The sequence below is a fragment of the Polynucleobacter sp. MWH-Aus1W21 genome (assembly GCF_018687275.1).
GTDB lineage: Bacteria > Pseudomonadota > Gammaproteobacteria > Burkholderiales > Burkholderiaceae > Polynucleobacter.
Genome location: NZ_CP061287.1, coordinates 915,580 through 1,030,922, shown reverse-complemented (window position 1 = coordinate 1,030,922; position 115,343 = coordinate 915,580). Strand labels below are relative to the sequence as shown.

At 45.0% G+C, this 115,343-nt stretch carries 105 protein-coding genes, 7 tRNA genes, 1 pseudogene and 2 riboswitches (2 of these 115 only partly in view); of the genes and pseudogenes, 52 read left to right on the top strand and 61 right to left on the bottom strand.

The window, feature by feature from the left end:
• Positions 1-403: the 3' portion of an ion channel gene (locus tag ICW03_RS05340; protein WP_215349879.1), read on the top strand. 125 nt of this gene lie to the left of the window's left edge; the window shows 403 of its 528 coding nt (coding positions 126-528); the start codon falls outside the window, past its left edge; its stop codon occupies positions 401-403.
• A gap of 2 nt (positions 404-405) precedes the next feature.
• Here the strand turns inward: ICW03_RS05340 and ICW03_RS05335 are convergent, their stop codons facing one another.
• From ICW03_RS05335 to otnI, 4 genes are all read right to left on the bottom strand, one after another.
• Positions 406-1,308, bottom strand: a complete 903-nt coding sequence (locus tag ICW03_RS05335) for a DUF3108 domain-containing protein (RefSeq protein WP_251374476.1) — start codon at positions 1,306-1,308, stop codon at positions 406-408.
• A gap of 101 nt (positions 1,309-1,409) precedes the next feature.
• Complete coding sequence (locus ICW03_RS05330) at positions 1,410-1,979, bottom strand: HNH endonuclease (protein ID WP_371819914.1); 570 nt, start codon at positions 1,977-1,979, stop codon at positions 1,410-1,412.
• An 81-nt stretch (positions 1,980-2,060) separates the two neighbouring features.
• Positions 2,061-2,648, bottom strand: a complete 588-nt coding sequence (locus ICW03_RS05325; RefSeq protein WP_215349876.1) for a YqiA/YcfP family alpha/beta fold hydrolase — start codon at positions 2,646-2,648, stop codon at positions 2,061-2,063.
• Positions 2,649-2,673: 25 nt separating this feature from the next.
• On the bottom strand, positions 2,674-3,453 hold the full coding sequence (gene otnI / locus ICW03_RS05320; RefSeq protein WP_215349873.1) for a 2-oxo-tetronate isomerase: 780 nt from the start codon (positions 3,451-3,453) through the stop codon (positions 2,674-2,676).
• Between the two features lie 152 nt (positions 3,454-3,605).
• Here otnI and ICW03_RS05315 point away from each other — a divergent pair, with 152 nt between their 5' ends.
• Entirely contained in the window at positions 3,606-4,208 is a 603-nt protein-coding gene (locus ICW03_RS05315) for a hypothetical protein (protein ID WP_215349870.1), read from the top strand.
• An 81-nt stretch (positions 4,209-4,289) separates the two neighbouring features.
• Here ICW03_RS05315 and ICW03_RS05310 read toward each other — a convergent pair.
• From ICW03_RS05310 to gltX, 4 genes are all read right to left on the bottom strand, one after another.
• Positions 4,290-4,366, bottom strand: a tRNA-Asp gene (locus ICW03_RS05310).
• 53 nt (positions 4,367-4,419) lie between these two features.
• A tRNA-Glu gene (locus ICW03_RS05305) sits at positions 4,420-4,495 on the bottom strand.
• A 32-nt stretch (positions 4,496-4,527) separates the two neighbouring features.
• Positions 4,528-4,603: transfer RNA gene (locus ICW03_RS05300), tRNA-Ala, on the bottom strand.
• 78 nt (positions 4,604-4,681) lie between these two features.
• The gene (gltX, locus tag ICW03_RS05295) at positions 4,682-6,079 is read right to left on the bottom strand and encodes a glutamate--tRNA ligase (protein WP_215349867.1); all 1,398 of its coding nucleotides are present in this window, start codon (positions 6,077-6,079) and stop codon (positions 4,682-4,684) included.
• A 65-nt stretch (positions 6,080-6,144) separates the two neighbouring features.
• Here gltX and ICW03_RS05290 point away from each other — a divergent pair, with 65 nt between their 5' ends.
• Positions 6,145-7,110: an Hsp33 family molecular chaperone HslO gene (locus tag ICW03_RS05290; protein ID WP_215349865.1), complete on the top strand. Its 966-nt coding sequence runs from the start codon at positions 6,145-6,147 to the stop codon at positions 7,108-7,110.
• Between the two features lie 12 nt (positions 7,111-7,122).
• On the opposite strand, the gene ftsB is transcribed toward ICW03_RS05290, so the two are convergent.
• The 4 genes from ftsB to ICW03_RS05270 are packed head-to-tail and all read right to left on the bottom strand — an operon-like array spanning position 7,123 to position 11,319.
• Positions 7,123-7,428 carry a cell division protein FtsB gene (ftsB, locus tag ICW03_RS05285; RefSeq protein ID WP_215349862.1) on the bottom strand — a complete coding sequence of 102 codons (306 nt, stop codon included), beginning with the start codon at positions 7,426-7,428 and terminating at the stop codon, positions 7,123-7,125.
• 18 nt (positions 7,429-7,446) lie between these two features.
• A complete protein-coding gene (eno, locus tag ICW03_RS05280) occupies positions 7,447-8,733 on the bottom strand; it encodes a phosphopyruvate hydratase (RefSeq protein ID WP_068322856.1) in 1,287 nt (428 codons plus the stop codon).
• A gap of 50 nt (positions 8,734-8,783) precedes the next feature.
• Positions 8,784-9,647, bottom strand: a complete 864-nt coding sequence (kdsA, locus tag ICW03_RS05275) for a 3-deoxy-8-phosphooctulonate synthase (protein ID WP_215349859.1) — start codon at positions 9,645-9,647, stop codon at positions 8,784-8,786.
• Positions 9,648-9,657: 10 nt separating this feature from the next.
• Positions 9,658-11,319 (bottom strand): CTP synthase, encoded by a 1,662-nt coding sequence (locus ICW03_RS05270; RefSeq protein ID WP_215349856.1) that lies wholly within the window; start codon positions 11,317-11,319, stop codon positions 9,658-9,660.
• A 112-nt stretch (positions 11,320-11,431) separates the two neighbouring features.
• On the opposite strand from ICW03_RS05270, the gene ICW03_RS05265 reads away from it, so the two are divergent.
• Both ICW03_RS05265 and ICW03_RS05260 read left to right on the top strand, forming a co-directional pair.
• A complete protein-coding gene (locus ICW03_RS05265; protein ID WP_215349853.1) occupies positions 11,432-11,620 on the top strand; it encodes a superinfection immunity protein in 189 nt (62 codons plus the stop codon).
• A 208-nt stretch (positions 11,621-11,828) separates the two neighbouring features.
• Positions 11,829-14,414 (top strand): bifunctional aconitate hydratase 2/2-methylisocitrate dehydratase, encoded by a 2,586-nt coding sequence (locus tag ICW03_RS05260; RefSeq protein ID WP_215349851.1) that lies wholly within the window; start codon positions 11,829-11,831, stop codon positions 14,412-14,414.
• A gap of 100 nt (positions 14,415-14,514) precedes the next feature.
• On the opposite strand, the gene ICW03_RS05255 is transcribed toward ICW03_RS05260, so the two are convergent.
• From ICW03_RS05255 to ICW03_RS05245, 3 genes are read right to left on the bottom strand one after another with little or no spacing between them, the layout of a single operon-like run.
• Positions 14,515-15,270, bottom strand: a complete 756-nt coding sequence (locus ICW03_RS05255; RefSeq protein ID WP_215349848.1) for a spermidine synthase — start codon at positions 15,268-15,270, stop codon at positions 14,515-14,517.
• Positions 15,271-15,281: 11 nt separating this feature from the next.
• Positions 15,282-19,319: a phosphoribosylformylglycinamidine synthase gene (gene purL / locus ICW03_RS05250; RefSeq protein WP_215349846.1), complete on the bottom strand. Its 4,038-nt coding sequence runs from the start codon at positions 19,317-19,319 to the stop codon at positions 15,282-15,284.
• Positions 19,320-19,340: 21 nt separating this feature from the next.
• A complete protein-coding gene (locus ICW03_RS05245; RefSeq protein ID WP_215349843.1) occupies positions 19,341-20,015 on the bottom strand; it encodes an ABC transporter ATP-binding protein in 675 nt (224 codons plus the stop codon).
• A gap of 41 nt (positions 20,016-20,056) precedes the next feature.
• On the opposite strand from ICW03_RS05245, the gene ICW03_RS05240 reads away from it, so the two are divergent.
• Positions 20,057-20,689, top strand: a complete 633-nt coding sequence (locus ICW03_RS05240) for an arylesterase (RefSeq protein ID WP_215349841.1) — start codon at positions 20,057-20,059, stop codon at positions 20,687-20,689.
• Between the two features lies 1 nt (position 20,690).
• On the opposite strand, the gene ICW03_RS05235 is transcribed toward ICW03_RS05240, so the two are convergent.
• From ICW03_RS05235 to ispD, 9 genes are all read right to left on the bottom strand, one after another.
• Complete coding sequence (locus ICW03_RS05235) at positions 20,691-22,154, bottom strand: peptidylprolyl isomerase (protein ID WP_215349838.1); 1,464 nt, start codon at positions 22,152-22,154, stop codon at positions 20,691-20,693.
• 107 nt (positions 22,155-22,261) lie between these two features.
• Positions 22,262-22,337: transfer RNA gene (locus tag ICW03_RS05230), tRNA-Val, on the bottom strand.
• 106 nt (positions 22,338-22,443) lie between these two features.
• Complete coding sequence (gene lon / locus ICW03_RS05225) at positions 22,444-24,876, bottom strand: endopeptidase La (RefSeq protein ID WP_215349835.1); 2,433 nt, start codon at positions 24,874-24,876, stop codon at positions 22,444-22,446.
• Between the two features lie 188 nt (positions 24,877-25,064).
• Positions 25,065-26,426, bottom strand: a complete 1,362-nt coding sequence (gene clpX, locus ICW03_RS05220; RefSeq protein ID WP_215349832.1) for an ATP-dependent Clp protease ATP-binding subunit ClpX — start codon at positions 26,424-26,426, stop codon at positions 25,065-25,067.
• 30 nt (positions 26,427-26,456) lie between these two features.
• Positions 26,457-27,086 (bottom strand): ATP-dependent Clp endopeptidase proteolytic subunit ClpP, encoded by a 630-nt coding sequence (clpP, locus tag ICW03_RS05215; protein WP_215349829.1) that lies wholly within the window; start codon positions 27,084-27,086, stop codon positions 26,457-26,459.
• 30 nt (positions 27,087-27,116) lie between these two features.
• Positions 27,117-28,454, bottom strand: a complete 1,338-nt coding sequence (gene tig / locus ICW03_RS05210; protein ID WP_215349827.1) for a trigger factor — start codon at positions 28,452-28,454, stop codon at positions 27,117-27,119.
• Positions 28,455-28,511: 57 nt separating this feature from the next.
• A tRNA-Leu gene (locus tag ICW03_RS05205) sits at positions 28,512-28,598 on the bottom strand.
• Between the two features lie 78 nt (positions 28,599-28,676).
• The gene (ispF, locus tag ICW03_RS05200) at positions 28,677-29,180 is read right to left on the bottom strand and encodes a 2-C-methyl-D-erythritol 2,4-cyclodiphosphate synthase (protein ID WP_215349824.1); all 504 of its coding nucleotides are present in this window, start codon (positions 29,178-29,180) and stop codon (positions 28,677-28,679) included.
• Between the two features lie 8 nt (positions 29,181-29,188).
• Positions 29,189-29,938 (bottom strand): 2-C-methyl-D-erythritol 4-phosphate cytidylyltransferase, encoded by a 750-nt coding sequence (gene ispD / locus ICW03_RS05195; RefSeq protein ID WP_215349822.1) that lies wholly within the window; start codon positions 29,936-29,938, stop codon positions 29,189-29,191.
• A gap of 23 nt (positions 29,939-29,961) precedes the next feature.
• Here ispD and mfd point away from each other — a divergent pair, with 23 nt between their 5' ends.
• Together mfd and serB are read left to right on the top strand one after the other, a co-directional pair.
• On the top strand, positions 29,962-33,507 hold the full coding sequence (gene mfd / locus ICW03_RS05190; protein WP_215349819.1) for a transcription-repair coupling factor: 3,546 nt from the start codon (positions 29,962-29,964) through the stop codon (positions 33,505-33,507).
• An 18-nt stretch (positions 33,508-33,525) separates the two neighbouring features.
• Positions 33,526-34,413 (top strand): phosphoserine phosphatase SerB, encoded by an 888-nt coding sequence (gene serB / locus ICW03_RS05185; RefSeq protein ID WP_215349816.1) that lies wholly within the window; start codon positions 33,526-33,528, stop codon positions 34,411-34,413.
• Between the two features lie 29 nt (positions 34,414-34,442).
• Here serB and ICW03_RS05180 read toward each other — a convergent pair whose 3' ends face one another.
• From ICW03_RS05180 to ICW03_RS05150, 7 genes are all read right to left on the bottom strand, one after another.
• Entirely contained in the window at positions 34,443-35,627 is a 1,185-nt protein-coding gene (locus tag ICW03_RS05180) for an acetyl-CoA C-acyltransferase family protein (RefSeq protein ID WP_215349813.1), read from the bottom strand.
• A gap of 81 nt (positions 35,628-35,708) precedes the next feature.
• Positions 35,709-37,067, bottom strand: a complete 1,359-nt coding sequence (rimO, locus tag ICW03_RS05175; protein WP_215349810.1) for a 30S ribosomal protein S12 methylthiotransferase RimO — start codon at positions 37,065-37,067, stop codon at positions 35,709-35,711.
• A 2-nt stretch (positions 37,068-37,069) separates the two neighbouring features.
• Entirely contained in the window at positions 37,070-37,630 is a 561-nt protein-coding gene (gene phaR / locus ICW03_RS05170; RefSeq protein WP_215349807.1) for a polyhydroxyalkanoate synthesis repressor PhaR, read from the bottom strand.
• 118 nt (positions 37,631-37,748) lie between these two features.
• Positions 37,749-38,489 (bottom strand): 3-ketoacyl-ACP reductase, encoded by a 741-nt coding sequence (locus ICW03_RS05165; RefSeq protein WP_215349804.1) that lies wholly within the window; start codon positions 38,487-38,489, stop codon positions 37,749-37,751.
• 29 nt (positions 38,490-38,518) lie between these two features.
• Entirely contained in the window at positions 38,519-40,156 is a 1,638-nt protein-coding gene (gene phaC / locus ICW03_RS05160; RefSeq protein ID WP_215349801.1) for a class I poly(R)-hydroxyalkanoic acid synthase, read from the bottom strand.
• A 116-nt stretch (positions 40,157-40,272) separates the two neighbouring features.
• The gene (gene pgeF / locus ICW03_RS05155; RefSeq protein WP_215349798.1) at positions 40,273-41,034 is read right to left on the bottom strand and encodes a peptidoglycan editing factor PgeF; all 762 of its coding nucleotides are present in this window, start codon (positions 41,032-41,034) and stop codon (positions 40,273-40,275) included.
• Complete coding sequence (locus tag ICW03_RS05150; RefSeq protein ID WP_215349796.1) at positions 41,031-42,071, bottom strand: RluA family pseudouridine synthase; 1,041 nt, start codon at positions 42,069-42,071, stop codon at positions 41,031-41,033. Before ICW03_RS05150 ends, pgeF begins: the two co-directional genes overlap by 4 nt.
• 80 nt (positions 42,072-42,151) lie before the next feature.
• Between ICW03_RS05150 and ICW03_RS05145 the strand changes: the two genes are divergently transcribed.
• Positions 42,152-42,979, top strand: a complete 828-nt coding sequence (locus ICW03_RS05145; RefSeq protein WP_371819913.1) for an outer membrane protein assembly factor BamD — start codon at positions 42,152-42,154, stop codon at positions 42,977-42,979.
• A gap of 48 nt (positions 42,980-43,027) precedes the next feature.
• Here the strand turns inward: ICW03_RS05145 and alr are convergent, their stop codons facing one another.
• On the bottom strand, positions 43,028-44,119 hold the full coding sequence (gene alr, locus ICW03_RS05140) for an alanine racemase (protein ID WP_215350203.1): 1,092 nt from the start codon (positions 44,117-44,119) through the stop codon (positions 43,028-43,030).
• A gap of 74 nt (positions 44,120-44,193) precedes the next feature.
• On the opposite strand from alr, the gene lplT reads away from it, so the two are divergent.
• On the top strand, positions 44,194-45,513 hold the full coding sequence (lplT, locus tag ICW03_RS05135; RefSeq protein ID WP_215349793.1) for a lysophospholipid transporter LplT: 1,320 nt from the start codon (positions 44,194-44,196) through the stop codon (positions 45,511-45,513).
• Positions 45,514-45,529: 16 nt separating this feature from the next.
• On the opposite strand, the gene ICW03_RS05130 is transcribed toward lplT, so the two are convergent.
• The 8 genes from ICW03_RS05130 to scpA are packed head-to-tail and all read right to left on the bottom strand — an operon-like array spanning position 45,530 to position 54,607.
• Positions 45,530-46,051, bottom strand: coding sequence for a hypothetical protein (locus ICW03_RS05130; RefSeq protein WP_215349790.1), 522 nt, complete (start codon positions 46,049-46,051; stop codon positions 45,530-45,532).
• On the bottom strand, positions 46,048-46,578 hold the full coding sequence (rimI, locus tag ICW03_RS05125) for a ribosomal protein S18-alanine N-acetyltransferase (RefSeq protein WP_215349789.1): 531 nt from the start codon (positions 46,576-46,578) through the stop codon (positions 46,048-46,050). Before rimI ends, ICW03_RS05130 begins: the two co-directional genes overlap by 4 nt.
• Complete coding sequence (tsaB, locus tag ICW03_RS05120; RefSeq protein WP_251374475.1) at positions 46,578-47,282, bottom strand: tRNA (adenosine(37)-N6)-threonylcarbamoyltransferase complex dimerization subunit type 1 TsaB; 705 nt, start codon at positions 47,280-47,282, stop codon at positions 46,578-46,580. The genes rimI and tsaB overlap by 1 nt, the downstream gene beginning before the upstream one ends.
• A gap of 33 nt (positions 47,283-47,315) precedes the next feature.
• Positions 47,316-47,783, bottom strand: a complete 468-nt coding sequence (locus ICW03_RS05115; protein WP_215349786.1) for a VOC family protein — start codon at positions 47,781-47,783, stop codon at positions 47,316-47,318.
• A 14-nt stretch (positions 47,784-47,797) separates the two neighbouring features.
• Positions 47,798-49,834 (bottom strand): acetyl-CoA carboxylase biotin carboxylase subunit, encoded by a 2,037-nt coding sequence (gene accC / locus ICW03_RS05110; RefSeq protein ID WP_251374474.1) that lies wholly within the window; start codon positions 49,832-49,834, stop codon positions 47,798-47,800.
• 15 nt (positions 49,835-49,849) lie between these two features.
• Positions 49,850-51,382 (bottom strand): acyl-CoA carboxylase subunit beta, encoded by a 1,533-nt coding sequence (locus ICW03_RS05105; protein WP_215349783.1) that lies wholly within the window; start codon positions 51,380-51,382, stop codon positions 49,850-49,852.
• 10 nt (positions 51,383-51,392) lie between these two features.
• The gene (gene meaB, locus ICW03_RS05100) at positions 51,393-52,418 is read right to left on the bottom strand and encodes a methylmalonyl Co-A mutase-associated GTPase MeaB (protein ID WP_215349780.1); all 1,026 of its coding nucleotides are present in this window, start codon (positions 52,416-52,418) and stop codon (positions 51,393-51,395) included.
• Positions 52,419-52,432: 14 nt separating this feature from the next.
• The gene (scpA, locus tag ICW03_RS05095) at positions 52,433-54,607 is read right to left on the bottom strand and encodes a methylmalonyl-CoA mutase (protein WP_215349778.1); all 2,175 of its coding nucleotides are present in this window, start codon (positions 54,605-54,607) and stop codon (positions 52,433-52,435) included.
• 94 nt (positions 54,608-54,701) lie between these two features.
• Between scpA and ICW03_RS05090 the strand changes: the two genes are divergently transcribed.
• Positions 54,702-55,340, top strand: a complete 639-nt coding sequence (locus ICW03_RS05090; protein ID WP_068322762.1) for a GntR family transcriptional regulator — start codon at positions 54,702-54,704, stop codon at positions 55,338-55,340.
• Between the two features lie 79 nt (positions 55,341-55,419).
• Here the strand turns inward: ICW03_RS05090 and ICW03_RS05085 are convergent, their stop codons facing one another.
• Positions 55,420-55,773 carry a cytochrome c gene (locus tag ICW03_RS05085; protein ID WP_215349775.1) on the bottom strand — a complete coding sequence of 118 codons (354 nt, stop codon included), beginning with the start codon at positions 55,771-55,773 and terminating at the stop codon, positions 55,420-55,422.
• Between the two features lie 32 nt (positions 55,774-55,805).
• Positions 55,806-56,171, bottom strand: coding sequence for a cytochrome c (locus tag ICW03_RS05080; protein ID WP_251374473.1), 366 nt, complete (start codon positions 56,169-56,171; stop codon positions 55,806-55,808).
• 162 nt (positions 56,172-56,333) lie between these two features.
• Here ICW03_RS05080 and ICW03_RS05075 point away from each other — a divergent pair, with 162 nt between their 5' ends.
• Genes ICW03_RS05075 through ICW03_RS05065 form a run of 3 tightly spaced genes read left to right on the top strand, consistent with a single transcriptional unit; the run spans position 56,334 to position 58,919 of the window.
• Positions 56,334-57,203, top strand: a complete 870-nt coding sequence (locus tag ICW03_RS05075; protein WP_215349772.1) for a MoxR family ATPase — start codon at positions 56,334-56,336, stop codon at positions 57,201-57,203.
• Positions 57,204-57,230: 27 nt separating this feature from the next.
• Positions 57,231-58,406: a VWA domain-containing protein gene (locus tag ICW03_RS05070; RefSeq protein WP_215349769.1), complete on the top strand. Its 1,176-nt coding sequence runs from the start codon at positions 57,231-57,233 to the stop codon at positions 58,404-58,406.
• Between the two features lie 54 nt (positions 58,407-58,460).
• Entirely contained in the window at positions 58,461-58,919 is a 459-nt protein-coding gene (locus ICW03_RS05065) for a RidA family protein (RefSeq protein ID WP_215349766.1), read from the top strand.
• A gap of 15 nt (positions 58,920-58,934) precedes the next feature.
• Here the strand turns inward: ICW03_RS05065 and ICW03_RS05060 are convergent, their stop codons facing one another.
• Positions 58,935-59,585 (bottom strand): NTP transferase domain-containing protein, encoded by a 651-nt coding sequence (locus tag ICW03_RS05060; protein ID WP_215349764.1) that lies wholly within the window; start codon positions 59,583-59,585, stop codon positions 58,935-58,937.
• Between the two features lie 53 nt (positions 59,586-59,638).
• Between ICW03_RS05060 and ICW03_RS05055 the strand changes: the two genes are divergently transcribed.
• Positions 59,639-60,598, top strand: a complete 960-nt coding sequence (locus tag ICW03_RS05055; RefSeq protein ID WP_215349761.1) for an XdhC family protein — start codon at positions 59,639-59,641, stop codon at positions 60,596-60,598.
• Between the two features lie 9 nt (positions 60,599-60,607).
• Here ICW03_RS05055 and parC read toward each other — a convergent pair whose 3' ends face one another.
• On the bottom strand, positions 60,608-62,983 hold the full coding sequence (gene parC, locus ICW03_RS05050) for a DNA topoisomerase IV subunit A (protein WP_251374493.1): 2,376 nt from the start codon (positions 62,981-62,983) through the stop codon (positions 60,608-60,610).
• Positions 62,984-63,054: 71 nt separating this feature from the next.
• Positions 63,055-65,043, bottom strand: a complete 1,989-nt coding sequence (locus ICW03_RS05045) for a DNA topoisomerase IV subunit B (protein ID WP_215349758.1) — start codon at positions 65,041-65,043, stop codon at positions 63,055-63,057.
• 79 nt (positions 65,044-65,122) lie between these two features.
• Between ICW03_RS05045 and ICW03_RS05040 the strand changes: the two genes are divergently transcribed.
• The 9 genes from ICW03_RS05040 (at position 65,123) to thiE (ending at position 74,201) form a co-directional block, all read left to right on the top strand.
• The gene (locus ICW03_RS05040; protein ID WP_215349755.1) at positions 65,123-66,343 is read left to right on the top strand and encodes a CaiB/BaiF CoA-transferase family protein; all 1,221 of its coding nucleotides are present in this window, start codon (positions 65,123-65,125) and stop codon (positions 66,341-66,343) included.
• A 5-nt stretch (positions 66,344-66,348) separates the two neighbouring features.
• The gene (locus ICW03_RS05035; protein ID WP_215349753.1) at positions 66,349-67,581 is read left to right on the top strand and encodes an MFS transporter; all 1,233 of its coding nucleotides are present in this window, start codon (positions 66,349-66,351) and stop codon (positions 67,579-67,581) included.
• Between the two features lie 192 nt (positions 67,582-67,773).
• Positions 67,774-67,848 (top strand) — tRNA-Arg (locus tag ICW03_RS05030).
• Positions 67,849-68,050: 202 nt separating this feature from the next.
• A complete protein-coding gene (locus ICW03_RS05025) occupies positions 68,051-68,884 on the top strand; it encodes an NUDIX hydrolase family protein (RefSeq protein ID WP_215349750.1) in 834 nt (277 codons plus the stop codon).
• An 85-nt stretch (positions 68,885-68,969) separates the two neighbouring features.
• A riboswitch (TPP riboswitch) is annotated at positions 68,970-69,077 on the top strand.
• Positions 69,078-69,114: 37 nt separating this feature from the next.
• A complete protein-coding gene (thiC, locus tag ICW03_RS05020; RefSeq protein WP_251374472.1) occupies positions 69,115-71,055 on the top strand; it encodes a phosphomethylpyrimidine synthase ThiC in 1,941 nt (646 codons plus the stop codon).
• Positions 71,056-71,070: 15 nt separating this feature from the next.
• Complete coding sequence (locus tag ICW03_RS05015; protein ID WP_215349747.1) at positions 71,071-72,222, top strand: FAD-dependent oxidoreductase; 1,152 nt, start codon at positions 71,071-71,073, stop codon at positions 72,220-72,222.
• Positions 72,213-72,410 carry a sulfur carrier protein ThiS gene (gene thiS / locus ICW03_RS05010; protein WP_215349744.1) on the top strand — a complete coding sequence of 66 codons (198 nt, stop codon included), beginning with the start codon at positions 72,213-72,215 and terminating at the stop codon, positions 72,408-72,410. The genes ICW03_RS05015 and thiS overlap by 10 nt, the downstream gene beginning before the upstream one ends.
• Positions 72,411-72,433: 23 nt before the next feature.
• Entirely contained in the window at positions 72,434-73,252 is an 819-nt protein-coding gene (locus tag ICW03_RS05005; RefSeq protein WP_215349741.1) for a thiazole synthase, read from the top strand.
• A gap of 22 nt (positions 73,253-73,274) precedes the next feature.
• Positions 73,275-74,201 carry a thiamine phosphate synthase gene (gene thiE / locus ICW03_RS05000; protein WP_215349738.1) on the top strand — a complete coding sequence of 309 codons (927 nt, stop codon included), beginning with the start codon at positions 73,275-73,277 and terminating at the stop codon, positions 74,199-74,201.
• Positions 74,202-74,226: 25 nt separating this feature from the next.
• On the opposite strand, the gene thiD is transcribed toward thiE, so the two are convergent.
• Complete coding sequence (thiD, locus tag ICW03_RS04995; RefSeq protein ID WP_215349735.1) at positions 74,227-75,111, bottom strand: bifunctional hydroxymethylpyrimidine kinase/phosphomethylpyrimidine kinase; 885 nt, start codon at positions 75,109-75,111, stop codon at positions 74,227-74,229.
• 21 nt (positions 75,112-75,132) lie between these two features.
• Between thiD and ICW03_RS04990 the strand changes: the two genes are divergently transcribed.
• The 10 genes from ICW03_RS04990 (at position 75,133) to ICW03_RS04945 (ending at position 83,216) form a co-directional block, all read left to right on the top strand.
• A tRNA-Asn gene (locus ICW03_RS04990) sits at positions 75,133-75,208 on the top strand.
• 86 nt (positions 75,209-75,294) lie between these two features.
• Positions 75,295-76,197: a site-specific integrase gene (locus ICW03_RS04985; RefSeq protein ID WP_215349733.1), complete on the top strand. Its 903-nt coding sequence runs from the start codon at positions 75,295-75,297 to the stop codon at positions 76,195-76,197.
• Between the two features lie 2 nt (positions 76,198-76,199).
• Positions 76,200-76,724 (top strand): hypothetical protein, encoded by a 525-nt coding sequence (locus ICW03_RS04980; RefSeq protein WP_215349730.1) that lies wholly within the window; start codon positions 76,200-76,202, stop codon positions 76,722-76,724.
• Positions 76,725-76,843: 119 nt separating this feature from the next.
• Entirely contained in the window at positions 76,844-77,116 is a 273-nt protein-coding gene (locus tag ICW03_RS04975; protein WP_215349728.1) for a hypothetical protein, read from the top strand.
• Entirely contained in the window at positions 77,116-77,682 is a 567-nt protein-coding gene (locus ICW03_RS04970; protein ID WP_215349725.1) for a hypothetical protein, read from the top strand. The genes ICW03_RS04975 and ICW03_RS04970 overlap by 1 nt, the downstream gene beginning before the upstream one ends.
• The gene (locus tag ICW03_RS04965) at positions 77,682-79,430 is read left to right on the top strand and encodes a DNA polymerase (protein WP_215349723.1); all 1,749 of its coding nucleotides are present in this window, start codon (positions 77,682-77,684) and stop codon (positions 79,428-79,430) included. The genes ICW03_RS04970 and ICW03_RS04965 overlap by 1 nt, the downstream gene beginning before the upstream one ends.
• Positions 79,431-79,973: 543 nt before the next feature.
• Positions 79,974-80,384 (top strand): DUF5681 domain-containing protein, encoded by a 411-nt coding sequence (locus ICW03_RS04960; RefSeq protein ID WP_215349721.1) that lies wholly within the window; start codon positions 79,974-79,976, stop codon positions 80,382-80,384.
• Positions 80,381-80,572 carry a hypothetical protein gene (locus ICW03_RS04955; protein WP_215349718.1) on the top strand — a complete coding sequence of 64 codons (192 nt, stop codon included), beginning with the start codon at positions 80,381-80,383 and terminating at the stop codon, positions 80,570-80,572. The genes ICW03_RS04960 and ICW03_RS04955 overlap by 4 nt, the downstream gene beginning before the upstream one ends.
• A gap of 392 nt (positions 80,573-80,964) precedes the next feature.
• The gene (locus tag ICW03_RS04950) at positions 80,965-82,272 is read left to right on the top strand and encodes a glycosyltransferase family 2 protein (RefSeq protein ID WP_215349715.1); all 1,308 of its coding nucleotides are present in this window, start codon (positions 80,965-80,967) and stop codon (positions 82,270-82,272) included.
• On the top strand, positions 82,269-83,216 hold the full coding sequence (locus tag ICW03_RS04945; RefSeq protein WP_215349714.1) for a hypothetical protein: 948 nt from the start codon (positions 82,269-82,271) through the stop codon (positions 83,214-83,216). The genes ICW03_RS04950 and ICW03_RS04945 overlap by 4 nt, the downstream gene beginning before the upstream one ends.
• 47 nt (positions 83,217-83,263) lie before the next feature.
• Here ICW03_RS04945 and ICW03_RS04940 read toward each other — a convergent pair whose 3' ends face one another.
• Entirely contained in the window at positions 83,264-83,761 is a 498-nt protein-coding gene (locus ICW03_RS04940; RefSeq protein WP_215349711.1) for a hypothetical protein, read from the bottom strand.
• A 120-nt stretch (positions 83,762-83,881) separates the two neighbouring features.
• Here ICW03_RS04940 and ICW03_RS04935 point away from each other — a divergent pair, with 120 nt between their 5' ends.
• Both ICW03_RS04935 and ICW03_RS04930 read left to right on the top strand, forming a co-directional pair.
• On the top strand, positions 83,882-85,105 hold the full coding sequence (locus ICW03_RS04935; protein ID WP_251374471.1) for an HD domain-containing phosphohydrolase: 1,224 nt from the start codon (positions 83,882-83,884) through the stop codon (positions 85,103-85,105).
• Positions 85,106-85,107: 2 nt separating this feature from the next.
• Entirely contained in the window at positions 85,108-85,923 is an 816-nt protein-coding gene (locus ICW03_RS04930; RefSeq protein ID WP_215349709.1) for a GGDEF domain-containing protein, read from the top strand.
• A 169-nt stretch (positions 85,924-86,092) separates the two neighbouring features.
• On the opposite strand, the gene ICW03_RS04925 is transcribed toward ICW03_RS04930, so the two are convergent.
• Genes ICW03_RS04925 through ICW03_RS04910 form a run of 4 tightly spaced genes read right to left on the bottom strand, consistent with a single transcriptional unit; the run spans position 86,093 to position 88,005 of the window.
• On the bottom strand, positions 86,093-86,485 hold the full coding sequence (locus ICW03_RS04925; RefSeq protein WP_215349707.1) for a cytochrome c5 family protein: 393 nt from the start codon (positions 86,483-86,485) through the stop codon (positions 86,093-86,095).
• Positions 86,486-86,510: 25 nt separating this feature from the next.
• Positions 86,511-87,158 (bottom strand): cytochrome b/b6 domain-containing protein, encoded by a 648-nt coding sequence (locus ICW03_RS04920; protein ID WP_215349705.1) that lies wholly within the window; start codon positions 87,156-87,158, stop codon positions 86,511-86,513.
• Complete coding sequence (locus tag ICW03_RS04915) at positions 87,155-87,613, bottom strand: diheme cytochrome c (protein ID WP_251374470.1); 459 nt, start codon at positions 87,611-87,613, stop codon at positions 87,155-87,157. The genes ICW03_RS04920 and ICW03_RS04915 overlap by 4 nt, the downstream gene beginning before the upstream one ends.
• A gap of 8 nt (positions 87,614-87,621) precedes the next feature.
• Entirely contained in the window at positions 87,622-88,005 is a 384-nt protein-coding gene (locus ICW03_RS04910) for a DUF1924 domain-containing protein (RefSeq protein ID WP_215349703.1), read from the bottom strand.
• A 218-nt stretch (positions 88,006-88,223) separates the two neighbouring features.
• Here ICW03_RS04910 and ICW03_RS04905 point away from each other — a divergent pair, with 218 nt between their 5' ends.
• From ICW03_RS04905 to ICW03_RS04890, 4 genes are all read left to right on the top strand, one after another.
• Positions 88,224-88,649 (top strand): universal stress protein, encoded by a 426-nt coding sequence (locus ICW03_RS04905; RefSeq protein ID WP_215349702.1) that lies wholly within the window; start codon positions 88,224-88,226, stop codon positions 88,647-88,649.
• Between the two features lie 67 nt (positions 88,650-88,716).
• Complete coding sequence (locus ICW03_RS04900) at positions 88,717-91,209, top strand: cation-translocating P-type ATPase (protein WP_215349699.1); 2,493 nt, start codon at positions 88,717-88,719, stop codon at positions 91,207-91,209.
• Positions 91,210-91,415: 206 nt separating this feature from the next.
• A riboswitch (yybP-ykoY riboswitch) is annotated at positions 91,416-91,592 on the top strand.
• Between the two features lie 5 nt (positions 91,593-91,597).
• Positions 91,598-92,170, top strand: coding sequence for a TMEM165/GDT1 family protein (locus tag ICW03_RS04895; protein WP_215349696.1), 573 nt, complete (start codon positions 91,598-91,600; stop codon positions 92,168-92,170).
• A gap of 9 nt (positions 92,171-92,179) precedes the next feature.
• Positions 92,180-92,530, top strand: coding sequence for a DUF3147 family protein (locus ICW03_RS04890; RefSeq protein ID WP_215349693.1), 351 nt, complete (start codon positions 92,180-92,182; stop codon positions 92,528-92,530).
• A gap of 459 nt (positions 92,531-92,989) precedes the next feature.
• Here ICW03_RS04890 and ICW03_RS04885 read toward each other — a convergent pair whose 3' ends face one another.
• Positions 92,990-93,424 (bottom strand): DUF4118 domain-containing protein, encoded by a 435-nt coding sequence (locus ICW03_RS04885; protein WP_215349690.1) that lies wholly within the window; start codon positions 93,422-93,424, stop codon positions 92,990-92,992.
• A gap of 94 nt (positions 93,425-93,518) precedes the next feature.
• Between ICW03_RS04885 and ICW03_RS04880 the strand changes: the two genes are divergently transcribed.
• Positions 93,519-94,337 carry a carboxylesterase gene (locus ICW03_RS04880; protein ID WP_215349687.1) on the top strand — a complete coding sequence of 273 codons (819 nt, stop codon included), beginning with the start codon at positions 93,519-93,521 and terminating at the stop codon, positions 94,335-94,337.
• A gap of 1 nt (position 94,338) precedes the next feature.
• Here ICW03_RS04880 and ICW03_RS04870 read toward each other — a convergent pair.
• Positions 94,339-95,130, bottom strand: a pseudogene (locus tag ICW03_RS04870) (MipA/OmpV family protein).
• Between the two features lie 64 nt (positions 95,131-95,194).
• Between ICW03_RS04870 and ICW03_RS04865 the strand changes: the two are divergent.
• Positions 95,195-95,659, top strand: a complete 465-nt coding sequence (locus ICW03_RS04865) for a DUF2147 domain-containing protein (RefSeq protein ID WP_215349681.1) — start codon at positions 95,195-95,197, stop codon at positions 95,657-95,659.
• A gap of 213 nt (positions 95,660-95,872) precedes the next feature.
• On the opposite strand, the gene ICW03_RS04860 is transcribed toward ICW03_RS04865, so the two are convergent.
• The 3 genes from ICW03_RS04860 to ICW03_RS04850 are packed head-to-tail and all read right to left on the bottom strand — an operon-like array spanning position 95,873 to position 98,779.
• Positions 95,873-96,940: an alpha/beta fold hydrolase gene (locus tag ICW03_RS04860; RefSeq protein ID WP_215349678.1), complete on the bottom strand. Its 1,068-nt coding sequence runs from the start codon at positions 96,938-96,940 to the stop codon at positions 95,873-95,875.
• Between the two features lie 25 nt (positions 96,941-96,965).
• On the bottom strand, positions 96,966-97,841 hold the full coding sequence (locus tag ICW03_RS04855; protein ID WP_215349676.1) for an oxaloacetate decarboxylase: 876 nt from the start codon (positions 97,839-97,841) through the stop codon (positions 96,966-96,968).
• Positions 97,838-98,779 carry a tripartite tricarboxylate transporter substrate binding protein gene (locus ICW03_RS04850; RefSeq protein ID WP_251374492.1) on the bottom strand — a complete coding sequence of 314 codons (942 nt, stop codon included), beginning with the start codon at positions 98,777-98,779 and terminating at the stop codon, positions 97,838-97,840. Before ICW03_RS04850 ends, ICW03_RS04855 begins: the two co-directional genes overlap by 4 nt.
• Before the next feature lie 314 nt (positions 98,780-99,093).
• Here ICW03_RS04850 and ICW03_RS04845 point away from each other — a divergent pair, with 314 nt between their 5' ends.
• Entirely contained in the window at positions 99,094-100,125 is a 1,032-nt protein-coding gene (locus ICW03_RS04845) for a tripartite tricarboxylate transporter substrate binding protein (RefSeq protein ID WP_215349670.1), read from the top strand.
• A gap of 74 nt (positions 100,126-100,199) precedes the next feature.
• Here the strand turns inward: ICW03_RS04845 and ICW03_RS04840 are convergent, their stop codons facing one another.
• Entirely contained in the window at positions 100,200-101,858 is a 1,659-nt protein-coding gene (locus tag ICW03_RS04840) for a thiamine pyrophosphate-binding protein (RefSeq protein WP_215349666.1), read from the bottom strand.
• A 225-nt stretch (positions 101,859-102,083) separates the two neighbouring features.
• Here ICW03_RS04840 and ICW03_RS04835 point away from each other — a divergent pair, with 225 nt between their 5' ends.
• The 6 genes from ICW03_RS04835 to ICW03_RS04810 all read left to right on the top strand — a co-directional run bounded on the left by ICW03_RS04835 (position 102,084) and on the right by ICW03_RS04810 (position 108,062).
• Positions 102,084-102,953 carry a fumarylacetoacetate hydrolase family protein gene (locus ICW03_RS04835; protein ID WP_215349663.1) on the top strand — a complete coding sequence of 290 codons (870 nt, stop codon included), beginning with the start codon at positions 102,084-102,086 and terminating at the stop codon, positions 102,951-102,953.
• An 84-nt stretch (positions 102,954-103,037) separates the two neighbouring features.
• Positions 103,038-104,345, top strand: coding sequence for a U32 family peptidase (locus ICW03_RS04830; RefSeq protein ID WP_215349660.1), 1,308 nt, complete (start codon positions 103,038-103,040; stop codon positions 104,343-104,345).
• A gap of 30 nt (positions 104,346-104,375) precedes the next feature.
• Entirely contained in the window at positions 104,376-104,903 is a 528-nt protein-coding gene (locus ICW03_RS04825) for a hypothetical protein (protein WP_215349658.1), read from the top strand.
• A gap of 42 nt (positions 104,904-104,945) precedes the next feature.
• The gene (locus ICW03_RS04820) at positions 104,946-105,785 is read left to right on the top strand and encodes a transporter (protein ID WP_215349655.1); all 840 of its coding nucleotides are present in this window, start codon (positions 104,946-104,948) and stop codon (positions 105,783-105,785) included.
• A gap of 65 nt (positions 105,786-105,850) precedes the next feature.
• On the top strand, positions 105,851-107,593 hold the full coding sequence (locus tag ICW03_RS04815) for an IlvD/Edd family dehydratase (RefSeq protein WP_215349650.1): 1,743 nt from the start codon (positions 105,851-105,853) through the stop codon (positions 107,591-107,593).
• 43 nt (positions 107,594-107,636) lie between these two features.
• Positions 107,637-108,062: a DUF4442 domain-containing protein gene (locus ICW03_RS04810; protein WP_215349648.1), complete on the top strand. Its 426-nt coding sequence runs from the start codon at positions 107,637-107,639 to the stop codon at positions 108,060-108,062.
• Between the two features lie 4 nt (positions 108,063-108,066).
• Here the strand turns inward: ICW03_RS04810 and ICW03_RS04805 are convergent, their stop codons facing one another.
• The 4 genes from ICW03_RS04805 to ICW03_RS04790 form a co-directional block, all read right to left on the bottom strand.
• Positions 108,067-108,804 carry a 1-acyl-sn-glycerol-3-phosphate acyltransferase gene (locus ICW03_RS04805; protein ID WP_215350186.1) on the bottom strand — a complete coding sequence of 246 codons (738 nt, stop codon included), beginning with the start codon at positions 108,802-108,804 and terminating at the stop codon, positions 108,067-108,069.
• Between the two features lie 70 nt (positions 108,805-108,874).
• Entirely contained in the window at positions 108,875-109,849 is a 975-nt protein-coding gene (locus tag ICW03_RS04800) for a nitronate monooxygenase family protein (RefSeq protein WP_215349645.1), read from the bottom strand.
• Positions 109,846-111,522 (bottom strand): long-chain-fatty-acid--CoA ligase, encoded by a 1,677-nt coding sequence (locus ICW03_RS04795; RefSeq protein WP_215349642.1) that lies wholly within the window; start codon positions 111,520-111,522, stop codon positions 109,846-109,848. Before ICW03_RS04795 ends, ICW03_RS04800 begins: the two co-directional genes overlap by 4 nt.
• A 143-nt stretch (positions 111,523-111,665) precedes the next feature.
• The gene (locus ICW03_RS04790) at positions 111,666-112,406 is read right to left on the bottom strand and encodes an outer membrane protein (protein WP_215349639.1); all 741 of its coding nucleotides are present in this window, start codon (positions 112,404-112,406) and stop codon (positions 111,666-111,668) included.
• A 243-nt stretch (positions 112,407-112,649) separates the two neighbouring features.
• Between ICW03_RS04790 and ICW03_RS04785 the strand changes: the two genes are divergently transcribed.
• The 3 genes in view from ICW03_RS04785 to ICW03_RS04775 are tightly spaced (at most 29 nt apart) and all read left to right on the top strand, a layout consistent with a single transcriptional unit that may run on beyond the window.
• Positions 112,650-113,288, top strand: a complete 639-nt coding sequence (locus tag ICW03_RS04785; RefSeq protein WP_215349636.1) for a TetR/AcrR family transcriptional regulator — start codon at positions 112,650-112,652, stop codon at positions 113,286-113,288.
• 29 nt (positions 113,289-113,317) lie between these two features.
• Positions 113,318-115,105, top strand: a complete 1,788-nt coding sequence (locus tag ICW03_RS04780) for an acyl-CoA dehydrogenase C-terminal domain-containing protein (RefSeq protein WP_215349635.1) — start codon at positions 113,318-113,320, stop codon at positions 115,103-115,105.
• A gap of 10 nt (positions 115,106-115,115) precedes the next feature.
• Positions 115,116-115,343: the beginning of a 3-hydroxyacyl-CoA dehydrogenase/enoyl-CoA hydratase family protein gene (locus ICW03_RS04775; protein ID WP_215349632.1), read on the top strand. It continues 2,214 nt past the right edge of the window; the window shows 228 of its 2,442 coding nt (coding positions 1-228); the start codon lies at positions 115,116-115,118; its stop codon lies off the right edge, out of view.

Genomic DNA, 115,343 nt, shown 5'->3' with positions numbered 1-115,343 from the left:
TCATGCAGTTGCGGTTTTGGGCATAGCCGGCGCATTTCATGCAATCGATAATTTCATGTCTAGACGTCGAATTTTTGGCGCTAGCTTCCTGTCTTATTTCATTGCCATTCTTTTGGTTATTTGCATACATTTTGCTGAAATCATCGTTTGGGCGTACATATGCGTTGCATTGAAGGTTTTCCCTACCAATCCTCAAACCTTCTACTTTGCTGGGGAAATGTATACAACGGTTGGTTATGGTGATTACAAGCTAACTGAACAATGGCGCATTCTCCCCATCATCATCTCATTTTCGGGTATTTTCGCTGTCTCAATGTCAGGGGCCGCTCTATACACCATGATGGGGGCGTTGCTAGGACATAACGAGCAAGATCAAAATCCTAAATCAGGAACAGGCTTATAAAGCTAAGGCTTTGTGCCAACTGGTAATGGGTTCTTTTGCTTAAATACCAACTCTAAGACCCTGCCATTAGACTCCAGTGAGCGTATCCGGCCTGGAAGCCATTCGAGATCTTTGGCAAGCCAGATATCAACCTGGCGTTTGTATGGATCGTTTTCACGCTGCATGAGTGCATAGTGACGATTGATTGTCTTGCCCATGCTCGGGATATCATCAGATAGAGTCTCGCCGTAACTCTTGAAATTCCACATTTCCAAAGTGTTGTAGTCCACAACAGGAATGCTGCGGATTGAGCCAGTTTCATCCATCTTGCTATTACCATTCAACAGCGATGCTAGCTGAAATAACAGGCTGAAACGATCTTGAGTGCCAGGCATGATTGCAGGCGTAAATTCTGGCTTTTCTGAAAAGTACATCTGCCCTTCCCCTTTTTCATTTCGATCAAAGCGAGAGTAGCGTGGTGGTTTCGTGCCACGTTGTGTCCAGTAAATACTTGGCGCAATCCCATAGGAGTCTACCGATCCGCGAGATTCAAAAACAAACGGGCCAACAAATGCGTAGGGAATGTTGATATATAGGCGATAGCTATTGCCCTCAACAATCCAATCAATCTCGCCAGTTTGATATTGCTGGCCATCGACATACGTATCGTAATAAATAACTCCCGATTCCGGCAATTTGAATGCAACTCCAGACTGATCGCCATTTGCAGCTAGATTTCCGCTGCCGCTTGCATTGGCTTCAGCTTGAGAATTTGAGGAAACGTTTTGTTTCTCAACCTTCTTTTTAGGAGCCTTAGTCAATTGAATCTTCTTAGGCGGCTCTGCTTTTAGCTCCGTTCTAATAATGAGATCATCCGCAATAGGTTGGGGATCGTTGAATGAGAAAAACGGTATGCCAAAAAACAATACGAAGTGCCCAACTATCGAAAGCAGCAGGGCCGCAAGAAAAATTCGTAATGATTTAATTTTGGGAAAGCGAAGGTCGCCGCCCCACCCTCTTTCTAAACTCAGGACAAGCCCTCCAAAAGGCGGCTAGTTTTGGGAAGGTTGGCTGCTAAAAAATCCATCTGGTCGGCCAAAATATTTCGCCCCTTCAGAATCATGTCTTCATAAAGACTTGGTAAATAGGGTGTATACAACAAGCCCATACCAGCTTGCTCTGGAGTACGATTTCCTTTGCGTTGATTACATGGCCTACATGAAATAACTAAATTCATCCAGCTATATTGACCACCGCGACTATTGGGAATGATGTGCTCTGCTTCAGCATTATTTTCATGGATCGCATCACCGCAATACGCGCATAAACCTTTATCCCGTTTATAAAGCTTATGTTTAGTGATGACAGGCACCACATCAAACAGATTAATTTTGGCGCTACCTTTTACTGCGATGATGGAGTGAAGTTCAATGACGGATTGCTGTCCAGTTGCGCGAGAAATGCCACCACGCATTTTGAATATAGGATCACCTAGAGTCCATAAGACGCTGCTATCAGCATATTGCTTCGTAGCTTCTTCAGGATTTACCCAGCCCTGGGGAATTCCACCTGCGTCTAATTTCAAGATGCTCAGCACAGACTCTCCTTTCTAGACCACATCGAGTGATAACGGTCGTTTGGATCATCTTACAGAAGAAGATGGCTGCAATCAATCAAGCTATTTGGTTATGAACTTTAATACTCTAGGCAAATGCTCCGGATAGTCTGCAATGCCATGGTCGCTACCATCAAGAACTAGATGCTCGGCGCCTCTATAAAAATCAACCATCTCACGCCAATCGAGAAGTTCATCCCCTTTGGCTGCCATCAAAAAATAGCGGGATGGCTCACTAATAGACTCTACCTGTAAGGCTTCTAACTCATCAATATATTCTGGCCGAAAATCGTACGGCTCATCCGTATCGTAGGAAGTGAGCATGCCAACATGTGATGCCAATTCTTTGGGTGCCCTTACAGCTGGGTTAAGTGCAACGGCTTTACAGCCATATTTCTCAGCCAAGAAATTTGCATAGTAACCACCCAAAGAGGATCCAATTACCACCAGACGATCATGCTTTGAGCCTTTGATATGAGAATTAACCATATCCATGCTTGCTTTAGGAGAGGCTACAAGCTGAGGGCAATACCACTCAATCGGATTTTCCGGGGTAGATAAGGCTTTAATTGCATCACCTGTCATTACTGCTTTACTTGAGCGTGGTGATGAGCGAAAACCGTGAAGGTAAACGATTAATGTTAAAGACATATATGAATCCTAAGGAGTATTTATTTCAATTTGTTAGCGCTTTGATCCAACCTAATCCAGCCTCGGTCTGATTTGCTGGCTTGTATTCACAGCCTATCCATCCTGCATAGCCAAGCTTATCGATTAACTTAAATAAGTGTGCGTAATTAATTTCGCCTGTACCAGGCTCATGTCGACCGGGATTATCGGCCAGCTGAATATGGGCAATCTTAGTAATATTTTTCTCTAGCGTTTTACTAAGTTCACCCTCCATGCGTTGTGCATGATAGATGTCATATTGGATATATAAATTATCAGAACCAACTTCATTCAGGATATCTAGTGCCTGCTCAGTTTTTGATAAATAAAATCCAGGAATATCAAAAGTATTAATCGGCTCAATGAGTAATTTAATATTGGTTTTTTTTAACTCCGCTGCAGCATACTTTAGGTTTGCAATAAATGTTTTGCGCAGCAGTCCTAGCTCAACCCCCTCAGGAGCTATTCCGGCCAAACAATTGAGTTGATTTACGCTAAGTGCTTTTGCATATTCGATTGCCTTAGAGACGCCGGCCTGAAATTCTTCCACACGATCCGGCAAACAAGCAATACCTCGCTCACCTTCATCCCAGTCTCCTGGTGGGAAGTTATGCAGAACCAAGCGAAGATTATTTTTATCTAGCTGCTGACGAATTTCATGAGCTGAGTATGCATAAGGAAAGAGAAATTCCACCGCCTTAAATCCTGATTTAGCAGCTTGCTCAAACCGCTCCATAAAAGGATATTCATTGAATAGCATGGTCAGATTGGCAGCAAACTGCGGCATTTCACATCCTTTGTGATTAAGTCAATGTAATCAATCATCTTAACAAACCTAAAGAGAATGACTCTTTCGGCGTGATATCAACATTAAATACCCAATCTAGAGCCAAAAGTAGGCTAAGATTAACTGAGGTAGTTACTAATTTAAGGAAGAAAATGAATAAAAAATTTGCACCGATAGCTTTGATGCTTGCAGCGTTATTCGGCACAACAGTTGCCATAGCCCAATCTGCTCCTAAAGCTGAAGCAGCAAAACCAACTATTATTGATGCCGCCGTTACTGATAACGTATATCAGCTGTATGAAGGTGAAGTAGTTAAGGTTGACAAGAAAACTCGTACCATTACATTTAAGAATAAAGATGGAGAGTCTAAATTTGTTGCCGGCCCAGATATTAAGAACTTTGATCAGATTAAAAAAGGCGACCGCGTTAACGTTAACTACGAGTTGGCAGTTGCTATTGAGTTGATCAAAACCAAGAGCGATGGCGTTCGCACCAAGGTAGAAACAAATACAGTTACGAAATCAAAGGCAAATGAGAAGCCTTCTGAAACAATTACCAACCAAACAACGATAGTTGCCGATATTGTTGAGGTAAATCGTGAGAAAAAGTTGGTTTCTGTTAAGGGGCCAAGCGGCAAGATCACTACTGTCACCGTAAAGAACCCTGCTCTCTTGGCTGACGTCAAAGTTGGCGAGCAAGTAAAGGTAATTTATTTTGATGCAATGGCTGCTTCAATAACTACACCCAAGAAGTGATCTCGGGGCTCAATTCTTTGAGTTGAAAAAGAATTGAAGTAATAAAAAAAGCCCCCTATTAAGGGGGCTTTCTAAATGTCTTGGCGGAACGGACGGGACTCGAACCCGCGACCCTCGGCGTGACAGGCCGATATTCTAACCAACTGAACTACCGCTCCAAAATACATCGAGTAACACAACATCATACATCTTTACAACTACCAGAAGAATCTGGCGTCCCCAGGGGGATTCGAACCCCCGTACTCACCGTGAAAGGGTGATGTCCTAGGCCTCTAGACGATGGGGACCTGGACTACTGCAAACTGCTATTTTAAATGCTTGGTGGAGATAAGCGGGATCGAACCGCTGACCTCTTGCATGCCATGCAAGCGCTCTCCCAGCTGAGCTATACCCCCGAATTCTCGCGATAAAACTACAAGACACTCAAAACAATCCAAGATTTTATCCTATTTTTGTGCAGGTGCGCAAATTCTCTAGTGGATGACCTTGGAGAGCCGTTGAATAGCCTCTTCTTTGCCCAATACCACCAGCACAGAATCAATCGCCGGGGTTTGGGTTGTGGCAAATAAAGCGTATCTAACTGGCATCGCCAAAGCCGGCATTTTGAGTTGATGCTTGGCTAAAACTTGCTTAAATGCAGCGGCATATCCCTCTTTTGTTGACTCTGATGACGCGATGGCGCTGACCAAATCTTTTAACGCGGGAACAACTGATTCAGGGATATTTTCTTTGATTTGATCTGCGCTTAAATCGGGGGCTGGCAAGTAGAACAGTTTCGCCCCTTCTGCAATTTCAATCAAAGTATTCGCGCGGTCTTTTAGTAGCCCCACTACTTTGACAAAATCTGGTCCTGCTTCAGTATCAATACCTAAGTCATGAGCAAAAGGCTTTGTTGCTGCTGCTAATTTCTCGGGATCTGCATTCTGAATGTATTGATGATTAAGCCAAAGTAATTTTTCCGGGTTATGTTGCGCCGGAGATCGCCCTAAACTTTCCAAATCAAACCAGCCGACAAATTGCTCTTTAGTGAAGACTTCAGCATCGCCATGTGACCATCCGAGGCGCGCTAAATAATTCAGAATGGCTTCAGGTAGATAGCCCGCTTTCTGGTAGTCGCGAACACTCATTGCACCATTGCGTTTACTCATCTTCTCACCTGAATCATTCAGAACCGTTGGCAAATGAGCGTAAATAGGCGGCGTGCCACCTAGCGCCTTCATGATATTGATCTGCCTAGGGGTGTTATTGACGTGATCATCGCCGCGAATAACGTGAGTAATCTTCATATCCATGTCATCAATCACAACACAGAAATTGTAGGTTGGCGTTCCATCAGGTCTTGCAATCACTAAGTCGTCTAACTCATCATTGCTAATCTCAATTTGACCTTTCACTGCATCATTCCAGATAACTGAGCCACCAATGGGATTTTTGAAGCGTATTACTGGATTCACACCCTCTGGGACAGGGGGTAATGTTTTGCCAGGCTCAGGCCTCCACAGACCGTTGTAGCGTGGCTTTTCTTTATTGGCCATTTGTTGATCACGCAGTTGATTAAGCTCATCCTCGCTCATATAGCATGGGTAAGCCAATCCAGATTCGAGCATCTGCTTTACAACTTCGCGATACCGATCAATCCGCTGCATCTGATAAATGGGGCCTTCATCTAAATCAAGACCCAGCCAGGACATGCCTTTGATAATGACATCTACAGCCTCTTGAGTGGAGCGCTCAAGATCGGTGTCTTCAATCCGAAGAATGAAGTCTCCTTTATTGTGACGCGCAAACGCCCATGGATAGAGCGCGCTACGAAGATTTCCCAGGTGAATAAAGCCCGTGGGACTAGGGGCGAATCGTGTACGAATATGCATAAATCACATTATCTCAGGTCGTGCTTCATATGACTAAATCCTAAAAAAAGTGGATACTTTGCTCTATGAATGAATTACTAGTCTTTATGTGTGATGGCGCCCCAGTCAGAGGAGAAATCGTCTCTATTGGAAGTGCTTGGCAGGCTGTTTTGGAGCGTCGCAATGACCCCCCAGCTGTCCGTCGAATTTTAGGGGATTTCGTAGGCGCTGCCACCTTGTTGAGCGCTAGCCTCAAGTTTGATGGCACCCTCATTATTCAAGCCCAAAGCAAGGGCCCAATTCAGCTCTTGGTCGTTGAATGTAAATCAGATTTATCAATGAGGGCTACAGTGAAATTGTCTGTAGATCCTTCCGAAATAGCGCCTGATGCAACCCTTGCAGAACTGTTGGACGTCAGTCAGAGCGGCAGACTCGTAATTACTCTAGACCCGTCTGATCGTGAGCCTGGTCAACCCCCTTATCAAGGTATCGTGGCCTTACAGGACCATCAAGGCGCAGTTATAAAGCCGGTTTCTAGCGCTGCTGAAGCGATTGCACTCTACATGCAGAATTCTGAGCAGCTGGATACGAAGATTTGGCTTGCATCGAGCGATACCCAGGTTGGCGGCTTACTACTTCAACGCCTACCGAATTCAGGCGGTCACGCTCACCTCGACCCTCAGGTAGCTGCAGAAGGATGGTCACGCATTAAAACTCTGGGAGAAACAATTACCAATGAAGAGTTGTTAACGCTTCCGCCAGAGACTATTTTGAGACGCCTCTTTCTGGAAGAGTCTGCTGAAAGCGGTGTTCGCAGCTTCCCTGCCCGCCCCATTCGGTTTTCATGCAGATGCTCACGCAGTAAAGTGGCAGATATCTTGCGCATGCTTGGTGAGGATGAGGTTAAGAGCATTCTTGAGGAGCAAGGCGCTGTTGAAACTGTGTGTGATTTTTGCGCAAAGCCCTATCGCTTTGATGCAGTTGATTGCCTGCAGGTATTTAAAACTGATTTATTGAGTGATGCCACAAGGCCACCTTCTAGCGGCCACTGAGAATACATCGACTTACTGTTTTGTAGCTTTAGCGTCGCCCGATTTATCTGCAGGCAGAATTTGCACAAAGAACTCACCTTCTTTAATGAGGCCATGCTCAACACGTGCACGCTCTTCAACTGCGCGGGTGCCGTCCTTTAAATCTTTTACATCACCAGCTAACTTGGCATTACGCAGAGCCAAGAGGCTATTTTTAGCCTCTTGAAGCTCTACTTGCTGTTCCATCTCATACACTTTGAGCCACCCACCCTTACCCAACCAAAGCGGGTACTGGATTGCTATCAGCAATACCAGCATGGAGTAGATAACAATACGCATCGCTTTTAGAACTTAAGATTAGCGCTTAAGGTTATAAAAGACTGACTTACCTGGGTAGGTCGCCACATCACCCAAATCTTCTTCGATACGCAAGAGTTGGTTGTATTTTGCAATACGATCTGAGCGAGACAATGAACCAGTTTTAATCTGGCCAGCATTTGTTCCCACCGCAATATCGGCAATAGTGCTGTCTTCAGTTTCACCAGAGCGATGTGAAATCACTGCAGTGTAATTTGCGCGTTTAGCCATTTCGATGGCTGCAAATGTTTCTGTTAACGTACCGATTTGGTTAATCTTAATCAAGATTGAGTTAGCAATACCCTTCTCAATGCCTTCTTTAAGAATGCGTGTGTTAGTTACAAATAAATCATCTCCAACCAGTTGAATTTTCTTGCCAAGCTTTTTGGTGATATCTGCCCAACCATCCCAATCGCTCTCATGCATGCCATCCTCAATCGAAACGATTGGGAATTGATCTGCTAAGTTGCCAAGATAATCTGAGAACTCGCTTGAGCTGAGCTGTAAGCCTTCGCCAGCCAAATGATATTTACCATCTTTATAGAATTCGCTAGCAGCACAATCAAGGGCCAATAGAACGTCTTCACCAGCTTGGTAACCTGCGCCTTCAATAGCTTTCATTATCGTTTGCAAGCACTCATGATTGCTCTTAAAGTTAGGAGCAAAGCCGCCTTCATCACCCACTGTAGTTGGCATTCCTTGGGCGCCTAAAATCTTTTTAAGTTCATGGAAAATCTCAGCACCACAGCGCAAAGCATCACGGAAATTTTCAGCGCCAACTGGCATTACCATGAATTCTTGAATATCCAAACTGTTATTAGCATGAGCACCGCCGTTGACGATATTCATCATTGGAACTGGCAACTGCATGCCGCCTGAGCCGCCAAAATAGCGATACAAAGGTAATCCAGCCTCTTCTGCAGCAGCTCTAGCAACGGCCATTGAAACAGCTAGGGTTGCATTAGCGCCTAAGCGCGCTTTGTTATGTGTGCCATCTAATTCGATCAAAGTGCGATCTAAGAACGCTTGCTCACTTGCATCCAAGCCAAGAATGGATTCAGCAATTTCAATATTGATATTTTGAACGGCCTTCAGAACGCCTTTACCTAAATAACGAGCCTTATCGCCATCACGCAATTCAATCGCTTCGCGTGAACCTGTTGATGCACCCGAAGGAACGGCTGCGCGACCCATAACCCCCGATTCAAGCAATACATCGCACTCAACTGTTGGGTTGCCGCGTGAATCCAGAACTTCTCTGCCGATGATGTCAACAATGGCGCTCATGCACCTCTCCTTAAAACAATATGAAATGGGTTTAACGAAATTACTTAAAGTTACTTAAAACTATCTTCCAAAAAAGTCCCGGTTGATTTAACAACGTCATCAAGGGTAACCAATGATGCAAGCAACTCTTTCATGCGATCCAATGGCACAGCGTTGGGACCGTCGGATAAAGCCTTGGCAGGATCTGGATGTGTTTCCATAAAAAGGCCGCTGATACCAACAGCAACAGCAGCACGAGCTAAAACAGGCACGAACTCTCGTTGACCGCCACTAGAGCTTCCTTGGCCTCCAGGCAACTGAACTGAATGTGTTGCATCAAATACTACAGGCGCCTTAGATTCGCGCAAAATAGCCAAGCTGCGCATATCAGAAACGAGGTTGTTATATCCAAAAGATGCGCCACGTTCACAAACCATAAATTGGTCTGGAAGGTTTTTTTCTGATGCTGCAGCACGAGCCTTTTCAATCACGTTCAGCATCTCGTGAGGTGAAAGGAATTGCCCTTTTTTGAAATTCACTGGCTTACCGCTCTGAGCACAGGCGCGAATAAAATCGGTCTGCCTACAAAGAAATGCTGGTGTCTGCAAAACATCTACAACACTAGCTACATCTGCAATCTCGTTGATGTCATGAACATCCGTCAGAACTGATACACCAACCTGTTTCTTCACCTTAGCCAAAATCTCAAGGCCCTTCTCCATCCCCAAACCGCGGAACGATGTGCCAGATGAGCGATTGGCTTTATCAAATGAAGATTTGTAGATGAATGGAATCTTTAAAGCAGCAGTGATTTCTTTTAATTGGCCAGCAATATCAATGGCAGATTGTTCTGACTCTATTACACAGGGTCCAGCTATTAAAAAGAAGCGACGATCCAAACCCACGTCATAGCCACATAGCTTAAATGTGCTCATATTTTTTCCTTTATGCCACTTGCTTTTCAGCGAGCTCTTGATGAACTAGCGCAGCACTAATGAAGGCTGAAAATAATGGATGTCCATCACGTGGAGTCGAGGTAAATTCTGGATGGAACTGCACCCCAAAGAACCAGGGGTGAATTGATGATGGTAATTCCATCATTTCTGGCAACTCTTCATTTGGCGTTCTGGCAGAAATAATTAAGCCAGACTGCTCCAATTGAGGAACATAGGTATTGTTAACTTCATAGCGATGACGATGACGCTCGTTTACTTCAGCTCCATAAATACGATGAGCCAACGTTCCAGTCTTCACTGGGCAACGTTGTGAACCAAGACGCATGGTACCGCCTAAATCAGAATCATTCGTGCGCTTTTCAACACGCCCCTCCCTATCAAGCCATTCAGTAATGAGGGCTACAACGGGCTGATCAGATTGCGGATCAAATTCGGTACTGTTTGCCTTAGTAAGGTTAGCAACATGACGAGCAAATTCAATCACAGCGAGTTGCATTCCAAGGCAAATGCCTAAATACGGAACATTATTTTCACGGGCATAGCGAATGGCAGCAATCTTACCCTCTGTGCCCCTCTTACCAAAGCCGCCAGGAACCAATATGGCATCTAGATCTCGCAAACAATCAACACCATCTTTTTCTATGTCTTCAGAATCAATGTAGTTGATGTTGACGCGTGTATGAGTATGAATACCAGCATGACGCAATGCTTCAATCAGGGATTTATAGGACTCCGTTAGCTCCACATACTTACCAACCATGCCGATGGTGACTTCGTGTTGTGGGTTAGCCATCTCATAAACCAAGTTGGCCCAGACAGAAAGATCTGCTGGTTTGGCTTTTAATTCAAGCTCACGGCAAATCAAATCATCCATGCCCTGTGCATGCAGCATTTCAGGAATTTTATAAATCGTATCTACATCCCACACCGAAATCACTGCTTCTTCACGGACATTTGAGAATAATGAAATCTTCGCGCGTTCATCTTCTGGAATCGGACGATCAGCGCGACAGAGCAATACGGTTGGCATGATGCCAATCTCGCGTAACTTTTGTACGGAGTGCTGTGTAGGTTTAGTTTTTAATTCGCCAGCACTGTTGATATAAGGCACAAGTGTCAAATGAACAAAGGCGCAGTCGTGAAGTGGCAAGCGCAAGCTCATCTGCCTTGCAGCCTCCAAAAATGGAAGGGACTCAATATCGCCAACGGTGCCACCGATTTCACAAATAGCAACATCTGCTTTGCCATCATGACTTGCTTTTGCACCGCGCTCGACAAATGCTTGAATCTCGTTAGTGATGTGCGGAATAACTTGCACTGTTTTACCCAGGTACTCACCGCGACGCTCTTTGCTAATCACGGACTCATAAATCTGTCCGGTAGTGAAGTTATTACTTTTGCGCATCTTTGCAGATACGAAGCGCTCGTAGTGCCCTAAATCCAAGTCAGTTTCTGCGCCGTCTTCGGTAACGAAAACCTCGCCGTGCTGCAGTGGGCTCATAGTGCCCGGATCAACGTTGATATAGGGGTCTAATTTTAGGAGGGTGACTTTCAGGCCGCGGGATTCGAGAATCGCGGCAAGCGAGGCAGCTGCGATTCCTTTCCCTAAAGAAGAAACCACACCACCAGTGACAAAAACGTATTTGGTCATCGCTTAAGCTCTGTTGGAAAAAGTAATTATAACGACAGAGGGGTCAACCAGGACAAAATTGAAAATCTGTAATATTAAGTTTCCTTTATCCATAAGTCTTTTTTTAGACCACATGCGCCTTCTATTTGCAGTTCTGCTTACGCTAATCTCTCTATTCTATTTTTTGCCGTTTGCCATTGCATTTAACAAGAAAAGGGCTAATTCTGGCGCCATCTTTGCCCTCAATTTGTTCTTGGGATGGTCCCTAGTCGGTTGGGTCGTCGCGTTAGTTTGGGCTCTGAAAGAAGAGATGGTCGTATAGGCAAGTCATATGCAGCCCCTCTAATCCTTATGAGTCGAAGGTATTTATGGGGAAAAACCCTAATTTTTTCATCAATTTAACGTTTTCAGGGCAATTAAGCGTTCAAAGTCTTATATAAGACTTTAATAAGTATTTATAATGAACAGAATTGGGAGAAAATCCCATTTTTGGCAGTTCTATTGACCACCTTTATCCCATAGGAAACAACATGTTAGAAGCCTATAACGCCCAAGTTGCTGAACGTGCCGCCCTTGGCATCCCAGCCCTACCTTTAACCAAGGATCAAACTGCTGAATTGGTTAAATTGTTAAAAAATCCACCTGCCGGTAAAGAAGCTGAGCTAGTAGATTTAATTACAAATCGCGTTCCTGCTGGAGTAGATGAGGCCGCAAAAGTAAAGGCCGAATTTTTAGATGCAATTGCCAAAGGAGCTGAAAAGTCCCCTTTAATTTCCAACATAAAAGCCACTGAATTATTGGGAACAATGCTCGGTGGTTACAACATCAAACCATTGGTGGAGTTGCTCTCTGACGCTACTTGCGGCGCAGCGGCGGCTGAAGCTCTTAAGAAGACACTTTTGATGTTTGACTACTTCAATGATGTGCAAGAACTTGCGCAAAAAGGTAACGCAAACGCCAAAGCAGTAATGCAAAGCTGGGCAGATGCGGAGTGGTTTACGAGTCGCCCCGCAGTACCAGACAGCATGAAGCTCACCGTTTTCAAGGTAACCGGTGAAACCAATACTGACGACCTCTCTCCTGCACCAGATGCATGGAGCCGTCCTGACATTCCATTGCATGCAACGATCATGCTTAAGAATCCTCGTCCCGGCATTGAGCCTGATGAAACTGGTGTTCGCGGCCCAATGAAACAGATTGCAGCCCTTCAGAAAAAAGGCAATCAAATTGCCTATGTTGGCGATGTTGTTGGTACTGGCTCTTCTCGTAAATCTGCCACAAACTCTGTTCTCTGGTGGACAGGTCAAGACATTCCGTTTGTGCCAAACAAACGTTTTGGTGGCGTGTGCTTAGGAACCAATATTGCTCCAATCTTCTTCAACACCATGGAAGATTCAGGCGCATTACCGATTGAATTAGATGTTTCACAAATGAACATGGGCGATGAAATTGAGTTGCGTCCATACGAAGGTAAAGTATTTAAAAATGGTCAGGAAATCACCAGCTTCTCATTGAAATCCCCTGTGATTTTGGATGAAGTGCGTGCTGGTGGTCGTATTCCATTGATCGTGGGTCGTGGACTTACAGCTAAAGCTCGCGCGGCATTAGGCCTACCAGCGTCTACTGAATTCCGTGTACCAGTGAGCCCTCCTGACAATAAAAAAGGTTTTAGCTTGGCACAGAAGATGGTTGGTCGAGCATGTGGATTGCCTGAAGGTCAAGGTGTTCGCCCTGGCACCTACTGCGAGCCACACATGACTACCGTTGGATCACAGGACACAACAGGCCCAATGACGCGTGATGAACTGAAGGACTTGGCTTGCCTTGGCTTCTCCTCAGATCTAGTCATGCAATCTTTCTGCCATACCTCCGCTTACCCTAAGCCAGTGGATATTCGCACGCAACATGAGTTGCCACCATTTATGACTAATCGTGGCGGTGTTTCATTGCGTCCAGGCGACGGTGTTATCCACAGTTGGTTGAATCGTCTGCTCCTCCCAGACACATGTGGAACTGGTGGCGATAGTCATACCCGTTTCCCAATTGGTATTTCCTTCCCTGCAGGTTCAGGATTAGTTGCTTTTGCGGCAGCTACTGGCGTAATGCCACTGGACATGCCCGAGTCTGTATTGGTTCGATTTAAAGGCAAAATGCAGCCTGGTATCACATTGCGTGATCTTGTTAATGCAATTCCTTTGTATGCAATTAAGAGAGGATTGTTGACTGTTGAGAAACAGGGTAAGAAAAATATTTTCTCTGGTCGCATTCTGGAGATTGAAGGCCTACCTGATCTCAAAGTAGAACAAGCGTTTGAATTATCAGACGCCTCTGCTGAACGCTCAGCTGGTGGCTGTACAGTTCACCTCAATAAAGAGCCAATCATTGAGTACATGCAATCCAATATCACTTTAATGAAGTGGATGATTGCTAATGGTTACGAAGATAAGCGCACTCTTGGTCGTCGCATTAAAGCAATGGAAGCTTGGATTGCTAATCCGCAACTTCTCAAGGCTGATGAGAATGCTGACTATGCAGAGATCATTGAAATCAATATTGATGAAATCAAAGAACCTATTCTTGCATGTCCTAATGACCCAGATGACGTTAAATTGCTGTCTGAAGTAGCTGGCGACAAGATTGATGAGGTATTTATTGGCTCATGTATGACCAATATTGGACACTTCCGCGCAGCTGGCCAAGTGTTGCAAGGCAAGAAGGACATGCCAACTCGTTTATGGGTGGCCCCTCCTACCAAGATGGACGCAATGGTTTTAATGGAAGAAGGCTACTATGGCATGTTAGGTGCGGCAGGTGCTCGCATGGAAAGCCCGGGCTGCTCTCTGTGCATGGGTAACCAAGCTCAGATCAGAAAGGGTTCGACAGCAGTATCAACCTCTACACGTAACTTCCCTAACCGCTTGGGTATTGATACACGCGTATATTTGGCTTCTGCTGAATTGGCTTCTGTAGCAGCCCTCCTGGGTCGCTTACCAACTCCTGCAGAGTACCTTGAGCAAGTGAAGGCACTCGATGCTAAAGCTGGTGATGTCTATAAATACATGAGTTTTGACAAGCTCAAGTCATTTAGTGATGTTGCAGATACTGTAACGGTTTAATACAGCAAACCCTCAGCCTTGAATAAGGGTTGAGTCATAAAAAAGGCGATCAATAGATCGCCTTTTTTGATTTCTTAAATTTCAACTGGTGTAATTTGGTTTAGATAGAAAGCTTTAACTCCTGTCTTGCATTCTCACGACTAATGCCGGACACCCATTTATTAGTAGGCAAGCCTGTCTTCTCAAGAATGAGCTTAGCTCGCTTGGATACATCTTTCCATTCCGCCTCTAGCTGTGGGCCCTTAAAAGCAATTGCGACGACATTGCAATCATGTGACTCTGGAAACAGGAGCACTCTATTATCAAAGGCTTCGCAGATGTTCTTTAAATTCACCTCAAAACTTTTATGTCGTGAGAATAGGTTGACTGTCATTACACCGGGACCCTTAAGGACGTTGAAGCATCCTTTATAAAATTCTAAAGAGCTCGCCGCAGGTCCATCGCATATTGCATCATATAAATCCACTTGTACAGCATCAAATAGGCCTCGGTATTTTTTATCTTTCACAAACTGTTTCGCATCAATTTGAAGTGTTTCCAATTTACGATCGTCATCTGGCGTAAAAAACATCGACCTGGCAGAGACTATTACTGCAGGATTTAACTCTACAACCGTCGTCTTCACTGCTGGACAATAACGATGCTGAAATTTGGTCAATGCACCAGTACCTAAACCCAACTGCGCAACCCGCATCCCTGGCTTAGTTTCCAAAAACAATAGCCAAGCCATCATTTGCTGGTTGTACTCAAGATAAATCTCATCGGGATCGCGCAAGCGCATAGCCCCTTGAATCAATTCAGTCCCAAAGTGAAGGTAGCGTATGCCACCGCTTTCAGAAAATGTAACTGGTTCCATCTATAGAAAGATTATTTAGCCCAACGACGAGCATTACGGAAAAGGCGTAACCATGGGCTGGCGCCATCAGGGGTATCCAACCATTCCGGCGGGCACCAACTCATCTGCGCAGCCCTAAATACACGCTCTGGATGCGGCATCATTACCATGAAGCGTCCATCTGATGTCGTAACGCCTGTTAAGCCGCCGGGAGACCCATTGGGATTCATAGGATAAGTTTCCGTAGGGATGCCTAAATGATCGACAAACCGGAAAGAGGCTAACCCCTGCTTTTGAATCTGCTCTAGATTGCCTTGTTGGCTAAAGTTTGCATAACCTTCACCATGTGCAATCGCAATTGGAATTTGACTGCCTTCCATGCCTTGGGTAAAGATTGATGGAGAGGGCATAACTTCTGCCATAACCAAGCGAGCTTCATACTGCTCTGATTGGTTACGAGTAAATTTAGGCCATGCATCAGCACCAGGAATAATCCCCGACAGATTGCTCATCATTTGGCAGCCATTACAGACGCCCAATGCAAAACTATCCTGACGGTTAAAGAATGTGGAGAATTGATCACGCAACTGTTGATTAAAGAGGATGGTTTTCGCCCAACCTTCGCCAGCGCCCAGCACATCACCATAGCTAAAGCCACCGCAGGCAATTAAACCTCTAAACTCTTCGAGCTTTGCTTTACCGCTAAGTAAGTCGGACATATGGACGTCATAGCTATCAAATCCAGCCCAATTGACTGAGTAAGCCATTTCTACATGAGAATTCACACCCTGCTCTCGTAAGATGGCGACCTTAGGACGCAAATTTTTAGCAATGAAAGGTGCTGCGATATCTTCAGATGCATTGAATGTGAGTTTAGGGCTCATGCCTGGATCTGCGATATTGTCTAAGAGAGCAAATTCACTATCGGCACATGCTGGGTTGTCACGCAAGCGTGCAATCTGATAGCTAGTGTTGGCCCACATTTTTTGGAGCACTTCACGCGGCTCAGCAAAAATATTCTTAGCATCGCGCCAGATCTCAATGCGTCCATTAGTATTTGGTTTACCTATTACATGACTAAATGCACTAAGACCTAATTTTCTGAGAGTGGCAAATACAGCGTCACGATCTTCTTTTCGAACCTGGATAACGGCACCAAGTTCTTCATTAAATAAAGCGCGCATAGTTTGCTCATGACGGCGACCCGAAACTTGTTGAGCCCAATTCTTGGCATCACCGTAATCTGGCTCCTGCCCTGCATCCATGGCAATCATATCCACGTTCATGGAGATGCCGCAATGAGAAGCAAAAGCCATCTCTGCAACGCAAGCAAGTAATCCGCCATCAGACCGGTCATGATAGGCCAATAACTTACCTTCTTTGCGGAGCTCAATGATTGCAGAAGCTAAAGATTTGAGGTCTTCTGGGTGGTCAACATCAGGAGCTGTATTTCCTGACTGATCCAGAACTTGAGCCAAGATGCTGCCGGCCATGCGATTTTTGCCGCGACCTAAGTCAATCAAAATAAGTTCTGTCTCCAAAGCAGATCCGTCTTGATCTTTCAATTGCAGAAGTGGAGTTGATGTCTTGCGAGCATCCTGCACTGATGAAAAGGCGGAAATAATTAAGGAGACTGGAGCAACTACTTTTTTAGCCTCGTTGCCATCTTGCCATGCAGTTGACATCGATAACGAATCTTTTCCTACTGGAATAGAGATTCCAAGAGCGGGACACAACTCCATGCCAATGGCTTTAACTGAGTCATAAAGCTTGGCATCTTCGCCAGGGGCTCCACATGCTGCCATCCAGTTTGCCGAGAGCTTCACACCTTGAAGATTTGCAATATCTGCAGCCAACAGATTTGTGACGGCCTCACCAACAGCCATACGAGCTGCTGCTGGAGCATCGATAACTGCCAATGGTGTTCTTTCGCCCATAGACATGGCTTCACCACGGTAGCCCCTGTAATCCATCATCGTGACAGCACAGTCAGCAACAGGAACCTGCCATGGACCGACAAACTGATCGCGAGCATTAAGGCCGCCAACAGTTCTATCGCCAATCGTAATTAAAAAGGACTTGCTTGCTACTGTTGGTTGCTGCAAGACCCATGCAATAGATTGGGCTAGATCAGCATCGGTTACATCCAACTCTTTAAATTCTTGCACAACTCGTTTAACGTCTCGATGCATCTTCGGAGGCTTACCTAACAATACCTCCATAGGCATATCAATTGGTGAAGCGGCGTCAGCACCGGCTGCCTGCTTAGAGTCACTCAGTGTTAATTGACGTTCAGAGGTGGCCTCTCCAACGACCGCAAATGGACAGCGCTCACGCTCACAAAATGATTTAAACAACTCTAAATCTTTTGCATCAATTGCTAAAACATAACGCTCTTGAGATTCGTTACACCAAATCTCCGCAGGGCTCATGCCGCTTTCTTCAAGAGGTACGCTACGGAGTTTAAAAGCAGCTCCAAGACCTGCGCCATCCGCTAACTCTGGGAAGGCATTAGATAATCCGCCTGCGCCTACATCATGAATGGAAACAATCGGATTGAGATCGCCAAGTGCACGGCAAGCATTAATAACTTCTTGTGCCCTGCGCTCCATCTCTGGATTGCCGCGTTGCACTGAATCAAAATCTAAATCTGCAGTATTGGTGCCTGTGGAAACAGAGCTACCAGTAGCGCCGCCCATGCCAATTCGCATTCCAGGGCCGCCAAGTTGAATGAGCAAATGACCAGCTTGAATTGCTTTTTTGTCAGTGTGAATTGAATCGATACTACCAATGCCACCAGCAATCATGATGGGCTTGTGATAACCGCGGCGAGTTCCATCCAAGGTCTGCTCAAACACGCGGAAATAGCCGCCTAAGATCGGCCTCCCAAACTCATTGTTAAATGCAGCGCCACCTAAGGGACCATCAATCATAATTTGTAATGGCGTGGCAATACGCTCTGGCTTGCCATATTTCTCAGCTTCCCACGGAAGATCTGTGCCTGGAATATTTAAATTCGAAACAGAGAATCCAGTAAGTCCTGCTTTAGGGCGACCACCAACTCCGGTTGCGCCCTCATCGCGAATCTCTCCGCCAGCACCAGTTGAAGCACCAGGGAATGGCGCAATTGCTGTGGGATGGTTATGGGTCTCAACCTTCATTAAGGTATGAACTAGGCGCGTATCTTTTTGATAGCGATGATCTTTACCCTGGGGAACCCAAGTCTCCGCATCACATCCAGCCATTACTGCAGAGTTATCGGAGTAGGCAACAATCGTGCCCTCTGGGTGCAGTTGATGAGTATTGCGAATCATGGCGAACAATGAGCGCTCTTGATCATCGCCATCAATTGTCCAGCTTGAATTAAAGATCTTGTGACGGCAATGCTCGCTATTTGCTTGAGCAAACATGATCAACTCAACATCAGATGGATTGCGCTGAAGACGAGTAAAACTTTCTGCAAGATAAACAACCTCATCATCAGATAAGGCAAGACCTAATTCTTGATTTGCCTTATCAAGAGCTGCCCTGCCCTCAGTCATCACTGGAATGCGTGCTAAAGGCTTGTCTTCTAAAGATTGATATAAGGCGTTAGCCGCATCGGTTGAATCGATAACCGCTTCAGTCATTCTGTCGTGGACCGCAGCTAACACCAATTGTTTCTGTTCTGGAGTTAGCGTCTTTTTGCTCTTCCATGAAAACTGAACACCGCGCTCAAGTCGCAGAACATCTAATCCGCATTGACGAGCAATATCAGTTGCCTTACTAGCCCAAGGTGAAACAGTTCCAAACCTAGGGATAACAATCGCACATTGATCCTCTGTTTTGCCTTTTCCAAACCAGGATTTACCTGGGTTTATTTTGGATTGAAATGGCTGACCGTAGGTCAATAGGCTTGCCATGACTTCCTGGTTCCTGGAGCCTAACTCAGCCTCAGACCAAATAAAATGAAGGTATTGAGCCTCTATAGACTCAAGATCAACCCCTTGGGCGGCCAAAGACACTAAAAGTCGCTGTTGGCGGAAGGGGGAAAGCGCGTCTGCGCCGGGCAAAAAGTGGAAAAAAGACATCCCTAGATTATAAGGTTTTGCCTACAGTAAGCGACCGCCCTGAAGGTGCAGTTGCCGCTGGCACCGGTCAGCCAAGGCCTGGTCGTGGGTAACCAAAATAAGGGTCGAATTATTGGCCTGATTTAGCTCAAAAAGGAGCTCAATCACCCTATTTCCGCTGGCCTCGTCCAGGCTGCCAGTTGGTTCATCTGCAAATAGGATGGCGGGCTTCATGATGAAAGCCCTGGCCAGTGCAACTCGCTGCTGCTCACCACCGGATAGGGTTTTAGGGAAATGGTTGGCGCGCTCCTGTAAGCCTACTTGCTCTAACCAATGCATAGCATTTTCTTTAGGCATATCCAGACCATTGAGCTCGGCAGGCAGCATCACATTTTCAAGCGCCGTTAGATGCGGAAGCAATTGAAATGATTGAAATACAAACCCAACCTTTTTACCCCTTAATAGCGCCCTACCATCCTCATCCAATTCACTGAGGTTTTGCGAGACTAGTTCAACATAACCGCTAGAAGGAATATCTAAACCAGCCAAAAGACTAAGTAAAGTGCTCTTACCAGAGCCGGATGCCCCTGTTATTGCAACACTCTCACCCTGAAAGACATCAAAGCTAATGTCGTGCAAAATAGTTAGCGATCCATCGCTAGATAAAACTTGTTTACCTAGATGTATCGCACTAAGGACCTTTACTGGGTTACTCATAAATGAATCGATATATTGGGTGGAGCTTCTTGAGTAAAAAAATGAAAGCCCTAACGTCGGCTATTGCTCTATTTTGCCTGTTTATTTCATTCGGCACCTTAGCCCAGACAAACCAGACCATTTTGGTAATGGGCGATAGCCTATCTGCAGAATACGGACTGGTACGTGGAACAGGCTGGGTTAAGTTAATGGAAGATCAGCTTCACAAACAAGGCAGCCCCTGGAATGTATTTAATGCCAGCATCAGCGGGGAAACGAGCTCCGGCGGCCTTTCCCGACTTTCCAAGCTACTGGAGCAAAAAAAGCCTGGGATTGTATTTCTTGAGCTTGGCGCAAATGACGCCTTGCGCGGTTTGTCCATTCAAGAATCCAATAAGAATTTGCGCAAGATGATTCAAATGAGCAAGCAAGCTGGGGCAAAAGTACTTCTATTCGGAATGCAGATTCCACCAAACTATGGTCAAGAGTACGCCCGGGAATTTAAGGATCTTTATGTAAATCTAGCAGTTCAAGAGAATGTGCAACTACTCCCTTTCTTTTTAAGTGGAGTTGCATCCGATATCAGCCTGTTCCAAGCTGACCGCATTCATCCCAATGAGAAAGCACAAACCATCCTCTTTAAAAACGTATGGGGCGCTATGGCCCCATATCAAACAATGCTTAAAGGTAACTAGCCTAGCTTCCGGAACCGGATGACATTGGCTTCAGTGGGTTGATTACTTTCACTCCAGCAACATCACGCCAGTAAGCCATGAATCCTGCAAACTCAGACTGGGCTGCTAAAGCCTGGATTTGTTGGGCTTGTGCTTTATGAACTTTGGCATCAACACCTGCTGGTTGACGAAATTGATCAACTCGGTAGAGGGTGGTTCCTACGCCAGGGTTGCTAACCGATACCAGGGCCGGAAATTTATCCGGGCTGATGGACATTATCTGATCAAGCGCACCACCAACTAAATTAGCAGGTTTATTCCTGGAAACCCAAACTGGACCAGCAAAACCTGATGCGCTTTTAGGATCTTTTTCTAATGCAGCATAACGATCAGCTGCAGCATTAATCGCTAGCTTCTCAGCCAAACGCTGACTCACTTGACGCTTCACTTCCGCCGCTACATCTTTATATGGAAGCGTTTGCGCAGGATGGAAAGTGACCACTCGAGCAGAAACAAATACGCCTTGGGCTGTTTGCACTGCTTCAGTATTGCGCTTGTTCTTAATGGCCTCATCGCCAAAAAGAGATTGAACAACCTTTGGATTGGCTAGCGGGTGATCTTTTGCAACACCAGAGGCGCCAGAACGAGTTACGCCCTTTTGAGTCTGAACATTCAGCTTCAATTTATCTGCGGCCGGCTTAAGGCTATCAGACTGGTCATAAGTCATGTTGGCAAACTGATCAGCCTTTTCACTAAATACCTTGGCATCTTCCTTTGGATCGGCTTTAAGAACAATGTACTCAACATCCACATACTCAGGACTCTCAAATAGCTTGGCATTTGCTGTGTAGAAGGCTTGCAACTCCTCTTGTGAAGGATTTACCTTAGATAAGTAGTCCTTGGAATCAAAAGACATCGCTTGCACTTGTCGCTCTGTCTCATACAGAGTTGAAATGATTTCAGATAATTTGGGGTTATCGATTTCAGTACGCGCTACTGAGTTCACCAGTTGGCCAATCTTTAAATCAAATGCTTGGCTAGCATAAAACTGCTCTTCATTCATTCCATTACTTGCCAGCAACTGCTTGAAACGTGCGTCATCAAAACTACCATCTTGTTTGTAGAGTGCGCGGATCTGTGGAATGTTTTGCAAGCTTTTAACCAAAGCTTCTTTACCTACTTGCAAACGAAGATCGCCAACAGCAAAACCTAAAATTCGTTGTTGCAGCAACTCATTCAATATGGCCTGTCTAAATTGGAGACTTTGAGCAATTTGGGCATTACCACCTACTCGCTCAGCTTGACGTTTAGCTGCTGTATCTACTTCTTGTGCAGTAATAGATTTGCCGTTAATTTTGACTAGATCCGTTTCTTTATCTAGAAAGCCGGAATAGCTGGATATGCCAAAGAGCGCAAATGACGGAACAATCAAAAGCATTAATACAAATTGCAGAATTCGCTGGTGTTTACGGACGGTATCAAACATGAAAAAGTTCGCTAGTAAAAAATATGAATACTAGGAGTGTACTAGGGTAATGAGCTTGGTATTGAAACGCCTGAGCAGGCTTAGAGGGGGTAATGCTAGTAATAATTTGGTGGGCGCTGAGAGGCTCGAACTCCCGACATTCTGCGTGTAAGGCAGACGCTCTACCAACTGAGCTAAGCGCCCCAAAATATTACAAGGTGAGATTGTAACCTAAGCGTGGATTTCGGGGGAAATTCCATTAAATTGATCTCAAACTATTGGATCAATTTAATGGAAAACCGCCATATTTTCAGTGCTTAAGAACGTCTGCAGCTGCGCCCTTGTCATTTGCCTTGCTGGCTTCCGCCACTTTTTTGGCAAGCTCTTCTGGCGTTGGATCTGGCAATGCTTCTGGCATGCGCTCTAGTGCCAACTCCAGAACTTTATCGATCCAGCGAACAGGAATTATCTCGATCGCATTCTTAACGTTATCTGGAATGTCGATGAGGTCCTTCACGTTCTCCTCAGGGATCAAGGCTAGCTTGATACCTCCACGATGAGCAGCTAAAAGCTTTTCTTTCAACCCGCCAATTGGAAGAACCTCTCCACGCAAAGTAATTTCACCTGTCATGGCGACGTCTGATCGTATTGGAATACCAGTAAATACAGATACCAGAGCTGTTGTGATCGCGATGCCAGCAGATGGACCATCTTTAGGTGTTGCACCATCCGGGAAGTGGATATGAATATCCTTCTTCTCAAATGACTCGTCAGCAATACCAAGTCGCTTAGCTCTGGATCGTACAACGGTACGAGCTGCCTCAACCGATTCCTTCATCACATCACCAATGGAGCCAGTGCGAGTGATTACGCCTTTACCGGGCATCACGGCAGCTTCAATGGTGAGCAAATCTCCGCCAACCTCGGTCCAAGCCAAACCAGTTACTTGTCCAATTTGATTCTCTTTGCCGGCTAAACCAAAGTCATACATGCGAACTGAAAGGAACTTCTCTAGGTTGTCCGCATTAACTACAACTGGAGCCGCCTCTTTCTTCAAGAGCAAGAGCTTGACTACCTTACGGCAGATCTTGCTGATTTCGCGCTCTAAAGAACGCACACCAGCCTCGCGTGTGTAGTAACGAATCATGTTGCGAACAGCGCTATCTTCAATCTTGAGCTCGTCTTTTTTCAAGCCATTATTTTTGATTTGTTTAGGAATCAAATAATTAACAGCAATACTAGTTTTTTCATCCTCCGTATAACCAGCCAGACGAATAATTTCGAGACGATCTAATAGCGGACCTGGAATATTCAAAGAATTTGAGGTTGCCACAAACATGACGTCAGATAAATCAAAATCCACCTCAACATAGTGATCCTGGAAAGTATGGTTTTGCTCTGGATCCAAGACCTCCAGCAAAGCACTAGCTGGATCTCCACGGAAATCCATGCCCATCTTGTCAACTTCATCCAACAGGAATAACGGATTGCGAACGCCAACCTTAGTAAGACTTGTCAGAATCTTGCCGGGCATAGAGCCAATATAGGTTCTGCGATGACCACGAATCTCTGATTCATCACGTACGCCACCTAAAGCCATACGCACAAACTTTCTGTTCGTAGCACGTGCAATAGATTGACCAAGCGATGTTTTACCAACACCAGGAGGACCCACCAAGCAAAGAATCGGCGCCTTTACACGATCAACACGCTGCTGAACTGCGAGGTACTCCAAGATGCGTTCTTTAACCTTGTCCAAACCGTAGTGATCTTCATCCAATACTTTTTCAGCATTGGTGAGGTCATTATTAATCTTGGTTTTTTTCTTCCAAGGCAAATTCACTAGCGTGTCGATGAAGTTACGAATTACCGTAGCCTCAGCAGACATGGGGGACATCAATTTTAATTTCTTGAGCTCAGACTCTGCTTTCTTCAATGCCTCTTTCGGCATGCGTGCAGCCTTGATGCGCTTCTCTAGCTCTTCTAGATCAGCACCCTCTTCGCCCTCGCCCAATTCTTTTTGAATCGCCTTAACCTGCTCATTCAAGTAGTACTCGCGTTGACTCTTTTCCATCTGGCGCTTTACGCGTCCGCGTATACGCTTCTCCACTTGCAGAATATCAATCTCACTTTCGAGGTCCGCGAGCAAACTTTCTAGGCGCTGTACGACATCCGTCATTTCAAGCAATCGCTGTTTCTGCTCAAGCTTTACTGGTAAGTGTGCACAAATGGTATCGGCCAAGCGACTTGGATCATCAATTCCACCTAATGAAGACAGAATTTCTTGAGGTACTTTTTTGTTGAGTTTTACGTATTGATCGAACTGCGCCATGATTGCGCGACGCAAAGCTTCAGTTTCATGCGCATCAATTGCGTTAATAGCTGTTGGTGTTGCTTCACAATTGAAGTAGCCAAGACTATCTTCAATTTGACTAACTTCAGCGCGCTGCACACCCTCAACAAGCACCTTTACAGTGCCATCAGGCAGCTTAAGCATCTGCAGAATATTGGCAATACAGCCAACCTCATAGAGATCTTCAATAACAGGCTCATCCTTGGCAGCCGCTTTTTGGGCCACCAAAAGGACATTTTTGCCAGTTTCCATAGCTGCCTCGAGGGCTTTAATGGATTTAGGGCGACCCACAAACAAAGGGATCACCATGTGAGGAAATACAACTACATCCCTTAATGGGAGCAAAGGTAGTTGAATGGGTTCAGAGGGTAGTAATAAGTGGCCAGGCATAGGGCAAATCCTCCAAAGTAATCAATCCTCAAAAGTCTCCAATAGTGATAGTTATTAAACAACCACTAAATAGAGACATTATTTATGAGTAGCATACTACCTATATGGGTAGGCTTTAGAGAAAAACAAGGGGTAAAAAGACAAAAAAGGGGCAAAAATGCCCCAAAAATAGCGAAAACCCTAAGAATTTAGGCTTTTTTGCTCAAATCTGCCTGTTCGGCATCTTGTTTGTAGACCAAAAGTGGTTTTCCACCCTCAGCAATGCTGCTTTCGTCGATAACGACTTTTTGGACATTCTTGAGAGATGGTAGGTCATACATCACATCCATTAAAGAGCCTTCAAGGATGGATCTCAGGCCACGCGCCCCTGTTTTACGAGCAATTGCCTTCTTAGCAATGGCTGATAAAGCCTCACGTCGAACTTCAAGCTCAGAGCCCTCCATAGTCAGGAGTGCTTGATATTGTTTAACCAAAGCGTTTTTAGGCTCAGTCAGAATCTGAATTAAAGCCTCCTCATCCAATTGGGCCAAAGTAGCCACAACCGGCAGACGACCAATTAACTCCGGAATCAAGCCAAACTTAATTAAGTCCTCTGGCTCAACTTCAATTAATAGGTCGCTTACGCCGCGATCATCTTTACCTGGAACGGTGGCATTAAAACCGATGCCGGTTTTAGCAGTGCGTTGCTGGATAACTTTCTCGAGTCCATCAAAGGCGCCGCCGCAGATAAACAAAATATTCGTTGTATCTACTTGCAAGAAATCTTGATTGGGATGCTTGCGACCGCCTTGTGGCGGAACAGAAGCCATAGTGCCTTCAACAAGCTTTAATAATGCCTGTTGAACACCTTCACCTGATACATCACGAGTGATGGATGGGTTATCGGATTTACGAGAAATCTTATCGATCTCATCAATGTAAACAATACCGCGTTGCGCTTTTTCTACGTTGTAGTCGCATGCTTGCAAAAGCTTTTGAATAATATTTTCAACGTCTTCACCAACATAACCAGCTTCAGTTAAGGTTGTTGCGTCAGCCATCACAAATGGGACATCCAACATGCGAGCTAAAGTCTGCGCTAAAAGAGTCTTGCCTGAGCCAGTAGGGCCAATTAATAGAATATTGCTTTTAGCAAGTTCTACGCCATCTACCATTGCCTTAGCCGGAACCTTGGACTCTTTTTTATCTGAGCCCTCTACCGGCTTGCCATCTTTATCTAACTTCTCTTTTTTTGGCTTAGGTAAATACTGCAAGCGCTTGTAGTGGTTATAGACAGCAACCGCGAGTGTTTTCTTAGCATGATCTTGACCAATAACGTATTGATCTAGGTTTTCACGAATTTGATGTGGAGTTGGCAAAGAATCATCGCCCTCTTCCTTTGGAAGCTTGGCAATTTCTTCTTGAATAATGTCGGTGCAAAGATCAATGCACTCATCACAGATAAATACAGATGGGCCAGCAATGAGTTTTTTAACTTCGTGCTGGCTCTTGCCGCAAAAAGAACAATACAGAACTTTATCTGGTGAATTAGTTGTATTTGAATCGCTCAAAATGGGCTCTGTAAATAATGAATAAGAAAATTAAGGGCGCTTCTCGATAACCTTGTCGATCAAGCCATACTCGCGAGCTTGCTCAGCCGACATAAAGTTATCGCGGTCGGTATCTTTTGCGATTGTTTCAATCGATTGACCAGTGCGGTCAGACAAAATCTTGTTGAGTCGTTCGCGCAAGTACAAAATTTCACGGGCTTGAATTTCAATATCAGATGCTTGGCCACGCGCACCACCCAAAGGCTGATGAATCATCACACGTGAATTCGGTAGCGCATAGCGCTTTCCTTTTTCACCAGCACACAATAGGAATGCGCCCATACTTGCGGCCATACCCATACACAAAGTACTTACATGCGGCTTGATAAATTGCATAGTGTCGTAAATCGCTAAACCTGCAGAAACAGATCCACCAGGAGAGTTGATGTACAGAGAAATTTCTTTATCTGGGTTTTCGCTCTCAAGGAAGAGTAACTGAGCAATCACCAAGTTAGCAGTTTGGTCGTTTACTTCGCCAACCAAAAAGACAACGCGCTCACGCAATAATCTAGAGTAGATATCGTAAGCACGCTCACCTCTACCAGAGGTTTCAATCACCATAGGAACCAAGCCCAAGCCTTTTGGCTCTAGATTTTCAGACTGAGAATGATTGTGGATCATTTTGAAACCTCTTATAGGTAAATGGATTGCTTAGTTTAGCTTGCTGAGTTCTTCAAATGACACAGCCTTATCGCTTACTTTAGCTTGAGATGTGAAGTATTTGATGACGTTATCTTCAAGGACTAGGTTCTCGATATCCTTTAAACGACTTGGATTGCTGTAGAACCAACGAACCACTTCCTTTGGATCTTCGTAAGTAGCTGCCTGCTCATCAATTTCAGCTTTAATTTGATCAGCAGTAGCTGCCAAGTTTTGCTTTTTAACTAACTCGCTCAAGATCAAGCCAAGGCGAACGCGTTTCGTAGCTTGCTCAGCGAAAATCTCTGCCGGAATTGGTGCATCTTTGGCATTAGGAACACCACGTTGCATCAGGTCTTGACGCGCACCCTCAACCAAGCGCTCTTGCTCTGAAGCAACCAATGATTTAGGAACGTCTAATTCACACAAGCTGTTGAGCTTATCCATCACTTCGTTTTTCATTAGTGAAGTGATACGACGCTTTACTTCGCGATCTAAATTCTCTTTTACTTCAGCGCGCATCTTTGCAACGCCGCCTTCAGTAACACCCAATGACAATGCAAATGCATCATCAACTGCTGGTAAATGTGGCCAGTTAACTGATTTCACAGTAATCGTGAACTCAGCTGTTTTGCCTGCAACGTCTTTACCGTGGTAATCAGCTGGGAAGCTCAATGGGAATGATTTGCTTTCGCCTTTTTTAAGACCTAAAGTTGCAGCCTCAAACTCAGGTAGCATGCGACCTTCGCCCAATACATATTCGAAGTTTTCAGCTTTACCACCAGCGAATTCAACGCCATCAATTTTGCCAACAAAATCGATAACCACTTGGTCACCATTTTGCGCTGCAGTATTGGAGCCGCCGTCGCCATGGGTGCCAGCGTCACCACGTGGGTGGTAATGTACTTGCTGCTTACGCAATACATCTAATGCGCGATCAATTTCAGCTTCACCAATATCGGTTACATACTTAGTAACTTCTGCCTTGGAAAAGTCGCCAATTTTTACTTCAGGCAAGACTTCAAAGAATGCATCAAAGACAACCTTGTCAGCATCAATCTCACTCTTTGGCTCAAGACGTGGTTGACCAGCTAAAGCAACGCCCTCTTTTTGGGCTAGCTCATAAAACATTTCAGCGGCTTTATCGAATTGCAATTCGAAATCAACTTGCATACCGTGCTGTTTTTCAACGAGGTTCTTTGGAACTTTGCCTGGGCGAAAGCCTGCCATTTTCATGGTCTTAGCAACTTTAGCCAAACGGGCTTCACGCGCTTTTGCCAAATCGGCACGAGCGAATTCCAAAGTCATTTTGCGGTCTAGTGAACCTAAATTTTCTATCTGCACAGCCATTCTCGTCTCTTAATTGAAGATCTGGAAATGTGAAGTCCAAGCCAAGTAGCAATCTTGTGGTGCGAGGAGGGGGACTCGAACCCCCACACCATTTCTGGCGTCAGGACCTAAACCTGGTGCGTCTACCAATTTCGCCATCCTCGCGAATATCCGCAAACTGCCAAGCTTAGACTTCACTCTAAAGACCGTAATTCTACAATGCCTAGGGTTTTAGAGATTGTTTTAGGCCTTATAGAGCAAAGCTACTGCATGGACAGCGATGCCCTCTCCCCTACCCAGGTGCCCAAGAGATTCATTGGTCTTGGCCTTGAGGTTGACGTGACTGGGGGTCACAGCCAAATCTGATGCAATATTACGGACCATTTCAGGCAAAAAATCAGCCAATTTAGGCTTTTGGCAAATGATGGTGGCATCAACATTACCTATCTGGAATCCCGCAGCCTGAACCTTTTGAAGAGCGGCTCTGAGCAAAATCCGGCTATCCATATCCTTAAACTGGGGATCCGTATCTGGAAATAGCTGCCCGATGTCGTTTAAACCAGCGGCCCCTAGTAACGCATCCGTGAGGGCATGCAATAACGCATCAGCATCGGAATGCCCCAATAATCCCTTCTCGTGAGGAACGTGAACTCCACCTAAGATGAGCTTGCGGTCTACAACCAGGGCATGAACGTCATAACCCTGGCCAATACGAAACTGAGGAATATGGGGAGTACTTTGAGTCATATTGATTTTTATCGAGTAGCTGAACTTAAGAGCAATTGCATTAAATCCCAATCAGCGGGATGAGTAACTTTAAAGTTGCGAGCAGCGCCTTCTATCAGTAGAGGCTTAGCACCGGCCAACTCAATTGCGCTAGCCTCATCAGTAACGTCAGCTTCAAGACGAATAGCGCTTTCTAGAGAATCATGCAGCTGCTTTAAACCAAACATCTGAGGGGTTTGCGCCTGCCACAGATGTTCGCGCGGAATAGTTCTTTCAGAGCGCGGGATATTGCCTGCTATGACTGAGTCCAGATCTGCTTGCTTTAATGTATCAGCCAAAGGAACAGCCAAGATACCTCCTGCATTGGATAACTGAACTGCGTTGATTAATTTCTCAATCAACGCTGCCGTGATTCCTGGTCTAGCTGCATCGTGAACCAATATCCAGTCATCCTCGGCAATGCCAGCTTTGAGCATTGCCGCTAAAGTATTTCTGACTGTTTCTTGCCTGGTTGGACCACCGGTTGGTAAAAATTGAATTCCCTTGGCGCCATTGGCAATTGTTTGCAAAATGGGGTTATCAATAAAACCGGGGCTAACGCCAATCCAGATTGACTCAACTTGAGGGGTATTCAAAAAAGACTCTATTGCATAGCAAAGCATCGGCTTTCCAGCCAATTGCTGAAATTGCTTAGGCAATTCACCGCCAAGGCGTGAACCAGTGCCAGCGGTTGGCAAAAGCGCGTGACATTTCTTGTTTGAAGGATTTCCGAGGGCCATACCTGATTCTATAATGAGCCTAGATGTCTGACGTATTAAATCTAGCACCCCCTATACCCGCTCCCCGGGCTGGGCAGCGCTTTACCTTTTCAGGGCTGATTGGCTCCGCAGATGCTGCTTTAATTGCTCAAAATGCCCTCCGCTACCGCGATAAATTCTCAGTGATGGTGATTTTTTGTGCTCAAGCACAAGAAGCTCAACGCCTACTAGAAGAAATCCCCGCTTTTGCGCCGCAACTGAAAACCAGGCTTCTGCCCGATTGGGAAATCCTCCCATACGATCATTTTTCACCCCATCAGGATTTAGTTTCCGAAAGACTTGCCACACTTTATGAATTGCTCAATGGCAGCTGTGACATTGTTTTAGTCCCTGTTACAACTGCTCTTCAGAGACTAGGTCCTCCTGGTTTTCTATCTGGCCACACCTTTTTCTTTAGGCAAGGTGACAAACTCAATGAGGCAGCATTAAAGCTGCAGTTGCAACAAGCTGGTTACGATCCAGTAAGCGCAGTGATGCGCCCTGGTGAATATAGTATTCGCGGTGGCTTGTTTGATTTATTTCCCATGGGATCCAATCTTCCTTATCGATTGGATTTATTTGGCGATGAGATTGAGCAAATTCGTGCATTTGATCCCGATACTCAACGCAGCCTATATCCCGTAAAAGAAATACGCTTGCTGCCAGGACATGAATTTCCATTTGATGATGCCTCTCGCACCGCATTCAGGGGGCGCTGGCGGGAAGTGTTTGAAGGTGATCCAAGTCGCTGCTCTATTTATAAGGACGCCAACCTAGGTATACCTAGCGCCGGAATCGAATCCTATTTACCGCTCTTTTTTGAAGAGCAATCCAATTTATTTGACTACTTCCCCAGGTCTGGTGATCCCGTTTGGCTAGTCAGCATTGGTGATGTTGAAGAAACTATCAAGAGCTTTTGGAAAGATACGCTTTCTCGTTATGAGTTTCTAAAACATGATTTAGATCGCCCCATTCTCCCACCTAAGGAATTATTTTTAGATGTTGATGAATTTTTTTCAACATCTAAACCGTATGCACGATTAGCTTTTGAAAAGGAAGGCTTTGAACAAAACGAGTTTTCCTCGGTACCCGATATTGCAGTGCATCGTCGAGATGCAGATCCCATCAACCGTTTACGCAAAATAGTTGCAGCGGAAAAAGTACGCATCCTAATCTGTAGCGATAGTGCGGGACGAAAGGAATCTATTCGACAGCTTTTCGAAGAAAGTAATTCAGTTGCTGAGCTAGATGGCAAACCCCTTTACCCATTAAAACCAGAGGGCTTCGATAGCATTGCCGATTTCATCAAGAGTGGCTCGCTATTTGGCTTGGTAACTGCGCCACTCTTTAACGGCTTCTCTTGGCCAAGAGAAAATCTAATCGTCGTTACTGAAGCGGAGCTATTTACGACTACCGCAAGACAGCGACGCAAAGGCAAGGCTAACGAGAATGCTGATCCTGACATGCTATTTAAGGATCTGTCGGAACTGAAGATCGGCGATCCGGTAGTGCATGCAGAACATGGCATTGGGCGCTATCAAGGTTTGGTACTTCTAAATCTTGCGCCGCCTAAAGAAGCACCAATTTTCGAAGAGTTTTTGCATTTGCAATATGCAGGTCAAGCCACTTTATATGTGCCTGTTCAGCAGTTAGAAATGGTAACTCGCTATGCAGGCTCAGATCCGGATTCAGCACCACTTCACCAATTAGGCTCAGGCCAGTGGGACAAAGCAAAACGTAAGGCGGCTCAGCAAATTCGTGACACAGCTGCAGAGTTGCTAGGTTTGTATGCTGCAAGAGCTATTCGCAAGGGTCATGCTTTTGAATTCTCGGCCCATGACTATGCCGCTTTTGCGGAAAGCTTTGGCTTTGAAGAAACTCCCGATCAAGCTAATGCCATCGCCGCCGTGATTGGTGACATGACTAGCGGAACACCAATGGATCGCTTGGTTTGTGGCGATGTTGGCTTTGGCAAGACGGAAGTAGCCTTGCGCGCTAGCTTTGTTGCGGTAATGGGCGGCAAACAAGTGGCTATTTTGGCTCCAACCACCTTGCTTGCAGAGCAACACGTTGCTACATGGAAAGATCGCTTCGCTGATTGGCCGGTCCGTATTGTTGAGTTATCTCGTTTTAAAACGACAAAAGAAATTAATGCAGCCTTAGAGGCCATTGCTAAGGGTGAGGCAGACATCATTATTGGAACTCACAAGTTGCTTTCCAAGGAGACGCAGTTTGCGAATTTGGGATTAGTGATTGTTGATGAAGAGCATCGCTTTGGTGTTCGCCAAAAAGATGCTCTTAAGGCACTTCGCGCTGAAGTAGATATTTTGACGCTTACTGCCACCCCAATTCCAAGAACGCTAGGCATGGCAATGGAAGGCTTAAGAGAGTTTTCCATCATTGCTACCGCACCTCAGAAACGATTGGCAATTAAGACTTTTGTGCGCCGTGAAGGTGATGGCGTCATACGTGAAGCCGTGCTGCGTGAAATTAAGCGTGGCGGACAAGTCTATTTCTTGCACAACGAAGTTGAGACGATTCAAAATCGCAAACACGCTTTACAAGAATTGATTCCAGAGGCGCGGATTAGCGTAGCTCATGGACAAATGCATGAACGTGAGCTTGAATCGGTCATGCGTGAATTTGTGACACAACGCACCAATATCTTGTTGTGTACCACCATTATTGAAACTGGCATTGATGTTCCCACAGCAAATACCATCATCATGCATCGTGCAGATAAGTTTGGTCTTGCCCAGCTTCACCAACTACGTGGACGTGTGGGTCGCTCACATCACCAGGCTTATGCCTATCTGCTCGTCCCAGATCCAGAAGCGCTCAGCAAACAAGCGCAGTTACGCTTGAATGCGATTCAGGCAATGGAAGAGTTGGGCTCAGGATTCTATTTGGCAATGCACGATTTAGAAATTCGTGGTGCTGGCGAAGTATTGGGTGATAAACAATCCGGTGAAATTCATGAGATTGGGTTTCAGCTCTATACAGAGATGCTAAATCGCGCAGTGAAATCCTTGCGTAGCGGTAAAGAGCCAGACCTCCTTTCACCACTCCAGGCAACAACGGATGTCAATCTCGGCGTACCCGCCCTGCTACCAGACAATTACTGTCCCGATGTCCATGAACGACTCTCGCTGTACAAACGCTTTGCTAGCACTCATGACTTCTCTGAATTAATGAGCTTGCGTGAGGAACTAGTGGATCGGTTTGGGGATTTACCAGATCAAGCAAAATCTTTTTATGAAACACACCGCTTGCGTCTAGAAATGACAGGGTTTGGCATTAAAAAGATTGACGCAACACCAACGTCTATTCAGATTCAATTTATTCCGAATCCACCGATAGATCCAATGAAGATCATCCAACTCATCCAGTCATCGAAATATATTCAACTCAATGGTCAGGACAAGTTAAAAGTGCTACCTCAAAAAGACCGCGAGTTTGAGAAATTGGAGCAACGTCTTGATGCTATTAGGCAAGTCCTTAGACGCCTGAATGAATCCGCTGTTTTAAGCCCAATGAAGACGGGTCAATAATCCGATTATTATTAAGCCATGAGCAATCAAGTACTTGTAGCAATATCCAGAGACCCTTTATCTGAAAAGCTGATCTTTTCACTAAAAGATCAAGCCTTACAGCACGGCGTCTCGCTGCACTCTATTGGCGGTCAAGTCAGCAATGGTGCTTATTATTCCGAGCGTTTTGAATCAAGCGCGCATATTGAAACAGCCCAACGTGAGCAACTCCGCACCTTAACTGCCAACTTTAATGCGGACCTCTGTTTCTTGAAAGCAGATCTCGTGCCGCAAGATATTCGCGTACTCGCAATGGATATGGACTCAACACTTATCAATATTGAATGTATTGATGAGATTGCAGATTTCACTGGCAAGAAGTCGGCTGTAGCTGAAATTACTGAAGCCACTATGCGCGGGGAAATCAAGGACTTTCAAGAAAGTCTTAGGAGACGTGTGGCACTACTTGAAGGCGTTAAAGCAGATGCACTTGAATCCGTTTATCGAGATCGTTTACGCCCTAACCCTGGCACAACAGAACTCTTGGCTGGCGCTCACGCACGGGGAATCTATACATTACTGGTTTCTGGCGGATTTACCTTCTTTACAGAGAAATTGCGCCAGCAACTGGGCTTTAAACAAACCCAAGCGAACACCTTAGAAATTATTGATGGCAAATTGACTGGCAAAGTACTTGGCGACATCGTCGATGGTGCAGCAAAGGCAGCTCATTTAGATGCTGCATGCGCACAACTTGGTTGCACCAAAGCAAATGCCATCACCATGGGTGATGGCGCGAATGATTTGATCATGATGAATGGCTCTGGCATTAGCGTTGCCTACCAAGCAAAACCTGTTGTCAAAGAAAAAGCCGACGCGGCTTTTGACCGAGTCGGCTTAGATGCTGCTTTACTACTGATCTCTTAAGCTTTTACCTAGGAGATCAGGGCAATTTTTTAGAGGCGCTCAAAAATAGTAGCAATACCTTGACCGCCACCAATACACATTGTTACCAAAGCGTATTTGCCTTGAACACGGTGTAGTTCATGAATTGCCTTAGTTGCAATAGCCGCTCCTGAGCAACCAATTGGGTGGCCCAATGCAATCGCTCCACCATTCACGTTGGTCTTAGCTGGGTCTAAACCCAAACCTTTAGTCACGGCTAGTGCTTGAGCAGCAAAAGCTTCATTAGATTCAATCACATCGATTTGATCTAATTTGAGACCGGCGCGCTCGAGAGCTAATTTAGTTGCAGGAATTGGGCCTTCACCCATGATGTGGTTTGGCACACCAGCAACAGCATAGGACACTAAACGTGCGATTGGCTTATGACCAGCTTTCTTAGCAGTCTCAGCATCCGCCAAGACGAAGAATGCAGCGCCATCGTTAATGCCTGATGCGTTACCAGCAGTAACGGAGCCACCTTCTTTCTTAAACACGGCCTTCATCTTGCCAAGTGTTTCCATTGTAGTGTCTGGCTTGCAATGCTCGTCAGTATCAAACACGATATCGCCCTTGCGGGTCTTGATAGTGATTGGAACGATCTGAGATTTGAAGCGACCTTCTTTAATCGCATTCGCTGCACGGCGGTGTGACTCCACTGCCAATGCATCTTGCTCTTCACGTGTGAGCTTCCATTTTTCAACAAGATTTTCAGCAGTAACACCCATATGACCAACACCAAATGGATCGGTCAAAATACCAACCATCAAGTCGATCATCTTGGTATCACCCATACGCGCACCACTACGCATGGCTGGGGAACCATACATGCCACGGGACATTACTTCAACGCCACCGCCAATACCGTAGTCACAATCACCCAACATAATTTGTTGAGCAGTTGTTACGATCGCCTGCAAGCCGGAGCTACACAAGCGATTTAAGGCCATTGCCACAGATTCCATTGGCAAGCCAGCTTGAATTGAGGCTACACGTGCAACGTAACCATAGCGACTATCTGTAGGGATGGTGTTGCCTACAGTAATGTAATTAATGAGCGCAGGGTCTACGCCTGAGCGCGCAACGGCCTCTTTCATCACGATGCCGCCAAGCTCAGATGGCTCAAAACTACTGAGGGCGCCGTTAAAGGTACCAATTGCGGAACGAACTGCACTTAAGACAACGACATCACGACTCATATCAATCCCCTTTACTAAGCCCAGTTATTGGGCTGAAACTGCACTAAATATGTTGCTCAACTATCATTTTTATTCGATTCGTCAAGTTTCGGCTATTAGGTCATGCCCTTGGGAGCTAATGACTGTTGCACGAATGATTTCACCGGCGCGATAGCGTTTAGAGGGCTTGCTGGCAGGCAAAACCCTCACCAAACCATCAATTTCAGGGGCATCGCCAATAGTTCTACCAATTCCGCCTGAATCATCTACGCGATCAATGATGACCTGAACTCGTTTGCCTATTTTTTTAGCAAGTCGTTTTATAGAGATTTCCTCTGCTTTTGCCATAAAGCGAGCGCGACGTTCTTCACGAATTTCTGACGGAACGGGATTTTCCAACAGGTTGGCCGTAGCACCATCGACTGGAGAGTATGCAAAACAACCCGCTCGATCAATTTGAGCCTCATCTAAGAAATTGAGCAAATACTCAAACTCTTCTTCAGTCTCACCAGGAAAGCCTGCAATGAAAGTACTTCTGATCACCAAATCAGGACAAGCTTCACGCCAAGACATGATGCGTTCTATATTTTTCTCGCCGCTAGCAGGACGCTTCATGCGCTTTAAGACATCGGGATGCGCATGCTGCAACGGTATATCTAAGTATGGGAGAACTCCGTAACCATGCTCTGAGAATTCTGCCATCAATGGCAGCACATCATCAACGTGTGGGTATGGATAAACATAATGCAAACGTACCCATGCATGATGCTCACGCGCAATTTGATTTAAGGCATTTACCAAATCAAACATTTTGGTTTTTATAGGCTTGCCATCCCAAAAACCGGTGCGGTATTGAATATCCACACCATAGGCACTGGTGTCTTGAGAGACAACCAATAATTCTTTAACGCCCGACTCAAACAATCGCTTTGCTTCAAGCAACACATCACCAATTGGACGCGATACCAAATCACCGCGCATGTTAGGGATGATGCAAAATGTACAGCGATGATTGCAACCCTCACTAATCTTGAGATAGGCGTAATGCTTAGGGGTCAGCTTTACGCCTGCTGGTGGGACTAAATCTGTAAATGGATCATGTGGCTTGGGAAGATGCAAATGAATGGCTTGCATTACTTCATCAGTAGCGTGCGGCCCTGTAACGGCCAGGACTTTAGGGTGAATGCTCTGAATAAGATCAGAGCCGTCCGCATTCTTTCTAGCACCCAAGCAACCAGTAACAATCACCTTGCCATTTTCAGCTAGCGCCTCACCAATTGCAGAAAGACTTTCTTCAACAGCGGAATCAATAAAGCCGCAAGTATTAACCACCACCAGATCTGCGCCGGAATAATCCTTGGCAGTCTCATATCCTTCGGCACTCAGTTGCGTGAGGATGAGCTCTGAATCTACTAACGCCTTAGGGCACCCTAAGGATACAAATCCAATTTTTCCAGCCACAACTATTCTTTTTCAGTTTTGTTAGGCTGTGGCGTAAATGGAAAATTCCCAAAAATATTTTGCGAGCCCTGCATCTGCTCTTGCATCTTAATGAAGAGGTCCTTGCTTTGCTCCATATAGTTTCCCATCAAACCTTGCATGAGTGGATTCTGCAAATTCATCATTTGAGACCATGCTTCTGGAGTGCTACCAGCGCCCAAACCTTTGGTTTGATCACCAAGCTTATTGTGGATATCCACAAATGACTGCATAGTCTTCTCAAGGTAATTACCCATCAAGCCCTGCATGGAGTTTCCGTAGAAGCGAATAATTTGGGAAAGCATTTGTGAAGAGAACACAGGTGCTCCACCCGCCTCTTCCTCAAGAATAATTTGCAACAAAATATTGCGCGTTAAGTCTTCTTCAGTTTTGGCATCAACAACTTTAAAGACTTCATTTCCCATTACCAAGCTCTTGATATCTGACAGCGTGACATAGGTGCTTGTCTGGGTATCGTAGAGACGACGATTTGGGTATTTCTTGATGAGCCGATCTTCGCCTGCTCGTTTTGCACGGGTTACCATTTTTATCCTTACTCTTTACTGCATCGCAACATCAGCGTAGTTTATCCCTAGTTTGATTAAAAGGTAAATACGCTGTGTTGCGTACTGCAAATACTCCAATAATTGCTGCGGTGCAATATTAGCCTGTATGAATACCACCGTTTAATGAGAAGTCAGCACCTGTAGCGTAACCACCATCTTCAGATGCAATCCAGCAGCAGATTGAAGCGATTTCATCAGGAGTGCCCAAACGCTTCACAGGAATACCAGAAACAATCTTCTCCAAAACATCTTCGCGGATTGCCTTCACCATATCTGTTCCGATATAGCCTGGGGATACCGTATTTACAGTCACCCCCTTGGTAGCCACTTCTTGCGCTAAAGCCATCGTAAAGCCATGCAAACCCGCTTTTGCTGTCGAATAGTTACATTGACCAAACTGACCTTTTTGACCGTTTACAGAAGAAATATTAATAATGCGGCCCCAATTGTTATCAACCATGCCATCTATAACTTGCTTAGTAACATTAAATAAGGAGTTGAGGTTTGTATCAATAACTGCTTTCCATGCATCTGGAGTCATCTTACGGAATACGCTGTCACGGGTGATGCCGGCGTTATTCACCAAAACATCTACGCGACCCACTTCAGCTTTTACCTTTTCAAAAGCGGCAACCGTACTCTCCCAATCAGAAACATTACCCTCTGAAGCAATGAAGTCGTAGCCTAGAGCTTTTTGCTCTCCTAGCCAACGATCTTTACGTGGTGAATTTGGGCCGCAACCTGCGATTACCTTAAAACCATCTTTAGCAAGACGTTGACAAATAGCGGTACCAATACCACCCATACCACCAGTTACATATGCGACTTTTTGAGACATTACTTTCCCCTTTTAAAAACCTTCGTTAATTAGTTTGTGATTTCTGGTGTTGCTTTTTCTTTGACATACACACCAGGTGCTGCTTCCATTTTTTTGTACTTGGCATTACCAAAGGTAGTACTTGCTGCCTTTTTCTCGCCACCAAATTGCTCAAGCCATTTGGTGTAATCAGGCCACCAACTTCCAGGAATTTGTTTGGCGCCCTCCAGCCATTCAGCTGCGGTTGGGGAAAGCTTATTGTTTTCAAAGTAGTAGCGCTTATTCTTTGCTGGCGGATTGATCACGCCTGCAATGTGTCCAGAGGCGCCCAAGACAAAACGGTTTTTACCTTGAAGAATATGAGTGGATTCATAAGCGGATTGCCAAGGAACGATGTGGTCCTCTTGTGAAGCATATAAATATGCCGGGCATTTAATCTTGCCGAGATCAATCTTTTCGCCACAAATTTTGACTTTGCCTGGTTTAACCAAATCATTTTGCAAATAAGTGTGACGCAAATACCAGCAATACATTGCACCAGGTAAGTTCGTTGAATCGCCATTCCAATAAAGCAAATCAAATGGCGGAGGCGAATTACCTTTGAGATAGTTCTCCACAACGTAATTCCAAACCAAATCATTGGGACGCAAGAAAGAAAAGGTATTACCGAGGTCTAAGCCGGACATCATGCCGTACTTGCCGCCCTTGCCGCCGATGGTGTTCTCACGCATCTCGACCATGCCTTCATCAATAAAGACATCCAGAATGCCGGTATTGGTGAAATCTAATAAGGTAGTAAATAGGGTCAAGCTAGCAGCCGGATGCTCATCGCGAGCCGCTAACACCGCCAATGCGGAGGTGGTTAAAGTGCCACCAACGCAGAATCCCAAGACATTGATTTGCTTGGTGTCGCCAATATCTTTAACAACCTCAATCGCTTTAATAACGCCCTTACCAACATAGTCATCCCAGCTGACCTCAGCCATAGAGGCATCTGGATTTTTCCAAGAAACCAAAAATACGGTGTGACCTTGGCTCACCATATGTCGAACTACAGAGTTGTCTGGTTGCAAATCCAGAATGTAGTATTTATTGATGCATGGTGGCACCATTAAATAAGGACGCTCAAATACTTGCTCGGTTAATGGCGTGTATTGAATTAATTCAAAAAGATCATTGCGGAACACCACATGACCTTCGGTTGTGGCAATATTTTTTCCAACCTCGAAGGCAGACTCATCTGTTTGAGAGACCTTGCCTTTTTTCATATCTCCCAATAAGTTCACAATCCCTTTTTGAATGGACTGACCTTGAGAGCTAATGATGCTCTCCAAAACTTCTGGGTTGGTTGCGATAAAGTTGGATGGTGAAAGCGCATCAATCATCTGCTCAGTTGTGAACAGAATTTTCTGTTTGGACTTTTCGTCTGTTTCCACAGCTTTAGCTAAAGCCATTAAATGCTTAGAGTTCAGCAAGTAAGTTGCAGCAATGACTTTGCTCCATGAGGAATGCCATGCCTTTCCTGCGAAACGACGATCTTTAACTTCAATCGCTTCAGGATTGGTAGCGATGTGCGCTAGCTCTGTGAAATATTCTTTTTGGATTTCAGATAAACGCTCTGGCGGAATTAGCGCCATATGATGCGGCGCCAAAGATGGCGTTGCACCGGTATTCATGCCTGCAAACATAGTAGTCTCTTCGATTAATTAGAGACATTCTCCGCCCTTAAGCACTATAGAGTTATACGCAATAACCCTAGCCCTAGAGAGAATCTAGTAGTTACCCTCATAGAATGACGCGTTAATTATTTTGCAATCCAGATAGCCGAAGCAAATCTACCTGTTTCACCATCACGCCTGTAGGAAAAAAACTGCTCACCGTCTCTCACAGTGCAGTATTCACCACCAAATATTGATGTCACTCCACAGGCATGCAGACGATCTCTAGCCAAACGATAAATATCAGCTAAAAATTTTCCAGGTTTACCAGCAATAGGCTTAAATGCGCTCTCCGAGAAAGGTAATTCAGAATCTCTAAATGCTTTTACAACATCCTCGCCCACTTCAAATGACTCTGGTCCTATTGCAGGCCCCAGCCAGACTTGCAAATCAGATGCCGAGCTTTCTTTAGATAGGCGCAGCATTTCAGCGACGGTGCTCTCCAAAACTCCAGCGTAAAGTCCCCTCCAGCCTGCATGTGCCGCACCAACAACAGTTCCTTTTGAATTGGTAAACAACGCTGGCAAACAATCCGCAGTCATGATCACTAGGACTTCATTCGCGAGATTGGTGACTGATGCATCAGCATCGATCACATCAACTGATTTTGCTCTACGTGTTTCAGGGGTGCTTACTACCGTGCTATGTGTTTGCTTAAGCCACAAAGGATTATTAGGCAAGGTCTTGGTGAAGATCGCTCTATTTGCCAATACCTTTTCAAGATGGTCGCCGACATGATCGCCCAAGTTTAAAGAATCATAAGGGGGTGCACTTATCCCACCAGTTCGCGTACTAACTTGCGTTTTTACAGAAGCTGGGGCTTGCCACTGAGGATTTATCAAACTCATGCTTCCGATTCATTTTGTATGGAGGCTAGGACCACAGCCTCTTTGGGCAGGACTTCCTCGCCCATCTCTAATTGAGGCAACAAATCTAATATGTCCTGCGGAGGAAGTCGGAACCAAGTCATCAATTCGTTTTTCACTGGATGCTGAAGACTTAATGCAAAAGCATGCAAGGCTTGGCGACTAAATTGAATATCTTTTGCTATCCCTGGTGTCTTTTTGCGATAGACAGGATCGCCCACTAATGGAAAGCCTAGTGATTCCAGATGAACCCGAATTTGATGAGTACGCCCAGTTTCTAGGCGACACTCTAGTAGGGTTACTGCAGCCTCTTTGACAAGCCCTTTGGCTAAACGACGAAACAAAGTAGCGGCAGGCTTACCTTGGGGGCTGCCTGCAGCCATTTTGAGGCGATCGCGCTGATCACGACCAACGGAAGCCAAAACCTTTCCTTGACTTGGTGCATCCCCCCAAACCCACGCTAAATAGCGACGCCCTACTGTTCTATCTTGTAATTGGCGAACTAAGGAGGTTTGCGCTAGAGAAGTTCTTGCTACGACCATCAGACCTGAGGTGTCTTTATCTAGGCGATGGACAATCCCTGCTCTGGGAAGCATCTTTAATTCAGGATAGTGAAAAAGAAGCCCATTTAGCAAAGTGCCAGACCAGTTGCCAGCAGCTGGGTGGACCACTAAACCAGGTGGTTTATTGACCACAATGATGTCTTCATCCTCATAAACCACATCTAAAGGGATGTTATCAGGACTAAATGCAAATTGCTCGGGCATTTCCTGCGGAAACACCTTAATACTCTCACCACCCCTAAGTAGATAGCGGGCTTTGGTAACCCTTCCATCCACCATTACCGCCCCAGCCTCAACCCAAGCTTTTAGACGATTACGCGAATAATCAGGCAAAAAGCTCGCCAACACCTTATCTAGGCGTTCGCCAGCCATCTCCGTAGATATTTCTAGGGAGATGAAATCCTCATCATCGATATAATCAATGGGATTCGATTCAGGAGTTTGCGGCAATGCCACGCTTAGAAAGCCTTTCAGTTATGTCCGACGTAATATCAGACGCCAGTTTAAGGCTTGCTGGGAATTCTTCCACACAAAGAATGCGTCGTAACCTAGGCAACATGCCAATCACCCTCCTTTTGGCTTTGCTTTTCGCCTTGACCCTCTTGAGTGGTTGCGCAGGTAGTGACGGCAATAAAGACGATACCGATATTTGGTCAGAAGCAAAACTATATTCAGAAGGCACTGATAAGTTAAACGACGGTGACTTTGCTAAGTGCGGAAAATACTTTGAAAAGCTTGAGGCTCGCTTTCCATTCGGCCCATATTCTCAACAAGCACAAATTAATGCGGCTTATTGTTATTGGAAGGCCCAGGAGCAAACTCAAGCACTGGTAGCTATTGATCGCTTTATTAAATTGCACCAAGGCAGCCCAAATCTCGACTACGCTTATTACTTAAAAGGCCTCATCACTTTTAATGACGATTTAGGGTGGCTAGGGAAATTTACCGGTCAAGATTTAAGCGAGCGCGATCCCAAAGCTGCTAAAGAAGCATTTGAATCTTTCAAGGTAGTTGTTGAGCGTTTCCCTAATAGTAAATATGCGCCAGATGCTTTAGATCGCATGCGATATATCGTTAACTCACTGGCTGAAGCCGATGTCATCGTAGCGCGCTTTTACTATCAGCGTGGCGCTTATTTGGCTGCTGCGAATCGCGCTCAATTAGTCATTCGAGATTATGACCGCGCACCCGCCGTTGAAGAGGCACTTTACATTCTGACCAAGTCATACGAAAAGCTTGGCATGACCCAATTAAGTAATGACTCTGCGCGTGTATTTAAACTCAACTTCCCTGATAGCGACATGATGACAACTGGTCAACGCGTTAAAAATGAGCGTAGATGGTGGCAGATCTGGAATAAGTAATACATGCACATTAGTTACATTTAAAAATCCTCCGAATCGGAGGATTTTTTATTTGATGGCTACAGGCACTCTAGGGGCTAGCGCACAGAGCAATTCATAACCAATCGTGTCGCTCATGTACGCAACATTATCTACTGGTACTTTGTCACCCCACAGCTGAACAGCGGTACCAATGTTTGCATTAGGCGCTTTGCGCAAATCGATCGTCAACATATCCATCGACACCCTTCCCACTAAAGGGCAAACTACACCCTCCTCGCCTTGAGCAACCCAAACAGGCGTACCGTCTTTGGCGTGCCGTGGATAACCATCCGCATAGCCACAAGCAACGATACCTACACGCATAGCTTCTGTAGATTCATAGCGACCACCATAACCAATGCGATCACCTTTCTGAAGGTCCTGAATATCAATAATTTCACTGTGTAATTGCATTACCGCTTGCAGATTCGCATGTTCAATATCAGCATGCAGCCCTGTTGGTGAGGCGCCATAAAGCATGACACCAGGACGAACCCAATCACCCAATGCATTTCGGTGCCACAAAATAGCCGCTGAATTGGCTAGTGAAGTTGAGCCTTCTAGCCCTTCAATAGTTTGGTTAAACAACTCTTGCTGAGCACCAACTGTCGGAGATTGATCAACTTGATCCGCATTAGCAAAATGCGTCATATGGTGCATGTGATAGCCAGCACCATGTAAACGGTGAAATGCCATTATGTAAGCATCAGGCTTAAACCCCAAACGGTTCATGCCGGAATTCATTTTGAGAAAGACATTAAATGGCTTATGGTTTTTGGCTTTAAAACGCTCAAGCCACTCTACTTGGGCTTCGCAATGAACCACTAAATCACAAGCCAACTCCTCTGCAAGGCTGAGCTCATTTTCATGAAAAAAACCTTCTAAAAGCAGTATTCGGCCCTTCCAGCCATGTTGACGCAGCCATGCTGCATCCTGAATATCCAATAAGGCAAAGCCATCTGTAGAGGCAAGGCCCTTAAGGGCAGCATCAAAGCAATGGCCGTAGGCTCGAGCCTTAATAACCGACCAGATCTTGGACTCTGGCGCCAATTCTCGAACTCGGTTTAAATTATGCTGAAAGGCGGCAGTATGAATAGATGCCAAAATTGGTCTATTAATCAGGCCGTTAGCTGAATCACCCATAATCACCCCTCCTTTCATGTTTTAATTGTAGTAATGACTAGATTGTACGAATGAACCGTAGCTTTTACATCATTATGGCGGCGCAATTTTTTTCGTCGCTTGCTGATAATGCTCTCCTGATAGCGGCTATCGCCCTCCTGGCCCAGCTCCATGCTCCGGCCTGGATGACCCCTTTGCTCAAATTGTTCTTTGTGCTGTCCTACGTGCTCTTGGCAGCCTTTGTTGGCGCCTTTGCTGATTCCCGCCCTAAGGGCAACGTCATGTTCATTACAAACACGATTAAATTCGTCGGCTGCGTGGCCATGCTCTTTGGAAGCCACCCTTTGCTCTCATATGCCATTGTTGGCTTGGGAGCAGCCGCATACTCACCTGCAAAGTACGGAATTTTGACTGAACTGCTTCCACCTGAAAAATTGGTCGCCGCCAACGGCTGGATTGAGGGCTTAACAGTTGGATCCATTATTTTGGGCACGGTTTTGGGTGGTGTTCTTATTAGCACCACAGTCTCCCAAAGTCTGCTTGCCTTGGATATGCCGACTTTCGAGACCGGCATTGATACACCGGCTGAATCAGCAATCATGATCATCATGATGATTTATGTTGTTGCAGCACTAATCAACTTAAAGATTCCAGATACTGGCGCACGTTACGTTTCCCAAAAGACCAATCCTATTGAATTGATAAAGGATTTCGCCATTTGCTTTAAAACACTTTGGAATGATCGTCTTGGTCAAATCTCCTTAGCGGTTACCACTTTATTCTGGGGTGCCGGCGCTACCCTGCAATTTATTGTGATTAAGTGGGCGCAAGTAGCTCTTCATATGAATTTATCTCAGGGCGCCATTTTGCAAGCTATCTCAGCTGTGGGCGTAGCTGGTGGCGCCGTCTATGCCGCATGGCGCATTCCTTTGCGCAAATCCTTGAATGTATTGCCCTATGGCGTTGCGATGGGTTTAGTGGTCTGCGTGATGGCAGTCTACAACTCTGATTTATTACCTAATACGAGCATTTTTAGCTTCGGTAAGTTTGACGTTACCCTGAATTTATTGCCTGCTTATTTATTATTGATTCTTGTGGGTTGGTTGGCGGGGTACTTCGTAGTGCCAATGAACGCGCTACTGCAACATCGCGGTCACGTACTCATGTCAGCAGGTCACTCCATTGCCGTGCAGAACTTCAATGAAAATATTTCAGTATTGATGATGCTCTTAATCTACTCATTGCTTATTTGGTTGGATGTACCAATTCAAATTGTGATCATCGGATTTGGCGTAGCTGTAAGTTTGATTATGTGGTTGGTTATCAAGCGACACGCCAGAAACCAAGCGGAATATGACTCTATGCATCTAATCGGCGAGCATAAGCACTAAGCTTATCCCCAAAAGTTTAGATATTTTGCAGCACCGATCGAGCCATCAATAAATCCTGCCAAAGCATGGCCTTCTCTTTTGGCTTTGTGAGCACTTGATTTAACTCAAAAGAAGCAATCACTGGAATTTCTTCCTCATTACCCGTATTTAACGCAAGCACCGTTTCGCGCAACTGCGGTAGCGGATCTCTTTCACCAGTAATCTTTTGAGCAACCGGCCCACCAAATGCAATCGCCACCAAGGGTGATCCGGGGCTAACCAATTGGCCCAAGTTCTCTGAGGGATTCTTCCAGGACCACTCATTCTTGGCTAAGCCAAGTACACGAATGAGGTTTTGAAACAAAAGTTTGGCATCGCCCTGGGGTTCATTCCCAAAAAACCACCACATACCATTGCTCGCTCTTGGCGAGGCCTGCGCCTCTTGTGGAGTGACCTGATAACTTGCTGGAACAGACGATTCGGGCTGAGCTTGGATCGCATCACGAGATGTCCACTCGGTGATGCCCATTTCCTTTAAGAAGCTTGAATTATTGCTCATGCCTCTAGCTTAATCGATTTAGCAAAGACAAGAGCGTCTTCTCGTCCACCAGTTTCTGGGCTTGCAGGGTAATAATTTTTTCGAATACCAATTTGCTCGTAACCCAATTTTTGATAAAGGGCTAATGCAGCTTCATTGGTTGGCCTTACCTCCAGAATGATTCGTGGCATTTTTTGCTGAAAAGCTACGCCCTCTATAGCAGCCATCATTCTTTGTCCCAGACCTAACTTACGTAAATGCGGGGAAACTGTGATGTTAAGGAGATGCAATTCATCTACAGCAGGAAACAAGATGCAATATGCCCATAGGACTGCCGGATCTAAATAGGACCCCTTCACCACTTGATCTGCTTGCGGTCGAATGCAATAAGCCCAATGACCGGCGGCTAATGAATCTGAAAAGTTACCTCTAGTCCAAGGGTGAACATGAGAGACGGATTCGATCTTCAGGACATCATCCAAGTCCGCCTGCTGCATGGGCAAGAAAGAGAGTTCTGCAGCGCCTTCAGCTGTTGCGTGCTTTGACATTACCTCTTACTCTCTTCCCGTTCGGCAGTAGTAAATGCCACCTTATCTCGCACATACAAGGGCTCTAGTTGTCGAACTTCATAATGCACGCCATCTTTCAGTGACTGCTGCGCACACCTCAAAATACCCAATGCGGAAATGGAGATATCTGGATCGATTGGGCCCGTAAATTGCGGTAAGTGTTGGGCGTAAGCATTTAAAGCGCTACCTGCAAGGAATTGCACTCCTTCCAAATTCAGATCATCTGGCTTTGTCAGGTGAATATCACCAATGCGATTTGGCAAGCGCTTCTCTTGAATATCATAAGAAGCCCAATAAACCTCTTCCATCCGGGCATCAATCGCAATCATCAATCTTTGAGGATGAGAGGATTTGAATGCTGCTGAATCTAAAAGTTGGGCGGCGATGGCGTCAAGGCTGCATACCGGCACTACCGCAATGTTTTGCGATATAGCCAAGCCCTGCACTGTGGCAACACCTAAACGTACGCCAGTAAACGCACCAGGACCGATACCTACGGCAATAGCATCTAGGTCTTTCAGAGAAGATTTTGCATCGCTTAGGAGCGACTCAATCCACGGCAACAACAATTGACTGGCACCGGCTGTGACGGCTTCATGCCTGAATTGCACTGCTTGACCCTCTAACGATAAAGCCACCGAACACCATGCTGAGGAGGTGTCGATGGCTAATATATTTGCCAATTTAAATCCCGTTAATTTGCTTACCAGTCCAAATTATGAACTTAATCCTGCAATAACTTCTGGAGGGGCCTGAACTAGCTCAATAAGTACCCCTTCACCACTAATTGGAAACTCGTCATTTCCTTTTGGGTGCACAAAGGTAATGTCATAGCCCGCTGCACCCTTGCGAATGCCGCCCGGTGCAAAACGTAGTCCATTGGCAGCAAGCCACTCAACTGCTTTAGGTAGGTCATCCACCCACAAACCAATGTGATTTAGGGGTGTTTGATGAACTGCCGGCTTCTTTTCAATATCGAATGGCTGCATGAGGTCAACTTCAATCTCATGCGCACCTTTACCGATTGCACAGATGTCCTCATCCACATTCTCACGTTCAGAAACAAAAGTGCTCTTATATTCAAAACCAAGCATATCAACCCATAATTTCTTGAGTCGATCTTTGTTTTCACCGCCAATAGCGATTTGCTGAATGCCTAAAATTTTGAATGGCTTAGCGCTCATAGTCGTCAACCTTTTTATTCGAAGCGAATGATCAATTGATCAACCGCCAAGCTATCACCTTCTTTAGCGCAAATTTCAGCAACCACACCATCTTGAACTGCCGATAGCGTATTTTCCATTTTCATCGCTTCGATGGAGGCTAATTTCTGACCAGCAGTAACTGCCTCACCCACTTTTACGGCAATCTTCGTCAATAGCCCTGGCATTGGGGACATCACCAACTTGGAAGTATCTGGCGGTAACTTGACTGGCATACGACGCTGGAGCTCAGCACCTAATGGGCTTAGCACCATACATTCGTAATGAACGCCATCGAGAATCAGCACATATCGCACGCCACGACGTTCAACCTGCGCAGTGATCTTGTGGGTACCGTTAATAGTAGCTTGCAGACAAATTTGGCCTGGGCGCCATTCGCTTACGATGTCATAACGACTTACGCCATCAGCATCTTCGATGTAGACGGAATAAACTCCATCTTTAAGTTCAACCCGAATAGGTACCTCATACGGGTCATTCATAGAGCCTGCTTTTTTGCCGGTCACAACAACAAATTTCTTACCAATGATCATTTCATGGCCAGCTAACTGACCATCAATCATTTGAATATGCTGAAGATAGCGATAGCGCATAAATGCTGCCAATGCCGCTAAGCGCTTAGGATCTGCAGGCTGTACTGAATCTTTCTTAAAGCCTTCTGGATACTCTTCTGCAATAAAGCCAGTTGTGAAGTCGCCATTTACAAAGCGCGGATGCTGCAACAAAGCAGCCTGAAAAGGAATGTTTGAATGAATACCGCGAATAACGAAATCATTCAGTGCGGCACGCATTTTTTCAATTGCCTCTGTACGATCCTTGCCATGAACGATCAACTTAGCGATCATGGAATCGTAGTACATCGGAATCTCACCACCTTCATACACGCCAGTATCCACACGGACACCATTAACTGACTCTGGTGGACGGTATTTCACGAGGCGGCCTGTTGAAGGCAAGAAGTTACGGAATGGGTCATCGGCGTTAATACGGCACTCCATAGACCAACCATCCAGCTTCACATCGTCTTGTTTAAATGCCAGCTTCTCACCAGCAGCAACACGAATCATTTGCTCAACTAAATCCAGGCCAGTAATGCTTTCGGTAACAGGATGCTCAACTTGCAAGCGGGTATTCATTTCAAGGAAGTAGAAAGACTTATCCTTGCCGACCACGAACTCCACGGTACCAGCAGATTGGTAATTTACGGCTTTAGCTAACGCAACCGCTTGCTCACCCATCGCTTTACGAGTAGCTGGATCGATAAAAGGCGATGGCGCCTCCTCAATTACCTTTTGATGACGACGTTGGATTGAGCAATCACGCTCATTGAGGTAAACCACGTTGCCATGAGAGTCGCCCAAAACCTGAATCTCAATATGGCGCGGGCCTTCTACAAACTTCTCAATGAAGATACGGTCATCACCGAAGCTATTCATCGCCTCTGTTTTACAGGCAGCGAAACCTTCGGCGGCCTCTTTGTCGTTAAAAGCAACACGCAGACCCTTACCGCCACCACCTGCGGATGCTTTAATCATGACCGGATATCCGATACCTTGGGCGATCTTCACAGCCTCTTCAGTAGTATCAATCGCCTCGTTATAACCAGGAATGGTATTGACCTTCGCTTCTAGAGCGAGCTTCTTAGAAGCGATCTTGTCACCCATTGCGGCGATAGATTGATATTTAGGGCCGATAAATACAATGCCTTCTTCCTCACAACGCTTAGCAAACTGCTCGTTTTCAGACAAGAAGCCATAACCAGGATGCACCGCTTCAGCACCAGTATCTTTACAAGCCTGAATAATGCGATCCATCACTAAATAGGATTCACGTGAAGGTGCTGGTCCGATACATACTGCCTCATCTGCCAACTGCACGTGACGCGCCTCTTTATCCGCTTCGGAATAAACAGCAACAGTCTTAATGCCCATCTTTTTGGCGGTGGCCATGACACGGCAAGCAATCTCACCGCGGTTAGCAATCAAAATTTTCTTAAACATTTTCGTAGTCATAATTTGTCAGCGCCTTTACAGAGGAATATTGCCGTGTTTACGCGCAGGATTCTTCAAGTCTTTGTCTTTAAGCATTGCTAGCGAACGAGCAATACGTTTGCGGGTTTCGTGAGGAAGGATGACGTCATCAATGTAGCCACGACGTCCGGCCACAAATGGATTTGCAAATTTGGCTTTGTATTCAGCTTCACGTGCTGTAATTTTTTCTGGATCAGATTTCTCTTCACGGAAAATAATTTCAACAGCGCCTTTAGGGCCCATCACAGCGATCTCAGCGGACGGCCAAGCGAAGTTCACGTCACCACGTAAATGCTTGGAGGCCATCACGTCATAAGCACCACCATAGGCCTTACGTGTAATTAAGGTTACTTTAGGAACCGTGCAATCTGCGTATGCATAGAGCAATTTCGCACCATGCTTAATGATGCCGCCGAATTCTTGGGCGGTTCCTGGCATGAAGCCTGGAACGTCAACCAAAGTAACAACCGGAATATTGAAGGCATCACAGAAGCGTACAAAACGCGCTGCCTTAATAGAAGCTTTGATATCTAAACAGCCAGCCAATACCAAAGGCTGATTGGCAACAATACCAATTGAGCGACCTTCAATGCGGGCAAAGCCAATCACAATATTTTTTGCGTAGTCAGGCTGTAATTCAAAGAACTCGCCATCATCAACAATCTTCTCAATCAACTCTTTCATGTCGTACGGTTGATTTGGATTCGATGGCACCAATGTATCTAAAGAGAAATCTGGCTCTTCGGTGCGATTAGCACCCTTAATCAAAGGCGGCTTCTCACGGTTAGAGAGTGGCAAGTAGTTGAAGAAGCGACGCAACATCATAAGTGCATCGACATCGTTGTCAAATGCGAGATCGCATACGCCTGAAACTGTTGAATGCGTTACAGCACCACCCAATTCTTCGGCAGTGACGTCTTCATGAGTAACAGTCTTAACCACTTCAGGACCAGTCACGAACATGTAGGAGCTATCTTTGACCATGAAAATGAAGTCGGTCAAGGCCGGAGAGTAAACCGCGCCACCAGCAGATGGGCCCATGATCAAGGAAATCTGTGGAATCACGCCAGACGCAGTAACGTTGCGCTGGAAAATTTCAGCATAGCCGCCAAGAGATGCAACACCCTCTTGAATACGTGCACCACCAGAGTCATTTAAACCAATAACAGGCGCACCGACTTTAAGGGCTTGATCCATGATTTTGCAGATCTTTTCAGCATGAGCTTCAGATAAGGAGCCGCCAAGCACGGTGAAGTCTTGTGAAAACACAAATACCAAACGGCCGTTAATCATTCCATAACCAGTGACAACGCCATCGCCAGGAACAGTTTGATCACCCATACCAAAGTCATGGCAACGGTGCTCAACAAACATATCCCACTCTTCGAATGTGCCAGCATCTAGCAAGAGCTCAATACGCTCGCGCGCAGTTAACTTGCCTTTTGCATGTTGAGCCTGAATACGCTTTTGCCCGCCACCCAATCGGGCAAGCTCACGCTTGGCTTCCAGTTGTTGAATGATTTCCTTCATTTCCTGCTCCTTAGAAAAATTCATGCCCCATGGCTTCCAGCAGTCGTCTTGCTGCTACTGAAGCGGCCATAGTTCCTTGGTTTACTTGCGCCACCAAACTTGGTAGAAGCGCCTGTACGGCTTCATTACTACGAAATGCGTTCTTCAATCCAGCATCAATGCGATCCCACATCCACGCACCTGCTTGTTGTTGGCGACGGGATTCAAATTTTCCATTTGCCTTTTGTAATTTTTCAAAATGGGAAACCTTGTCCCAAAGCTCTGGCACACCTTTGCCTTCGAGAGCACTTAAGGTCATTACCTGTGGATGCCAAAACTCTTTATCGTGTGAGGCGTGATCAGGATTGCCCTGGAATCCCAATAGGCGCAATGAACTCGTGATGAATAGCTGGGCGCGCATTGCAGCATCTGGATCAATATCCACTTTGTTAATCACAATCAGATCGGCGATTTCCATGACGCCTTTTTTAATTGCCTGAAGATCATCGCCAGCATTCGGTAACTGCAATAACAAGAACATATCGGTCATGCCAGCAACCGCGATTTCACTCTGCCCTACACCAACCGTCTCAACAATGATGACGTCAAAACCTGCGGCCTCAGCAACTAACATGGCTTCACGCGTCTTCTCGGCTACGCCGCCCAAAGTACAAGAAGACGGGCTTGGACGTATAAAGGCATTCTCTAGAACGGATAATCTCTCCATACGCGTCTTATCGCCCAAAATCGATCCACCAGAAATACTGGAAGAAGGATCGATCGCTAAGACAGCTACTCGATGCCCCCTTTCGATCAGGTAAAGACCCAAGGACTCAATTAAGGTCGACTTACCTACACCTGGTACACCTGAGATGCCGAGGCGGAATGATTTGCCCGTTTTAGGCAATAAAGAATTGAGTACGTCATCAGCGCGATGACGGTGATCTAGGCGTGTTGACTCAAGCAAAGTAATGATCTTTGCCAGTGCGCGGCGCTGTTTAAGCGATGGCGCACCAGTGATATCATTCACCAGAGCTTGATCAGCAGCTTCGAGCATGCCTATGATCCGTATTAAGCAGGTTTAACAGACTTGCGAATTTGCTCAAGCACATCCTTGGCTGAAGCCGGAATAGGTGTACCTGGTCCGTAGATTCCTTTAACGCCTGCCTCATAGAGGAATTCGTAATCTTGCCTTGGAATCACACCGCCAACGAACACGATGATGTCATCTGAGCCTTGTTTTTTCAATTCGGCAATGATGGCCGGAACCAATGTCTTATGCCCAGCTGCCAAAGTAGAAACTCCTAAGGCATGTACGTCATTCTCAATCGCTTGGCGAGCACATTCTTCAGGCGTTTGGAATAAAGGTCCGATATCTACGTCAAAGCCTAAGTCAGCATAGGCGGTAGCAACGACTTTAGCGCCGCGGTCATGGCCATCTTGACCTAGCTTGGCGATCATCACACGAGGACGACGACCAAAGTCTTTTGCAAAGTCGGCAATTTCAGTTTGGAGTTTTGCCCAGCCTTCAGCTGAGTCATAAGCGGCTGCATACACACCGGTCACCTTTTGAGTATCGGCGCGATGGCGCCCGTAAACTTTTTCCAACGCATCAGAAACTTCACCAACAGTTGCACGCAAACGAATCGCGTTTACTGCAAGCTCCAAGAGATTTCCCGAGTTATCTTCTGCAGCCTTGGTTAAAGCATCTAATGCAGCCTGTACTTTTTGAGAATCACGTTTTGCCTTGATATCTTTGAGACGAGCTACCTGACCTTCACGCACTTTGTCGTTATCGATCATCAATACATCAACTAGATCTTCTTTGCCGAGCTTGTATTTATTAACTCCAACAATCACATCAGAGCCTGAGTCAATCTTGGCTTGTTTTTCAGCGGCAGCTGCTTCGATTTTCAGCTTAGCCCAACCACTTTCAACTGCCTTGGTCATGCCGCCCATAGCTTCTACTTCTTGAATGATTTCCCAGGCTTTATCAGCCATCTCTTGAGTCAGGTTTTCCATCATGTATGAACCTGCCCATGGATCGATCACGCTCGGGATATGGGTTTCTTCTTGCAGGATCAATTGTGTATTACGGGCAATACGGCTGGAGAACTCAGAAGGAAGTGCAATCGCTTCATCCAATGAGTTGGTATGCAATGACTGCGTGCCGCCAAATACGGCAGCCATCGCCTCGACTGTAGTTCTCACAACGTTGTTGTATGGATCTTGTTCAGTTAGGGACCAGCCAGAAGTTTGGCAATGCGTACGGAGCATCAAAGACTTTGGATTCTTAGGCTCGAAGGATTTCATAATGCGCCACCACAGCAAGCGTGCAGCGCGCAACTTGGCAACTTCTAAGTAGAAGTTCATGCCAATTGCAAAAAAGAATGAAAGGCGTCCAGCAAAGCCGTCCACATCCAATCCCTTGGCTAGCGCTGTCTTTACATACTCTTTACCGTCAGCTAATGTGAAAGCCAATTCCAAAACTTGGTTAGCCCCCGCCTCTTGCATGTGATAACCCGAAATCGAAATCGAGTTGAACTTAGGCATATGCTTAGCGGTGTACTCAATGATGTCGCCGATGATGCGCATTGATGGCTCTGGTGGGTAAATATAGGTATTACGCACCATGAACTCTTTCAGAATATCGTTCTGAATGGTTCCTGATAATTGCTCTTGCTTAACGCCTTGCTCTTCACCAGCAACGATGTAGCCAGCCAACACAGGCAATACTGCGCCGTTCATCGTCATCGAAACAGACACTTTGTCCAATGGAATGCCATCAAACAAGATCTTCATATCTTCTACGGAATCAATCGCAACACCGGCCTTACCAACGTCACCAGTAACGCGAGGATGATCTGAGTCGTAACCACGATGCGTTGCTAAGTCAAACGCAACGGATACGCCTTGACCACCAGCATCTAATGCTTTGCGATAGAAAGCATTGGATTCTTCGGCAGTTGAAAAGCCGGCATACTGACGAATGGTCCATGGACGAACTGAATACATCGTCGCTTGCGGTCCACGCACGAATGGTTCGAAACCAGGCAATGTATCGGTGTAATTGAGACCCTCAATATCCGATGATGTGTATAGAGCTTTTAGGTGAATTCCATCTGGCGTTTTCCAACCCAAGGAGTCAACATCACCATTAGGGGCTGATTTCTGGGCCGACTTTTTCCAAGCATCAAGGTCGTTATATGGAAAAGATGGCCATGAATTGTTTTCTTTAGAACTCACAAAAACTCCCGTTTAACTTTTGCTGCATTGCATCGAAATGTCCTCACATTTTGCTTGACAATTTTACAAATGTCTACATAATGTATTCATAATTATGAATACAAAACTGAATAATAGACCACTTTATGAAGACGTTGCCGATAGGCTTCGCGAGCAAATCTTTAGCAAGCAGCTAGCTCCTGGAAGCTGGCTGGATGAGCAATCTTTGGCTGATCAGTTTGGAATTAGCCGTACACCAATGCGCGAGGCCATCAAAGTTCTGGCATCCGAAGGTCTAGTTACTATCAAAATGCGCCGTGGTGCTTACGTAACTGAGGTTATCCGCAAAGATTTAGAGCAGATTTTTACGATTCTTTCCCTGCTAGAGGGTCAAGCAGCCAAAGAAACGGCTACAAAGGCAACTGAAGCCGAATTAAACCTTTTGGATCACCTGCATCATCGCTTAGAAAAAGCAGCCGCAGACCGGGATATTGAGCAATTTTTTGAAGTTAATGGCAAATTTCATGAATTAATCCAAGAAATTGCCGGAAATCGATGGATGAATGGCGTTATCGCAGATCTTCGTAAAGTTCTAAAACTTCACCGCAGAGACTCTCTCACTAGCACCGGTAGACTGCAAAACTCATTAGTAGAACATCGAGAGATTCTGAGGGCCATTCTTAAACGGGACGAGCACGCAGCAGAACTGACAATGCGCAAACATCTAGAAAGAGGACTAGAAGCGCTACGCTAATATTAATAAAGACTTTAAAAAACAAAGGCTTAGATGATTAATCTAAGCCTTTTTTGTAAGTAGACAAAGCTACCAATGTTTACTTTTTAACTACAAAGTTACCTGGTAAAGAAGCAATATAAGCAGCCATGTCTTGCAAGTCCGCATCGCTAAAGTTTTGAACTTGTGATCCCATAACAGCGTTATTGCGACCAAATTGAGCATTGCCATTGCCCACCTTGTAAGCCTTTAAAGCGTAATAAAGGTAATCAGAATACTGGCCAGCTAACTTTGGGTAAGCTGGCAGGATTGGAGCATTCAGACCAGCGCCATGGCAAGAAGCGCAATTAGCCTTCTCAACCAAAGCCTGACCTTTTTCTTTATTGGCAGCGTTTGCTACATTTACCAAACCAATGCTCGATAGCAAAACTGCAGTAATGATGGCGAATTTCATAAAAGTATCTCTATGTATCTTTATTGAATGAATTACTTCAACGGGTTATTAGGTGAGCTGGCAGTTTGCGCAGCGTAGTACTCGCCAATGTCGGCCATATCTTGATCAGACAAGCTGGCAGCAATAGAGCGCATCGTAGGATGTTTTCTTTCACCCTTTTTATAAGCAGCCAGCGCACTAGCGATGTAGGCGGCGTTTTGACCACCAATCATAGGCACCTTGTAAACCAAAGGGTAATCTGCACGGTATTCAGGAATCGAGTGGCAGCCAACACAAAGCCAAACCTTGCCGTTACCTGCTGCTGCATTACCTTTTACTTCATCAGCCTGAGCTACAGAACCAGCAAAAACCAATGCTGCAGTTACGGCCAATTGAGGAAGAATGGAGAGTTTTTTCATAGAAATCATTATTAATGAGTTTGATTTAGATCAATTTGGGAAGAGTATAGCGGACAGACGCCCTTCCCGCCATTCTGGAGGCCAAAATCAGTAGAAACACTGAAAAATTTGACTCATTTACCTATACTGGAAGGCTTAATCCAAGACTAATTAGGTAAGTAAATGAGTAAACCCACCGCAAGCTCTCAAACCCGCTTTTCAGGCAGCCAAAGCTACGTTGCAACCGACGATCTGAAATTAGCTGTTAATGCCGCAATTGCTTTGCAGCGCCCTCTTTTGATTAAGGGCGAGCCTGGTACTGGAAAAACAATGCTGGCGGAAGAAGTTGCCGCCGCTCTCAATATGCCCCTTTTGCAGTGGCACATCAAATCCACCACAAAGGCCCAACAAGGACTTTATGAATACGACGCAGTCAGTCGCTTGCGCGATTCGCAGCTTGGTGATGAGAAAGTAAAGGATATACGTAACTACATTGTTAAGGGCGTACTTTGGCAAGCTTTTGAGGCAGATGAACCTACGGTATTGCTCATTGATGAAATCGATAAAGCGGATATTGAGTTTCCAAATGACTTGCTGCGTGAAATTGATCGCATGGAATTTTATGTTTATGAAACGCGTGAACTCATTAAAGCAAAGCATCGCCCGCTAGTAATCATCACCTCTAATAATGAGAAAGAGCTCCCCGATGCATTCTTGCGCCGCTGCTTTTTTCATTACATCACCTTTCCCGATGCGACGACCATGCAAAGCATCGTGGATGTTCACCACCCTAATATCAAACAAGATCTCTTGGATGCAGCCCTCAAGGCCTTTTATCAAATACGGTCATTACCAGGGTTAAAGAAAAAGCCTTCTACCTCCGAGTTAATTGATTGGCTAAAGCTTCTATTGGCTGAAGATATTCCGCCAGAGGCTTTGCATAGCAACGATGAAAAAATTGTCGTGCCGCCATTACATGGCGCTTTACTCAAGAATGAACAGGATATCCACTTGTTTGAGCGATTGGTCATGATGAATCGCAATCATCGCTAAATTAGTTATTAATAACGATTTATATTTATGTTGATTCAATTCTTCCTCAATCTGAAAGAGGCTAAAGTGCCTGTTTCAGTACGAGAGTTTTTAACTCTCCTGGAGGCTTTGAAATCAGGCGTTATCAATCCATCGATTGATGAGTTTTATCAGCTAGCTCGCATGACCCTGGTTAAAGACGAGCAGCACTTTGATCGCTTTGATCAAGTGTTTGGGAGCTACTTCAATGGCATTGAGCAAATCATTGCACTCTCCCCAGACATTCCTTTGGACTGGCTAGAGAAAAAACTTCAGCGCGTGCTGACGGAAGAAGAAAAAGCAGCACTCAAAAAATTAGGTGGGCCTGATGCACTGAAAAAGCGTCTTGAGGAACTTCTAAAAGAACAAAAAGAATGGCATGGCGGCGGCAATAAATGGATTGGCGCCGGTGGATCCTCGCCGTTTGGTCATAGCGGCTACCACCCCGAAGGAATACGTATTGGGGGTGAGAGCGCCGGCAATAGAACCGCGATTAAGGTTTGGGAAGCGCGAGAGTTTAAAGACTATGACAGTGATTTAGCTTTGGGCACTCGCAACATTAAGGTTGCTTTGCGTCGTTTGCGCCGGTTTGCCAGAGAAGGATCAACCTTAGAGCTCGACCTAGACAAAACGATTCACTCAACAGCAGCTAACGCAGGAATGCTGGATATCAAAATGCGTCCCGAGCGCCACAATCAGGTCAAAGTGCTGCTACTCATGGATGTTGGTGGCTCAATGGATGATCATATTCAGCGTATTGCTGAATTGTTCTCTGCTGCTAAAGCAGAATTTAAACATCTTGAGCACTACTATTTTCATAACTGTGTTTATGAAAACCTTTGGCAAAGTAATCGTCGCAGACGCGATCAAGCAACGCCAACCCAAGACATCATCAATAAATATGGTCCAGACTACAAGCTTATATTCGTTGGTGATGCAACGATGTCTCCTTATGAAATTCTGAGTCCGAATGGTTCAGTTGAATACAACAATAAGGAAGCAGGCGCCGTTTGGATCAATCGTTTAATTGATCACTTCCCGCACTTTGCTTGGCTTAATCCAGAACCTGAATCTATTTGGCAATATCGTCAGTCAATTGACATCATGCAAAACCTCATGAAAGATCGCATGTATCCAGTGACCTTAAATGGTCTTGAGAGTGCCATGCGTCAACTTTCCAAGTAAGATTCTGATATTCCCTTTTGAACTTATTTCTTTTTTAAATTAATCCTATTCATCATGACTACAAACATTAGCGATCGCCTCAAAACCCTTGGAATTGATTTGCCACCACCAGGACCTCCTGCTGCGGCCTATGTCATGGCAGCTACTACCGGCAATACTGTTTTTCTCTCCGGTCATATTGCTAAACGCGATGGTAAACCTTGGGTAGGAAAGCTTGGTAAAGACATGGATACCGATACTGGCAAAGCGGCAGCACGCTCTATTGCAATCGATCTGATCTCCACCTTGCAGAATCACTTAGGCTCTTTGGATAAAGTAAAACGCATTGTTAAGGTAATGGGTTTGGTGAACTCTACCGACACTTATACGGAGCAGCACCTAGTTGTTAATGGCTGTTCGGAATTACTTTTTGAAGTTTTTGGTGATGCCGGCAAACATGCTCGTAGTGCATTTGGTGTTGCGCAAATTCCGCTGGGTGCTTGCGTTGAAATTGAATTGATCGCTGAGATTTAATTCAACTACATTAATTTAAATAGGATCAAGCCCTAGTTTTTGGATGTCGGCCTGGGTGTCGACATCCAATAAATAAGCCTGATTATTCGTCTCAAATACTTTCACTAGCGCTGGATGCTGATCCATAAAGGGTCTGCAGACCATCTTTGGCGTCGCAAGAATTTCTTCAATCACCTTTTTCGAAAACAATACTGGGTTACCACGGCCTCCATTTACCATTGGCAAGACGATTTCCTTATTGAATCCTGCTTGATTGAATTGCTCTAACAGATCTTCAATCTCCGAGACGCCAATATTAGGCTGATCGCATAAAGCAACCAACAAAACGTCGTAGTCAGATTTGAGCGACTCTAAACCTAGACGAACTGAAGATGATTGGCCTAACTCTGGATTTAGGTTTTTAATGATAGAAATCGAGTTACCAGTCTTTTGCTTTATTGAATGGATTTCCGCTTCAATTGCATCTGCATAAAAACCCGTAATCACTAGAGTTTCCACGGGATTTAAGCATTCTATTGAGCGCAGAAAACGTCTTAATAAGGTATCGCCCTCTTTCTTGAGCAATGCCTTGGGTATTCCCCCCAAACGACTTCCCTCGCCCGCTGCCAATAAAAGTACGGCAAGGCGTAATTTTGGGTTTTTGAAGGATTCACCAGAAATAGTCATTAGAGTGATAATAATTAGTTATTCATCAAAGCATTAGCAAAAGAAGAAATAGTATGAACAGTACCGATCTCAGCGTTCTTAAATCTGCCGTGGAATGGCTCCAATCGGGCCAATCTGTGGCGATTGCAACCGTGGTTCAAACCTGGGGCTCCGCTCCACGCCCTATTGGCTCATGGTTGGCGATACGTGCGGATGGTCAGGTAGCCGGTTCAGTTTCAGGCGGCTGTGTTGAGGATGATCTGATTCGTCGAGTGCAGACTGAAATTTTGACGCGCAATACCCCTGAAATGGTGGTTTATGGTGTTACTCAACAAGAGGCTGCACGCTTTGGTCTCCCCTGTGGTGGGACCCTGCGTCTACTGGTCGAACCAAGACCGGAGTTAAATGTTTTAGAAAAGCTACTTGAGAATATTTCTACACATCAAATTACTCGCCGCTCAGTAAGTTTAAGCACTGGAAAATCGATACTCACCCTAGGTGATCGTAGTGATGAATTTGTTTGCACCGAACAAGAAATGCAAACGACTTACGGTCCACGCTGGCGCATGGTCATCATTGGCGCCGGCCAACTCTCCCTATACACCGCTGATTTTGCTTTAGCTTCTGACTTCGAAGTCATTGTGATCGATCCTCGCGAAGAATATGCCGAAGGCCTCAATCGCACTGACATTACATTTTCTAAGGGCATGCCGGATGATGTATTGCTTGAGATTGGTGTCGACTCTCACACTGCAGTTGTTGCCCTCACACACGATCCTAAATTGGATGATATGGCTTTGATGGAGGCTCTCAAGTCACCAGCTTTTTATGTAGGCGCACTAGGCAGTCGTAAGAACACTCAAAAACGCAAAGAGCGTTTATTGGAATTCGATGTAAGCCAAGAGCAGGTAGAAAAATTACATGGCCCTGTAGGACTTTATATTGGGGCCCTCACCCCACCAGAGATCGCAGTCTCGATCCTGGCAGAAGTGATCGCCGTCAAATACGGCATTAGCGTTCCGAAGAAAGTCTAAAAGCCGTACTTAGTTCGCTGTGAGCTTGCCGTCTTTTAAGCGTGGTTCCACAAAGTGACCTTTGCGTGCACGGTTACCCGCAAATGACTTCAAGGTTTTTGCATCCAAACTCAATTCGGTTGGCTTGCCGGCACGTCCTGCACCAGAGTAGGTCGCCCCATCAGGTCCTACAGCAATTGCTGAAGCCAAGTGCTCTTTATCGTCCAAGCCCATCAAGATCACGCCTTTACCACCGGTGGGCAAACGCTTGAGCTCATCTAGAGGGAAAACTAATAACTTGGAAGCTTCGGACAAGCAGGCAACTTGTTTCATGCCAACTTTGACTTTTGCCGCTCCTAAAGGTGCATCACCCGGAACCTTGGCATCCATGCTTAAGAATGATTTGCCCGCCTTATTACGGGTACTCATATCCGATACATTAGCCAAGAATCCAAAGCCTGCTTTAGTGGATAGCAATACTAAATCGTCAGGTTGACCAGCATAGTAAGCAACCATCTGTGACCCGGCAGCTAAATTAACAAAACTGGTTAATGGTGAACCATCACCTCTAGCGCCAGGCAATTCGCTGACGGGGACGGTATAAACACGACCATCACTACCAAAGCCTTGAATGACATCTACCGTTCTCACTTCAAAGGTGGCGTATAAAGCATCGCCTGCCTTAAAGCTAAATTGCGTTGGATCATGCTCGTGGCCTTGGCGTACTCGGACCCAACCCTTTTGGGAAACAATCACCGTTACTGGCTCATCAATCACCTTAGTCTCAGCAACTGCACGCTTATCTTCCTGAATTAGGGTGCGACGATCATCGCCAAAATCCTTCATATCGGATTCGATTTCTTTGATGATGCGTTTACGCAAGACGGTATCGCTTTGTAACAAGCCTTCAAGATCATCGCGTTCAGATTTAAGTTCTTTAAGCTCTTGTTCGATCTTGATACCTTCTAAGCGAGCCAACTGACGCAAACGAATATCGAGGATGTCTTCAGCCTGACGGTCTGACAACTTAAATTCTTTAATCAAATCTGCTTTGGGCTCATCGCTATTGCGAATGATCTTGATAACCTTGTCAATATTGAGAAGAACGATTAAGCGCCCTTCCAAAATATGCATACGGTCTTTGACTTTGCCTAAGCGGTGCTGCGTTCTACGAGTAACCGTAGCAACCCTGAAAGCAATCCACTCGGAGATAATTTCTTTTAAGCCCTTTTGACGCGGACGACCATCATTGCCAATCATCACCAAGTTCATTGGCGCATTGGACTCTAATGAGGTATGCGCAAGCAATAGGTTTACAAACTCATTGACATCAATATTCTTGCTCTTAGGCTCAAATACCAAGCGCACTGCGGCATCCTTGCTGGACTCGTCACGCACACCATCGAGCACATTCAGAATGGTTGATTTGAGATTATTTTGCTCAGGCGTTAAGGTCTTTTTGCCAACCTTGACCTTTGGATTGGTGATCTCTTCAATCTCTTGCAATACACGCTGAGAGGAAGTGGCTGGTGGTAATTCATTTACAACGATCTGCCACTGACCGCGAGCCAACTCTTCGATTGACCAACGTGCTCGCACCTTAATACTGCCGCGCCCTGCCTCATAAATCTGCGCAATTTCTGCAGCAGAGGAAATGATTTGGCCGCCACCTGGATAGTCAGGACCGGGCATGATCTCCAACAACTCTGAAGTACTCATCTTTGGAGACTTCATTAAAGCAACTGCTGCGGAAGCTACCTCACGCAAGTTATGCGATGGAATCTCGGTAGCCATGCCAACAGCAATACCCGAAGCGCCGTTGAGCAATACAAACGGTAGGCGTGCTGGTAACAACTTCGGCTCTTGAAATGAACCATCGTAGTTTGGTGCGAAATCAACCGTACCTTCATCAATCTCACTTAATAACAGGCTGGCAATTTTAGTAAGGCGCGCCTCTGTGTAACGCATCGCTGCCGCGCCATCACCATCACGGGAACCGAAGTTACCTTGTCCATCAATTAACGGATAACGCAATGAGAAGCTTTGTGCCAAACGAACCAATGCATCGTAAGCAGACTGATCGCCGTGAGGATGGAATTTACCCAATACATCACCAACAACACGAGCACTCTTTACCGGCTTCGCATCAGCGCGCAAGCCCATTTCACTCATCGAGAACAGGATTCGGCGCTGTACAGGCTTCTGTCCGTCAGATACATCTGGAAGAGCGCGGCCTTTAACCACGCTGATAGCGTAATCTAAATAGGCACGCTCTGCGTATACCGCTAAAGTTAAACTGTCTTTGCCATCTTCGTTTAGGTCAATTGTTTTCGGATCATGGTTACCTGAACCGCCACCAGATGATGCTGCCACTGCTGGAGCCTCATCGACCTCAACGATATCCATCTCCATCGGATTAGAGAAAAGATCCGCCTGATCAGCTGGATTATTTTTTCCAGGAGTCTTTTTAGTTGTCATTAGATATCTGCCTCCACTTCATTGCCGCGCTCTTCAAGCCAATCGCGACGCGCACCAGACTCTGATTTACCCATCAGCATATCCATTGTTTTAAATGTTTCGTCTTCGGTCCAAGTACCTAGTGTTACAGGTAGTAAACGGCGAGTATCTGGGTTTAAGGTCGTATCCCAAAGCTGTTCTGCACTCATCTCTCCCAAACCTTTAAAGCGAGAGATCTGCCATGCTGTTTCTTTTACGCCATCTTTACGCAACTTATCTTCAATTGCTTGTAACTCATTAGCATCTAATGCATAGATCTTTTGCGCTGGTTTTTTGCCGCGCGCTGGTGCATCCACCCTAAATAGTGGTGGCCTAGAAATATGCACATGACCTAATTCAATCAATTTAGGGAAGTGCTTATAGAACAAGGTCAGCAGCAAAACCTGAATATGCGCTCCATCGACGTCCGCATCTGAAAGAATGCAAACCTTGCCGTAACGTAAATTAGATAAATCTGGATTGTCATTCGCACCATGGGGATCGACACCAATTGCAACCGCAATATCGTGCACCTCATTGTTAGCAAATAAGCGATCGCGCTCTGCTTCCCAGGTATTTAATACCTTGCCGCGCAATGGCAGGATGGCTTGATATTCCTTATTACGACCCATTTTGGCTGAACCGCCAGCAGAGTCACCCTCTACCAGGAAGATTTCGTTCATACCAATATCCTGACTTTCGCAATCCGTTAGCTTGCCAGGCAAAACAGCAACGCCAGAAGATTTTTTCTTCTCAACTTTTTGTCCAGCGCGGGTTCTGGCCTGGGCTTGCTTAATAACTAAATCAGCCAACTTACGACCGTAGTCAACGTGCTGGTTTAGCCAGAGCTCAAGAGCAGATTTCACATAACCAGAAACTAAGCGAACTGCATCACGAGAATTAAGGCGCTCTTTAATCTGTCCTTGAAATTGTGGATCCAATACTTTGGCAGACAAGATGAAGGATGCACGTGCAAATACGTCTTCAGGCATGAGCTTCACACCTTTGGGTTGTAATGCGTGCATTTCAATAAAGCCTTTTACAGCATTGAATAAACCTTCACGCAAACCACTTTCATGCGTACCGCCTGCAGGAGTTGGAATCAAGTTCACATAACTCTCACGCACCGGTGCACCATCTTCAGTCCAGCAAACTACCCAAGCAGCGCCCTCACCTTCAGCAAATGAATCATCATCACCCGTACCAGTAGCGTATTGCTCACCCTCAAATGGCGGAATAACTTCTGCGCCATGACCTGCTTGTGCAATAGCTTCATTTAAATAGCCGCGCAAACCTTGTGCATACTGCCAAGTCTGGGTATCGCCGGTTTTTTCTTGAATCAGGGTAACCTTCACTCCTGGCAGCAAGACCGCTTTGGAGCGTAATAAGCGAATGAGCTCAGGCATCGGAATAGCCGAGTTATCAAAGTACTTGCCATCAGGCCAAGCGCGTACGCGAGTACCGTGTGACTTATCTTCTTTTGAAGATGGGCTTGATTTGAGTTTTTCAATGACCTTGCCGTCAGCAAAGGTCAATGTTGACTTTTGGCCATCACGCCAAACAGTAACTTCTAATCTCTTGGATAAGGCATTAGTTACCGAAACACCAACACCATGTAAACCGCCTGAGAATGCGTAAGCTCCACCAGTGCCTTTTTCAAACTTACCCCCAGCATGCAACTGGGTAAATACGATTTCTACTACAGGTAATTTTTCGGTCGGATGCATTCCAACTGGGATGCCGCGTCCATCATCCTCAACGCTCACGCTGCCATCGGTGTGCATGGTGACGATGATTTGCTTGCCAAACCCTCCTAAAGCTTCATCAGATGCGTTATCGAGCACCTCTTGAATAATATGGAGTGGATTGTCTGTGCGGGTGTACATTCCAGGCCGCTGACGGACTGGTTCCAGTCCTTTTAGGACCTGAATCGACGATTCGCTGTATTCGGAAGTTTTACGGGTAGCCATGCGCGCAAATTGTAGTCATGTCTGAGATCCAGACGGAATTTTTCAAGTATTACCCCGTCATCCATGCCAAAATCGAGGCATGGGAGCCTTAAGTCATATTCGCGTTTTAGACCTTAGCCGAGTCTTGGCTGGTCCTTGGTGCGCTCAAAACCTAGCGGATTTGGGTGCCGATGTCATTAAAGTCGAGAGACCTGGCGTTGGGGACGATACCCGCCACTGGGGCCCTCCTTTTGCCAAAGATCCCAACGGCAAGGACACCGAGGAATCTGCCTATTTTATTTGCATTAATCGCAATAAACGCTCCATTACAGTCGATATTGCGAAGCCTGAGGGTCAAGAACTCATCCGTCAGCTAGCCGCCGAATCGGATGTGGTTATAGAAAACTATAAGGTTGGGGATCTTGCCAAATACGGACTTGATTATGAAAGTCTTAAGAAGATTAAGCCTGACCTAGTCTATTGCTCAATCACTGGCTTTGGTCAAACTGGGCCTTATGCACACCGTCCTGGATATGACTTCATTATCCAAGGTATGGGCGGCTTCATGAGTGTGACTGGTGAGGCACATGACTTTGAAGGCGCTAGCCCACAAAAATCTGGTGTTGCTATCGCCGACATCTTTACCGGCATGTATGCCAGCACGGCAATACTCGCAGCCATAGTCCATCGCGACCATACCGGCGAAGGTCAGTACATCGATATGTCACTGCTAGATACGCAAATAGCCGTGATGGCCAACGTATCAAGCGCCTACCTTACCTCAGGTGAGATACCCAAACGCTGGGGCAACGCTTCACCAATCATTGTTCCATATCAAACTTTCCCCACCTCTGATGGCTGGATGATTGTTGGAGCGGGCAATGATGGTCAGTTTAGGCATTTCGTGACGGCAGGCGGTGAAGCGCATTTAGCGGACAACCCACTTTATGTGTCTAACCCCCTTCGCGTAGAACATCGCAAGCAACTCATTCCGCTCTTAGAGCAAATGACTCGCAAAAAAACTAAGGGCGAATGGATTGGCCTACTAGAGAAGGCCAATGTCCCTTGCGGACCCATTAATAACTTTAAAGAAGTCTTTGAAAACGAACAGGTGATTCACCGCGGCGTTCTGATCGAAGCCCCTCACCCTACTGTTGGCAGCATGAAATTAGTAGCCAGCCCAATGCGTTTATCAAAAACACCTACTGAAGTTCGTATGGCTCCGCCAACCCTTGGTCAACATACGGATGAGATTTTGCATGAGCGCCTTAAGCTCGACGATAAGACTATTGAAGTGTTGCGTAACAAAGGCATCATCTAAATCCCATGAACAAGCCAAAAAACAACGCCGGGCTTTCGATGAAGGAAGTCCTTATTTACGGCGGATTAATGGTCACACTATCCATGGGCATTCGTCATGGATTTGGCTTATTTAATTTACCGATTACCTCAGCCAATGGCTGGGGGCGTGAAACTTTTGCTTTAACGATTGCGCTACAAAACCTGATCTGGGGCGCAGTTCAGCCAATTACTGGTGCCCTAGCGGATCGCTATGGCGCATTCAAAATCATGGTAGCTGGTGGCATTTTGTATGCACTAGGTTTAACGGGCATGGCCTTATCAGGTGACGTGATGAACTTCACCTTGGCTGGCGGCCTGTTGATTGGACTAGCTCAAACTGCAACCACTTACAGCGTGGTTTACGGTATCTTAGGGCGTAACGTTCCTGCGGAAAAACGTGTTTGGGCTATGGGCATTACTGCAGCAGCAGGTTCATTTGGTCAGTTTCTGATGATTCCAGCGGAGCAAGGATTGCTCAGTGCATTTGGCACCCAGAATGCGCTTCTCATGTTGGCCTTAATGGCCAGCCTCATGATTCCAACTGCTTTTATGTTGCGTGAGAAAAATTTTAGTCACTCACATGCTTTGGGTGATCAAACGATTAAGCAGGCTTTAAAAGAGGCGGTTAGCAATCCTAGCTTTCGCTATCTGACCTTAGGCTACTTTGTTTGCGGCTTTCAAGTGGTGTTTATTGCCGTGCATTTAGCACCTTACCTTAAAGATGTTTCTGTGAACTATCCAGCGGTTGGCGCTCCAGTAGTTGCCACTACCGCCCTAGCCTTAATTGGGCTATTCAATATTTTTGGCACCTACAGCTCTGGAATCTTGGCTCAACGCTTTCCAAAGCGCTATTTACTATCCGCCATTTACTTAGGTCGCTCGATTGCTATTACCGCTTTCTTATTGTTGCCACCATCACCAATGAGCACTTATATCTTTTCAGCAATCATGGGTTTCTTGTGGCTATCGACTATCCCCCTTACCAACGGTATCGTTGCACAGATATTTGGCGTTAAGTATTTAACAATGCTATCTGGGTTGGTATTTTTCTCGCATCAACTAGGTAGTTTCTGCGGCGCATTCCTGGGCGGCTATTTATTCGACCAAACAGGTTCATATTTAATTGTTTGGGAAATCGCTATTGGATTGGGTGTCTTTGCTTTCTTAGCAAACCTTCCTGTAAAAGAACGTGCTGTTGAACGAGTCGCTAATGCCTAAGAAAAAACCGGCAATTTGGAAAATCATTTCCTATGGGTTTGGTTTTTTTGTGCTGTTATTTGTTTTTTCAATGTACCTTGCACCAGATATGATGGTGGCTGTTACCAATCAGGTTTGGGCTCTATGTGGATGGTAGTTATTAAATGGTGATTCATTAAAATCTACCTAACACACTTTTAATTTTTATAGCACCTCGCCGTAGCACAATGGATAGTGCACATGCCTCCTAAGCGTGGGATACAGGTTCGATTCCTGTCGGCGGGACCAAAAATTCTTCATACTTATCCACAGGCATTGTGGATAAATCCCCAAAAGTTTTCGTAAGTCACAGATTTGTATAGGCTGACCTAGCTTGCCTAAATTGTGTGCAAAAAGTAATCCCCCTTCTTTTGTAATTTCTTACAACTATTTAAGGTAATGCAGCCGCAGTTATGTGTTAAGAGAGCCGAGTTCCCTTACACTTAGTCCCATGACCAGCCTTTCAACCAGTACGCTAGCCGCCCTTGAGGAAATGCTCCAAAATACGGCGCGATCTGCTCCGGCAGATTTTTTGCCAATCTATTTATCCCGCGGCGCAATAGGTGAGCAGCTTATTGGACACCTCAATCCAGACTTCACCGCCTATTTAGAAGAGTCATTACAAAAAGAATCTATTCCACTAATTGCAATTAGTCATGACAAGCTGACAATTCAATTAGGTAAACCAAAAGACTTATCAAACAGTCTTTACCAGTTAGCCAATCGCATGCGCGTAGGTGGATTTATTCCCGGCTGGCGAAATGAAGACTTTGCATGGGTGGATCAAAATGGTCACAAGTACTTTCGCATGGAACGAGCTGCATTTCGCACGTTTGGGTTTCGTAGCATGGCAACGCATATCAACGGCTACACGCAAGGCAATAAGATTTGGTTGGGTAGGCGTAGTGAAACCAAGCCTACCGATCCAGGCAAGTTAGATAACTTAGCAGCTGGCGGCATTACCGCCGATGAAACACCTTGGGTAAGTGCGCGTCGTGAACTTTGGGAAGAGGCTGGCGTACCCGAGCAAATTGCAGAACAGATCGAGCCTGTTGGACGCATTCATATGCGTCGCCCATCCCTTAACAGGGGTTTTCATGATGAGCAGCTCTATGTTTACGACCTAGAATTGACTGATAACTTCGTCCCAATGAATCACGACGGCGAAGTCAGCGGCTTTATAGAAATCTCCCTTGCGGAGGCTGCCGCCAGGATATTGGCTGACGAATTCACCTCTGACGCCGCTTTTGTAACGGCAGACTTCATATTGCGTCGCAATAAATAAGGGATTCGCCCTTATTTGCCTGTTGTGACTCCTGCTTGATGTTAGTCATGCATCGATCCCCCAATTCGTGGTTAAATCCTTATTAAGGATGAAACAGGGGTGCCCTTCGGAGGTTTTTAGTCTGAAGGCGCTGAGAAAGACCCTTTAACCCGATCCAGGTAATGCTGGCGTGGGGAGTTACATCAGACCGACACCCGGTTTCGTCCATCTAAAACAGCTAGGAGATGGACATGAGTACAGGCAATTCCACAACAAAAAACGCTAAACACGAAATTCCCAGTTTAAAAAGCTTGGAGCGCGACTTTGGGCAAAAGTTTGCCTATCCCGCCTCAACCAAAACCTACCTCCAAGGTTCGCGTCCGGATATTAAAGCGCCAATCCGCATGATTGAGCAGCTGCCAACACGCGTTGGTGAAGAATTATTAGCTAATCCTCCTGTTCCTGTTTATGACACTTCTGGACCATACAGTGATCCGGATGTTGTCATCAATCTTGAAAAAGGTTTGCCAAGACTACGTGATGCTTGGATTGCCGAGCGTAATGACACGATTCAATTGGCTGGCCCAAGTTCTGAATATGGCGTTGCTCGGTCTCAAGATGAAGCCACTCAAAATTTACGCTTCTCTCACATCAGTGCGCCGCGCGTGGCTAAGCCTGGTCAGAATGTAAGTCAGATGTACTATGCTCGCAAAGGCATCATCACTCCAGAAATGGAATACATTGCCTTGCGTGAATCTATGGGCCTTGAGCAACTACGCAAGGATCCAGCTTACAAGCAACTCCTCAAGCAACATCCTGGCAAAGGCTATGGCGCTAACTTGCCTGAAATCATTACCGGTGAATTTGTCCGCTCAGAAATTGCTGCTGGCCGTGCGATTATTCCTGCCAACATTAATCACCCTGAATTAGAGCCAATGATTATTGGCCGTAACTTCCGCGTGAAGATTAACGGCAACTTGGGCAACTCGGCCGTTACCTCTTCTATTAACGAAGAAGTAGAAAAGATGGTTTGGTCCATCCGTTGGGGTGCAGATACCATCATGGATCTCTCTACTGGTAAGCATATTCATGAAACCCGTGAGTGGATTATTCGCAATTCTCCAGTTCCTATTGGTACCGTTCCTATCTACCAAGCATTAGATAAAACTGGTGGCATTGCAGAAGACCTTACTTGGGAAATGTTCCGCGATACATTGATTGAGCAAGCTGAACAAGGGGTTGATTACTTCACAATTCATGCGGGCGTATTACTCCGTTATGTTCCACTTACAGCTGATCGCATTACCGGCATTGTGTCTCGTGGCGGCTCAATCATGGCTAAATGGTGCTTAGCTCATCACAAAGAAAACTTCCTTTATACAAAGTTTGATGAGATTTGTGAAATCATGAAAGCCTATGACGTGTCATTTAGCTTGGGTGATGGTTTACGACCTGGCTGTATTGCCGACTCCAATGATGCCGCCCAGTTTGGCGAACTTCATACCTTGGGCGAATTGACTGCCAAAGCATGGAAACATGACGTGCAAGTGATGATTGAAGGTCCTGGTCACGTACCAATGCAGCGCATTGAAGAAAACATGACTGAAGAGCTGAAACATTGCTTAGAAGCTCCCTTCTATACGCTTGGACCATTGATTACGGATATTGCTCCTGGTTACGACCACATCACCAGCGGTATTGGCGCAGCCCAAATTGGTTGGTACGGTACAGCCATGCTTTGCTATGTCACACCTAAAGAGCATTTAGGCTTGCCAGATAAAGAAGACGTCCGCGAAGGCATCATCACCTACAAGATTGCTGCTCATGGTGCAGATTTGGCCAAAGGCTTACCTGGCGCTCAAGTACGCGATAACGCATTGTCCAAAGCCCGCTTTGAATTCCGCTGGGAAGATCAGTTCAATCTTGGCTTAGATCCTGAGCGTGCGCGCGAGTATCACGATGCTACTTTGCCGGCTGAAGGTGCAAAAATTGCTCATTTCTGCTCAATGTGCGGTCCAAAGTTCTGCTCCATGAAGATCACACAAGAAGTGCGTGACTATGCAGCGACATTAGATGCCGATGGAAATCCTAAAGCGAAGGTCATTCCGATTACCGAAGTAGCGGATGCATCCAAAGGCATGGAAGAGATGTCAGCGGAGTTCCGTAAGCGCGGTAGTGAGATTTACCAGTAATTATCAAGCTTTGTAATGGCAGATAACTTGAAGCTCTCTAACGGAAAGTATGCAATTGTTGGCGGCGGCCTAATGGGTCGCTTGCTAGCCCTTGCGCTTGCTAAAGGTGGATCTCAAGTTGATCTATTTGAAAAAGGCGGCCCAGATGCGGCTCATGCTGCAGCACGCATTGCAGCTGCGATGCTGGCTCCTCTTGCTGAATCTGCCATCACCGAAGAGTCTGTTGTGCGCATGGGCTTGTATAGCTTACCTCGCTGGAAAGAACTGATTTCTGAACTATCTGAATCGGTCTTCTTCCAGCAAGACGGCACTTTGATTATTTGGCATCGACAAGATGCTAGTGATGCTGAGCGCTTTACCGCTCACCTAGAGAAAAACTGTCGTGCGAACTCTGAGCTCAGCTCACCGCAAAAGTTAAGTAATGAAACTTTGCGTGAGTTGGAGCCTGGTGTTGCTGATCGCTTTAATCAGGGGCTGTACTTGCCAAACGAAGGACAGCTGGACAATCGTCAACTACTAGAGGCACTTGCTAGTGAACTCAAGATATTGAAGGTAAATTGCCACTGGCACACAGAAGTTGACCCGCAAGAGCTGCGCAAGCAATCGGACTATCAAGCAGTGATTGATTGTCGCGGTACTGGCGCTAAAGATGCTTGGTCTACTGGTGACAAACCTAACGCCTTACGTGGTGTTCGCGGCGAAGTGATTCGACTCTATGCTCCAGAGGTAAAACTGCGCCGTCCAACGAGATTAATTCACCCGCGCTACCCAATCTACATTGCCCCGAAAGAAAATGACGTCTATGTGGTGGGCGCCACTGAAATTGAATCCGATGATCTGTCTGAGATGAGTGTGCGATCTGCGATGGAGTTACTTAGTGCGGTCTATACCATTCACAGTGGTTTTGCTGAAGCACGTATTTTAGAAATGGCAACACAATGTCGCCCTACTTTAAAAAATAATCTACCGGAAATCCGGATGAAAAAAGATAAAGGGCTGGTAGATTTGATGTTGATCAATGGACTTTATCGCCATGGTTTTATGATTGCGCCAGCTGTTTTAGATTGCGCCTTACAAGTGTTAGAGCAAGACTCAAGCAAGACTGCATTGGAATTGGGTCTAAGCATTACGCAAATTGACAATCAAGTAGAGGCCATATGCGCGTGATCGTTAATAAAGTGGAGTATGACTTGCCAAGTCAAAGCTTGGTGAGCGATGCGCTGGCATTGATTGACGCGAAGCCACCCTACGCTGTTGCCGTGAATCTGAATTTTGTACCTAAGACAAAGCATGCTGAGTTTGTCTTAAATGAGAATGACCAAATTGAAATAATCGCCCCCGTTACTGGTGGGTGATGCAATAACGAACCGATCTTGATATGAACGCTCCATTACCCAGCAAGCTTAATAGCGCCGATACTCTTGTACTGTATGGCGAGAGCTTTGCTAGCCGTTTATTGCTGGGCACCTCACGCTACCCTTCTCCACAAGTTTTGGAAAATGCTGTTCGCATCTCCAATCCCGCCATGATTACAGTCAGCTTGCGTCGCCAGGGCACCTCAACGGCTGAAGCGCATAGTGGCTTTTGGGATTTACTCAAAAAGATGGCTGTACCTGTTTTGCCAAATACCGCTGGTTGCCATAGCCCCCAAGAAGTCATCACAACCGCACAAATGGCACGTGAAGTTTTTGAAACTGATTGGATTAAGTTAGAGCTCATTGGCGATGACTACACCTTACAGCCTGATGTTTTGCGTTTGGTGCAAACAGCTGAGACTTTAATCAAAGATGGCTTCAAAGTTCTGCCGTATTGCACCGAAGATCTCATTTTGTGTCAACGTCTTGTGGATGTCGGTTGCCAAGCAGTAATGCCATGGGCTGCACCCATTGGAACTGGCCAGGGACCATTAAACCCATACGCCATGAAACTCTTGCGCGATCGTTTGAAGGTGCCGCTCTTAGTTGATGCTGGCTTAGGCCTCCCTTCTCACGCATGCACGGTCATGGAATGGGGTTTTGATGGTGTACTACTCAATACTGCTGTTGCATTAGCTGATGATCCTGTAGTCATGGCCAAGTCCTTTGCTATGGCTGTGGATGCAGGACGTGCAGCCTATTTATCGGGCGCCATGAAACCACAAGAATCCGCTCAAGCCAGTACGCCATTGGTAGGCACGCCTTTTTGGCACCATTCGTAATGAAGTTAAGTACACTGAACTAATGAGTCTGATTCGTGATCTTGCCGACCAAATAGTTGCAGCGCATCGTAATGCAGATCTATGCATTCCAATTCCAGCCTTCAGCTTAAATACACCACCGCCACAAATTGATAATGAAGCAGCAGTCGATCATTACGAGCTAGCTGGCGCTTTGGCTGCTATTGAAATGGGATTTATTGAATCTGACGCCAAAACTCTTGGCAAAGCTTGGTCACGTATGACTTTGCAAGATGGCGGCTTTAACCCTTTTAAATGGCCTAACAGACCAGAGCACTTTGATTTGCTGCCATGGACTCGCAATATGAACCCTAATGCGTTCAAAGAGTGTCCTAAACGCTTAGGTTTATATGGTGTGATGCCTGATTCTGATTGGGTAAAACGCATGGTTGACGCAGAGATTCCGACGGTGCAATTACGTTTTAAATCTGAAGATAAGTCTAAGATTAGAAAACAAATTAAAGAATCTGTTGCCGCAGTTAAAGATAGCAAAACACTGCTATTTATTAATGATTATTGGCAAGAAGCAATTGATGCTGGTGCATATGGCGTGCATTTAGGTCAAGAAGACATGGAAGCCGCTGACTTAGATGAGATTCGAGCGGCAGGTTTGCGTTTAGGCTTAAGTACCCATGGATACGCAGAGCTTGCATATGCCGATCGTTTTTGTCCAAGCTATATTGCTATGGGTGCAGTGTTTCCGACAAACCTCAAGAAGATGCCTACTGCTCCTCAAGGACTTGGACGCCTATATCAATACGCCAAGTTAATGAGCCACTATCCCCTGGTAGCCATTGGAGGCATTGATCAAGATAGCATTCATGCAGTGGCTAAGAGTGGCGTTGGATCGGTAGCTGTAGTGAGGGCTATCACGCAAGCCAAGGACCCCAAGGCTGCAGTGAAACAATTGCAAGATTTGATGCAAGCTTAAGAAAAAATATCTTTAACAATATTTTTTAGTACTTATCTTTTTCATCCAGTAGCGCGGTTGGATAGAAGTCATGCATATGCCATAAAGGTCCAGGACCTTCGCCTATGCTTAAGAAACGACCTGCCTCTAATCCTGCCTCTACATAGGCAATTGCCTTTGCAACCGCATGACTCAGATCATGGCCATCTGCCAAATATGTAGCAATTGCAGATGCCAATGAACAACCCGTGCCATGGGTGTTTGCCGTATTGACGCGATAGTGTTTGAATTCTTTTGTCTGAACTACTTCCAAACCATCCTCGATAGTGCGCCACATTAAGTAGTCTGTAATTTGAGTGTGTGTGGCATCAAGATGTCCACCTTTAATCAATACCGCTTGCGGCCCCATATCGAGCAATTCTTCGGCAGCCCGCTTAAATTCATTGGGACCGGCAATATCACGACCAAGCAAAAGTGATGCCTCATCTAAATTAGGCGTAACCAATATAGAAAGTGGAAATAATTCGGAGATCATGGCCTGCGCAGTATCGTCACCCCCCAAACTTGCGCCGGAAGTAGCACGTAATACCGGATCAAGAACAATGCGTTTTACGCCGTGTTTGCGTAAAGATTTGGCAACAGTTTTTACTATTTCCGGGCTTGCCAACATGCCAATTTTGACAATATCGACACCAATATCTAATAAAACAGCATCAATTTGAGACTCAACCACATCAAGATCCACATCCTGAATCCGCGTAACACCCAAGGTGTTTTGGGCGGTAATGGCGGTAATAACAGACATACCATAGCCACCCAAGGCAGTAATGACCTTGAGGTCAGCTTGGAGCCCCGCCCCGCCGCCACTATCTGACCCAGCAATAGTCAGTACCTTAGGGATCTGCACAGAAGTAGGAAGTTGTGATTTCATCTTGCTATAATATCGGCTTATTCCTCGATAGCTCAGTCGGTAGAGCGCCGGACTGTTAATCCGTAGGTCCCTGGTTCGAGCCCAGGTCGAGGAGCCAAACACTTTAGTCGCCCACCACGGCGGTCATTAGTTCGACGGACTTCTCCGTTGGACCTGAACGTAAAGACTAAGGAGTTTTGGAATATGGATAAGGTTCTTTTTGGCGATACCGCCACTAAGCTGATCGCAGCCTACAAGGGCCCCGATCATTCTTTTGTTACCCGCAGTAAATTTTGGATTGAGCAGCTTGGCAATAAGCCATGGGTCGATATCACTCCCGAGGATATAGAGCGCGCGCTCGGTGTCTACATGGCTGCCGGCAAATCCAAAGTTATTCGCTCGGGCAAGCCGCCTAATGTCATTAGACGTGTTGTATCGACTGGCGAGCCTTTGGCACCTGCAACCATCAACAAACTTCTGATGGCCTTCCCAAGCCTAACTAAGATGGCAAAGGAACGCTACCTACTTCCTCGCTCATATCAATCACCCACAAAGTTTGTCACCAAGCAACGTGAAGATAATGCGCGCTATATCGAAATTACAAAGGACGAGATTGATAGGCTGATTTTGGTCGCCGGATTAGCCCGATGGAAGCCTCTACCGGCCATTATTGCCACGGCCGCCAGTACAGGCCTGCGCCTTGGGAATTTACGCAAACTAAAGTGGTCTGATATCAATTTTGAACGGAAATTGATCAGTGTGCCAACATCTAAGAACGGCTCGGCCTACTCCTGTGCCCTCTCGCCAAGCGCTTTGGAGCAACTTCAAAGGCTAAAGCGGGCCCAGCACCAACCCTCTGACCTAGTCTTTGGAAAGCACTATTTTGTAAGGTCATATAAGTCCGCTGTGAAAGACGCAGGTCTCGAAAAAAAGCTCACCTGCTTCCACCTCCTGCGCCATGTGGCAGCCAGCCTGCTATCACAAGCTAATGCGAATGAGGCCACAGTAATGGCTCAGCTTGGGCAAAAAAGCCCCTCTATGGCGAGGCGCTATAGTCACCTAAGTAACCAACATTTAATCGATGCTGTATCGAGAGCCTGGAGCTAAAAATGGAAATATATATTGAAGGGTTAGGAATTGAAAAAATTGATATCTTGATAGATATTGCAAACACTGAAAACGTTGCACTAAAGGTAGAGACAGAGTTCCGGGAATGGGTGACGCGAGGTGTTATCCCTGCCATTATGTATACAAATTTCCCAATTCTCAATGAACACAAAAATTTACCCGATGATCTTCAAAAATCAATCGCGAGTGTTATATCCAAAAATATCGAGCTGGAGAGAAAATTACTAAGCATTGAGCTAGATAAGGCATACGCAAATTCTTTGAAGGCCAGGCGATTCAAGTACGCACAAGAGATCCAAATACTAAAGATTGTTGGTCAGGAACGCGATATAAGCCCTAATAATTTTTGGGGTCCAGCAAAATCAAAATCTTCCGAATACCTCAAGCCCATAAACGAAAGAGAGAGTAGAAAACTAGGGCTACAAAGCACAAAGGTATTCTCTCAATATATTGATCGCATTTTAAAAAGACATGCAAAAATGCACTCACCGAAAGAGCCAGAATAATCAACCTACCCTCATGCAATGATTGAGGGTACCTTCAATCATTGCTTGCTGGTTTCTTAACTTTATCTACCTCAGTAATCTTCAAATACGCCCGTGGTGGGCGACTATTAGGAGATTACATGAAACAACAAACCTTAAATTTATCGATTGATCTTAAACAGCCCTTGAAGCACTGGGCTGAATTCTATGACTCAAATCCCGCAATCCAATCAATATGGACACGCGGGAGCTTTATTCAACTACTCAAAACTAAACGCCAATTCTTTGGGGATTCGGTTGTAAGCCTACGAAGCGGCACTTTTCTTACGATGTCATTCCCAGGTCGTCTTAATGAGTGGCTTTCTCTTAAAAAGCCCAACAATTTGTATAAGTCCGTGCCAGGAGGTGCGTGATGACACAAGAAAATTCATTCAAAAGCCTTTTACAGAAAAGCAGGCTTCCAGAAAACTTTATCGGTGGCGCTGGTGGGATTAAGCTTCCGACCAAGCCATCCTACGGGAAATTAAGCAAGCAACGCTTTTCCAGGATTCATCCTGGGGAGGAATACAAATTTCCGATCTATGTGGTCGAGGATAAGGAGTCAGGCGAAGAGTACCTTGCGACGCCTGATATGGCCCCGCATCTTGGAAGAATGGCACAAGCAAAAATATTAAGGCTTGCTGTTGATAACGCTGGGACGCCAAAGCTCATTGCTGAGCCCATTATTGATCAGTCAGCCAAGACCACTTTATGGACAACTACGATGCGCGAAGCCATTGAGCGCGCTGAAAATGAATGGGTGCGGATTGAGTCCAATATGGAGTCACAGCAATATTTTGTCATTGTTGCGGCTGCTGACCTTGGTGAGCCAAATTGGCCAAATCAATCAATGGACAAATTGATTGAAGCGGTCTTTCTTGGGCGCGTTATTTCTCATGAAGACCATCCCTTGATCCAGCAACTTCAGGGGAGAGTTTGATGGAGCCCTGTGATGGTAAAGATTACGAATTCATCTTCCTTGATTTTGAGTATCGACAAATTGACGGGGTTGAAGGCAACCCCATAGAAGTCATTTGCATGGTCGCCCTAAATTCATCTACGAATAAATACACAAAATTATGGGCAGATGATCTCGCAACCATGAGCAATCATCCGTTTGGTAATAACGCTAAAACGATATTAGTGGCCTACTACGCAAGCGCTGAAATGGCCTGCTTCCAAGCGCTTGGTTGGAGATGGCCAATTAACATCTTGGACCTGTTTGTTGAATTTAAAAACATGACCAATGGGCTTGTGATGCCAATGGGCCATTCACTACTTGGGGCAATGAAAGCATTCAAGCTACCGGCAATTGAATCCGAACACAAAGATGCCATGAGAAATCTAGCCCTTCGGGGCAAGCCCTATAGCGATCTTGAAAAAACGGCCTTAATTGAATACTGCCAGAGTGATGTTGATGCACTTTCGCAATTATTCACAGCCATGGCAACAAGAATTGACCTGCCAAGAGCCCTGATCCGCGGGCAGTACAGCATCCCATTAGCCCAAATGGAGGGTCACGGTTCTCCTATAGATCTCGAAGCCTATCAAGGGCTGCGCGATAACTGGGATGACATCAAGTTAGAACTCATCAGGCAAATCGACAAGGACTACGACGTTTACGAAAATGGCTCGTTCCGCCAATCCAAGTTCGAGGCCTATCTACTTAAAGAGGAAATCGTATGGCCACGCCAAGCATCGGGTAAGTTAAAGTTAGATGAAGAAACATTTAAACTCATGGCGCAGATCCACCCTGTCATTTCGCCGCTTCGTCAACTTAGGGATAGCCTCTCTAAATTTAGACTTAACTCACTACAAGTGGGTGCTGATGGCCGTAACAGATGTCTAATTTCACCTTATAGCTCTTCAACAGGAAGAAACCAGCCCTCAACCAGTAAATTTATCTTTGGGCTCGCTAAGTGGGCGCGGGGACTAATCCAGCCTCATCCTGGTTATGCAATTGCGTATATCGACTGGTCCCAACAAGAATTTGGGGTTGCCGCAGCTCTGTCCGGCGATAAAAACATGATGGCCGCGTACCATAGCGGAGATCCATATCTAACTTTCGCAAAGCAAGCTGGAGCAGTACCGCTAGACGCTACCAAGGCCTCGCATCACAAAGAGCGAGAACAATATAAGGCTTGCGTACTAGCAACGCAATACGGTATGGGCTCAGAGGCTCTGGCGCTAAGACTAAAACAACCCCTACTTCGCGCTAAACAGTTATTAAAAGCACATAGACACGTCTATAAGCAATTTTGGAATTGGTCTGACCAGTATTACAACAGGGCCGTCAATGCCAATAAAGCATGCACAGTATTTGGCTGGAGCTTGCGCGTTAAATCGGACGTTAATCCGAGAAGCCTTAGGAACTTTCCCATGCAGGCCAATTCGGCGGAGATGCTCAGAATTGCTTGCATTTTGATAGCAAAAGAAAATATCAAAATCTGCGCGCCCGTACACGATGCGATTCTCATTGAATCCAAACTTGAAGATATTGAGCGAGATGTGCAAATAGCGCAATCCCGCATGAAGGAAGCAAGTAGGATTATTTTGGATGGATTTGAATTAAGTAGTGAGGCAGATATTTACAGACACCCACAGCGATTTCTAAATGAATCAAGTGAAGAGTTCTGGCACAAAGTCATGTCAATCAAAGCGCATCTCTTAATGCCATCAGTCGCATAGTTAACACCCAGGTGTTAATAACCTATACAACTGCTCAGTCTTATGTTTCTTATTAAAAAATACTAATGGAGTAAAAATGAAAAGTCTAGATCAAAAGTTTATAAAGGGGCCCGTATGGTGTGAATGGTTAGCGAAAGCATCTAAAGTTGGAGTCTCTCCAGGATTAGTTGGAAATGCCTTGTGGTTCTACGTAGGTATAAACAATGCACAAAAATTTAAGATTGACTCAATGGTCAGGGATATCACTGGTCTTAGTAGGCAAACCATCTCAAGCTCTTTAAAACGGCTAGAGGATGCGGGATTAATCAGCATCTACCCCAAAAGAGGTTCGTACCCCACTATCCACCTGCACAGAGATAAACCTATTAGAAGTAACTCCAGCGGATGAATCAAGGCAAGTTTGCCCCATACTTTTAACACCTATCAAGGTCCTGTATTTATTGGTAGCCTTGGTGATTCGATAGGCTTTTTTGCGAAGATGTATTGGCATTATTTTGAACTGAAGACCGCAACAGCCTTCTGCAAATACAGGAATAAATCAGGATGCCCAAAAAGTTATTTATTAAAGGCCAGTCAGGTAATCCAAAGGGAAAGCCAAGGGGTGTACGTCACGCAACAACTCAGATAAGTTATGCGCTCATGGAAGGTAATTTAGAAGCGGTATTGGCAACCGTGATTGAAAGGGCCAAAAGTGGCGATATGGCAGCTTGTCGGATGATCATAGACAAGGTGCTACCAAACACCAAAGACCGCCCTATCGCTCTAGATTTGCCTTCAATAAACGATCTGGAAGGTGTTGGTAAAGCACAATCAGAAATTCTTCAGGCGGTGGCTGATGGGGACATTACACCAAGCGAAGGCGAGAAGATTGCATCAATTGTTGAGGCAAGAAGAAGGTCGATTGAAACAATCGATTTGGAAGGTCGGATAAGCCGTCTGGAAGTGCAAAAATGAGCCTAAAGAGTAGACTGGCCAAAATTGAAAAAACCATCCCTGATGCGGATAAGGTTCATTTTCTTGGGTGGGCAGATTGTGAGTGGAAAGAAGCGGAAGGATTGGTTCGCGCTCAGGATGAGTCTAAAGAAGAATTCTTTGAACGTGTTAAAAGTGTTACCGATAAAAAATGGATTTGGTGTGATTAATGCCCTGTTGCGAGCCATCCATACGCAATTAGGCATGAATGATTGACGGATGGAAGATCCGATGAACAGCGAAGGTCCGAAACCGACCCAAAGCAGACTTTGGCGTAGATAACCTCCACCCCATTTATGTCTTTTCAAGAACCCTAGGCAATCGGAGCTCAGATGGCCGAGCTGAAGTTACATATCTCAGGCTTTATGACGACTAGCCATAGCTCGATTATCCTTGTTACTGAATAAGTGATAAACGAAATGATTTTAGGTGGTTAATCTGGAATAAGTGCATGAGATATCAACTCAAATTACTTTCATACTAAATTGTATAAACAGGGGAAATAGAAGCCGTCGCAAATTAGGTTGGCACTATACTGAATAGTCATCAATTCAAAGCTCTTATGGCAGTTTATATAACGGTTCATACCAAGTTCGTCATCGCCTCAATTGTTGGCCTAGCATGGGGATCCTTTTCTATTTGGTACTCTCAGCCTTGGTTTCTAGATCTTTCAGTACATGTAGGCCCCTTCCTAGCATTTTTCTTAATTACGTTTATCGCCATAATTCCTGGGTGCATGAATGCATTTGTATTTACATCCCTACTACTGGATAAAAGGCCGCCAGTTATTGAAGATCAAAAGAACCCAGAAGTTACGATTTTGATTGCAGCATTCAATGAAGGGATGGCCATAGATTCCACGCTCGAAGGAATTAGAAAGCAAAATTATCTTGGGCCAATGCGAGTAATTGTCGTTGATGATGGATCTACCGATAACACAAGTGATGTTGTGAGATCTAAACAGGCAACCAATCCAAATATAGAATTAATTAGCCTGACTAAAAATGGCGGAAAAGCTGCTGCACTGAATCAGGGATTAAAGATTTCCAAAAGTGCAATTGTGATTTCTGTTGATGCTGATAGCTATCTTCATGTTGACGCCATTAAAAATTTAGTCGGACGATTTATATCAGATCCATTAAATACCAAAGCAGTTGCCGGTGAAATTCTTATACGAAATTCACGGACTAATTGGATTACCAAAGCTCAAGAGTGGGATTATTTTTTAGGCATTGCCAGCATTAAGAGAATTCAATCCCTATTTCAGGGGACTCTAGTAGCTCAGGGTGCATTTTCTTTATATGACCGAAATGCATTGAATGAAGTTGGAGGCTGGCCTGGGATGGTTGGTGAAGATATTGTCTTGACTTGGAAGCTTCTGCTTGCTGGTTATCGAGTTGGTCATGCTGAAGATGCAATCGCCTTTACTAACTGTCCAGAGACTCTCAAAGCCTTTATCAAACAAAGACAGCGCTGGTCTCGCGGGCTAATTGAGTCATTTAAGGTTAATCCGATGATTCTGCTAAAACCCCGTTTATCTACCATCTATATTTGGTGGAATACGATGTTTCCGTTTATGGATATTGCTTATTCTCTCGGGTTTATTCCTGGTTTGGTGCTTGCTTGTTTTGGGTATTTTTGGATAGTGGGACCAATGACTCTCTCCATCTTACCGATGGCATTGGCTCTCAACCTATACATGTATTCGAGAAGTCAAAGCATGTTTAGTAAAGAACATCTAAAGGTACGTGCCAATATATTTGGATTTTTATTTTATGTTTTTGCTTACGGCCTGATATTGCAGCCAGCGTGTGTTTATGGTTATTTCTCTGAGTTATTTAATTTAAATAAGACTTGGGGTACAAAGTGATCAATTTCCTTAAGCAAATTGGATTGCCCTTACTTCTACTTGTTTCATCGTCAGCTGCTGTGGCAGATCAGGAGCCCGCCTCTAAGCAGGCAATTTCAGCGCCAAATGCCTACATTGCATCTGATAGTGAAGGCTTCTCTACCTACAAGTACAGCGCAGGCTTCATGCCACTTTACGAGCATGGAGAAAAATATACGGGCATTAGCTATCAGCACAATTACTTTACTCAAGGGGGTTGGGATTCTTCGGCCGAGGTTTATACATTGCTAACTAGGGCCATCAATCCTAGAACCGGCTTAGGTTACAACCTCAATATCGGTTACAACTTGGAAAACGGGCACAAGGTCCTGACTACTGATAGCAATTATGGATTTCGACTAACAGATTCAACAAAGGCGGAGGTCATGCTCAATCGAGATCGTGTCGAAACTCAGAACTCATTAACGAATGGAATCTATTACACCTTAGGTGCCGCTAGTGTTGAGCAGCAGTTACTAGAACGTTTGACGGCCATTGCGATGCTTGGCCAAATGAATTTTTCCGATACCAACACTAGGCCAATTGTGAGGGGGAAGCTCATCTATAACCTGGTGCCGGATTATGGCTTAACGGCTCAATTACGTTATCGCCAATTTAGAGATACCAATACGAATGTTCCCAACAACTACTTCAACCCCGATCAATATAGCGAGGCAATGTTCGCTTTCGGAATGCGAAAAAGGTTGGCTGGATGGATGCTGAGTGGGACCGCTGGAGTAGGTCGGCAAAGAGTGAATCAAGACCCCAGTACGACAACCCAGCTGTATGAGTTCGCAGCTACCAGCCCAGTTGCCTCTAATGATTACTATTTTAAAACTCGGGTAGGATACGGTAAGTCAGCCGGATTCTTGGGGCCGAATTACTTTTATCGCTACATCATGGAAGAGTTAATCTTTCCTTTTTAATATAGGAAATTGGCTGAAAAAAGCTCCTAAATGGGAGCTTTTTTACTTTAGCACTTAGTATTTTTTCTGGCATTACGAGCTGATTCGGATGCAAGATTAGACATCCTAACGGCTTCAGCCGCAGCATCCGCTGCACGTTTAGTGGCTTCCGCCGCTTCCGCTGAAGCTCTGATAGAAGATTCTTCAGCTTGATGGGCAACTGCAGCTGCTGCCGCAGATGCCGCAGCCGAGGCTGCTGCTGCCGCTTCAATTGCAGCTTCCGCTGATGATGCTGCAGCATCTGCTGCCGCTTCAGCTGCATCAATGACAGATTCAGATGCCGCTAATTTAGCTGCAGTTGCAGAACTCTTAGCTGCTAGCAGCGCTTTCTCAGCAGCAATGGCTGCTCGTTTTGCAGCTTCAAGCGCACTAGCTGTTAAGGCCTTCAAACTTCCCATGGCCTCTGCATAGCGTTGATTTACCACTATGTAGCCTGTGCGTAAGTTAGTTACCTCTGTTTCAAGGTTAACTAACTTGGCATAAATCTTCTCAATATCGTCTTTCATTGCAACCTTTTATTTCCCATATAGTCAATACTCCATCTTTTTCTACTGAATGACAAGTTAATAAGTTGATTCATTCTCAGGCAATTGAAAATAGATCTTCTTTAGATTCATAATGGAAGCATGAGTACAGATAATCAAAAGCCCGTAGATTTGCCAACCCCAGCCATGAAGCAGGAGTTAGAAAAGAGGGGTTGGGCATTATCAGCTTTATCAGAAGCTGCTGCTGCGTTAGCTAGAGCAGATTCAACAGACTTACTGGTTGCAGAAGTTTGCAGTGCTATTGCTGCACAGGGTCCATATGTTCTCGCATGGGTTGGCAAGGCTGAGAATGATGAAAATAAAACCGTGCAGGTAATGGGCGGCGCTGGTTCTGCGTTAGCTTATATTGAAAATATCGTCGTAAGTTGGTCCGATAAAAATATTTCCGGCATGGGCCCTGGAGGTTTAGCCATTCGCACTGGTAAGTCCAGTGTTGTAGTGGACTCTGAGTTGGATGAAGGATTTATCGCTTGGAGAGAGCTAGCCCGAAAATTTGGCATTCGATCTGCAATTGGATGTCCAATACCAGATGGAGAAGCACGCCCTTTTGGAGTTTTATTGGTTTACTCAAAAGTGCCCAATGCTTTTGGTGGGTCTGAGGTGCAATTATTTGAAAGCTTAGCGCAAGAAATTGGTTTTGGTCTCAGGTCGATTGAACGACAGCATAAGCTAGATGGTGAAATTCACGAAAAGCAACAAACACAAGAACGTCTAGCTAATGCCCTAAAAGCAACCATTGAAGCGATGGCGAGAACCATGGAATGGCGAGATCCTTATACAGCCGGCCATCAAAAAAGAGTAGCTTCCATTTCAACTGCAATTGCCAGGCAAATGGGATGGGATGATAACGCGATTCAAGCTCTTTATATGGCAGCCATGGTTCATGACATTGGTAAAGTGGCCGTACCATCGGAGATCTTAACTAAGCCGACAAGGCTAACGGATCTTGAAATGCAAATGGTTCAAGGCCATGTTGAATCAGGCTACCAAATCCTAAAAGATATTCCTTTTCCATGGCCAATTGCAGATATGGTTAGACAGCATCATGAGCGTCTTGATGGCAGCGGATATCCGCATGGACTCAAAGGTGATCAGATTTGCCTAGAAGCAAGAATTCTAGCTGTAGCCGATACGATTGAGGCAATGGCAACGCATCGACCTTATCGCGCTGCGCGCGGCCTTAGTGCTGCCATGGATGAGGTTCGCTCCGAAGCCGGTGAAAAGCTAGATGCAAAAGTGGTTGATGCTGCTTTTGAGTTGATGGATGCAAATAACACTTTGCAAAAACTATCTGAAGCTGAATAAATATGCTTATAGCGGCCACTCTTTATGCGTTTTCCCTGTGTCTTCAGATTGCTGCTGCTGCGTATGCTATCAATTTATTTTTCCGCGCCCGCGCTTACCGCTTAGCTTGCGGATTCCTTGCTCTTGGTCTGGGGTTAATGACGGGAAGGCGCATCTCTCCTTTGCTTCACGTACTTGATAACGGACATATAAATCTGGTAGATGCAGCGCTCTCCATTCCAATTTCACTTCTGCTTTTATTAGGAATGTTTCAGTTTAAAAATTTATTAATTGACCTTGAAGAAAAAAATTATGTCCTAGATAAGCTCTCAAAGACAGATTCATTAACTTTAGCACTGAGTCGCGCTGAAACCATCGCAAGATCTGAGCTGGAGATTAAAAAAGCGTTAAGAAGCAAAAAAGATATTTCTTTTTTAATGCTTGATATTGATCACTTCAAAGTTGTAAATGATACTTACGGACATCCCATTGGGGATCAAGTATTAATTGCTCTAGTAAAAGAAAGCCTGAAGGAATTACGCGAAATTGATATCTGTGGTCGAGTGGGTGGTGAGGAGTTTTTAATAGTATTGCCAGAAACCACCAAACAAGAGGCATTCAAAGTTGCAGAAAGGTTGCGGGAGCATATTGCATGCCAACCACTTACAAGCTCTCTCGGCAATGAAATTTATATAACTATCAGTATTGGAATTTCTGTGTTTGACCCAAATCGTGATAAGGGTACAGAGTGTAGGCCTATCTTTAAAAAATATTACGCTGCTTGTGACCAAGCAATGTATCAAGCAAAAAAAGCAGGCAGAAATCAAACCTACAGCTAAAAATAGTTATTTATTAGCTTGAATTTAAAAAACTTAGCGAACGCCCTGTCCGCAATGACCGCTTTTGGCCGAAAGCAGCCAATAAGGATCTAGAGCGACGGATACCCGATCCGACAAACATTAAGTGACTGCTATCGACCCATAAGGGACGCCCATTGAGGTGATTGATTTACTGTGTCTTTTTTCGGTTTGAAATTTCGATGTTGATTTTGTCAAGCATGGGCTTATCTGGCGTAGACCAATTACCACCAGATTTGTTCACCATAAAGTTTAAGGCTTCAGCAAATTGTTCAACCGATAAATCTTGCCTGCCGCCTTTAGGAGGCATAGCCCTCACACCAACATAGCCATGAGCAGTAATAATCACTTGCCCCTCACCTATTAATTTTTTCCAGGAATTTTGATCACCCAGCTTAGGGGCATTTGCTACCCCGGCCGTATGGCAAACAGAGCACACCTCTTTATAAATTTGTTCTCCACTACTATTCTTATCAATGGCAAAAGCAGGGCCCGATAAAAAAAGTCCAAAAAATATAGATAAAGTAAGTTTGATCTTCTTCAATTTTTACTCCTAAAATAATTAATAATTACTGAGTCAATGCAGGTAAAGAACCTCTGACCACTAGATAAAAAGTGTAAATCCATGCAACTATTAGACCAATACCCACAAAGTACATTGGAAATCTAATTCCCTGGTCTTGGTTGCCTTGTTTTTTGCCCGTAACCATAGCTTGAATTAAATTTTCTTTCTGCATAAAGCTCATGATGATTGCTGCTGCCACATGGACGACAACAATACCCATTGCTAGGCTAGCAATGGCTTCATGTGCCTCATTCGCTAAATCAGCGAATAGCTCTTTAACACTCCAATACCCGGTTAATCCAATTAGAAGGACCAATACCATTAATGTAATCATTGCTAAAGCACCTGCTGGGTTGTGCCCCAGTCCATGATGCTGGCTGCCCGACAATAAAGATTTGATGTGGCGAATAGTTTCTACTGGCCCCTTACAAAATTGGGTAAAACGTGCATATTTAGTACCAACTATTCCCCAAATAATCCTGAATAGAATCAACCCACAAGCTGAATAGCCAAATGCATAATGAAACATTTGCTGAGCTTCACTCTCGGAAGTTATCCAGGCACCCGCAAATGAAACTACCAATAGCCAATGGAATACTCTGACCGGAAAATCCCAAACCAGAACAGAATGTTTTTTATCAGTGATATTCATTTTGCAGGGATCCGAATTCGGTCCTCATTAAAATCACCTTTAGCGGCATCAACATGGCAAGCAGAACAGTTTGCTGGACTCTTCACCCCAGCCCTCTTCCATACATCAGGCCTAACTTCATCATGTTTCCGAATAAACCAGGATGTTTTGGTGATGCGATTTTCGGGAGCTGTCTCGCTATATTTTTGACGAGTAGTGGCATTCTTTTTAAGCCAGGCAGTCAGTTCAGACTTATCCTTTTCATCGATACTGGCATCGGTACCAAAGTGCTTGCTAAGGCTGCTCATTACATTTGACCAGCTCTTTTCACTGAGTAGTGCTGGTGGGTAGGCCATATGACAGCTGGCACACTCTGCTTCATAGGACTTAGGAGCATCAATTGGCATAGACATTTTTGCGGCATATACAGGCATTGCCAAAAAGGTTAGCAATGGTATTAATAAGTAAGTTTTCATGAATATCCTTATTTAACTGTCATGAGCCAAGAAAGCACATCTGCCTTTTCTTGGGCAGTGCAATCCTTTCCCAGGACATCGTTGCAATTTCTCTTAAACCACTTTTCAGCCTTGGTTTGATCCGTAAATCGTTCAGGGTTTGCATTGGGAGATAAAGGCTTAATCACCTTGCCAGTAACAATATGCTTGGTGTCATGGTTTGGAGGATTCTCATGGCACGAAGCACAGCTCCATTCTTTTCCGTGCTTAGCATTAAAGAATTGTTCGCCACGAACTGGAGATGCTTTCCCAGATTGGGACTCATACCCCTTTAACAAGTCTTGTGGGGTTGCCGAAAAGGCCGTGCTGATAAAACCCAGCAACGCTAAAACTAAGGCTACTTTTTTATTCATAACAACCTACCCTTTATTTCTACCCTTTAATTATGAATCCAATAAATGACTTAATTTTGACAAATGGCAAGAATGGCATCGGCATTTGATTTAGATCAAAAAGTAATTTAAATTGGAATACTTATATTTTTAATGCTAATGTAAGTAATAAGACCTGATAAAGGTCCACCTTAAGCTATTACATCAACTTAAATCAACACTAAATAAGGGACAACACCATGAAAATACTATTACCAATTGATGGCTCAAAATCATCTCTCAATGCAGCAAAGTATGTTGCTAAAACAGCTAAAAATTCTCGCAGCCCGGTTGTGGTTACTTTAATTAGCGTTCACGATGATGCTGGCCTTGGTCATATAAAACAATTCGTTGCCAAAAGTGTTGTTGATGATTATTTAAGAGAAGTAAGCGAGAAGGAACTGAAGGCGGCTCAAAAGGTCTTGGATGCGGCTGGGGTCAAACACAATATAGTTATCAAGCGCGGTCATATATCTGATGAAATTATGGCACTTGCAAATAAAGATAAAGTGGATTTGATTGTTATGGGTGCAAAAGGTCGAAGTGGTTTTGTTGATGCGTTAATGGGATCAGTAGCCCAACGTATCAGTAGCTGTGCAAAACAACCAGTACTATTGATTAAGTAACCCATTCAGTTGGTTGCCGATGGCGGCCAACTGAGTCCATCACTTTTATAGACTTACAGACATAAAGATGCCCTCACCATTGCAGGGCCTCACTAAGTCTGAAGTGCTCCAGCTTCAAGCGCAGCACGGGCTTAATGAGCTTGCAGTTGCAGATAAAAAAACTCTTTTCAAGTTACTACTTCGAATTTTATCTGAGCCTACATTCGCCCTTCTCCTGCTGGCTGGCTCGATTTACCTAGTTATTGGCAAAATTGATGATGCATTGATATTGATTGGATTCATTTGTATTTCAGTTGGAATTACCCTATTCCAAGAGCGAAAAAGTGAAAAAGCAATTGATGCCCTCAAAGAACTCTCAAGCCCCAGAGCGATTGTCATTAGAGATAGCATTACGCAAAGAATAGCCGGCAAAGACATTGTCGTTGGTGACATACTCTTACTTGCAGAAGGGGACAGAATTCCCGCAGATGCTCTATTGCTTGAATCACATGACCTACTCGTTGACGAATCATTGCTCACCGGTGAATCTGAACCCACTATAAAAGATAGTGCTAGTCAAGTCCATTCAGGTTGCATGGTAATTCGGGGTAGCGGCATAGCCAGAGTTACCGCTATTGGCATGCAAACCGAGTTAGGCAAGATCGGAAGTAGCCTAAAGCAAATCATTAGTCTTAATAGCCCTCTTCAGGAAGATATTGGGGAATTGATTAAAAGGGTTACGATTTTTGGTGTCTCCCTCTCAATTATCGTTCTAGCAATCTACGGATTAATGCACGATAACTGGCTTCAAGGCGCACTGACCGCTATTAGCCTAACCATGGCATTGCTGCCAGAAGAATTCACAGTAATTTTGACGGTATTTATGGCGCTCGGCGTTTGGAGAATAGCTCGCCAAAAAGTACTTACTAGGTATGCACCCGTCATTGAAACACTGGGCAGCATTACAGCTTTATGCGTTGATAAGACGGGTACTCTCACCCTGAATAGGATGTCTTTAGAGGTTCTTGCAACCCCCCAGAATATCCTGATGCTTAGCTCAAAAGATGATGAACTAAATCCATCGCAAAAAGAGCTGCTAGGTTATTGCGTACTTGCAAGCGAGGTGAAGCCCTTTGACCCGATGGAACAAGCTTTTTATGAAAAGCGCCATCTCGCTCCCGAATACATTAATCAGACTTCCGAATTTGAATTGGTACACGAGTATGGCCTGAGCCCCGAGCTCCCTGCAATGACGCATCTTTGGAAGGCGTCAGACTCTAATCAGTGCCTGGTGGCCATCAAAGGTGCTCCGGAGGCAGTCCTTAAGCGCTGTAATTTGTCGCAAACACAAATGGCGGTAATTGAAAAACAAATTAAAGATCTTGCATCACAAGGATTGCGCTTACTCGGAGTTGCAAAAGCTCAATATATGAAGCAAAGCTCAAATTGGCCAGCAAACTTGAGCTCATTTGAGTTTACTTGGCTCGGTCTTGTGGGGCTCAAAGACCCAATTCGTGAAGAAGTGCCCGCATCCATTCAGAAATGTCAAAGAGCTGGCATTCGCGTCATCATGATTACTGGAGATCATGCAATTACAGCGCAAGCGATTGCAAAGCAAGCAGGTATTGATAGTGCCAGCGTTCTATCTGGCAGCGATATTAATACACTTAATGATCTTGAGCTTCGCGAAGCGGTAAAGAAAACGTCAGTTTATGTGCGTATTAAGCCCACTGAGAAATTAAGGCTTGTAAAAGCGTTGCAAGCGAACAATGAAGTTGTGGCTATGACAGGTGACGGGGTTAACGATGCGCCCGCCCTAAAAGCAGCTCATGTAGGCATTGCGATGGGGCAACGAGGTACCGATGTCGCTAGAGAAGCTGCGTCCTTAGTACTGCTAAATGATGATTTTTCATCCATCGTTCACACTATCCAGCAGGGCAGACAAATATATGACAATTTACATAAAGCCATTATTTATGTCGTTGCCGTCCACATCCCAATGGCTGGAGCTGTTTTTATTCCCATTCTCTTTGGGGTGCAGCCGATCCTAGACCCAATACATATCGTCTTTCTGCAAATGATTATTGACCCAGCATGTGCAATTATTTTTGAGATGGAAGCGCCTGAAAGCGATGTCATGCTAAAGCCACCTAGAAGTATTAATCAAAAACTCTTTAGCTTCCAAAGCATCTCCATGGCTTTGTTACAAGGAGCAGGATTGACCACTATTGTTGTTGGTCTATATTTCTGGCTCCTAAATATGAACTATTCCCATGCAATGGCTACAACCCTATCATTTGGCAGTCTAGTACTAGGAAACATCTCATTAATAATTGTCAGCAGATCTAAAAATGATCACCTCCTTAGAATCCTGCAAAAAACCAATCCGTCTCAAAAATGGATTCTCGGTATTGGAGTTATATCCTTTGGATTTTTAATTACCATTCCGTTTCTTCGCGATAGATTTCAATTCACTGTGCCTACGCTAGAAGGTGCTTTAGTGATTCTTGCCTCTGGGTTAATCGGAATCACGTGGTACGAACTAGTTAAGTTAGGCTACAGAAGAAAATGGGGTCAATAGCAAGTGACTGCCATTAGCCAAAAGCAGCTATCAGGCGAATCAGAAATCCGATAAAAACCGAATAAATACTAATGGCCCACAGAATGCATACAAAGAAAACCAACCTAAGGTGGTTTTGATCCCCCTTGGCGGCCGGAGGGAATTGACCCGGGCTGAGAATGGCTAATGCTAATTTCACAAAATCGTTATATAAGAATTGCTATAATTTACTAGTCACTAGGGAGTAGCCTCTCTTCTTTACAGAAGATGGCTTACATCAACATACTTGAGCTTAGGCTTATGGTGTAAGCGGTTTAGATACTTGGCAAGACTTTTGACTACAAACACTTACTTAGGCTGTGGGTGCGTTGTAGTCATTTGTTTATGTCACAGCCTAGAGGACTATCAAATGGATTCACTATTAATTTCCACTGGCGTTGTGGCTCTCGCTGAAATGGGCGACAAAACCCAATTACTCGCATTTATTCTTGCAGCAAGATTCAAAAAGCCTATTCCAATCATTCTTGGCATTCTTGTGGCAACCATCATCAATCACGGCTTAGCTGGTGCTTTAGGTGCGTGGATTACTTCAACGGTCAATCCTGAAGTATTGCGATGGATTCTTGGTGCATCATTTATTGGCATGGCGATTTGGACTTTGATACCCGACAAGATTGAGGAAGAAGAAACTCAAGTGGCAAAGCATCTTGGCGTTTTCGGCGCTACTTTCATCACTTTCTTCTTAGCTGAGATGGGTGACAAGACTCAATTAGCCACCATCGCTTTAGCGGCTCACTATGCGGCTCCACTAGCCGTTGTTGTTGGTACCACACTAGGCATGCTCATTGCGGACGTTCCAGCAGTATTTGTTGGCAATAAGTTTGCCAAGAAGATCCCAATGAAGCTAGTTCACTCGATTGCCGCCGCCATCTTTGCGATTATGGGTGTTTTGACATTGCTTGAAGTTGATAAGCTATTTTAAGGAAATACTATGACTTGGATAATCACAAAATTCCTGCTAACAGCAGGTATGGTTGTATTCATTAGCGAAGTAGCTAAGCGAAGTGATAGGTTGGGTGGTTTTATTGCGGCATTGCCATTAATGACTCTTTTAACTCTTGTATGGCTGTATGCAGAAAACCAGCCCGAAGAGAAAATAGCCAATCACGCCTATTACACCTTTTGGTATGTGATTCCAACATTGCCTATGTTTCTATTGTTTCCATACTTGCTTCCAAGGCTGGGGTTTTGGATGACTATGGGAGCTTGCGTAGTGGCAACTGTTATTTGCTTTGGCTTATTTGCTTTGCTGATGAAAGGTTTTGGAATTAATTTGCTTTAGGCAATGGCAGTTATTGGCCGAAATCAGACAATCCAAACAAACCAAAATCATCTAATTTCCTGATCTTTACTGAAGTTTGTATATACTGATTTGAAGCTACTAGAGTGTTTTTTCCTCTGTTAATCCGTAGGTCCCTGGTTCGAGCCCAGGTCGAGGAGCCAAATAAGTAGAAGCCTTCAGAGTTAATAGCCCTGAAGGCTTTTTTACTTTCTAGCCCATAGACAACAGATGGACAACATTGACCCCTGAAATCAGTTAGCTAAATCAGCAGAATATAGAGGTTAATAGTAAGAGCTATCTGTGATTTAGTTCTCAGATATTAAGACATGGGGGGGTGGGTAAAACTCTAGTGTTGATATGGTTGCACCAGCCTATATTCACAAAAAAGATTTTATAAGAATGAGTGACAGCAAACGACCCACAGCAGGCTTGGGCGCAGTATGCCTCAGCCCTAAGATTTCAAATTAGTGTTTTACCAGCACTTAATTTTGCCATTATTTTCATTCTTGAATCGGATACTCTGGCAATCAATACAGCCCTAAATCGCTCACGTTGTAATTTTTCAATTAAATAAATAATCGTAACGAATAAGATTGAGAAAATAAAAAGATTGAGGGCGTCAAGAATGGTGGGTAACTCGAAGCTATTAAATGGCGGTATGAAGAAATAATATGCCAATGTCATCCCAATAATTGCAGTTATAGTTGCTGGCTTCCAGCCAAATTTGTAAGAAACCAAAGTGGTATTAAAAAGAAAAAATAATATTGGGAACTGAGATTGCATTAGTGGATGAAATTGATAGCGCAAGAAAAATGCAGCCAGGGTTCCAAGTAATGCATATCCATAGACAGAAGGGGTATCAGGCGCCCATGCCCGTGAATTTTTTATTTGCATTTGGATTACACTCTATTAAAGCTAACTACCAATTAAAACCATGTCCAATGAAGTGAATGATCTTTTCGAGGAGTTTACCCTAGGAACTACAGGTATGGCAGTAGTATTCCTTCCTGGCCTTCAGGGCTCTATGTTGGAGCTGGGATCGATCCCCAAAGTGATCAAAAAATTAGGGCATACCTCTTGTATTCCCAGAATTCATGGCTACTCCGCTCAAAGTGGCTTTGACACTTTTGATATTTGGCTCTCTGAATTAGATACGGTAGTCAATTTACTGCTTAAAAACCACGGTCAAGTTTGTTTAATAGGCTTGAGCATGGGTGCAACACTAGCAATAGCCTACGAGGCTGATTATCAAAAGAATTTACCAGTAGTCGCACTTTCCCCCGTTTTTGCTTTTGATGGTTGGAGCGTACCCTGGTACTACCCATTGCTCTATGTTGTCTTCAAGCTTGGGATTACGAATTGGCACTATAAAGAATCTCAACCATACGGCTTACGCAATCCTGAGGTCCGTCGTCGTGTTGCAAAACAAATCTTAGAGCAAGAAACTACAGAGGTGGGATCAGCCTCCCTTTCGGCAAAACATTTATATCAGTCCCTAAAACTTATTGAATTTGCAAAAAAAATACTCGTAGATTTCCGATCTGATATAAAAATCATATCCTCTATTGATGATGATGTAGTATCACCAACGGCAATAGATTGGCTCTCTAAAAGTATTAGCTCTTCAACTTGTGAGACGCTTTGGCTTGGTGGGTCTTACCACATCATCACTTTAGATAACGAGCGTGAAATAGTGGTTAATGAGTCCGTAGAATTTATTCAAGAATCTTTTTTTAAGCGTAAGGCAGTAGTTCAATACAGCAAAGATGCTAAACAATTAATAATTCGTAATCGCATCATTGATTAATCTATTTAAATCGATAGGCAAGTGCCATAAACACCGTATCCTGAAATGAACGAGTGAGAACTGGGCTGTTGTTGACTCCAGAACCGAGCCATTTTCGTTTTCCGTATAGATTAACGTACCAATCATCAGCTACCGGTATCTAAAGTAAAAAACCTGCCAATGGGTTATTGGAAGCAGAGGCTGTATATGCTCGATACCCAGTAATTTGAGACTGACCAGGAGTAACCCCATAGTAGTAGTTTGCAAAAGAGCCTGACTGGCGCTCCATGCCTACTTGCGGGTAGAGAACTACTTTGCTAGTCAATTCGATTTCTGCAAAATAATTAACCTCAAGGAGATTGCCTTTCGACTGACCAAAGTCATGATAGGCGTTCAAAAAAAATGCCCCAATAGGCGTATCTTGAAATGTTCCAAGGCCAACAGGTACTTGATAGCCTTTATTAATTGTTTGAGAGTTAATGGTTGATTTGACCTTATAGGAATCAGGATCGACCTTACCTACGATTTCAAGAAATCCAAACCCGACAGGCAGAGTTTTAAAGGCCAACTGATCAATGCGCATGGCAAAGCGCTGGTAGTCAAAAAAGCCATAAGGTAAGGCCATTGATTGGCTACCAGTGTTGCCAATATTCAAATTAGTGCTGTACACAGCAGCTCCGATATCACCCACAATACGATCTGGAATCCCGTTTGGAATATCAGAATCTATACTGTTAGCAGCATAAGCAGCAGAAATGCTTGATAAAAAACAAAGTAATATCAGGCCTGCGGCTAGTTTTATAGACTTAATCATGACATCAATCTAACATGAAAGAAGGCTACCTGTACTAGCAGCCAAACCACCCAATGGAAGCGTTATGACTAACTCAGTACCAATCATTACAAAATTTATCAAATGCACAGTTTTGGGTACTTTTCTTTTTGTAAGTTATGGCAATGCACAATCTACAGATCCAGTACTTGGGGTATGGAAAACAATTGATGAGAAAACAAACCAACCTAGCTCCTTAATTCGATTGGACGAAAAAAATAGTGAATTAATTGGTACCGTTATTGAATTAATTCCCAGTCCTGGCGAAACACTAGTAACCCACTGTAACTTATGTAAAGATGAGCGAAAAGGTAAGCCAATCATCGGAATGGTGATTATGAGAGGTCTCAAGAAATCTAGTCCAGGGGTTTGGTCGGGCGGAGAAATTTTAGATCCCGACGAAGGTGAGGTTTACAAGGTAAAAATTAATTTGATCAACGATAAAACTTTGGAAGTAAGAGGCTATATTGGCATCCCATTGTTGGGAAGAACTCAAACTTGGGTTCGCTGAGATACATTTCAATCACCAAAAAACCTCTTGAGGTATGTTGCCTCCAATTCTTAAAGTCTACTATTGGCCGATAGTGGTCGTTTGGCTGGCAAGGGGTTTCTTACTGTTAAACCGTAGGTCCCTGGTTCGTGCCCAGGTCGAGGAGCCAAATAAGTAAAAGGCCTAGAGAAAGCTAGGCTTTTTTTCTTAAATTTAACTTTTTTCTTTTGACTCCTACTTCATATTATCTAAGGTAGCAGCCAATTCTTTATTCCACCACTTTGCCTGACCAGTCGTACTATGGCCAGATGTTTCAGGGGAAGCCGGTATAAGGTAAAGCTTGGCATTCTTTAAGCGTGGCAATGCTTTTTCCATAAAACCTAAAACAGGCGGATTTCTTTCATCATCGGCCGAGTTAATTGCCAACACCCTAGCCTTAATTTTCTCCAAATGAGGTGTTGGGTTGTAGTCTTGAGAAGACTCCCACTGATACAAGTTGTCATTCGCATCAGCTACAAAAGTAGCGCTTAACCGTTGATTAAGCAATTGATCTGCCATATTGCTATTTGGCGCCAACCTGTAGAGACCTTGATCTCCTCCGCTAAAGCCAATATTGAAATACACGGTAGAAAATTGAAGGCTTTTAGGTTGCTTTGTGTAATTACCGCCCTGCCATTCTGGATCATTTCTAATCGAGTCAATAATCATCCTGCGCATCATCCAGTTGCGGCCTGACATCTGAGCAGGCGAAGATGCCATTGGAACCAATAAATCCATATAGTCGGGATATTTGATGCCCCATAACCAGGTTTGCATACCGCCCATAGAGTTTCCTAAAACTAAACGCAAATGCTTAATGCCTAAGCCTTCAGAAACTAGCCTATATTGAGCGTCAACCATATCTTCATAGTTGTAATGTGGAAACTTGGTCTTAAGCCCATCAGACGGCTTGCTTGACTTACCCACACCTATTGCATCTGGCAGAATGATGAAATATTTACTTGCATCAAGAACTTGATCTGGTCCAAATAATTCACCGCCAAAGTTTTTTGACAGCATACCTTTTGCGGTTCCAGCAGTGCCATGCAATATCACAACTGGAATACCACCCGGGTCACCGATAGTAATGTACCCAATCTTTAACTCGGGTATGACCTCACCTGTATGAAAGCGAAAATTTTTGGCTATCCATACACCCTCTTTTGGCTGAGGGGCTGTCTGGGAATAGCTTACCGTGATCGATAAAAGAGCAAGAATAGTGCAAACAATTACTTTGAAGTAATGACTGGCTATGAAATTCATATGACTTCCTTGTAATAATTTTTACTTATTTTTTGTACTTCTCTGACAGATCATCAAAAAAGGGTTTTTGCACAAATCGCTGCCGCTCCTCAAAGGATGCAACCAAATTGAGATCCTCATGTAATTCACCGTGATTCTTGAGGTGAGAGAGAGCATTAGTCATACCACGCATAGCGCCCTGCAGAGCAGCATTGGCATACAACACAATACCGAAGCCCATTTTTGCAAACTCTTGCTGGGGCAAGCATGGAGTTTTTCCGCCAATCACCACATTTACAATCTGCGGGCATGAAAGCTCTGTGGCAATTCGTTTGAGCTCACTCACATCCACAGGCGCCTCGACGAAAGTAATATCAGCCCCATGTTCTGCATAAAGCGCTGCTCTTGCAAGCGCATCATCTAAACCATGGATCGCTCGCGCATCAGTTCTAGCAATAATTAAAAAATCTTTACTGTCTCGAGAATCTACCGCCGCATGAATTTTGGAAACCATTTCCATTGGATCAATGACGGATTTATCTGCAAAGTGGCCACATTTTTTTGGCATCACCTGATCTTCAATCTGTATTGCGTTTGCTCCTGCGCGTTCCAACTGTCGCACCGTCTGTCTGACATTAAGGGCATTTCCAAAACCAGTATCAGCGTCCACAATAATTGGCAGAGGCATTGCATCGCGCATAGCAGAGGTATGCCCCACTAGATCAGACAAACCTACAAAGCCCAAATCAGGAACACCGTAATAGGTGTTGGTTAAGCCAGCGCCACTAAGATAAATAGCCTCAAATCCAAGCTCGTAGATAATTCTGGCGGCTAATGCATTTGCTGCTCCAGCAACCAACATGCCTTTTCTTGCTTCAACTTTCTGGCGTAGGATAGCGCCAAGTTCGTAATCTAATTTCATTGATCGTCTTTCATATTGGCGGCCTTCACAATTCCACCCAGACGTGCGCGTTCGGCATCAACGAATTCATTGAATGAAGCGCGAGTACCGCCTACTGGCTCTATGCCTTGGCTCTTTAAACGATCAGCAACCTGCGGAGACTTCATTGCAACATCAACCGCTGCCGCTAACTTATCCATGACTTCAGGAGATACTCCTACAGGGGCATGTATCCCTGCCCAATGAGCAATTTGAAGATCCGGAAATCCTTGCTCAACAGCTGTAGTTAGCTCAGGATAGGCTGAAATACGTTTTGTCCAAGTGGTCGCTAAAGGTCTAAATTTACCGCCCGGTTTAATGTGAGGCAAAGCCACAATGCTGGCTTCAGAAGTACCAGCCACCTGACCACCCATAACTGCGGAAGCACCTTCTGATCCACTCTTGTAGGGCACCGGAATGAGCTTAGCGCCATATTTTGTATTGAGTAATTCAGCAACAAAGTGTGGAGTGCTTCCAGTACCCGCAGTAGCAAAATGGAGGCCCTGACCATCTTTTGAGGAATCCACAAAATTTCGTAAATTTTTATAACTAGACTCAGAAGAAACAACAATCACTGATGGAGCCAAACCAATCATGACTACTGGGACCAAATCACTATCTTTGTAGTTGGTTGTTTTTTTGATCATATTATTGGATACAACACCTGCTGCACTAATTAAAAATGTATATCCATCTGGAGCACTCTTGCTGACAAATACCGTGCCTAAAGTTCCACCCGCTCCAGGTTTGTTTTCAACCACAATAGTCTGACCTAAAACCTTTGATGCACCTTCAGCGGCAGCTCTGGCCATCAAATCGTTGGCACCGCCCGCGGAAAAAGGTACGATAAATTTAATAGGCTTCTGTGGCCAAGCTTGCGCATTTGCCAGCGGGGTAAACAAAACACCCGTCAGCGCCATACCAGCAAGAGCGGACCGTAAAAATACCCTCATTGGAATCGTCTCCATTTTTATTTGTCTTTGCACATTATGAATCGTTTTTTGAGGCAGGGAAACGGCTGGACCCCCCCGAAATAGTAGTAATTGCAATTAAAGACTGAATAAGCCGCTACTCTAGGAACAAAACCCCAAACCAAGGGTCAACACTCATTGCCCAGTTATGCTTAAATCATGAATATATGCTTTGAATTTGGGAACTTAGCTTAGAGCTTAAAACCCATGAAAAACATTAAAAGAATCATCCGAAGAATGATCACAATCTACTGGAGATAAGAATGAACAAATACGGCTCTGCAAGCATTACATCACGAGCATTACGATTATGTTTGCTATCACTGGCCTTAATGGCAGGTCCTACACATACAGCATTGGCTCAATCCGATTATCCGAATAAGCCCATTAAATTTATCGTCCCCTTTCCAGCTGGCGGAGCAACTGACAATATTGCTCGCCCATTACAAAATGAATTACTCAATTCTCAAAAATGGAATGTCATTATTGATAACAAGCCGGGAGCCGGCGGAAATATTGGTGCAGAACTAGTTTCCAAATCACCGCCTGATGGTTATACATGGCTAATGGCTTCGGTGGGAACTCACGGCATTAACCTTCCTTTGTATACACAAGGCGGCGGTAAGCTTCCTTTTGACCCTATTAAAGACTTTACGCCTATCACATTGGTCGCAGAACTACCCAATGTCCTCGTTCTGAATCCTGCGTTTGCGACTAAAAATAGAATCAATACTGTAAAAGATCTCATTGCTTATGCCAAAGCCAATCCAGGCAAAGTGAATATGGCCTCCAGTGGAAACGGTACCTCCATTCATATGGCGGGTGAATTATTTAAATCGATGACTAAAACTTATATGGTGCATTTGCCATACAAGGGTAGCCCGCCTGCGGTAACCGACCTGATGGCTGGAAATGTAGACATCATGTTTGATAATTTACCTTCTTCAATCAACTACATTCGCGCAGGACGTCTCAAGGCATTGGCTGTAACTAGTGCTAAACGTTCACCCGCATTTCCAGATTTGCCAACGATTGCTGAAGCCGCCAATTTACCTGGATATGAAGCGACATCATGGTTTGGTGTAGTTGGCCCAGCAAACACGCCTCCTGATATTTTGAATAAAGATAGCGCTGCTTTAATGGCAGCCATCGCTAGCCCCTCTGTTCAAGAAAAGTACTTAGCGATGGGTGCACAGCCTGTAGGCAATACACCTGAACAATTTTCCACCTTCATTAAGGCTGAAATTTTGAAATGGACTAAGGTGGTAAAGGATTCCGGGGCAAAGGTAGATTAATTCACGGATATTAATTTCCAGCTGCCAATCTGTTTAGCTGATGCAGTTACAAAAAGAGGGGGCTCCCCTCTTTTTTATTTTCCCAACTGAGAAAGTAGTTTGCTTGGAGAGATGACTTCTTGATCTAGAACTAGTTCAATCAACGCACCACCGTTTCCATTTAATGCTTTGGCAAAGATAGGTGCGAAGTCTTCTGTTTTGGTCACTCTATATCCGGGGATACCAAAGCTATCTGAAAACTTGATGAAGTCAGGATTGGTTAATTCGGTGGCAATCACTCGTGACTTGAACTCACGCTCCTGATGCATGCGAATAGTGCCCAACATGCTGTTGTTAATTACTAAGATAATTGGGAATGCGTCGTAACGAGCTGCCGTTGCCAGCTCCTGACAGTTCATCATGAAATCTCCATCGCCGCATACTGCAATCACCACTCTTTGTGGATCAGCAATTTTTGCAGCAATTGCAGCTGGCAAGCCATAACCCATTGAACCATTTGCCGGCGCCAATTGCGTCTTAAATGCGCCATATGGATAAAAACGATGTACCCAGGTAGCAAAATTACCAGCGCCATTTGTAACGATGGAATTACGTGGAATCACATCCTTTAATGCGCTCATGATGTGCGCCAACTGCATATCTCCCGGAACTGTTACCGGAGTTGAAAAAGCAAGATATTCATCGTGAGCATCACTCATAGCCTGGCGATCATATTGCTTGCCCATCTTGACTTCGCTCAGGGCGTGGCAAAAGTTTTCAGGGCTACAGTTCAGCGCAAATTCTGGTCGGTATACACGGCCCAGCTCTTCAGGTCCTGAAAGTACGTGAATTAATTTGGTCTTTGCTTGCGGAGATGACAAGAGGCTATAACCGGCGGTTGTCATTTCTCCCAAGCGCTCACCAATAACCAATAGACAATCGGCATCTTGTACGCGCTTAGCTAGTGTAGGATTGGCGCCAATACCCAAATCACCCGCAAAGCAAGGATCTAAGTTATCAATCACATCTTGAGATCGGAAGCTGGTTGCAACTGGTACGCCCTCACGATTAGCCCAAGCCCTTAAGCCTTCACAAGCAGTCTGATTCCAATTCCCACCACCGGCAAGCACAAGTGGTTTACTAGCCTTGGAAAACGCATCCATCGCTCTAGAGAATTCTGCTTGGTTTAAGCCAGGCTGAACAATATGTGCAGGTGCTACCGGCTTCTCTTGTCCGTACATATACAGAACATCCTCTGGGAGCGCTAAAACTACCGGGCCTTTTCTACCGGCCTGTGCAACATGAAATGCATGAGATACAAATTCATCAATGCGGTCAACTCGATCAATACTGCCAACCCACTTTGCACATTCAGAAAACATTCGTCGGTAGTCAACCTCTTGAAAAGCTTCGCGCTCAACCATATCCGTACCTACTTGGCCGACTAATAGCACCAGGGGCGTTGAATCTTGATAAGCCGTATGCAAACCAATCATGGCATTTGAAGCGCCGGGGCCGCGAGTCACCATAACAACACCCGGTTTACCAGTCAACTTTGCGTATGCCTCCGCCATATAGGAAGCACCACCCTCTTGGCGACAGGTAATAAAACGGCACTGGGGGTGATCTACTAAGCCATTAAGCAATGGTAGAAAGCTCTCACCTGGCACCCCAAAGGCCAGATCTACGCCCTGCCTTACAAGCGCATTGGCTAGAATCTGTCCACCATTCAATGAATCGCTGGGTGTCCCCATAGTTTTTATGCTTTCTTAGTATCTCTTAATGGTCGGTTATTTGATGTGTTGTTTTGAAAATTATCACATTATTTCTGGGTCCAGGACATTTTCATTTAATCTGTACCACCCTGTTCGTTTGGAGTCTCTTACAGGTTTACAGAAGCCGCTGATTCGTTTCGAATGCTGCCATATACTGCCCATATTAAGATTCACGTAATCACTAAAAATAAGCGGGAGACACAAATGAAACTAATTAGCTTTAGCAATAGCAACGGTCAATCTGGTATTGGGGCGCTCTGCAAAAATAATCCATCTAAGTTTGTTGATTTATGCGCCACAGATACAACTCTTCCAAATAATCTACTCGCACTCATTCAGTCGCCAGAACTACTCAATCGAGCGGCAGCTGCCCTCGATAATCCAAAGGCCATCATCAGAAAGCTAGGTGAGATTTCATTTAATGCGCCAATAGATAGGCCAGGGAAAATTATCTGCATGGGGCTGAACTATGCAGATCACGCAAAAGAAGGCGGCAATGCGAGACCAGAGTATCCAAGCTTCTTTATGCGCGGACCTAGCTCCCTCACGTCTCATGGAAGCCCACTCATACGACCAAAGGTATCTGACAAACTTGATTATGAAGCAGAGCTTGCTTTTGTTGTCGGCAAAACGATTCGCAATGCCACCCTCGAAAATGCATTGGACTGCGTGGCTGGCTACAGCGTATTTAATGATGGCAGCATTCGAGACTATCAGCGCAAAACGACGCAATGGACTATTGGCAAAAACTTTGACAAAACAGGTGCATTTGGTCCTTGGTTAGTGACACCAGACGAACTACCCCCGGGTTGCGATGGACTGAACATTCAATCGCGCCTCAATGGTCAAGTTATGCAGAATGCCAATACCAAAGACTTCCTGTGGGGTGTAGCTGAGACCATCGTGCTGATTTCTGAATGCATGACTTTAGAGCCTGGAGATTTAGTGATTACAGGCACCCCTGCTGGGGTTGGCTACGCCAGAACGCCACCCGTCTTCATGAAACCTGGTGATATCTGTGAAATTGAGATTGAATCTATTGGAGTTCTAAGCAATTCAATTGCTGACGAATAACCCCCCTTCTACTTAAAAATAACGTTACCAGGCCATAAAATGCCTGGGAATGCGTAATACCCTCTGAGGCACTAAAATAGGCTCATGACTAAAATTCCTGAGCTATTAGCCCCTGCTGGCAGCCTTAACATGCTGCGCACTGCATTTGATTTTGGTGCGGATGCCATTTATGCCGGACAACCTCGTTATTCACTTCGTGTTCGCAATAATGACTTTGGCAAGATTGAGGTCCTCAAGCAAGGTATCGATACTGCCCATGACATGGGTAAAAAGTTTTACTTAGTCTCCAATCTGCTACCGCATGGCGGCAAAACTCGGACTTACATTAAAGACATGGATCCGGTGATTGCATTAAAGCCAGATGCCTTAATCATGTCGGATCCTGGCTTAATCATGATGGCACGTGAAGCTTGGCCTGACATGCCAATTCATTTATCGGTTCAGGCCAATACAGTAAATGGTGCTTCTGCAAAGTTCTGGCGTTCTGTTGGCATTAGTCGCGTGATTTTGTCTCGCGAGCTCTCTTTTGATGAAATCGAAGAAGTTCGTCAAGATTGTCCCGAAATGGAGCTTGAAGTATTCGTTCATGGAGCCCTCTGCATCGCTTATTCAGGTCGCTGCCTATTGTCAGGCTACATGTCACACCGCGATTCGAATCAGGGTGCCTGCACCAACGCTTGCCGTTGGGACTACAAAGTCAAGCCCGGACAACAAAATGGCAGTGGAGATGTAGTTCTTTTGCAAGAGGCTCGCCGCCCCGATGATTTGATGCCAATGGAAGAGGATGAGCACGGCACTTACATCATGAATTCAAAAGATCTGCGAGCAGTTGAGCATATCGAGCGCCTCACCAAGATGGGTGTTGACTCTTTTAAGATTGAAGGTCGCACCAAGTCACCCTATTACGTTTCTCGCACTGTACAAGCCTACCGAGCAGCCATTAATGATGCTGTTGCTGGCAAGCCATTTAATACAGCCTTATTGGGTCAATTAGAGGGCTTAGCCAATCGCGGTTATACAGACGGCTTTTATGAACGTCACCATGATAAAGAGTATCAACTGTATATGCGCGGTCACTCCCTATCGGGACGCAGCTTATACGTTGGCGAAACACTAGACATCGATTCAGCCGCCGGTCGAGTCAAGGTTGATGTCAAAAACCGCTTTTCTGTTGGCGACAAGCTAGAGATTATCGAGCCCAACGGCAACACTGATGTTGTTCTCTCTGAAATGTGGAATATGAACGGTGAGTCGATTGATGTTGCGCCTGGATCAGGACACTTTGTTTGGCTAAAACTCCCAATGTCCAGTAAACACGCCTTTATTGCGCGGTACACACAAGAACCAGCGCCTCTAGAAACTGCAGGTTCTTGCGCAACTTGTGGTGAGTAGTTCACACTCTTTTCACTGATTGCTTTTTTAATGACAAACAATACCGTTAGCCAATCTAACCATCGCAGCTTAAAAGACAAGCTTAAGGAAGAGGCTAAAAAAGCATTTACCTTGACCCTTTACTTTGGCGCCTGGTTCTGTTCAATTGCGTTTTTTGCAGCGACAGCTCTTGAGGAGCGCCCTATCCCCTTGGATATATTTGGATTTGCACTTATTAAGGCTGGTATTTCTGCAAAATTTATGTTGATTGCTCAGGCGGCTTATCCAATTAAAGTGAATAAAGAGCAAGGGATATTGAATTCGCTTTTATTTGAATCCATTGTTTATCTAATTTTCGTACTTGGCTTGAATTTCCTTGAGGCTGGAGTAGATGGATTAATTCATGGAAAAGAATTTATCTCTTCTATGACGGCCTTTGGCAATGGTGAACCCTTGAGGATTTTTGCAATTTCCATCCTATATTGGCTTATTGTTTGGCCCTATTTAATTTTTATGGGCGTAAACCAGGCGCTGGGCAATACAGCCACACTCGCAATCTTATTTGGATCCAAAAAGTAATTGCCCTACTTGTATTACGTGAGAATTTTTTGGCTGTGCCTATTGGCATTCCTTTACCAGAACGCTAATGCCCAAGAAATTGAAGCGCGCCAGTATTCAAATGCGCCGATTGGAATTAACTTTGTGACCGGCGGTATTGCTCAAGCAAGGGGCGGCTCCTATAGACTCACAACCGAAGCGGTAAATCTCACACGCATTGTCGATGTTTTTGGGCAGTCAGGCAGGATTAGTCTATTACTGCCATATGCGCAACTGACAGGCTCAGGAAGCGTAGGATCCCAGAACATAAATGCTTCCGCCGAGGGATTGTCCGACCCTGTTATTAAAGTCTCCGCCAATTTATACGGCGCACCAGCTCTTTCCTTAGATGAGTTTAAGGGCTATCAACAAGATCTCATTATTGGGACCAGTCTTGCCGCATCCATCCCTTGGGGCAAGTACAACAGTGACCAGATGCTAAATGTAGGCGCCAATCGCTCCCTTATCCAGCCAGGTATTGGCGCGTCCCAAGCCATTGGTCCTTGGCGTCTAGAGCTTGCTGGAATGGCAACGATCTACACCAGCAACAATAACTTCTTGGGTGGCAAAACACTATCTCAAAATCCTATGTACTCAACTGAATCCCATGTGATTTACTACTTTAAGAATACGGCCTGGATTTCCGCAGATGCAACTTACTACATAGGGGGGCAATCCTATGTGAATGGATCGCCAATCAACGGATCTCAGGAAAATTGGCGCTTTGGTAGCACCCTGTCTTACCCAATCAATAAACAGAATTCAATTCGGCTAACGGGCAGCAAAGGCGTCTATTCCAAAACCAACAATAGCTATGACGCTCTAGGCGTCTCTTGGCAATATCGCTGGGGCGGCGGACTATAGTTAGGTAAAGGCTTGAATCGCTACAATGAAACTAAAAGAACACTTAAAAGAGATGTGAGACATTCATGAGTAATAAACCAAAAGATCCAGCAGAGAGCGGTTTACGCAAAGGCTTAACTAGCTACGGCGATAAAGGATTCTCTTTATTTTTGCGCAAAGCTTTTATAAAAGGTGCCGGCTACACCAATAGCGCCTTAGATCGCCCAGTCATTGGCATCATTAATACTGGTAGCGCATACAACCCCTGTCACGGCAATATGCCGCAACTGCTTGAAGCGGTAAAACGTGGCGTCATGTTAGCCGGCGGCTTGCCAATGGAATTTCCAACTATCTCCATTCATGAAAGTTTTGCAGCGCCTACCAGCATGTATTTGCGCAATTTGATGTCAATGGATACCGAAGAAATGTTGCGTGCACAGCCGATGGATGCAGTCGTCATGATTGGTGGTTGCGATAAAACCGTCCCTGCACAAATGATGGGGGCCGCTTCTGCCGGACTGCCGGCCATACAATTAATTACCGGATCCATGTTAACCGGCTCACATCGTAGTGAGCGCGTAGGAGCCTGTACTGATTGCCGCCGTTATTGGGGTAAGTTCCGCGCCGGTGAAATTGATGAAGCAGAAAAAGATGAAGTGAATGATCAGCTAGTTGCTAGCGTTGGCACTTGTTCTGTCATGGGTACCGCTAGTACTATGGCTTGCATCTCTGAAGCACTTGGCATGACCGTACCAGGTGGCGCTACACCCCCAGCAGTAACCGCTGATCGCATCCGTGTCGCCGAAGAAACAGGTACTTGTGCAGTAAAAATGGCCAAGGAAGGCCTAACCATCGACAAAGTACTTACTGCAGATGCATTTGAAAATGCCATGCGTGTTTTGCTAGCTATCGGTGGTTCAACGAATGGTATTGTTCACCTTGCCGCCATCGCAGGGCGTATGGGATTAGAGATTGACTTAGACGCCCTCGATAGAATGGGAAATGAGACTCCGGTTCTGGTTGACCTTAAGCCATCTGGTGATCATTACATGGAAAATTTCCATGATGCAGGAGGGATGACAACCTTACTCCGCGAACTCAAGCCGTTGTTAAAACTGAATGCCATGACGGTATCCGGCAAAACTCTTGGCGAAGAAATTGATGCTGCACCGCCGAGCTTTAAACAAGATGTGGTTCGTGCATTTGATAAGCCAATTTATCCTCGTGGGAGCATTGCAGTATTGCACGGCAATCTTGCTCCTGGTGGCGCCATTATCAAACAGTCAGCAGCCAATGAAAAACTTATGGAGCATGAAGGTCGCGCCGTAGTCTTTGAAGATGCCGCTGATTTAGCCAACCGCATTGATAGCCCTGAATTGGACGTTACCGCTGATGACATATTGGTACTTAAAAACATCGGGCCTAAAGGCGCCCCTGGCATGCCCGAGGCAGGCTATATTCCTATTCCGATGAAATTAGCTCGGGCAGGCGTCAAAGATATCGTACGTATCTCCGATGGACGCATGAGCGGCACCGCCTTTGGAACGATTGTGTTGCACGTTACACCTGAATCCGCCATTGGCGGACCACTGGCTCAAGTGCGCAATGGCGATAAAATTCGATTAAGCGTAAAAAATCGTGAGATTAGCCTATTAATATCCGATGAAGAATTAGCTCAGCGTATGAAAGATAACCCTATTACCCCTCCAACTGCAGAGCGTGGATATAAGAAACTGTTTTTGGATACCGTTACCCAAGCAGATCAAGGCGTAGACTTTGATTTCTTGAGAGCAGCCAAAATGGTTGGCAAAACCCCAACATCAAAATAGAAAATCATACTTAGTGATGAATGCGAATCTCCTACGTAGGGGCATGAATATATGGCCTCCTTTTCTAGGTGCCGGCATTACCGTAGAAAATATTGCTAATGATTTTCGCTATGCCAAGGTTCGTTTAAAACATGGACTCTTGAATCGCAATATCGTGGGTGTTCATTTTGGCGGCAGCCTCTTTGCGATGACTGATCCCTTCTTCATGATGATGGTGTCTCAAAATATTGGCAAAGGCTACATTGTTTGGGATCAAGCCGCCAAAATTGAGTTTTTAAAACCCGGTAAGGGAGCTGTGGATGCAACCTTTGAGCTCACTCAGACGCAAATAAATGAAATTATTGTTGCCGCAGAGTCCGGCAACAAGGTATTGAAGGATTTTGTAGTGGATATAAAAGATCGAGATGAAGATGTCGTGGCACGTATCACGAAGACGCTCTATATACGCAAAAAGATCAAGAGAGACTAAGAAGTTACTGTGTGTATGCAGGTGGATCTAGTCGGTGCATTTCACCCTCAATCCAAGCCTCAACCTCCATCTGCAGTTGCTCCTCAGATTTTCCTTGAACAGAAATCACTGGTCCGATGGACAATGTGATCAGTCCAGGATGCTTGAGAAATGTCTTTCTGGGCCAAATAGCACCTGAGTTCTGAGCGACCGGAAGAATATCTGTTTGAGTACTGATAGCGAGACGCACGCCACCTTTACGGTAAGGCTTAAAAGATCCGCGTGGTGTCCGCGTACCCTCTGGAAAAATGGCAATCCATCTGCCCTCTTTTAAAACTACCTTGCCTTGGGCGGATACTGCTTCTCTGGCATTTTCTCGATCTCCTCGATTAATGTGAATCATGTGTAAAGAAGCTAAAGCCCACCCAAAAAAGGGCACATACAAAAGCTCTCTTTTAAAGACAAAACAAAGCTCTTTTGGAAAAATGGATGGGTAAACAAAAGTTTCCCAGGCTGATTGGTGCTTGCCCAGAACAATTAATGGCTTATTAGAATCTTTTGGAATATTTTCCAATCCCTTAACTTGAGACTCAATGCCACATAGTAAATACAAAACTTTTTGTATTAGACGGCACCAACTAACACCCATGTTGTAGCGCGTGCGAGTACTAGTAAACGGAATAACCAAAATAATCGCAGTCGCATAAATGGTGACTGAAGTAAAGCCAAATAGATAAAACAGTAGTGAGCGTAGCCAAAGAATCACGATTAGCGGGTACTTGTGCAAGACAATGAGTAGAAAGGATTAACGCCCCATTATATTAGGCAAAAACCTAGGCGAATATGCGTTTCTTCGCCGCCTGATACTCTTGCTCTAGCTGATCAATGATCTGCGCTACAGTGGGTACGCTATCTATGAGGCCTACGCCCTGGCCCGCACCCCAAATATCCTTCCAAGCTTTAGCGCTAGAGCTATCCTTGCCCGCTTGCGAGAGCTTGGCAAACGCCTGCGGATCACCTTCTGGCAAATTGGCTGGATCAAGACCGGCATTAACGATGCTCTGCTTAATATAGTTGCCATGTATACCCGTGAAATGGTCGGTATACACAATGTCTACTGCTTGAGCATTCACAATGGCTTGCTTGTATTGCTCACTAGCATGTGCCTCTTGGCTGGCAATAAAGCGTGTCCCCATATAAGCAAAGTCGGCGCCCATCGCTTGTGAAGCCAATACCGCATCACCAGTTGAGATTGACCCAGAAAGTACGAGCGGCCCCTTAAATAACTTTCTAACCTCTCCAACCAGTGCAAATGGCGACAGACTGCCTGCGTGACCGCCAGCACCTGCAGCTACCAAGATTAAGCCATCGACACCTGCTTCTAAAGCCTTTTCTGCATGACGAATATTGATCACATCATGCAAGACAATGCCGCCGTAGCTGTGCACAGCATCAATAATTTCTTTTACAGGAGCCCGTAAGCTGGTAATGTAAATCGGTATACGGTGCTTTACACAAGAATGCATATCTTGCTCAAGGCGCGCATTGGATACATGAACAATTTGATTAACCGCCAGAGGTCCAACCTTTGCATTGGGATTTTTTCCCTGAAAATCAGACAACTCGCTTTGAATTTGACTTAACCAATCATCCAACATCTCTTGAGGCCTGGCATTTAAGGCTGGGAACGAACCCACAATTCCAGCCTTGCATTGGGCAAGAACTAATTCTGGATAACTCACAGTAAACATCGGCGCCGAGATGATCGGCAATCGAAGTCCTTGCAATATTTTGGGGATGTGGCTCATAGGTCCCTGAGCTCACGCCTTAATATCTTGCCTACATTGGTCTTTGGTAAATCATTCCGGAAGACGATATGCTTAGGACGCTTATAGTTGGTAAGGTTTTCTTTACAGTATGCCAAGATAGCCCCTTCCGTTAAGTCAGGGTCCTGCTTAACAACAAACGCTTTTACAGCCTCACCAGAATCTTCATCGGGCACACCAATGACCGCGCATTCTAATACACCAGGAATAAGAGATAACACTTCTTCCACTTCATTTGGATACACATTAAAACCAGAAACTAGCACCATATCCTTTTTGCGATCCACAATCTTTGTTAGACCATCTGCATTCATGATGCCGATATCGCCCGACTTAAAGAATCCGTCTGCCGTCATCACATTCTTGGTTTCTTCGGGCTTATTCCAATAACCAGCCATCACCTGTGGACCCCGAATACAGATCTCACCTGGAGTTCCAAATGGCACCTCTATGCCATCATCGCCCAATATAACGACTTCAGTACCGGATACTGGTAATCCAATGTAACCAGTAAAACTCTCAATTAAGGGAGAATTGACACAGGCTACCGGAGAAGTCTCAGACAGGCCATAGCCTTCAGCAATGGGAGCGCCAGTCATTTTTTGCCACTGATCAGCAACCACCTTTTGCATGGCCATACCACCGCCGATGGTGGCCAAAATATTAGGGAACTTTACAGATGCAAATTCTGGTTTATGCATCAAGGCATTAAATAAAGTATTAACACCTGGGAAGATATTGATCTCAGGATGGTTCTTTAATAACTTAATAAAGCCATCAAAGTCACGTGGATTAGGTACCAAGATTAAGAGGCCGCCCTTGCGCATACCCATAAGCGCACATGCTGTTAAAGCAAAGATGTGATAAAGCGGTAATGCGCACAAAAAGACTAGCTGGTCTACCTGTTTACGTTTCAATCCTGGCTCTAACCATAAGTCCGTCTGAATAACGTTGGACAGAATATTTTTATGAAGCAGAATAGCGCCTTTAGACAAACCTGTAGTACCGCCCGTGTATTGCAAGAAAGCAATGTCATTTAGAGTTGCATTGGGTCTATTCCACTGGTGGCGACTACCCTCATTTAAAGCCTCGACAAACAAAATGTGGCCAGGCAATTTCCATGCGGGTACAAGCTTTTTAACTTTTCGCACAACAAAGTTAACGATTGCACCTTTAATGCCAATCATCTCACCCATTGATGTGACAATAGTTTTCTTTAAAGGTACATTTGCAGCAATTTGCTGATAGACGTGTGCAAAGTTTTCAAGAACGATGAGAGCTGAAGCACCGCTATCTTTAAGTTGATACTCGAGCTCACGTGCTGTATATAGTGGATTGACATTGACCACAACAAAACCCGCACGCAATACACCCAACATGGCAATCTGAAACTGCATCACATTAGGCAGCATGATTGCCACTCGAGACCCTGCCTCTAAGCCCAAACTTTGTAAGTAGGCGGCAAAATGTCTGGAGTGCTGATCAAGCTCGCGATAAGTCAAAAACTTACCTAGATACTCACATGCTTGGCGGTTTGGAAAACGCTCAAAGGATTCCTCAAACATGTCCAGTAAAGAATCATATTCTGAAATATCCACATCATGAGGCACACCCTCAGGATAGTTTTTTAACCAAGGTTTAGAGGGGTTAACCATAAAGCTATTTCCAGTCTCGATATATTTTTATTTATAGTCAGATCTTTATATCTGTATTACCAATTCTAAACACAGCGGTATACAAAATCTAAAAGAAAAAGCCCTCTGAGAGTAGAGGGCTTTAACTTAACAATTTGCAACGATTAGAAACGGTAGCCTACACCGATGAGAATTTCAGCAGCATTTGCGCTAACTGGTTGAGAGATAGCAACGCCATTGGTTGAGGTTGTAGACGCAGTTGCTTGACCGAAGGAGGCATACTTAACTTCGCCGAGCATATAGAGTGAGTTGGTAACCATTTGCTTATAACCAAGACCAACGGTGTAACCAGTTAGGTTAACTGTGTTGTAAGCAATAACTGGGCTAGATAAACCAACGGTTGTACCAGCATACCCCAACATCATATAGGCCATCTTATCCTTATCAAAGGCATAGCCGGGATTTACGGTAATGGAATAACTATTCTTCATTTGGTAGTTGGCTACCGTGCTAGACAAAGTTCTACCACTCAATGGCCCAAGAGCAGGATTTACTGGAGCATTGACATTAAGTTGACCTGTAGCTGATGAACTTGCTCCTGGAGCATATGAGGCACCAAGGCCAACTAACCATGACTTATCGACTGCAAAGTTATAGCCAAGAGCAAGAACAGCTACACCAGTATTCAAGTTGTTAACATTTGATGCAGTTGTGTTTGCCGTTAACGGGAGGCCTGGCACATTTGCGGTGCCATTATTAATAGTAGGGGTTACAGTGGCATATCCCACTTCAACTTGACCATAAGCACCTTCCCATGGGTTTACTTTTGCTGACTGAGCGTTAGCACTTGTTGCAAAAGCACCGGCCATAGCTAAAACTAAGGCGCTAATCTTTACTGTTTTCATATGTCTTCCTGTGTTCGTTTTTTAATTAATTGATACAACCCCATGAATATTAATTAGTTTTAACTTGTTTTGTATCTCGGGTTTTCCCTTTATTTATATTGCATTGCAATATGCAAGTAGCCCTACTGAGTGTGAGCATTATGTAGGGCTTATTTGACGAGGGTTTCGGGTTGTAGGATATTGCTGTAATATAAACGAACGATCGTATTATTTTTACAACAATGAAGTTATATATTGATACCCATGCTTGATACAAGGTCTACCTCAACGACTTTATCTACTGAGTCCAAAAAAGGTTTAATTACAAAGTCAATGATTTTGCAAGCCGCCCTTGAGATTGCGAGCAAATCAGGCTTGGAAGGAATCACTATTGGTCATCTGGCTGACTCCGTTAGCATGAGCAAGAGTGGTGTTTTTGCCCACTTCGGCTCCCGCGAAGAGCTTCAGATTGAAGTAATACGCAAGTACTACCAATATTTTGCCGATAGCGTTTTTGCACCTGCACTCACCAAACCTAAAGGATTGCCTCGTTTACGTCAAATGATTGATGCCTGGCTAAAGATAAGCGTTGGCGAAAATACATCTAGCTGCTTCTTTATTGCTGGCGCCGCTGAATTTGATGATCGCCCTGGAATCGTTCGTGATGAATTGGTTCGTAGCGTTGAAGATTGGCGCTCCGCCCTTCTTCGCTCCATCAAAGAATCCATTGCAGCTGGCCACCTCAAGAAAACCGTTGTTCCACAAGAAATGCTCTTTCATCTCTACAGCATTGTGTTAGGAGCGCATCACGATTCAAGATTTCTGCAAAACCCAAAGAGCTTGGTACTAGCAAATAAGCTCATTAAGAATATTTTTCTCAATCACCAAGCAACCACCAAATAACTTTCATTTTTATCAAATCTGGAACTGATATGCCTCAATACAACCCACCTCTACGCGATATTCAATTTGTGATTCATGAACTACTAGATGCTGGTAAAGAGTTTTCTACTCTGCCCGCTTATCAAGATGTTGATAAAGACACAATGAATCAAATCATCGAGGAAGCTGGTAAGTTCGCTAGCGAAATTGCCTTCCCTTTAAATCAGATTGGCGATAAGGAAGGCTGTACACGCCATGCTGATGGATCGGTAACAACACCCACTGGTTTTAAGCAAGCTTATGAGCAATATGTTGCTGGTGGCTGGCCAGCCCTATCCTGCGATCCCGAGTATGGCGGGCAAGGATTGCCGCAATTACTCAATACCGTTCTTTATGAAACCCTGAACTCAGCAAATCAATCTTGGACGATGTATCCAGGCTTATCTCATGGTGCATATGAATGCCTACACGCTCATGGAACTGATGAGCAGAAGAAAACCTATCTTGAGAAATTAGTTTCTGGTCAGTGGACTGGAACGATGTGCTTAACTGAGCCTCATTGCGGCACAGACCTGGGTTTACTTAAGACCAAAGCTGAACCGCAGACTGACGGCACTTACGCCATTACTGGAACCAAGATCTTTATCTCTAGCGGAGATCATGATCTTGCTGAAAATATCGTTCATCTTGTTCTTGCGCGATTGCCTGACTCACCTATCGGCAGCAAAGGCATCTCCTTATTCGCTGTGCCGAAGTTTCAGATTGGTGCAGATGGGTCGATTGGAAAACCTAACGCTGTTTCATGTGGGTCTCTTGAGCACAAGATGGGTATCCATGGCAATGCCACTTGCGTTATGAACTTTGATGGCGCAATTGGAACATTGGTTGGCGAGCCTCATAAAGGTTTAAATGCCATGTTTGTCATGATGAATGCAGCACGCCTTGGAGTTGGTATGCAAAGCCTAGGATTAACTGAGGTTGCTTATCAAAACTCGGTTGTCTATGCAAAAGAGCGTTTACAGATGCGCAGCCTCACTGGAGCGAAAGCACCTGAAAAGGTAGCAGATCCGATTATTGTTCATCCCGATGTACGCAGAATGTTATTGACCCAACGAGCCTACGCAGAAGCCGGGAGAGCATTCTCCTACTGGGTAGCCCTCATGATCGATACCGAACTCAATCATCCAGATGAAAAAGTTCGCAAAGAAACGGGTGAGATGGTTGCTTTACTCACTCCAATTATTAAAGCATTCTTGACTGATAACGCTTTTGAAGCCACCAATGAAGGCATGCAGGTATTTGGTGGTCACGGTTACATTGCTGAATGGGGCATGGAGCAGTATGTGCGTGACGCTCGCATCAATATGATCTATGAAGGCACCAATACGATTCAATCACTGGATCTTTTGGGTCGAAAAGTACTTGGTGATATGGGTAAAAAACTTACCAAATTTGGAAAAATTATCGAAAAGTTCATTGAGGATGAAGGCGTCCGCAAGGAGATGCAAGAATTTATTGACCCTCTTTCTGATATCGCCGTTAAAGTTGAAAAACTCACCAAAGAGATTGGCATGAAGGCCATGATGAATCACGAAGAAGTAGGAGCTGCTGCCGTTCCCTACCTACGTGTAGTGGGTCATCTGATTTACTCCTATTTATTTGCACGCATGGCCAAAATTGCACTCGCCAATAAATCTAGCAACGATCCTTTTTATCAAGCGAAATTGGCCACTGCCCGCTTTTACTTTGACAAACTCCTGCCTGAGACTGCGATGCTGATTCGTCAAGCACGCGCCGGCTCCAAATCATTGATGGCAATGCCAGCTGATTTTTTCTGAAAGATGAACCATGAGTGAAAACAAGATTATTAAAAAAGTAGCAATCCTTGGTGCCGGTGTCATGGGCGCACAAATTGCTGCGCAATGTATTAATGTTGGATTACCGGTTGTCTTATTTGATCTGCCAGGCAAATCTGAAGAAGGTAAGCCAGTTCATAAAAATGCGATTGCCCTCAAGGCTATTGAAAACCTCAAGAAACTTAAGCCAGCTCCATTAGGTCTTGCAAGCGATGCAAAT

What these genes read in the sequence shown, in the direction of transcription:
- ICW03_RS05045 (WP_215349758.1), bottom strand. Translation starts at nt 65,043, where the DNA reads ATGGCTACCCGTAAAACTTCCGAATACAGCGAATCGTCGATTCAGGTC.
- eno (WP_068322856.1), bottom strand. Translation starts at nt 8,733, where the DNA reads ATGAGCGCCATTGTTGACATCATCGGCAGAGAAGTTCTGGATTCACGC.
- lplT (WP_215349793.1), top strand. Translation starts at nt 44,194, where the DNA reads ATGAACCGTAGCTTTTACATCATTATGGCGGCGCAATTTTTTTCGTCG.
- ICW03_RS05105 (WP_215349783.1), bottom strand. Translation starts at nt 51,382, where the DNA reads ATGAAGGAAATCATTCAACAACTGGAAGCCAAGCGTGAGCTTGCCCGA.
- ICW03_RS04935 (WP_251374471.1), top strand. Translation starts at nt 83,882, where the DNA reads ATGAGTACAGATAATCAAAAGCCCGTAGATTTGCCAACCCCAGCCATG.
- phaR (WP_215349807.1), bottom strand. Translation starts at nt 37,630, where the DNA reads ATGGTAACCCGTGCAAAACGAGCAGGCGAAGATCGGCTCATCAAGAAA.
- ICW03_RS04880 (WP_215349687.1), top strand. Translation starts at nt 93,519, where the DNA reads ATGGCAGTAGTATTCCTTCCTGGCCTTCAGGGCTCTATGTTGGAGCTG.
- ICW03_RS05325 (WP_215349876.1), bottom strand. Translation starts at nt 2,648, where the DNA reads ATGTCTTTAACATTAATCGTTTACCTTCACGGTTTTCGCTCATCACCA.
- phaC (WP_215349801.1), bottom strand. Translation starts at nt 40,156, where the DNA reads ATGTTTGCAGGCATGAATACCGGTGCAACGCCATCTTTGGCGCCGCAT.
- ICW03_RS04825 (WP_215349658.1), top strand. Translation starts at nt 104,376, where the DNA reads ATGACAAACAATACCGTTAGCCAATCTAACCATCGCAGCTTAAAAGAC.
- ICW03_RS04910 (WP_215349703.1), bottom strand. Translation starts at nt 88,005, where the DNA reads ATGAATAAAAAAGTAGCCTTAGTTTTAGCGTTGCTGGGTTTTATCAGC.
- ICW03_RS05035 (WP_215349753.1), top strand. Translation starts at nt 66,349, where the DNA reads ATGAACAAGCCAAAAAACAACGCCGGGCTTTCGATGAAGGAAGTCCTT.
- ICW03_RS04965 (WP_215349723.1), top strand. Translation starts at nt 77,682, where the DNA reads ATGGAGCCCTGTGATGGTAAAGATTACGAATTCATCTTCCTTGATTTT.
- clpP (WP_215349829.1), bottom strand. Translation starts at nt 27,086, where the DNA reads ATGATCCACAATCATTCTCAGTCTGAAAATCTAGAGCCAAAAGGCTTG.
- ICW03_RS04955 (WP_215349718.1), top strand. Translation starts at nt 80,381, where the DNA reads ATGAGCCTAAAGAGTAGACTGGCCAAAATTGAAAAAACCATCCCTGAT.
- ICW03_RS05080 (WP_251374473.1), bottom strand. Translation starts at nt 56,171, where the DNA reads ATGAAAAAACTCTCCATTCTTCCTCAATTGGCCGTAACTGCAGCATTG.
- ICW03_RS04845 (WP_215349670.1), top strand. Translation starts at nt 99,094, where the DNA reads ATGAACAAATACGGCTCTGCAAGCATTACATCACGAGCATTACGATTA.
- ICW03_RS04930 (WP_215349709.1), top strand. Translation starts at nt 85,108, where the DNA reads ATGCTTATAGCGGCCACTCTTTATGCGTTTTCCCTGTGTCTTCAGATT.
- mfd (WP_215349819.1), top strand. Translation starts at nt 29,962, where the DNA reads ATGTCTGACGTATTAAATCTAGCACCCCCTATACCCGCTCCCCGGGCT.
- thiC (WP_251374472.1), top strand. Translation starts at nt 69,115, where the DNA reads ATGAGTACAGGCAATTCCACAACAAAAAACGCTAAACACGAAATTCCC.
- ICW03_RS04810 (WP_215349648.1), top strand. Translation starts at nt 107,637, where the DNA reads ATGAATATATGGCCTCCTTTTCTAGGTGCCGGCATTACCGTAGAAAAT.
- accC (WP_251374474.1), bottom strand. Translation starts at nt 49,834, where the DNA reads ATGACTACGAAAATGTTTAAGAAAATTTTGATTGCTAACCGCGGTGAG.
- ICW03_RS04975 (WP_215349728.1), top strand. Translation starts at nt 76,844, where the DNA reads ATGAAACAACAAACCTTAAATTTATCGATTGATCTTAAACAGCCCTTG.
- ICW03_RS05270 (WP_215349856.1), bottom strand. Translation starts at nt 11,319, where the DNA reads ATGACCAAATACGTTTTTGTCACTGGTGGTGTGGTTTCTTCTTTAGGG.
- ICW03_RS05165 (WP_215349804.1), bottom strand. Translation starts at nt 38,489, where the DNA reads ATGTCTCAAAAAGTCGCATATGTAACTGGTGGTATGGGTGGTATTGGT.
- ICW03_RS04860 (WP_215349678.1), bottom strand. Translation starts at nt 96,940, where the DNA reads ATGAATTTCATAGCCAGTCATTACTTCAAAGTAATTGTTTGCACTATT.
- ICW03_RS04795 (WP_215349642.1), bottom strand. Translation starts at nt 111,522, where the DNA reads ATGGTTAACCCCTCTAAACCTTGGTTAAAAAACTATCCTGAGGGTGTG.
- rimI (WP_215349789.1), bottom strand. Translation starts at nt 46,578, where the DNA reads ATGTCAAAGCACGCAACAGCTGAAGGCGCTGCAGAACTCTCTTTCTTG.
- ICW03_RS05025 (WP_215349750.1), top strand. Translation starts at nt 68,051, where the DNA reads ATGACCAGCCTTTCAACCAGTACGCTAGCCGCCCTTGAGGAAATGCTC.
- ICW03_RS05315 (WP_215349870.1), top strand. Translation starts at nt 3,606, where the DNA reads ATGAATAAAAAATTTGCACCGATAGCTTTGATGCTTGCAGCGTTATTC.
- ICW03_RS04865 (WP_215349681.1), top strand. Translation starts at nt 95,195, where the DNA reads ATGACTAACTCAGTACCAATCATTACAAAATTTATCAAATGCACAGTT.
- ICW03_RS05180 (WP_215349813.1), bottom strand. Translation starts at nt 35,627, where the DNA reads ATGAGTCGTGATGTCGTTGTCTTAAGTGCAGTTCGTTCCGCAATTGGT.
- serB (WP_215349816.1), top strand. Translation starts at nt 33,526, where the DNA reads ATGAGCAATCAAGTACTTGTAGCAATATCCAGAGACCCTTTATCTGAA.
- ICW03_RS04985 (WP_215349733.1), top strand. Translation starts at nt 75,295, where the DNA reads ATGGATAAGGTTCTTTTTGGCGATACCGCCACTAAGCTGATCGCAGCC.
- ICW03_RS05015 (WP_215349747.1), top strand. Translation starts at nt 71,071, where the DNA reads ATGGCAGATAACTTGAAGCTCTCTAACGGAAAGTATGCAATTGTTGGC.
- thiD (WP_215349735.1), bottom strand. Translation starts at nt 75,111, where the DNA reads ATGAAATCACAACTTCCTACTTCTGTGCAGATCCCTAAGGTACTGACT.
- ICW03_RS05065 (WP_215349766.1), top strand. Translation starts at nt 58,461, where the DNA reads ATGACTACAAACATTAGCGATCGCCTCAAAACCCTTGGAATTGATTTG.
- pgeF (WP_215349798.1), bottom strand. Translation starts at nt 41,034, where the DNA reads ATGAGTTTGATAAATCCTCAGTGGCAAGCCCCAGCTTCTGTAAAAACG.
- ICW03_RS04940 (WP_215349711.1), bottom strand. Translation starts at nt 83,761, where the DNA reads ATGAAAGACGATATTGAGAAGATTTATGCCAAGTTAGTTAACCTTGAA.
- ICW03_RS05290 (WP_215349865.1), top strand. Translation starts at nt 6,145, where the DNA reads ATGAATGAATTACTAGTCTTTATGTGTGATGGCGCCCCAGTCAGAGGA.
- ICW03_RS04950 (WP_215349715.1), top strand. Translation starts at nt 80,965, where the DNA reads ATGGCAGTTTATATAACGGTTCATACCAAGTTCGTCATCGCCTCAATT.
- ICW03_RS04850 (WP_251374492.1), bottom strand. Translation starts at nt 98,779, where the DNA reads ATGGCGCTGACGGGTGTTTTGTTTACCCCGCTGGCAAATGCGCAAGCT.
- ICW03_RS04780 (WP_215349635.1), top strand. Translation starts at nt 113,318, where the DNA reads ATGCCTCAATACAACCCACCTCTACGCGATATTCAATTTGTGATTCAT.
- ICW03_RS05130 (WP_215349790.1), bottom strand. Translation starts at nt 46,051, where the DNA reads ATGAGCAATAATTCAAGCTTCTTAAAGGAAATGGGCATCACCGAGTGG.
- ICW03_RS04895 (WP_215349696.1), top strand. Translation starts at nt 91,598, where the DNA reads ATGGATTCACTATTAATTTCCACTGGCGTTGTGGCTCTCGCTGAAATG.
- ICW03_RS05060 (WP_215349764.1), bottom strand. Translation starts at nt 59,585, where the DNA reads ATGACTATTTCTGGTGAATCCTTCAAAAACCCAAAATTACGCCTTGCC.
- ispF (WP_215349824.1), bottom strand. Translation starts at nt 29,180, where the DNA reads ATGACTCAAAGTACTCCCCATATTCCTCAGTTTCGTATTGGCCAGGGT.
- purL (WP_215349846.1), bottom strand. Translation starts at nt 19,319, where the DNA reads ATGTCTTTTTTCCACTTTTTGCCCGGCGCAGACGCGCTTTCCCCCTTC.
- ICW03_RS04890 (WP_215349693.1), top strand. Translation starts at nt 92,180, where the DNA reads ATGACTTGGATAATCACAAAATTCCTGCTAACAGCAGGTATGGTTGTA.
- ICW03_RS05260 (WP_215349851.1), top strand. Translation starts at nt 11,829, where the DNA reads ATGTTAGAAGCCTATAACGCCCAAGTTGCTGAACGTGCCGCCCTTGGC.
- ICW03_RS05005 (WP_215349741.1), top strand. Translation starts at nt 72,434, where the DNA reads ATGAACGCTCCATTACCCAGCAAGCTTAATAGCGCCGATACTCTTGTA.
- ICW03_RS04900 (WP_215349699.1), top strand. Translation starts at nt 88,717, where the DNA reads ATGCCCTCACCATTGCAGGGCCTCACTAAGTCTGAAGTGCTCCAGCTT.
- otnI (WP_215349873.1), bottom strand. Translation starts at nt 3,453, where the DNA reads ATGCCGCAGTTTGCTGCCAATCTGACCATGCTATTCAATGAATATCCT.
- kdsA (WP_215349859.1), bottom strand. Translation starts at nt 9,647, where the DNA reads ATGAGCACATTTAAGCTATGTGGCTATGACGTGGGTTTGGATCGTCGC.
- ftsB (WP_215349862.1), bottom strand. Translation starts at nt 7,428, where the DNA reads ATGCGTATTGTTATCTACTCCATGCTGGTATTGCTGATAGCAATCCAG.
- ICW03_RS04980 (WP_215349730.1), top strand. Translation starts at nt 76,200, where the DNA reads ATGGAAATATATATTGAAGGGTTAGGAATTGAAAAAATTGATATCTTG.
- ICW03_RS05070 (WP_215349769.1), top strand. Translation starts at nt 57,231, where the DNA reads ATGTTGATTCAATTCTTCCTCAATCTGAAAGAGGCTAAAGTGCCTGTT.
- ICW03_RS05090 (WP_068322762.1), top strand. Translation starts at nt 54,702, where the DNA reads ATGAATACAAAACTGAATAATAGACCACTTTATGAAGACGTTGCCGAT.
- ICW03_RS04855 (WP_215349676.1), bottom strand. Translation starts at nt 97,841, where the DNA reads ATGAAATTAGATTACGAACTTGGCGCTATCCTACGCCAGAAAGTTGAA.
- ICW03_RS05145 (WP_371819913.1), top strand. Translation starts at nt 42,152, where the DNA reads ATGCGTCGTAACCTAGGCAACATGCCAATCACCCTCCTTTTGGCTTTG.
- lon (WP_215349835.1), bottom strand. Translation starts at nt 24,876, where the DNA reads ATGCCTGGCCACTTATTACTACCCTCTGAACCCATTCAACTACCTTTG.
- parC (WP_251374493.1), bottom strand. Translation starts at nt 62,983, where the DNA reads ATGGATATCGTTGAGGTCGATGAGGCTCCAGCAGTGGCAGCATCATCT.
- ICW03_RS05265 (WP_215349853.1), top strand. Translation starts at nt 11,432, where the DNA reads ATGCGCCTTCTATTTGCAGTTCTGCTTACGCTAATCTCTCTATTCTAT.
- ICW03_RS04970 (WP_215349725.1), top strand. Translation starts at nt 77,116, where the DNA reads ATGACACAAGAAAATTCATTCAAAAGCCTTTTACAGAAAAGCAGGCTT.
- ICW03_RS04920 (WP_215349705.1), bottom strand. Translation starts at nt 87,158, where the DNA reads ATGAATATCACTGATAAAAAACATTCTGTTCTGGTTTGGGATTTTCCG.
- tig (WP_215349827.1), bottom strand. Translation starts at nt 28,454, where the DNA reads ATGGCTGTGCAGATAGAAAATTTAGGTTCACTAGACCGCAAAATGACT.
- ICW03_RS05085 (WP_215349775.1), bottom strand. Translation starts at nt 55,773, where the DNA reads ATGAAATTCGCCATCATTACTGCAGTTTTGCTATCGAGCATTGGTTTG.
- ICW03_RS05075 (WP_215349772.1), top strand. Translation starts at nt 56,334, where the DNA reads ATGAGTAAACCCACCGCAAGCTCTCAAACCCGCTTTTCAGGCAGCCAA.
- ispD (WP_215349822.1), bottom strand. Translation starts at nt 29,938, where the DNA reads ATGGCCCTCGGAAATCCTTCAAACAAGAAATGTCACGCGCTTTTGCCA.
- thiS (WP_215349744.1), top strand. Translation starts at nt 72,213, where the DNA reads ATGCGCGTGATCGTTAATAAAGTGGAGTATGACTTGCCAAGTCAAAGC.
- ICW03_RS04960 (WP_215349721.1), top strand. Translation starts at nt 79,974, where the DNA reads ATGCCCAAAAAGTTATTTATTAAAGGCCAGTCAGGTAATCCAAAGGGA.
- ICW03_RS04915 (WP_251374470.1), bottom strand. Translation starts at nt 87,613, where the DNA reads ATGAAAACTTACTTATTAATACCATTGCTAACCTTTTTGGCAATGCCT.
- meaB (WP_215349780.1), bottom strand. Translation starts at nt 52,418, where the DNA reads ATGCTCGAAGCTGCTGATCAAGCTCTGGTGAATGATATCACTGGTGCG.
- ICW03_RS04840 (WP_215349666.1), bottom strand. Translation starts at nt 101,858, where the DNA reads ATGGGGACACCCAGCGATTCATTGAATGGTGGACAGATTCTAGCCAAT.
- ICW03_RS04800 (WP_215349645.1), bottom strand. Translation starts at nt 109,849, where the DNA reads ATGAGCCACATCCCCAAAATATTGCAAGGACTTCGATTGCCGATCATC.
- ICW03_RS05115 (WP_215349786.1), bottom strand. Translation starts at nt 47,783, where the DNA reads ATGAGCGCTAAGCCATTCAAAATTTTAGGCATTCAGCAAATCGCTATT.
- ICW03_RS05055 (WP_215349761.1), top strand. Translation starts at nt 59,639, where the DNA reads ATGAACAGTACCGATCTCAGCGTTCTTAAATCTGCCGTGGAATGGCTC.
- ICW03_RS04835 (WP_215349663.1), top strand. Translation starts at nt 102,084, where the DNA reads ATGAAACTAATTAGCTTTAGCAATAGCAACGGTCAATCTGGTATTGGG.
- ICW03_RS05245 (WP_215349843.1), bottom strand. Translation starts at nt 20,015, where the DNA reads ATGAGTAACCCAGTAAAGGTCCTTAGTGCGATACATCTAGGTAAACAA.
- ICW03_RS04790 (WP_215349639.1), bottom strand. Translation starts at nt 112,406, where the DNA reads ATGAAAACAGTAAAGATTAGCGCCTTAGTTTTAGCTATGGCCGGTGCT.
- ICW03_RS05040 (WP_215349755.1), top strand. Translation starts at nt 65,123, where the DNA reads ATGGGAGCCTTAAGTCATATTCGCGTTTTAGACCTTAGCCGAGTCTTG.
- ICW03_RS04830 (WP_215349660.1), top strand. Translation starts at nt 103,038, where the DNA reads ATGACTAAAATTCCTGAGCTATTAGCCCCTGCTGGCAGCCTTAACATG.
- ICW03_RS05235 (WP_215349838.1), bottom strand. Translation starts at nt 22,154, where the DNA reads ATGTTTGATACCGTCCGTAAACACCAGCGAATTCTGCAATTTGTATTA.
- ICW03_RS04885 (WP_215349690.1), bottom strand. Translation starts at nt 93,424, where the DNA reads ATGCAAATAAAAAATTCACGGGCATGGGCGCCTGATACCCCTTCTGTC.
- gltX (WP_215349867.1), bottom strand. Translation starts at nt 6,079, where the DNA reads ATGCATATTCGTACACGATTCGCCCCTAGTCCCACGGGCTTTATTCAC.
- ICW03_RS04815 (WP_215349650.1), top strand. Translation starts at nt 105,851, where the DNA reads ATGAGTAATAAACCAAAAGATCCAGCAGAGAGCGGTTTACGCAAAGGC.
- ICW03_RS04905 (WP_215349702.1), top strand. Translation starts at nt 88,224, where the DNA reads ATGAAAATACTATTACCAATTGATGGCTCAAAATCATCTCTCAATGCA.
- ICW03_RS04785 (WP_215349636.1), top strand. Translation starts at nt 112,650, where the DNA reads ATGCTTGATACAAGGTCTACCTCAACGACTTTATCTACTGAGTCCAAA.
- thiE (WP_215349738.1), top strand. Translation starts at nt 73,275, where the DNA reads ATGAGTCTGATTCGTGATCTTGCCGACCAAATAGTTGCAGCGCATCGT.
- ICW03_RS05240 (WP_215349841.1), top strand. Translation starts at nt 20,057, where the DNA reads ATGAAAGCCCTAACGTCGGCTATTGCTCTATTTTGCCTGTTTATTTCA.
- ICW03_RS05255 (WP_215349848.1), bottom strand. Translation starts at nt 15,270, where the DNA reads ATGGAACCAGTTACATTTTCTGAAAGCGGTGGCATACGCTACCTTCAC.